The organism is Limosilactobacillus reuteri subsp. simiae (assembly GCF_020784875.1).
GTDB classification, from domain to species: domain Bacteria; phylum Bacillota; class Bacilli; order Lactobacillales; family Lactobacillaceae; genus Limosilactobacillus; species Limosilactobacillus reuteri_H.
In genome coordinates, this window is the sequence record NZ_JAJGUI010000112.1 from 1 (window position 1) to 115,343 (window position 115,343).

The window sequence follows — 115,343 nt, forward strand, 5'->3', positions numbered from 1 at the left end:
TGCCAATCAAAAATTTTTCTTTTTAAGAATCGATTGTATTTTTTCGTAAAAAAAATACCCCCTACATTTTCGTAGGAAGTATTTTTAGTCAACCATACCAGTTGACAGATATCCAAAAAAATCCGGTGACGACATCGATGCCTTCACCGGATTTAGTTTTATTCTTTATTATTACCCACCGCGTTCAAGGCGGCTTCAGTTAACTTGACTGCATTATCATCGTGTTCTTGCTTACCTTTAGCAATCACAGAATCTAAATGGACTTCGGGTTTGTCCAAAAACTTATCATCAGAATAAATATATACTAATTTTTCTTGTGCATTATATATTCTAATTTTCCAGCCATCCCCAAAATCGTTAACGAACTTTTTATCAGAAGCAATCGTATCGCAAACTGGTTCTACCTCATCGCCTGTAACGATTAGGTTTCCTTCACCATCTTCATGACGGGTTGGATCACCAAACATTCGCGTAATCACAGAAATATTATCTTCAATATACGCGTTAATATTTGATTTAAGTTGGTTGCTCAGTTCTTCATTCATTTGCAGATCTAGTACTTTTTCATGAGTATTGACACCGGCAATTTGAAACTTACTAAAAAGTCCCTTCATTGATGGCGTCTTCTTACATGCTTTAGAAATTTCAGCGGCAGCTTGCTCATCACGATGCTGTTCATAAATATGATGACTTACCGTAACTCCTATTACAAGACAAACTATTGCCACTACTACAACCAATAACTTCCTATTATTTTTAACAAAACTTCCCATCTAATCTCATCTTTCTAATAACGGCGCTTACGCATCAGGCCAAAACCAAACATTGAAGTTAGTGTTCCAAGGGCTACTAATACTAATGATTGGGAGTTACCAGTTTGTGGTAATTTGGCTTGCTTTGGCTGAGCTTTAATATTTACATTAGTATTTACGCTATTTACCTTATTCAAGTCAACTGTAGATTTACCTAAAGAAGGCAATTTTTGGTCAATTCCTATTTGTGAAAGATTGTTATCAATTTGATTCCTATTCATAGAATTATCAAAACTATTTTGAATGTTAATATTCATTTGATTCTGAATATTCTTTATATCACCGACATTAGAGGTATTACCTTTGTCTGTTTGAGTACTATTTTCACTTAGTACAGCTTGATATTTAATAATCTTCGCAAGTCGTAACGTAAACAATTCAGGAATATCCTTCAATAACTTATAGTTGTCAGGCAGTCTTAAATTAGTCTTCTTCTTTTCACCCACATATCCCGATAAACTTTGAGAACTTAATACGTTTCCATTATTATCAACGATTTGAAGTGTATTAGTTACTGGTTGACCTACTTTAAGCAATAATGTTCGATTATCAAAAATAATTGTATTAGGTGCTTTAGAAACTAATTTATAGCTAGTTGGTAATTTAGGAGTAAATTTCTTTGTTTCATTTAATTTACCAAAAATAGTATATGACTCAATTATTTTTCCTGAAAAAGCATCAACCAGATTAACTATCTTTTGTCCATTTTGACTATTAGATTTTGTCAATTCAAATGTTATTTCTGTATCTTTATCTCCTAATACAAATGATGTCGGCACTGATTGTCCATTCGCAAATTGATACCCTGATGGCAATTGATAATCACATCGTACTCTATTTCCTTCTAATCCTTCAAACTTTCGAGTTAAATTAATTTTGCCATCATCTGAAATCAAATGAACTAATAATATAGATGATTTTAAGGATACTGGTAAGTCAAAATTACCTTGCTTAATCTGCACCGTTGTAGGGAGAGCAACTGAATTTAATTTATAATGTTCAGGAACTTGTAGATTTACAGGGACCTGTGATCCTAGCTTTCCAGAAACAGATAATGTTTTACCAATGACGTTCCCATCTTTATCAACGAAGCGAATAAACATGGTTACTTGTTGATCAGTTATGGGTTGTTTAGTTGGCTCAACTAAAATCTGATGCTTTTGACCATCAAGAGTAATTAATGTTGGTATCTTCTGATTATTACTTAACTTGTATCCGTCAGGAACCTTCAAAGCAATATTTTGAGTTGAACCTTTTAATCCACTCAAGGTAAATGCTGTACCTATTACTTTGTCATTATTCGTCACATCGTTAAAAGTATAAGTGGTAGTAGTTAATTTAGTAGGATTAAAATCTAAAACAACTTTATGTGTTTTATTATCAATAACCACTTGTTTAGGAAGTTCGGAAGTCATGTAGTTATCCGAAACATTAACTCGATTGGCAAAAGAAACTTCACTATTTACTGGACCACTGAGAGTTACCGTCTTAATTAATTGGTCATTTCGATCAAAAAGTTGATATATTGTCTGTCCTTGTTCTGGAATCTTTTCAACTATCTGAGCTAACGTCTCAGTTTGATTATTAATTTTAACTTTATTATTGAATTCGTATGCGCCTTTTGCTAATCGATAACCACGTGGAATCTTGAAATTAAGTTGGATTGTATCGCCAACTTTATTTCCCTTCAATGTAGATTGAGCAATTACCTTACCGTTAACTGTTACGTACTGAAGAATTATTGTGGCAGGTTTAGAAATAGGTTCTATTGGTAATTGAATAGTTTGATCCTTAATAAAGCTTAATGATGTCGGAACCTTCGTGTTACCACTAAGCTGATATCCTTGTGGCAATTGTAAATTAATTGCTTGAGTTGAACCATTTGGACCCACAAAACTAGATTTCCCAAGGATGTTCCCTTTAGAGTCAACAAATTTGTAATTAACTGTTACAGCTTCCTTAGCAGGATAATATAAAACTGTATCACTTATAGTATGATCTGCAATAGCTGAGTTTACTGGAGTTGCTACATATCCTGCAATTGTAGGAGCGTTATATGCATCAAAAGTTGTCGGCGTCCATAAGTATCCAGATTTAGTAGAAACCGAATTTGCGTTTTGTTCAACAACTTGTTTAGTTCCATCTGGATTGACAATCGTAATGTATCGTTTTAACGTTGTTGTAATATTGCCAATTGCCGGTTGAGTTGCTAAGGATTGTGACCAATTGTCATTTGCAACAGTTGATAGTCCAAAGTATGGCGTTTCATTAGAAGCATCGTCACCATTAATTGTAAAATGAAGCACTGGATTGTTACCATCAAACTTGACAGCAATTACACCATTGTTTGAAGAGTATACTGAATCAGACGTATTGTTATTATTAATAGTAGTATTTCCATTAATTGCAATTAATGAATCATCGTTATTGGCAGAAACATTAGTATCTAAAGCTGTATGATCCGCATTATAACGATTAGTTAAAGCCATATTATCAGGTAATTGATAAGGTTCATTAATAATGTTGTCAGTTGATGGGGTAACTGTTAAATTACTCAAGAAAGCTACTTGATTTTGACTATTATTATTAACAGTAAAAGTTTGATTCTTGACACGATTCCAATAATCAGTCAAGTCTAATGTTTGATAAGCTGGTTCGGTCGAATTATCCGCTTTAGTTGTAATTGGGTCACTAGCAGCCATAACACCAAAATTGAAACCAACTTCAATTGATCCAGAAACCGTTTTTGTTGAGCCATCAGGGAATGTTGCTTTAATCGTAACATTTTGTGTTCCTTGTGTATTAAAGTCCGGTGCTTTGACCCATTCATATTTTGTTCCGCCTGGTAGGCCAGCAGTCACAAAATAGCTAGCAGGTTCTTCTTCTCCAGCAGTAGCTCGTTTCATAGGATCAAGTGATAAATTATAGTTAGCTGAACTTGGCTTATTAATAGTTACCCCAGCAGACGTTACTAAACTTGAGCCATCAGTAAACGTAACTTTAATATGATACATCGAGAATCCTGTCTTGCTGGTATCAATCGGTTCAACCCATGAAACAGTATATTTGTCGCTTTCTGGCAAATAAGATCGAGAAGCATCGAGGGCTGATGATGCATTAGGCAATACTCCATAATTTGATACTATACTTTTACCAACAATTACATATTGACTGGCCATTAAGTTCAAATTAAGGGTTACTGTATTATAGCCGACAGTTCCGTCAGGATAAGCAATTTTAATAACGGCTAATTGATTCTTTGATTTTGATGTTGCATTAGGTGTTCCTAATTTGTCAAAAGTAATTTCAGCACCTGATGGCAAAATATTAGCATTAGTAATAAAGCTATCAGGCGTTGGCAATTCATTATATTGGTAACTTTGTTGCTTCTTTAATTGCAACTGTGGCTGATAGAATTTGTTCATCGGTAAAACAGTAATTGGAACTTTAATCGTTTCACTATCACCATTTAAGAAGTCAACAATTAAGTCTTTACTAGTTTGACCTAATACTGGGATATTGTTATCTGCCCATTTGAATTTAGCATTAGGATAGTCAGTATAATTTTCGATAACTGATTTAGCATCTAGCAATGGCGTATTGGCAGGAAAAATGATTTTACCAGTTAATTTTGGTGTCTTTGCTAATGATACATATTTGGTACTTAAATTTGTGACATATACGACACCGTTAGTAGGATCAATTTGTTGATAATCGCCATTTTGATCCTTTGTGAAGTAAGAAGGTGTCATGTCGATTGATTTAATATTAGTTGTACTAAATCCGTTTGGCGTGTCATATAGGCGAATAGCTACCTTTTGATTACTATTAATTGGAACAATATTACTGAAATGATATTCAATTGCATCAATTGGAACAGATTGACCATTTTCCAATTTAAGTGTTGCATTATTGAGGTTAGTATAACGCATTGTTAATACATTATCTGTATTTAAATTGCTATCAGAATTAAACGTAAATTGGTATGCTTTATTGATGGCATTATTGTTCTTTTCAGTAGACGTTAACGGCATTTGATAATCACTAAGATTTAATAATTGTCCATGTGTTAACGCTGCTGTTTTATTAGAAGCGGTCTTTTTAACAAGTTGTGGTAATTGTTCGTTCTTGATTTGGTCAAATTCAGGATTGTCAATTTCAGTTCCATAAATTTGTGAATAATAGTTAGGCAAATTAAGTTCAAAATTATGTAACTTACCTTCAAGATTATTATTTAAGACATAATACCCAATGCCGATCCAATTAGAGGTAACTGCATAAGCCGGATATTTTTCTTTTGTCGCACCATTAGCGTCATTGACTTTGTTTAATTTTTGAAATGAAATAGCTAATGCATGATTAGAATTATAAAGAGCAGATACTGCATGACCACCTAGTCGTAAAGTTTCAGACCAATACATAGCCTGTGTCATATTATATAAATTAACGGCATAATTAAGTAATGTTCCATTCTGTGCATCCATTGTTTCAAGATCTTCTGAAGGTAATGCTTCGCCAGTAAATGAAACATTGCTGACAATATCAGAAAAATTATTTTTGTAAGTATTATCGCCTTTAAATATATTTTTTACGGTATTAGCTAATTTATCTGTTGTAAATCCATATTGGTTAAAAAGAGCATTAACTTGATCATTTAACGCTACAGCAGTATGCGTATCATTGTCTAAATTGTTTTCTTCACGTAATTTAGCAATAGCATCACCTAGTGCCTGTGAACGATCAGTGTTAATAACGGGAAGTGGAAGGTTACTGTCTCCTTGTCGCAAATCAGTTTTAGTTAATTTGGTATATAACTCTGGATATAAGCGATAAACTTCTTGACGAAAATCGTTAGACCAAGATAACAACATGGAAGTTAATAATTTAATCTGGTCATCAGACAAACCATTAGGACCAATCTTGGCAGATTTGTCTGTATCAGGATTGTATACTAAAAGCCCTGGCTTAAAGGTTAGTGGTATTTGATCAACATCGGTTGGCATTGCAGATTTAGGAACATTTGGTAATGTATCTTGAGTGACATTATATGCACCTAATTGTAAGTAATTCAAGCGATTAGCGTCAGAATTTTGATCATCTTTCCAGTCTTCACCATATGGTAAATAATAATTCTTGCCAATTTCTGCATCTGAATTGGGTAAATAACCGACAGCAACATTTTGTGCTGGCTGTTCAACTGAATCGCTATTATCAGATGATGGATTAATGATTGCGGTAGATGCAGTACCTGAATTATTAATATTTAAAGCATTATTGCGTTGAATATCAGTTAAATCTGATGAATTTTTATCATTTGTTATTACAGTCTGAGCGTAAGGAGTTACTTTTTTAGTTATATTTTCTTGTTGGTTTGCTTGTGCGTACGAGTTAGCAGCATTAGCTTCCTTAGTAGCATTAGCAGATGCTAAATCTAATAATTGTTGTTCATTTTGTGAAGCTTTTTGCTGATATGTGCTCTGACTAGTTTGTTCGCTTTGTTCGGTGTTATTCTGAACTGGTGTGGCATCAGCATGAACATTGGTAGCCCCAAATGTTGTTAATACCGCAACTGTAGATAATGCCATTGTGCACAAAAACTTACCATTCTTAAATAATTTATAATGTACTTTATTTTCCATCTTAAAAAATCCCCCAATTTAATCATCAATAGCCTTGTCAAATTCGTATCTTCTTGATTGACCATCCGGAGTAGTCACGATGTCAGTTCCAAGTTGATGACCATCGACTACTTGTCCAGACATTGTAATGTGGTGTGTATTTCCTTCATCATCTACTGACGTACTCTCCGCATTAACCGACTGACTATCTGAACTCGAACTGTTACTTTGTGCATCATTTGCCAGAGCACTTTGTTCGGTGTTAGTAGATGATGTATCAGTCTCACTACTACTTGACGACACAGTAGAACTAACACTACTTGAACTACTGCTATTTGAATTCTTCTTTTCATGATGTTTAACTACTCTTTTTGAAGAACTCACACTACTTTCATTACTTGTGGATCTTGAGCTATTTCTACAAGCCACTAGTGACAACGCAACAGCTACAGAAGCGGTCACTGCCAAGATTCTTTTCATGACAAAATCCTCCCTAACTATTTCCTCCTATTTTTATATAAAATAATTAACATAATCCGTTTTTTAAAATACCACTATATTAACAGTTTTCAACTGGATAACTTTTATATTTATCGCTTAATATTTACACTTATCCTTCACGGGTGTTCACTATTAACGATAAGCAAAAAATTTTTAAAAGAATGTATTATGCAATTATATTTTAATAGTGATAACTATTTATTTGTACACATATGCATTAATAAATAGTTATTAGCATCTAAAACTATTTTTGAAAGTCGTTATATCAAGTTAATTTTTCAGTTATCTTTAATAAAAAAGAAGGTGACTGTTATCGCAGATATTGGGGACAACATGAGAGCAATTCGAAAGCATCTTGGGGTAACACAAGAACGCTTGGCTGAACTTAGCGGACTCTCCGTTAACTTCATTTCACGACTTGAACGAACCAATGACCAAAATGTAAGTTTAAAATCTCTGAGGCGGATTGCGAACGCTTTGCAAATTCCAATAACACAACTACTTGAAAACACAAATTTTAATAATAATGAGCCTTCTGAAACTCAAAATAATTATTATAAAGTTGATCAACTGTGCTTTGAGTTAAAATCAAAAGATCCGAAAATAGCAATTGAATTGACTGATTCATTTTTAAATATCCTTAAATATACAAAATAATTATTTAAACGTAACAGCCCCAATCTAAAAATAGATTGGGGCTGTTACTATTCGAGGCTAATCGCCTCGTTAAAACCTTTGAATAAATTCAAAGGAGTTATTTTATATGATTTTAACGCAAGAACAAATTATTCCACTTCTCAACAAACTATTACAAGCTGCCTGGCAAGATCACCAGAAACACTTTTTGTTAGCTCAAAACCAGGTAACTCAAGAACAACTTATCCAATTGGAACATAGCTGCCGTGAACTAACAATAATTACTCATGACTTACAGTTACTCATGAGCTTACCAACCGATACTACTTACTATATTAAGTGGCAAATCAATCTTCAAGAAGCGGAATTACCAGAAATAAGTCTCAATATCCGCCCTGTTACGCCAAACTCACATCATCCCCTCAGAGTCTCACCACAGCTGACCGACCTTTTTATTGACTACTTTGTTAAAGTTGGCCGTATCCCTAATCCGTGGTTAATCAGCTAACTAAAAAAGCTCCTCAATCGTGAGGGGCTTTTTTTATAACTATCTATAGCTATCTATAACTATCTATAACTATCTACAGCTATCTATAACTATTTACAGCTATCTATAACTATCTACAACTATCTATAGCTATCTACTTTTCAAAGTATAGTAAGCATTCGGGGAAGTAGGTGTATCTGCATGTCGTTCAATCAAATTTAATGACATCAATTTTTTCAACGCTTTCCTAGCAGTTGAAGGTTGAAGTTTAGCATTAGAATTTATCAAATCCTTAGGCTTCAACTTCTCATGTTCATAGGCATAGATCAAAGCCGCTCTCTCTGCATAAGGAAGCTTAGCTAAATCATAGTCAATCAAGCGACTAATCTCTTCTTTTTTTCTCGAATTTCGCATGACAATATTATTTCTTAAGATCAATTCAGTTGAATTTTCAGTAACAATATATTCAGGATCATCAAGAAAATATTTTTCCATATTTTTGTACATCCGGTCGACACCTTCGCCAAACTCCCTTACCCAGCCAAAGAGAACTAAACCTCTGGCAATATTAGGATTTCTCGAATAGTGAGTAGTTCTGATATTATCAACTGTAACAATTGAGGGGAGATTCCCCGGACTATGAATTATGATTCGATCATCATACATCACAATTCTAATATCATCCCCATTCAAATTATAAGCTCGGTGCGCGACCGCATTCACAATTCCCTCTAGCCAAGTTCCCTTAGGATACTCGGGAACAGTCTCAAATTTCCCAGTTTCGACATTTAATGATGTAAATTCACGTAATTGCGTCTGTACTATCTTATCAGCACGATCAATAATTAACGGCAACGGCCCCTCAATCATCTCTTCCTTAATAACATCTAAGTCCTCGCCGACACCAGCCTGTGTGCCACCATAACGAATAAATCTTATCCGCGCTCCTGGAATAAAAGTGTCAGGCGTATCTGCAAACATCAAAACACCAGATACATTTAATTTATAAGATGGACCATCAGAGTTCATTATTCGATTAGCAAAACCGCGTGAAAACAGCAATTTCCAAAGGTTCTCCCCATCAAAATGATTTAACTCTTTATATTCCTCAAGTAGGTCTGAATTTAAATCTTCTAATATTGCCATCTCAACTGTTTCTTGTTCATATGACCTAATTCCTTTACTATAATGGAGACTTTCGATTTCTTTATATGTCAGTTTCTTACTCTCATCACCAATTCGCAGATAAACCTCATCCTTTGAATTAGCAAAAACATATTCGCTGCTCGAAGGCACACTTAACAGCAAAATGCGATTCTCTTTACCATTAATTTCAATTTCCCGAAATTCAGACTTAATCCGCAAAGCAGGCTTAATGAGATCATAGCCCACTTGAAGAAAATCATTAATTTTATGGTTGTCTAGGTGATTAATCCCTTCAAATTTTCTATCCTTAATACCAATAGCAACTGTTCCGCCATCTGCATTAGCAAACGATACTAGAATATTAGCTAACTTCCATAAATCGTACTCAGCTGCTTTTCGATCAAAATATTGATTTTCTGGAGCTGATAATAATCTCTTCAGATCTTTTTCCATTTTTCTACTCTACCTTACTTCTTCCCAAACAAAGCTGCCATCTTTGCTGCTACTTCGGGATCAAGATTATCGGCAAGCGTACTTTCATTTGATTTTTGTTCATTTTGCTGATTGGTGATCGTTTGCTTAAGGTCATCAATGACTGCTTGTTCACCAACTTCAATCGGATTAACCGTTAACCGGCCACCTGCTGCATCAGCATGACCGCCACCATTAAAGTATTTTTCAGCAAATTTAGCCACATCTAACTTTCCGTTGCTTCGAAGTGACACGCTAACCGGACTGACTACCAAAGCCGCGTCGACTTCTGGATGTTGCACTAATAATTCGTGGGCAATTTCAGACTTATAATCACTTGCATATACGACCCCAAATTTATGATCATCGATATCCGTAATTAAAACATCTTTCAAATGACTCTTAAGGTATTTAGCCCGCCGTTCGTTTAAGGTCCGAATCAACAGCCGATTTTCTTCCTGATATTGCTGCCAGCCGGTATTAAAAACATTTTGAACAAACTCTTCTGAATCTTGGAGGGGATAAAACCAAAAGAGTTGATCAAAATTATCAGCATCAATTCGTTCCTGCTCATCCATCTCTGGATCATTTTGCCAATCCCAAGTGTCATATGCCCGAATCAATTCCACAAGATAAGTAAGATCCTTTTGCCGTTGTTCATCAACCTTTGCAAAAGACGATTGTTGTTTTAACCAATCCCACACTAAGCTTGTCGCACTTGGGTTAATTGCTGGATCAGCAGGTACGATACTATTGGCCGCATACTTTTGTCGTAGTTCCGCTTCGCTTTCATGATGGTCAAATACAAGCCAATGATTAGCGAACCGTTCATTCAATAGCTTAAATGTATAGTCGCTATCCGGTGTCATATCCATGATGTAAACATCTGTAAAGCGCCCTACTTCTGCTGTTTGCATCCATCGACTTAATTCTTCATCAATTCGTCCAGCGCCACAGTTTATCATATCAAATTCTGTGTCTTCAAACATTACTGGTTGTAGTGTTTTTAATAATAATGGAGCCCCGAATCCATCTAAATCATTGTGGGAAAATAGTTTTATTAACCGTTGTGCCATTTTCGATCCTCGCAATTCTAATTTTGTTTCTTATTATACCGTAGAAAATCGGCTAAACCACACTTAATTACTGACATCACGCTAACGAACTGCTATCATTGAAATTAATAACTTATTTTAAGAAAGGAAAGCAATATGGAAGTTTATGATTATCGTCAAGAATTAATTGACCTCTTAAATAATACCGCTGATGATCCACAAAGCTTACTGCAGACACAGCGAAGTCTTACCACCATTCTTAATATTTTAAATCATTATCAGGAAAGCAAACCTGTTAAACAAAATGCACTACGGTTTGTTCAACGTAAAATTCAATCGTCAAACGAGTTGCCTCCGCAAGCACGTAAAACATTAAAGTCACTGCTTACCGGTCCAGCTAATGATGAAGAAAAGCCAACATCAATAACAAGCCCAGTTGCATCTCCTTCAGTTGAAGCACCAAAAGAAATCACCGAAGAAGAACGCCTAGCAGCTGACAATCGCTACTTAGTACACCGGAAATTAAGTGGAGCCGAGATTAACCATCGTTACTACCCGGAAGCAATTCTGCATACATTACCGTTTCCCGTTGAGGATGGGGACATTGCCCAACTAGACTATGAGCAAAAAGTCCGCGGCCTTCCAGTTATTCGGCGGATTACCGGTGACCACCTTAGCGATTACACTCCCGAAAAAGTCAATGTGATTGAATATGGTGAATTAAAGCGCGTGCCCGGTTCTGATGTCCTTCAACTGAGTAAAACAATTAAGGGTAATTCAATCGTTGACGAAGCGCCAGAAAATACCATCGTAATTGATCCTTTTAAGTACCCGGGCCGCGATATTAAGCCTGGAATGGTTATTGATTTTGCCTACTATGATCGAGGAAATGGCCTAACTGATGCCAAAGATGGCGCAATTCGCTGGATTCATGAAAAGCAAGATTATGATACAACCAAGCAACCAGCTAAACCAAAAGTTGTTAAAAAGCCTGCTAATCCTCGTCATGATTATGAAAAGAAACTTGATTATGACCTTCACCAACGAAAGGTACTTGTTATTACCGGAATCCGCAGCAAGGTTAAGGGTCTTAAACCAGTCGTTGATAAACACCACGGTCTGTTCCGCGGATTAGACGCATCTGCAGAAGAAAAAGTTTCCAGCAGTAAATTAAAACGTGAAATTCGGGATGCGGACTTTGTGATTATCTGCATCGATGCAATTCACCATCGGATTAGTCAACTCGCCAACCATCACGCTAAACGTTATGAGAAGCCACTCGCCATTGCAAATGTTACTTCTAATACTGCTGTTGAGCGAGCCATTGCCCGGGCATTAAATGGTGATCCTGCATACGCTGAAAGCAGCGAAGATTTAAAAAACTATAAATAAATTTTAATTTACTGTTGACTTTTATGAGAAATGGGTTAATATTAATGACAACAATTTAATTATTCGATCGCAATGAGAAAGAAGAGTATGTTAGACGATAGCTTCAGCGAGTCTCGTTTGGTGTGAGGAGACAGTTTCAACTCTAATTGAAAATCACTTTCGAGTCTACAGCTTAAATACCAGTAAGCTGTAGTGGTTACACCCATTATCGTGTCAGCGTATCGCCATTATGGCCGTACGTGTGAGGTATTGTTAGCAATAGCAGTACAATGATAGGGTGGTACCACGCTCAGCGTCCCTTAGCCAGTTTGGCTAAGGGACTTTTTTGTTGGGATCAGATTAGGAGGAGAAAACATGCAAGATTTAACATCGCGCAAGTTAACATTCAAAAACTATTTAGTTGTTGCATCATTGCTTTTCGGTTTATTCTTTGGGGCCGGAAACTTGATTTTCCCGTTACACCTTGGTCAATTAGCTGGTAGTCATTGGGGACCAGCTGCAGTTGGCTTTCTGATTACTGGAGTTCTTTTACCACTTCTATCAGTTCTCGCCGTTGCTGTTACGCGTGCAGAAGGGGTCTTTGATATCGGTCGTCCGCTTGGCGTTGGTTTCGCCTTAGTATTCATGGTTCTTATCCACGCTACGATCGGCCCATTATTCGGTACCCCACGGACTGCCACTGTCTCATTCACAGTTGGTCTTGCCCCATTCGTTGATAAACAATATCAATCCCTTGCCTTGTTATTATTCTCAGCATTATTCTTCGGGGCAGCCTTCCTCTTCTCATATCGGGAAAATGATATCTTAGCTAACATCGGAAAAGTATTAAATCCCGTCTTCTTAGCCCTTTTATTCCTTGTCTTTGTTGTCGGTTTCGCTCGTCCGCTTGGTAACCCTGCTACTGCACCTACAACTAGTGCTTATGTTCACGGTGCACTCACTAACGGGTTCCTTGAAGGGTACAACACTATGGATGCTCTTGCCGGTCTTGCTTTTGGGGTAACAGTGGTAACCGCCGTTCGTTCTATGGGACAACGGTCAGCAAAAGATGTATCCAAAGTCGTTGCAAAAGCTGGTGTCCTCTCAATGGGTGCGGTTGCTTTTATCTACTTATTACTAATCCTTCTTGGCGCAATGTCTCTTGGCCGTTTCAAAGTTTCCCCAGATGGTGGAGTTGCCTTTAACCAATTAGTTAATGCTTATGCCGGTGCATTCGGACAAGTTGTACTAGCATTCTTATTAACTGTTACTTGTTTAACGACGGCTGTTGGTTTAGTCGCTGCTTTTGCTCAAGACTTCCATAAGCACTTTCCAAAGGTTAGCTATCATGCATGGCTTGCACTTAGTTGTCTTGCCTCTTTCCTTACTGCTAATTTCGGCTTAGATCAAATCATCGCTTGGTCAACACCAATGTTAATGTTCCTTTACCCATTATCAATGGTACTTATCCTTTTATCTGTTACATCACCACTATTTAAGCGTGATGGCGTTGTCTACTTCTTCGTGGTCCTTTTCACCGTTGTACCAGCTCTCGGTGATATGGTTGTTGCCTTCCCAGCGGTTGTTAGCCAAAGTTCATTTGGGTTATCTGTTGCCGCTTTGCGAAATAACTTACCACTTGCAAGTATGGGACTATCCTGGCTTGTTCCAGCACTTGTCGGCTTAGTCCTTGGTCTCTTAGTTCACTGGTACCGTCATCAACGGGTTGCTTCCACCAGTATGCAAAGCGAAGTACATTAATAAGTGTCTTATAGGTTAAAAAGCGTGAGAAATGGCTCATTACAAGAGTCGTTTCCCACGCTTTTAAATTATTATTTAACATTATCGTATTGGGCAAGATTAAACTTCTTAATCGCATAGATCAGTTTGCTGGCATAATCTGGATCGGTTGCGTAACCATTCCGCTGTAGTTCGTAAGCTGCCTGTTGATAAGTTTTCGCTGTTTGTACCCCATGGAAACGCGCATGATTATCAGCCGTTCCATTTACAATGAGTAATGTGTGCGCATTAATTGAATCAGCCCAGCTATTGTAAACTGTAAAGTATTGTTTTACTTGAACATTTTTACCCCGAATATTTTCAGTAGTATACATTTGCACCTTTTCATCGTCACTATTAGCTTTAATTCCAAATAAGTTATTGTATTTATTTGCTAACCGGCTCCGACCCCAGTTAGATTCAAGTCCTGCTTGCGCAATCGTAATGCTAGCTGGAATATGATATTTCTTCTGTTCACGTTGAGCAGCTGGTGCAATTTGCCGAACAAATTCATTGACGGTTATATCTGTTGGGTGGGTCTCACGTTGAATTTGGGGAGATTCGTGGATAATAATCGCCACAATCCCAAATAAAATAATCAAAAACGCAAGCACACTTCCACAAATGATTTTTGTTTCTCTTTTCATGATGTGTCTTTCCTTTTTATGAATTTGACGCTATTATAACCACTTCACCATGAGAAAGCGAGAATTTACAATGATCTTATTTACTTTTAAGCTCATTTTTATAGTTATTAAAGTATTTACTATCAGTCATCTTCAATTTAGGGAAGCTCTTGATTAGCCGGCGATGATTCCAACTCAATTGCTTGCCAACTCCCTCTTTGTTTAGATGTTGAGCAAAATGCCGTTGCCAATCTTGAAGGTGATCTTTAATTGCCAATTTATCCTTAGGAGCCGCTTTTTCAAGTCGATTCAGCAGTTTCTTTCGATAAGCGGCTGCTCGTTCATCCCATTGCTGAGTTGTAATATGGAATTTTTCCACACTAATAACGCTGAGGATAGTGTCAGTTCCCATCACGAGGACGATAATTAGGGCAAGCATCCCGTGAGTCCATGATTCTTCCCAGTTAACAATCCGCTGAATAAATGGCTGAACAAACTTAACCAGCAAGACAACGCCAATCCCCCAGAAAAATGAAATTTGGGGAGCAACTCTTCCTTGAATGTTTCCTTTTAGATGCGAATAGTCCCATAACTTCATATGAAAAAGTTTTTCGAGCAGCCAGCTTGCTACATACTCAAAGATCGAAGCCACAATAAACCCTACTACGAATAGCAGAAAAATATTATCTTGGAACGGATAGGTAGTAATCAAAATCGTCGTAACGGCAAATCCATATACTGGACAATAAGGACCAAATAAAAATCCCCGGTAGGCAAAATGATGGTCCTTAATCGAGCAGTAGCAAGTTTCCCATAACCAGCCAATAAATGAATAGGTAAAAAATAAGACAATGATTTCAGAAAGTGAATAGGGCACTCGTTTCCCCTCCTTTTTGAATTCATTGTCTCATATATTTCTATTTCAAGCTAAGTTTTTCAACGTTAAGGATCTTATCAAGCCATCCTTCAAAGAATCCTTGTTCGTGACTAACTAAAATTAAATTTCCCGGGAAATCTTGCAGGGCTTTCTTCAATCCTTCCTTAGTCTCGTCATCTAGGTGGTTTGTCGGTTCATCCATGATAAGAAAATTACATGGGGTTAACTCAAGGATTGCCAACTTAACTTTCGTCTGCTCGCCCCCTGATAAAAGGTTCATTTCCTTCATCGTGTTGGCGGCGTTGATTCCGGCACGCGCAAGTTTTGTCCGAATCGTCCGTGGCTGCATCGTTGGGAACATATTTTGAATTGTTTGCAATGGTGTAAGGGTTGGGTCATCCCACTCCAAATCTTGATCAAAGTAATTTATCCGAGCCGATGGGGAGAAGGTTGCGGTTCCGCCCAACGCTGGAATTTTCTTTAAAATTGATTTAATCAAAGTCGACTTACCAACCCCGTTAAATCCAGTGAACAATAATTTTTCACCCATTGTCATCGAGAAAGTTACTGGCGCTAGTAATGGTCGATTATAACCAACTGATAATTTTTCTACCCGTAGCGCATTCGCTGATCCAGTATTTTCATATGGAAAATGGAAAGTTGCTTTTAGATTATCTTCAGGTGGATCAATTTTCTTCATTCGCGCAAGCATCTTTTCCCGCGATTTAGCCATAGTCGATTTTGAACCGGCCTTGTTTTTCCGAATAAACCGTTGCGCCTTTTCAATGACTACTTGTTGTTTTTCGTATTCTCGTTCTTGAGCTTCCTTGCGCTCTTCCTTTTGACGCATCGCTTGTTGGAAGCTTCCGCGGTATTTAGTAATTTTACCAAATGACACATCACAAATGGTATTCGTAACTTGTTCAAGGAAGTCATAGTCATGAGAGATGATCATTGCGGCACCATCAAAATCATTAAGATAGTCGATTAACCATTCAATGTGAGCTGTATCAAGGTAGTTTGTCGGTTCGTCTAGTAAGATGACATCTGGATTTTCCAATAGCATCTTCGCAAGAATAATCTTTGACCGTTGTCCCCCACTCATCTCAGAGACAACATGATCCTTACCGATATCAGTTAATCCCAAACCATTCATTACCCGCTCTACTTCCGTTTCAATTTCATAGAAGTTATTAGCATCAAGTTTTTCTTGGATTCGGCCTGCTTTGGTGAGGAGCTCATCATCCATCTTTTCTGCATAATCCGCATAAAGTTTATTCATCTGGTCATTAAGCTGATAAAGTTCCGTAAAAGCAGTATGGAGGAAGTCAATCAATGTCATCCCCGCTGGAATATCTACATACTGGTCTAAGTATCCAATTTTGACCCCTTTTTGCCATTTAATAGTGCCATCAACTGGGAGAGTTTTCCCAATCAGGATTTTAATCAAGGTACTCTTTCCGGCACCATTTTGTCCGACAATCCCCATATGTTCATGCTTTTCTAGTTGAAAGCTGGCATCTTCATAGAGCTTTTTATCGGCATAGCTCATTGTCAAGCCTTCAACATCTAATACTGCCATTCTATTCTCTCCTCTTTTTCTTACTTATTACGAGCTAAAACTGCTATCCATACTATCATATTTTAGACCCGAGCTTCAATTTATTGGGATAATTCCAGCAAGTAAGTTATTTACCAAAACTATTGATATAACAAGCATGCAACAAACCTTTGCTAGTTTTTGCTTGATAAATTTCATATACTCATCCAAAAACACAGGAGTACCATAATGGAATTCGGAAACTATATTAAAAAACAACGCAATAATTTAGGCTTTACTCAAGCTGAAATTGCCGAAAAATTACATGTCACTCGGCAAACAATTTCCAACTGGGAGCAAGGAAAAAGTTATCCCGATTTAGACACACTCGTTAAGATTAGTGACATATATAAAATCTCAATTGACGCTTTGCTTAAAGGAGACAAAGATTTGAAAAAATATTTAGATCAAGGAAAGGCTTATAATGCTTTTAGTGTTTTTAAGGGATTATTCTTCATAATGGAGGGATTATTTTTCTTACTGACAAATTATCTAGTGGATTATAATTCTCTCATCGTTAATTTTTGTACATTTTCCTTTTTAATTACTTTTGGAATAGCTATTCTTTATGGCGAGCATGTAAAACCGTTCTTTTTAGGAATAAGTAAACAAATGTACAGACAAAAAGGATACAAAAACAGTCAAAAATTTTCTTTAATTGGTAAAATATTTTTTGGAATTTTGATTATCATTATTGCAATTATGGTAATCATTCGAAATGATTCTAATAATTATTTAGGAACTTTAGTATTCATAATGATCGGACTAATGAATATTTTTCAGAAATATATGTTTAGATAGAACCCAATTCAAAATACTAAATAAAGATGAGGTACTCTCAAAATGTTACTATTCCAACTTCACGATATGATTAAGCATAATTATGAACACGGCTTATACTCTCAAGATTACACTTCTAAATCAAACAATTCCAACCCCTCTAAAATTAAGGATTTAAAAAACTTATCTGACTTTCAAATGGGAAAACATCAGGCATACGAAGATTATCAAATTAGCAAAAAATTTAGATTTTATCCGAAATTACCATTTGTACTTTTAAACTTAATTTCTGGAAATAGAATGCAAGAAGTCATAAGTTTTATAAATGGCTATAATCATGAGAAACATAGACTTAAAAATAAATAATCTAAAATACATAAGTAATCATATTTACAAAAAAGCGCCTCATAATCATTAGATTTCTTGTCTAACAATTGTAGGGCACTTCAAATCGCTTCTAAGCTCTTTTATTTCCTTTTGAAGCTTATCATTATCGTCATAATAGTTCCTTTCTCGGAAAGAATAATTGTATCTAGTCATAATACCATATGCCAATGTAGATACCTTAACAATATCTCCTTAATTTATGAGGGAGAAAAAAGCACTTCATGATGCAGCCTTCATGAAGTGCTTTTTCTAACCATAAACTTTTTGAATCACTTGAAGCTTGATTAATGCATAAATTCGTTCAACATCATTTTCTGTTCCACGGGATTCAAAAGCTGTTAAAAATGGTATTTTATAATGACTTGCATAGGCTCGGGCCGTAATGGCATACATTCCGCTTGATGCATCACCAGCGCCAATAAAACCTAAGCATTTTTCATAATTATTATGTGTTTTTAAGTGATGATGCATGGGTGTCGTCAAAATTTCTATCCAATGTTGAGCAAAAGTAACAGTGTACGTAGGCAAGATCACAAAAAAGTTACTTCTTAATTCAATTGGTGAAGTATCTTTGCGAATTTCTGAAAGAGAAATCAGCGGACTATCTTCATTAATACAATGTTGCTGTAATGCGTATTGTTGGAGACGTTCCACAAATCTCCTAACATTGCCTGAAATAGACATATAAATAACATGCACATACATTGTGCTCACCCCCCTTTATTTTCTCTAAATAACCCCTAAATCTAAAATTAAATATTATGAAGTCGATATTTCTTTTTGACTTCTTTTTTTATCCCTGATTGAAGATGTTTTATTGAATATTCATTTTTAAACTCACATTTAACTAGCAATCTTTTCTTATTGTTATCAGTGCATGTTAACAAGATAAGATGATTAGGAGCGTTCTTAAATACTATATCTACTTGCGACGGCATAATTACTTTAGTTGCAGTTATTGTATATTCCTTGACGCTTTTGCCATTAGTAACTAAAACAGTCCTGCCTATTAATCTATGAGAAGTAAGTGGCGTAAATAGGGCAGTACTAGAGTATCCAATATTATGAGCGCCAATAATAAATTCATTACTTTCTTCAAAAGAATGCGGTACTAACATGCCTGCGCCTAAAGTATAGACATCATCAGCTGTATAAGCTGCTAGGGGTACATTCATTTGGAGGGACGGGATTATTACTGCGCCCATATAAGTAGCAGTTGAATGTCGATATTGGCTAATAACATTAAAAAGGTTTAGATATTTAACATTGGGCCAACTATTTCGAGCATCTGCCATCCGTATCTTTGCTGCTTGAAGTTGCGGATGATAATTATTAAGCAGAACTGTTTCGCACATCACTTCCAATCTCGCGTAATTGAATTGAAGAACACCTAGTAAAAATAACGCAATTATAATTAAACATTTCGAAGTTTTGGGAAGATTATGCATTAGCGGTATAGATGATGTCTTTTATCATTGATTAGCTGAACTATCTCTGACACAGAAACAATCAGCAAGCCATATCCCAGATTGCGTAACTTGTGCTCACTTTGAGTACTATTACTACTTGGGAGAATTTTGGTATTGCTTTTCGAATTATTATTAGGGGGTCGAAAAGTAATGCTACCGTAATTAATTGTCCATATAACCATGATAAATAAGACTTCAATTATCCTGATAAGATATCGTTTTTTCATGCTATCCCTCTTTTTCACAAAGTATTACTTCAATCCGCTCGTATTGTAGCAATTAAATTTTGTCGAGTTAATAGATTTCGAGGATTATGTCCCATGAGTAGAAAAGTAACCTCAATAATATAAGTTGTATACAGTTGGTGTATTTTCTATATTAAGTTGTCACATATCTTTTATACTATGGACAGAGCCACTTGCTTAAGATAATTAATTAAGGAGCTGAAGATTGGAATGGATATAAGGAAAATCACTACACAAAGCAGAATAAAAGAGGGGTTCATAATAACTTTATCGACAAAACGATTATCTGAGAGTACAACAACTGATATTGTTAACGCAGCAGAGATTAGTAAGAAGACTTTTTATAATTACTATCAAAATAAGCACGAGCTGCTACGAGAAATTGAAAATGAGTTACTAGCTGGACTAAAACAAGCATTAAGCCAAGACCGGAAGAAATTAAGTGATTTGGGGTATCTTCCAAAAAGTGATGAGATTAGGAACCTAGCTAATACGGCGTTCGACAAAACAATCGCTTATTGCAATGAGCATAAGGTTTATTTATCACGATTGCTTTCTGACAATGGCGATATTCGCTTTTTACAAATGATTGTTAAACTAGCAAACGATGAATTCGACGCACGAGTTCCTTATTTATTTGGAAATATCAAGATTGCTAGCCGTTCAATCATGCCTTTTACATTTATCAAAACGATTTACGTAAACACAATTATTAACTTGCTTATGCTATGGGAGTCTGACCCTGATTCATTGAGTACGAACGATATTAAAGATATTGCTGGCTTGCTTCAAACAAAATCACCAGTTGATTTAATCGACATGTATAAAGAATATTTCGGCTAATAAAGAAGAGTAGAAAATAATCTCCTCGACAAGGCGGTGGGCTAAGCTAGAACGCTAATTAGCACGGCACTCGAGCCTTGTGACGACGCGAAGCTAGTTCCACGTTATATTTCTATTGTTCACAGTCATAGCGCTTTGTCGCGTATGGAGAATCTTTATTCCAATAATTTGAAGAGAAAATTATTACAGCAATTTAACAATTATGTAACAACCGCCACCCTTAAGATATTTTTCATATCTTCTTCACAATATCATCATATAGTAAAAGAGTGCACAAATTAGTTGCATGCATAAAAGAAAAACAAATAATAATTCAGGAGTGAATAATTATCGCTAAGAAAAAAACAATGTCAAAAGTCCTTGCTGCTGCCTTAGGTGCTGCTGGTGCATTAGCTGTTGCTAACACTGCAAGTGCTGACACACAAGTTCAAGTACAATCAGGAGATACAGTATGGGGATTTGCTCAACAATACGCTACTACTGTTGATTCAATTTCTACTGCTAACCAATTAGCTGACCCTAACGTAATTTACGTTGGTCAACAATTAGTTATCCCATCTTCTGCTATCAGTGCTGCTTCTGCTGCCGCAACTGTTGCTGCACCTACTGCAACTGATAACGCTACTGCTAGTCAAGCAGCCGTTGAAACTACTGAAACAACCGCTGCATCAACTACACCAGCTGTTTCTACCACAAACGCAAGCAACGTAGCCGACCAAGCACAACCAACAACAGTCGTATCTGCTGCTTCTGATAACAACACTGCTGCTCAAGTTAGTGCTGTATCCCAAGCTCCAGCCCAAGTAAGTGCTGCTTCTGCTACTATTAGCGTTGCTCAAACTAGTGCTGCAAATACTAACAACAACGTTACTACTTTAACAACAACTACTAACACTGCAGCTCCAACACAAACTACATACGCTGCTACTGAAGCAGTTGCTACTCCACAAAGCAACACTACTGTTCAAAGTACTGCTGCTGTAACTGCTACTCCAGCAACTTCAACTGCTGCTGGCCAAGGTAATGGTTCTACTGCTAATGCGGTTGCTGTTGCTCAAGCACAAATTGGTACTCCATACGTTTGGGGTGGTAACCAACCAGGCGGATTTGACTGCTCAGGCTTAGTTCAATATGCATATGGTCTTGGTTCAAACTACCGGACTACTTACCAACAAACTAACCTTGGTGCCCACCACAGTGATATCCAAAACGCTCAAAGTGGTGACCTTTACTTCTGGGGTCCAGATAGTGCTCCTTACCACGTTGCAATCGCTACTGGTAATGGTGGTTACATCCAAGCTCCTACACCAGGTCAAAACGTTCAAACTGGTAACATCAATTACTACACTCCTAGTTTCTACATCAGCATGAACTAGGATACGAATAGCATAATCATTGAGTAAGATAGAGGATTTTCTTCTACCTTACTCTTTTTTCTTAGCAAATTTTAATAATTATATTGACAGCTTTATTATCATTGGTTATACTTAACAACAATTAATTAAGTAGGGAGTAAGTATAATGAACGTATATCAAACTATCAACGTTAATACTCGTTGGCAAAGCCGGTAATTCAGGTTGTTTCGTCATGGATGCGACCTGAAGAACAGATTGCATCTGTGCCGGCTGAGTTTGATGTTCATTTCAGTCCGCATGGATCCACATGCGGACTTTTATTTTGCCTTTCAAAAAGCGAGGGTCCGTCATGTGGGCTCTCGTTTTTTATTATTTTGTGAGGTGAGATTTTAGATGAAAAGAATGTATAGTTTAATTGCAATTATTATCGCTTTCCTTTGTTTCGCATTCTTTAGAGAAAACAATGGATTCGTAACTAAGCAACGAATTCCAAAGGTTGGTGTGTTAACCTTGATGCACCACCCAGCATTAGATGAAATTTATAAAGGATATGTTGATGAATTAGCAAAGGAAGGTTACCACAACGGTAAAAATATCAAGATTGAGTATCAAAATGCGAATGGTGACCAAAGTAATCTTAAAACAATGGCTTCAAAACTCGTTGATGATAACTCAACTGTTCTTTTTGGAATTACGACCCCGGCTGCTCAAGCATTAGCTAATTCTACTACCAAAACACCAATTGTACTTGGTGCTGTTACTGATCCAAAAGCAGCTGGACTAGTTAAAAATAATCAACACCCTGGTGGCAATATCACCGGAGTATCTGACCAAGCACCAATTCGCGAACAACTCAATTTGATCAAGCAATTCATGCCGCGAATGAAAACACTGGGAGTCATCTACACTTCAAGTGATGCTTCAGCAGTAGCCGGTTACCACCAAATCAAGCGTGAATGTCGTAAGATGAATATTAACTTGAAGGCCTATTCAATTGCCAACAGTAATGACTTAAACCAGGTTTCCGAACAAATGCTTAGCCAGGTTGATGCAGTAATTGTACCAACAGATAATACGATCGCTGGGGCAATGCAAACTTTAGTTAAGAATGCCGATGCTGCTAACAAACCAGTCTTCCCGGCAACTGACACAATGGTTAAGCAAGGTGGCGTTGCAACTTACAGTGTTAACCAACGTGCTTTGGGTGTCCAAGGTGCAAAGATGACGGTTGCAATCCTCAAAGGCAAGTCAAAACCAGCTGATACTCCGATTGAGTACATGAAACATGGGACTCCTGTTCTCAACATTAAGCAGGCTCGAAAACTTAACTTACAAATTCCTGCTCAATTTGAAAAGGATGCAGAAACGAAAGGAGAGGTTTACAAATGAATCTAATCGTATCGTCAATCGGTCAAGGACTATTATGGGCTTTACTTGGTCTTGGCCTTTACCTGACTTTTAGAATTCTTGATTTTGCTGATATGACTGTTGAAGGAACTTTCCCTCTTGGTGCTGCTAGTGCTGTTGCTGCAATCACACATGGCATTAACCCCTTTCTGGCAACTTTAATTGCAATTGGTGCTGGAATGCTCGCCGGTTTGATCACCGGATTGCTCTACACTAAAGGAAAAATCCCAAGCTTATTAGCCGGAATTCTAACTATGACCGCCGCCTACTCCGTTAACCTCCGCATTATGGGTAAATCAAATGTTTCGTTGCTTGGTCAAAAGACTCTCTTTAGCGGTGAATTCATGCGAAGTCTGCCCCAATACTTTGACAGTGTCTTCTTAGGAATAGTTACGATTGCGATTATTACCGTAATCCTGGTCTTCTTCCTTTCAACTGACTATGGGCAGGCTTTTATCGCAACTGGTGATAATCCTGTGATGGCAAAATCATTCGGGATTCATACCGACACAATGGTCATCATCGGCCTAATGGTATCAAATGGGATCGTTGGACTTTGTGGTGCGTTGATTGCTCAAAATAATGGATACGCTGATATTAATATGGGGATTGGAACGATTGTTATCGCCCTTGCCTCAATCATTATTGGTGAAGTAGCCTTTGGTGAATTAACGCTTAACCAGCGACTTGTAGCCGTTACTCTTGGTAGTATTATTTACCGAATCATCTTACTTGCCGTCCTACAACTTGGTTTCTCCGCCAACGACCTCAACCTTATCTCCTCAGTTGTCCTTGCAATCTGCATGATGTTGCCACAACTTGAAGAACGTATTCACCTTAAAAAGCCAATTTTGAAAGGAGTCCGGCCTCATGAATAAACCTATTTTGGAATTACAAGGTGTCAAAACCATTGTTAATAAGGGCACATCGAGTGAAACAACTATTCTTAAAGGCTTAAACCTTAAAATTAATGAGGGAGACTTCATTACGATCGTTGGAACGAATGGTGCTGGTAAATCGACCCTTTTTAATGTCATCGGCGGAAACCTGCACGCTGACGAAGGAAAAATTTTGCATAATGGACAAGATATTACCAATACGACAGAAGAACAGCGAACGGCCTTCCTATCCCGTGTTTTTCAGGATCCAAAACTAGGGACGGCTGCGCGAATGACAGTTGCTGAAAATATGCTATTAGCAACTAAACGTGGTGAACGTCGCCATCTTATTCCCCGGAAGCTCAAAAGTAATATGGACCGTTTCACCAAGCTAGCTGCAACAATGAATAACGGTCTTGAGAATCGTATGAATACTGCTACTGGCGCCCTTTCCGGGGGACAACGGCAAGCATTAAGCTTTTTGATGGCAACAATCAAACGACCTGACATTATTTTGTTGGATGAACACACTGCTGCTCTTGATCCGCACACAAGTCTAAATTTATTACACGCTACTAATGAACGGATCACTAAAGATCATTTAACTGCCCTAATGATTACCCATAACCTTGAAGATGCCTTAGAGTATGGAAATCGTCTAATCGTGCTTAAAGATGGTGAAATCAAAGCAGATTTTAATGCAGAGCAACGAAAATCTCTTACCCCTGAGAAACTTTATACTTATTTTGAAGGATAGTTTGACTATATACCACTTTCGATATATATTAAGTATATCGAATTTGATATATAGGAGACTTAATTATGAATTGGTGGATTATTTTTATCACATTTCTTGCCGTAAACCTCGATTTCTTTTTCATCTTAATCTTTTTACTCGAAAGGTATAACCTTCGTGATGTAATCATTGGCTATCTTGGTGCCCTTCTTGTTCTAGTTACCATCAGCTTTTTGCTAGGAAAAACTCTCGCCATTTTCCTCCCTGAATGGATTTTAGGAATACTAGGGATCCTGCCTATTTACATGGCTCTGCATGACAACGATGAAGACCCAACTCATGCAGAAAAGCACGGCCCAATTATTACCACCTTAATAACCTATCTGGCAGTTTGCGCTGGTTGTAACCTCTCAATCTTCTTACCAATTTTAACGAATCTTACCTTCCAACAATTTACTCAGGCACTTCTTTTTATCGCAGTCCTTTCAATTGCGATCGTGATTCTCATTAAGGGAATTGGTAATATTCCACTAATTAAGCAAGCAATGCAGCGTTATAGCGAAACCTTAATGAAGGTTATTTACATTGGAGTTGGTTGTTATGTTTTTTGGGACAGTGGATTAATTCTCCACCTTATTCACCTTCTTTAGTTTGGTATAATAATTACTAAACCGATTAAAAGGAGGAGCAGCAACCATTGTCTTCCATACAAGCCTTTATTGATGAAGCTGCTAAAATTTATAAAGTTCTAAGCAATAGTACGCGTTTAAACATCTTATATTATCTTCGGCACTATGACGGTGAGGCTGATGTTAAAACAATCGTTAATGATCTTCATCTTGCGCAACCGATCGTCTCAAAACAGCTCGGTATTTTATATCGTTACCAGTTAGTCAGTCGTCATAAAGAAGGGACACGCGTTTACTATGCTTTAGATGATCCTCATGTTATTGAAATGATTGATGATATGTTAAAGCATGTTAAACATGAAATTAAGGGTGAACCTCATCCCCGTAATTTATATAAATAAAGAGTGAACAGGAAACAACCATCAAAAAGGTTATTCTCTATTCACTCTTTTTTCGTTAGGAGCTAAATTTAGTTATTTTTCACTCTTTCGTTTTCCAAAACCAAAGAGACTAGCAAAGGCAGTTACAAGACCTAAACCAATAATTGCAGTTGAATCTTGATTACCGGTTTGTGGAAGCTTATTATTCGCTTCTTTATTAGGGACAACTGGTTTAGCTGAAACTACTTGGTTAATAACAGGCGTTTCACTAGGTTCTTCGACTGGCTTTGTCGGTTGTTGAACTGGTGCTTCAGGGACCGGAACAGTTGGTTGTGGTTGACTCGGTGTTGGCGTTTCCTCAGCAGGTTCATTTGGCTTTTCTGGTTCTGGTGTTGTTGGCTCTTCAGGTGTCGGTTCTTCTGGAGTTGGCTTATTTGGTTCGTCATCTTTAGTATATTTGACAACATAATCAAGATTTTTACTGTCATAAGTAATTGTCTTTCCTGGAATCACCGCATGATCCGGTGTAAAGCCTTCAATTGTTGGACTTTCTACTGGATTAATTGTTTGGGCGGGACTCCATGTATCAGAAATCACTTCATCCGTCCATGGATCTCTAACAATTGTATGCGTAAAGTCAACAGTAATTGTATTATCTGCTGGAAGCGTTGGCCGACCTTCAGTTGCCCCATCAGCATATTCATATTTAATTGTTTGGGTAACAGTCTTGTCTTCCGTTGTCACTTTACCAGGAGCATATCGAACAGTGGATTCAGTATCAGGACTTTCATGAGTTACTGCACTATCACTACCGGCTTGAGCTTGATCAGCATAGTAGCCGGGAATGTTTGGTGTCTTTACAATGCTAAACTTCTGAGCTGGACTCCAAGTGTCAGAAATCACTTCATCTGTCCATGGATTGGTCAAGATTGTTCGAGTGAAGGTTAAGGATTGAAGACTAGTCTTAGGCAATGCTGGACGACCTTCAGTTACCCCATCAGCATATACGTACTTAACAGTTTGGGCAACATTCTTTGTCTCTGTGGTTGTCTTAGCTGGAGCATACTTAACAAAATATTCCGTATCGGCATCGTTATAATTTACGGCTGCATCACTACCAGCTTGGGCTTGGTCGGCATAGTACCCAGGGATGTTTGGTGTATTAACAATCTTAAAGTTTTGTGCTGGACTCCATTCACGGGAAATAATTTCACCAGTGATTGGATTGCGCTTAATCGTTTCGATAAAGGTTAAAGTTTGCACATCGTCTGTTGGTAGAGCAGGTCGATTGGCGGTTTCACCATCCGCATATACATACTTAATCGTTTGCGTAATGGTCTTTGTATTTTCAGTGGTATCTGGTGCTAAGTAGTAAACATCATAAGTCGTGTCTGGACTTTCATTTGTTACTTCGGCGTCACTACCGGCCTGAACTTGGTCAGCGTAGTAACCAGGAATGTTTGGTGTATCAATAATACTAAACTTCTGGGTGGGACTCCATGTGTCAGAAATTACCTCATCAGTAAATGGATTAGTAACAAGCGTCCGGGTAAAGGTTAATGTTTGGACGTTAGGCTGAGGAAGAAGTGCCGGATCACCGGTTACCCCATCAGCGTAATGATAACGAATCGTTTGGGTAACATTCTTCGTCTCTACTTTCTCAGACTTTGCTGGCGCATATTTTACAGTATATTCAGTATCTGGACTATCCTGAGTAATTGTTTCAGTATCGTTACCAGCTTGAGCTTGATCATAATAATATCCATTAATTGTTGGAGTTTGAACCACAGTAAAGTTTTGCGCTGGACTCCAAGTATCAGAAATCACCTCATCTGTCCATGGATTAGTAGTAACCGTTCGATAAAATACCTTTGTTTGAACATCTGTCCGTGGTAAGGTTGGACGATTTGCCGTAATTCCGTCCGCGTATTTATAAGTAATGGTTTGGGTTACTTGTTTTTCTTCTGTAATCTTGCTTACTGGTGCAGCGTAGTAAACAGTGTAGGTTGTGTCTGAATCTTCTGGAATGACATGCGTGTCACCACCGGCTACTTCTTGATCAGCGTAGAAACCTTTTAGTTCAGGTGTCTGCACACTATCAAATTTACTGTAAATTGGATCCCAACTATAGCCGGTCACATCTCCAGTAAATGGATTAGTTTCAATCTTTTGGGTAAAAGTAACTCTCTGGATGTTGTCAGTTGGTAATGCTGGACGACCTTGCGTTACTCCATCCCGGTATGCATAATGAACAGTTTGCGTAATTGACTTAGATTGAGTTGTAATGTTGCCTGGTAAGTAATAAACAATAAACTCAGTATCAGGAGTTGATTGGGTTACATTGGTATTCCCACCAACAACTGCTTGATCATAGTAATAATTAGTATCAGTAGCTTCGTCATGAATATTTGGCGACTTAACAGCAGTAAATTGATTATCAGCTTGGTCAGGCGTCCAAGTATCTTCAATTATATTTCCTTCTGGATCCGTTTTAACGGTGTGGGTAAAGCTCTTTTGTTGAACATTATCTTGTGGAAGAGCTGGACGACCTTCAGTAATCCCATCTTTGTATTGATAATGAACAGTCTGAGTAACTGTTTGGTGTTCAACATTTTCATTTGGTCCAGCGTACTTAACCACAAAGGTAGTATCTGGCGTATTTTGCGTAACATTATCATTTCCACCAACATAGGCAAAATCAGCATAGAAACCGTCAACCTTAGGAGAATATACTGTAGTGAACTTTTGTGCTGGGGTCCAAGTGTCAGAAATAATATCACCAGTTACTGGATTAGTAATAACAGTATGAGTGAATGTTGCTGTTTGAACCTTATTTGATGGTAATGAAGGACGACCTTCAGTGATTCCATCCGCATACTCATATTTAACAGTCTGAGTAACGGTCTTAGTTTCTGTATTAATAATTACACGCCGATATTCGACCTTAGTATCCTCACCGGGATTAGCTGGAGTGATCGTTGCTTGCTTCGGATCACTTAATACCCAACCTTCTGCTGTCAGATCCGGTGAAGCAGTTGCAGCTGCCTTATGAGCATCAGTTTCATCATTATTATAAATTGGTTGGTCCTGAGAAATAACCTGACCATTTTCATCCACTGGGATAATATGACCGAGATCAGCATAAACTAATTGGACGGCATTCGCACCAGGAACAAATGGATTCCGGGCTAAGGTTCCGTTGCTAAAACGATCGACTTGACCAACAGCGACCCGCTTAGTTTCTGTCTTAGCATTTGGCCGAACTAATGAAATATTCATCGTTCCTTGTGGGTCAAGCAGTTCATAGATTAATGTTTGTGATACTGAACGATCCCAATTGTACAGCGTCTTTTGATAATACTTACCAATTTGGAATTGGGAAATTGTCCCTTGATAATCCTTGCCATTTGCAGTATTAGAGAGACTATCCTTTTGATTAGTGAGATAGTAACCCTTAACAACTTGCTTATAGTTATCGACATTAGTAATTAAGAATCGCTGTCCCGTAATTCCGTTAACTGGTACATTAGTTGGCAGCGCAGAGTTAGTCGTATAATTGCCGTCCTTATCCCGATAGATATACTCAATAGCGGGATTATTTAATTCTGGGGTAATATCAACTTTATCAGTGTAATTAATTACTTCTTGGTTGCCGAGGCCATACACTGGGTTAACTGTGCGAATACTCTTAATCGATACTGATGCAGGAACACTAATTGTTTTACCATTAAAGTTAAAGGTAAATGGTTGTGTATTAGAAACACGGAAAATTCGGCTATTTTCACCGTTTGGGCTTGTACTCCCACTTGTTCCTACTGCAATATCTGCGTATCGACCTGGTGCAATAACATAAACATTTCCGTAAATCTTCTTATACTGATCAGTCGTGACATATACAAAGTTATTTCCCTGTGGATTAGCAGGGTCAACAGCTAAAATCAATCGTGCTTGTTGACTATCTAGCGTTGTGTTACGAAGGTTAACAATTTGATAAATATAGTAAGGTTGCCCTTGGCTATTCTTACCAACTAATTTTGCAGCCTGCGTTGGGTAATCTGTTAGGTTTGAAACCGTAATGGTGGAATTAGCTTGCGGTACTGTCCGTTGAGAAACAATATTTTCGTCAGTAGCAAAACTTGAAGTTGCTGGCGTTACTGATTTGACTTCCTTGTTTTCATTATTGGCAACATTTGAAACACTGCTCTTCAACACTGTATCACTTGATTGTTCTTTTACAGGATCAGCTGTTTTTTCAGTATTATTCTGTGCATTGTTTTGGTTATTTTCTACTGAAGCTTTCTTTTCCTGATCATTACTTGAAACAGGTACTGTGCTTTCTTGCTTATTAGAATTTTGAGTAGCATTGCTTTCGGTGGTTTGTGAAGTGGTTAATGCCGCTTTGCCTAAGTCAGTTGTTTTTACAACTACTTCACTTGTATCAGTTGGTGTTGTTGCACTACTCTGACTGGTGACATCCGCATGTACAATCCCAGCAGATCCCAATACGGCAGCAGAAATCATTGCTGTCATCCAAAGCTTCCCCGATTTATAAAGCTTATAGTGTTTCTTTTCTTCCATGATTTTGCCCCTCTTCTTTGAAATTCTCACTCATTATAAAATTTAAAAATTACTTTTACTACAAAAGTTATAAAAATATATATTAAAACAAATCCTTATTTAACAAGCAATAGCACATATTTAAACACTGCAAGTAAGGCCAATGCTAATAAAAAGTTTTTTAAAATTGTTAAAATATTTTATTTTTGTTATCTACAGTTAACCACTTTCAGACTTTTGTATAAAAAATTTAATGAAATAATCAGTCTTTCATTTTGTATTCTGATTAGCGTAAAATGATTAGCAGATTGTTAAAAGGAGATTTAAAATGGACGAGCTATTTGAACATTCTTCAATCAAGCGAGCATACTTTACGCTAGCCTTACCGGTTGTGTTAAGTATGGCTGTAACCTTGATTTATAACATGGTTGATACTTTTTTCGTGGCTAAAACCGGAAACCCCAATTTAGTTGCCGGTGTTTCCCAGGGAGCACCGATTTTTACGTTAATGATTGCTCTTGGGGATATCTTTGGTCTTGGCGGAAGCTCAGTTATTTCCCGCTTATTTGGTGAACACCGTGATAAATTAGCACGCTTTGTCAGCGGTTATTGCTTCTATGCACCGATTATGTGTGGAATCATCGTTACTGCAATAATGATTATCTTTCAAACACCAATTTTACATTTATTGGGTGCTTCCCCTGCTACTTGGCAATATGCACGAGAATATTACTTAGTGATCGCTTGGGGCGCGGTTTTTATTATCTTTGGCCTCTCACCAACTAATATTTTACGAACAGAAGGTCTAGCCATTCAGTCGATGATCGCTAGTATGGTAGGGACCGGAATTAATATCGTTTTAAATCCGATCTTTATTTTCACCTGTGGGCTCGGCGCGGCTGGTTCCGCACTAGCTACTGTAACAAGTACTGTTATTGGCGATATTTTAATGATTTATTATTTGCGAACAAAGAGTAAAAAGCTGACGACTTCAATTCATGAAACAAAAATCGGCTGGAAACTCCAATTTGAAATCTACGCTATCGGAATCCCGGCCTCGGTTACTAACATTATGGCAACGTTTGCGGTTGCGTTAACTAATTGTTACTTGATTGTTCATGGCGCGGATAGTGTAGCTGCCATGGGAATTGCGATGAAAGCAAATATGATCATTAATATGGTAATGGTTGGTTTTGCATTTGGCGCGCAACCCTTGATCGGATACGTATATGGCGCTAAAGATGAGCAACGGTTTAATAAAGTTGTTAAATTTGATATTCAAGTTGTTGCTAGTCTTGCCTTTATGCTCACTATTATTCTTTTCATTTTCGCTCCCCAGGTTATTCGCATTTTCATGAATGATCCCCAAATAGTAAAAGAAGGTGCCTTGATGCTTCGCTGGCTATCAGTTTCGACTACTCTTGCTGGTATCATTCTTGTTTTTACAACCATGTTCCAATCGATGGGAAAAGCAACGCCTGCATTTTGGTTATCATTCTGTCGTCAGGGATTGATTTTCGGGGTAGTGATTAGTATTTCCGCAAAATTATTTGGTTATACTGGAATCATTGCTGCTCAAGCTGTTTCTGATTGTTTAACCTTTATCCTGGCACTTCTTTTCTTCTACTTCTATCGCCCACGTTTTAAATAAAATAGATTTTGACAGACAAAAAAGCCTCTACCGTTCAACTTTTTCAAACGTTAGAAGCTTTTTTAATTTATTCAGTTATTTTTCGTTCAAAATAATGAGCTAGTTTAGCCTCTGGATAATATCCAGTTACCTTTTCTTTCGCCTGTCCGTCTTTAAAAAGGACCAGACTTGGGACACTCATTACTTTATACCGTTGTGCAATTTCTTGATTTCCATCAACATTCATCCGCACAAACTTGATTTTATCGCCGTATTGTTTTTCAAGCTTCTGCATAGCTGGTTCCATCATTTTACATGGACCACACCATGGTGCCCAAAAATCAACAACCGTTATTGAGCCTTGAACATCCTTATCAAAGGTCTCAGCTGTTGCATCAATTGCCATTTTATTCTACCTTCTTTTTCTGTGATCTACGTATAAAGTGAATAATAATCGTTACCGCAAAAACAAGCAAGATAAAACTACCGAAAATCCCTGATGGAATCTCGATATCAATTGCAGGGATCGTTAAGAAGAGCTTAATAGCAATCACAAAGATTAAGATATATGCCATCGGTTCTAACTCAGGAACTTTGCGCATCAGTTTCATAATAACTTCAGCAATTCCTCGCATACATGCAATCCCAATCAGACCACCGATTAAGACAATAACCGGATTATTAGAGACAGCTAATGATGCCAAAACAGAATCAATGGAGAAAATAATATCCATAAATTCAATCTGTAAAACAACTGTCCAAAAAAGCTTTCGTCCAGTTAAACGCGTTTTACCTTCACGGGTCTTTCGCATTGCTCGCTTACCAAAGAACTTATTATGAAAGTAACGATAGACAAGGTAAATTAAGTAAGCAGCTCCAATAACTTTGATTTCCCAAAAGTTAATGAGATATACTCCGATTCCAATAATTAAGAACCGAAAAATGTAAGAACCCCAAATACCATAGAAAAGTGATTCTTCTTGTTCTTTTAACGTTGGTAATACACGTGTCTGAGCCGCTAACACAACAGCATTATCAACTGACAGTAAACATTCAATCATAACCAACGAAAAGATGATTAACCAATCCTGCCCTGATGTAACGACTGTTGCCCAGTTATGTGGATCAAAAAATGGTCCATACAACTTCTCTAAAAGTGACAATTAATGTCCTCCCTTAATTTAAATTTGCTTTTTAGCTAAGTTATATTTTACCAAATAATTTTTAAAATACGATGGTAATGGCGCACTAATATTTAAAGATTTCATTACGAAGGGTAATATGAGTTTTTGCGACACACCATGAAGCAGCATTCCCTCTGTTGATAAAGGATTATAAAGCGGATCGCCAACAATCGGATGACCACTATGCGCTAAATGAACCCTAAGTTGGTGGGTACGGCCAGTTACTAAGCGAAGTTTCACCAAGGAACGTTCACGATTACTTGCCAGTGTATCATAATAGGTCAAGGCCGGCTGCGCGTTTTGTCCGTTTACTTGGTGAAGATGGGGATTCTCTGGATTACGCCCAATTGCCCAATCGAACTTTCCACTTTTGGCCATTTTCCCTTCCACTACCGCCAAATATTGTCGGTGAATTTGTCCCTCGCTAATTAATCGATTGAGGATTGGGACCACAATTGGATTTTTAGCAACAACTACTGCTCCACTTGTTTGTAAATCTATCCGATGAACCATATAAGCATTATTTTCGCTATTCACTAAATAACCCGCCACATCATTCATTAATGTTCCTGTTTCGCCATGATAATTAGGGTGTGTTTTTTGTCCCCGCGGTTTATTTACTACTAACAAATCACGATTCTCATAGAGGACTTCCAAATGTGGCTGCGAAGACGGAATATAATCATTTGCGGCGGGGGTACGAATTTCATCACCACAAAATAATAATTGAATATTATCATTTTTCTCCACAATCTCATTCATGGATCGATAGTTGCCATTAACAAGCACTGTCCGCCTAATTCTTAAATAGTGAATCAACCGACTAGGAAGCAGCCATTGATCATGCAGCAACTTGCGTAATGGTTTTGTCTCCTGGTCATCAGTTAATTTTTCATTAATTTGCCACCGATACTTCATTTTACTCACCTCTCTTTCGCCTAAATTCTGATAAGATTATTTTACTGTATTTCCCAGGAAATATTTAGAATATTTTTAAGTCTGTTTACTTTTATCCGATAATAGCGTTGAATAGAGTATGAGTAAATTTAAGGGGATGGGTACTGATGTTAACAACAGAACAAATTAATGATCATAGTAAATGGATAAGTATATTTGAACCTCTCCCCCATGAGCGACTAGATTTAATTGAAAAATACGAGGTTACTCAAGAATTACTTGATTACGCAATTGATCCCTACGAAAAAGCCCGGGTTGAAATTGATCCAGATGCAGGAGTTACATTATTAATTTTCGATGTCTATGTGCCAACTCATGCTGTAACGGCTCCACAGACCGCACCAATTGGCATCATGCTAACTGCTAATAATATCATTACTTTTACAAATGCAAAAACTAACTTTGTAAACGGAATCATCGCTAATCAGCTGCAATTATTAAAGAAACACGGGGAAAATGACGACAAATTAAACTTAGTCTTTCCGGTTCTTTATCGCCTTTCAACCGATTATTTTGGTCCTCTTCGTCGTGCAGATCAACAGCGACAAGAAATTCAACAAAATCTTCAACGACGAACAGGCCGCCAAGCTATTACCCAATTTATGGAAATCGAAACTGGACTAGTTTATATTCTTACCTCGCTCAAAGGGAATGTTTCCCTACTTGAAGAATTTAAACGCCGCTTTGGTAACCATATTACTACAAAGCAATATAATGACCTTGATGATGTAATTGTCGAAGCACAGCAAGGTCTAGAAATGGCCCAGATGACTTCAGATGTTTCTGCCCGTGTCTCTAATGCTTATAGCAAGGTTCTTGATAGTGACCTAAACCAAACGATGAAATACCTCACCATTTATTCAATTGTTCTCTCAATTCCAACAATTGTATCTGGTTTTTACGGTGAAAACGTCAAATTACCCCTCGCAAATGGGACGTATTCATGGGTTTTTACAATCTTCATTACTATTGTCTTAATGTTGGCATGTGTCATCTTTCTTATTAATCGTCATTGGTGGAAATAAATAGTGAGTGGAAATTAACCTTCTCGACAAGGCGGTGGGCTAAGGATAGAACGGTGATTAGCACGGCACGGGCTGATTATCGTTCGGACTTAGCCTCGAGCCTTGTGGTTAATTTCCACGATATCTTGACTAATCGTAGGAAAGAGGCTGAGAAAAAAACTCCGTTTTTTCTCAGCCTCTATTTTATAAATTATCGCCACGTTCAAATTGGAACTTAGAATTTAACAACGCTTCATGCAAAAGCTGGTTAATCAATTTATGGGTTTCATTCAGAATATGATTAGCGGTTTTCATATTTTGTTCAGTTAGGTAGTTAATTAAATTAGCTGAATTTTGAATCTGAGCTGTTCTTGTAATTGTATCTACTCGTCCTACGCCATAGCTTTGACACCGATCACGGAAATCATTTACTTCATTGATAAATTCATGATATCGTGGTTCTACAATAACTTCTAACAGTTTATTTAGCCAATAAGCACTCTTATCCGGCTGGGCATCATCGGTTGCATACTTGTATTTTGCCGGAGTATCACTAATATTTGTAAAGAACGGAACGTAAGGACTATAGCAATAAAAGCCAAAATTAATCCATTGAATAGCAGCATATTGTGCTGGTACGTCATTCCGAATTTGTAAAATACACGAACTTTGATTACGATCAAGTGCAATTGAACGGAATTTCCGCTGTTCCTCTGGTGTTCCAGAAGCATAAGTTCCCATTGGATCATAAGAGGTACCGTTATAATGCGATGAGAGGAAGTACTCTACATCCTCAACGGCAATTTTCTTTTCTGCATGTTGAATAAATGGAATTTTTTGGCTGGTAGGCTCCTGTTTTAAGGATGGAGTAAAGAGCTTTTGACCGTACCAAGAACGAGGGGTGTTGTAGTAGGCATCTGCCTCATCCTGTGTGCCAAAAATATTCCGGAAATTAAACGTTTGTGGATCAGGATTTAAATGATATTTTTCAACAAAATCTTTAATTTGCGGCGCATGCATGAAGCTATCGTGATCGTTAAAGTCGACCTCTTCGATACACATAATATTTGGTGCAATTGCATAAGCATCATCAGGAATCCGCTGGGCAACCCATTGATGACCTCCACCGGTTTCAAAATACCAAACTTCATCCTTATCGCTAAAGGCAATCCCATTGCTTTCACCAGTACCGTACTTTTCAATTAATGATCCAAGCCGTTGAACACCTTCACGGGCAGACTTAATAAATGGTAGGACAAGATAAACCATTGAATCTTCATTAATTCCGTTTTCTACTAACGGATCATGACCAAGCACCCTGGCATTTGTCATTTCGGTTTCTGTCGCACTCATTGCAACATTATATTCATTAATGCCTTGCTCATCCCAGCGTCCTTCATCAAGCACGCCATTGGGAGTTGCCGTATAACGGCATCCCTGTCCCTTCATCTCAACAGTTAACCCATTATATTTTGAAACATAATGTTCACCGGTGTAATCCTTGGCAGGAAATACTTTGAATGTCTTAGGATTGACTCCATCTTCAGCATCCTCATCACGTGCAATAATTGTTGAACCATCAATCGTAGCATTCTTTCCAACAAGCATTGCCGTACAACTACTCATTAGCTTTTGCATAATATACGCTTCCTTCCACAGTAGTTACTGTACTTTCTAATAATACCACTATCTGGAATTAACCGGATCATAAAAAAGCTGAACGTTAGTCATACAAATCAATCTAAAATATCACTAATACCGAACAAAGCATTGAAAATGTTCGGTATTAGTGATAGGATAACTACATCAAATAAATAGCCTATATAATACCGAAATATGGTCGGTTAGTCTCTACCTAAAGCCGTAAACTTTAGACTATAAGCGCTTCTTAAAAACTGACACTGTCTGTTTTTAACTTAAAGCTTTTAAAAATCGGTAGAGAGGCTGAATTTTTTCAGTCTCTTATTTTTATTTAGGCGTGTTAATTTTTGGGGAGGTATATTTTGAAAGAACCTGTTTCATCTATTCAAGCACCTAGTCGTCATACTAAAATTGATTTCACTCGTCAATGGCAAAATTTTGTCCTTGGTTTCCAGCACTTACTTGCAATGTATTCTGGGGACGTTCTTGTTCCGTTATTAATTGGACATTACTTACACTTCTCCACGCTTCAAATGACTTACCTAGTCTCGATCGATATTTTCATGTGTGGTGTCGCAACCCTCTTACAATTAAAGCGAACACCATTAACTGGGATTGGTTTGCCAGTTGTCCTCGGGTGTGCAGTTCAAGCTGTTACTCCCCTCGAAACAATTGGTGGAAAGTTAGGAATCACTTATATGTATGGGGCCATTATTGCTGCCGGGATTTTTGTTTTCCTAATTGCTGGCTTTTTTGCCCGCTTAAAGAAGTTTTTTCCACCGGTCGTTACTGGATCTTTAATAACTATTATTGGATTTACCCTTGTTCCAGTAGGTTTTCAAGACTTAGGAGGAGGTACGCCAACTGCTGCTTCATTTGGTGATCCCGCTAACCTCCTTATCGGCTTTCTAACAATTGCTATCATTCTATTATTCAATGCCTTTGCTCGTGGCTTTATGAAGTCAATTGCTATTTTATTAGGAATTTTAATTTCTTCTTTCATTGCGGGCGCATTAGGCTTTGTCTCTCTTAAACCGGTTAGTGAAGCTGCTTGGTTCCACGCTCCGCAATTATTCTTCTTTGGCGTGCCACGTTTTGATATGAGTGCCATGATCACAATGATTCTTGTTTCGCTCACGACAATGATTGAGTCAACCGGTGTTTTCTTTGCCCTCAGCGACATTACTGGCCGGCAATTAACAACCACCGACTTAGAACGTGGATACCGTGCTGAAGGGATTGCTGCAATTTTAGGCGGACTTTTTAATACCTTCCCTTATTCTACTTTTTCTGAAAATGTGGGTGTTCTTAAAATGTCCGGAGTGAAAAGCCGCCAACCCGTTTACTATGCCGCCTTTTTACTCTTATTACTTGGTCTTTTACCTAAAGTCGGCGCCCTCGCAACGGTTATTCCAGAACCTGTCCTTGGGGGTGCAATGATTGTGATGTTTGGGATGGTCGGTGTTCAAGGAGTTCAAATTCTCCATAAAGTTGATTTCTCTAACAATGCCAACCTTCTTACTGCATCTGTTTCAATTGGACTAGGATTAGGGATTACCATGTATCCGCAACTGTTCCAGCATATGCCAACTGAATTTCAAATCATCCTGGGTAACGGGATTGTCGTCACCAGTCTTTCAGCCGTTCTTCTTAATCTGTTATTTAATCATCGGTGGGCTAATCATGATTAATTCTCATTCTTTTTTAATTTAGTTGTTGACATTCAAATCTCAGCACGATATTATAATTTCAACAATTATCGTTTCAGTAGAACCTTCGTTGGGCGTAAGAGAGCCGGTGGTTAGGTGCGAACCGGTCAGGCGGAGTGTTTCGAATTATCACGTGATCTGAATTGTCCGGCCATATTCAGTGCCGTTACCACCTGATATGAGTGCGCATAAAATCAAGATGCGTAGGTGGGTGGTACCGCGATTAAAATAATCGTCCCGTTGATACTTTTATCAACGGGACTTTTTTATTTCTTTTCTAAGGAGGAACAACGATGAAGAGTATTCGTTTTAAAGAGGCAGTAACCCTCTTACTTATCATGCTAATAATTTTAGGGACTGCCGTGATTAAGTTTGGCTTATCACCACAGATTCCCGTCCTATTTGTCATTGCTTTACTTATTTTTTGGGTTAAGTTTCGTGGTGCTAGTTGGGATGAGATTCATAAAGGTATCCAAGAAGGAATTGGGACCGCAATCATCCCCATCTTTATCTTTATCCTTATTGGTGCATTAATTGCCGTTTGGATTCAAGCTGGAGTCATCCCTACAATTATGATCGTCGGCTTCAAACTGATTAACAGCCAACTTTTTGTCCCATCAACATTCATTGTCTGTTCTTTAGTCGGTCTCTCCATTGGTAGTGGTTTTACAACTATTTCGACAATCGGAATTGCTTTATTTGGAATGGGAGTTGCACTTAATGCTAATCCTGCGCTAGTAGCGGGTGCGATTATTTCGGGAGCCGTTTTTGGTGATAAAATGTCGCCACTCTCTGATTCAACTAATCTTGCCTCTGCAATCGCAGGTAGTGACCTTTTCGCCCATATCAAGAATATGATGTGGTCAACGATTCCTTCTTTTATCGTTTCGCTAATTCTATTCTGGTTCTTTGGTAATTCTGGTTCCCATATGAGTGCTGGCAAGATCGCCCACACAATGGCTATTCTTAATCAACAATTTACAATTTCATGGTGGGCCCTATTACCAATCGTCTTAATGTTTATCTGTGCATGGCGCCACATTCCTGCTATTCCAACCTTATTTATCAATATCATCGTTACAGTAGTCATGATCTTCTTCCAAAAGCCAGGAACCTCTCTTCAATCCCTCGCCAAATTAGTTAGTGATGGCTTCGTTGCTCACACTAGCGATGCAACTGTTAATACGCTGCTTACCCGTGGTGGGATTAGCAGTATGATGGGAACAGTTTCCTTGATCATTGTTACCCTTTCGCTTGGGGGAATTTTGATGAAGTTTAACATTGTTCAGTCAGCAATGAAGCCGCTTGTTGACCACCTTCATAAGCCTGGCAGCCTTATTACTGTTACAATTCTTTCGGGTATTGGAATCAATCTTTTTGTTGGGGAGCAATACCTATCCGTTATTCTTCCCGGTAAGGCATTTAAGGGTGCGTTTGATAAAATGGGTCTTTCACCATTAGCTCTTAGTCGTGTCCTTGAAGATGGCGGAAGTGTTATTAACTACTTAATCCCATGGGGAGTTGCCGGATCATTTGCCGCCTCAACCCTTGGTGTACCAGTCCTTCACTTCCTACCATTTGCTTTCTTTAGTCTTTTTTCACCAGTTTTCTCAATTTTAAGTGGAGTTACGGGAATTGGTTTGAAGTGGCAAAAAGGAAAGCAACGCAATACTACGAATGAAAATCAAATAAAGGAAGCTTAAAAAAATCTGGGTTTGAGAATTTCTCTTACCCAGACTTTTTTATTATCCTGCAATTAATACTTCTGTTACCAATAATCCACCACCAAAGATTAAAACAAAGACAACTACCGGCCACACGAACCGCAGCCAATGGGAATATCGCATATCAAGCATTTGCAAAGTTGCCATTACTAATCCAGTCGGTGCTAAGAATAACATTGCATATTGACCAAATTGATATGCAGTAACAACTGTATACCGTGGAATGTGAACCGTATCAGCTAGCGGCGCTAAAATTGGCATTGCTAGCACTGCTAAACCAGATGATGATGGAACGATAAAGCCTAAGACAAAGAATACCAACATCATCACAATAATGAAAAATGATCCGTTCATATGCGCAACCATTTTTGAAGAAGCATAGAGAATTGTATCAGAAATATAGCCATCATTAAGCACTTTATTAATTCCTCGTGCCAAACCAATAATTAATGATACACCGACTAAACTAGCTGCTCCATCAGAAAAAGCTGTTGTGGTCTTATATTCTCCCAAACCATCTTGGTGCCCAAAACAAGTTAAAAACATAATAATAATAGCAATTGTTAAGAAAGCAGATGCCATGTTAGGGAAGGCCCATCCTTTGGCCATTACTCCCCAAATCATAATTGGGAAGGCGCAAGCAAATAAAATTAAAATAATTTTCTTTTTTAATGTAAACCGCTGATCTTTTTCTTCGCTAGTAGCCATTCCCCACATTTGATCAAATTTATCCCGATCATCATACGAATAGGAAAACTGTGGGTTCTGTTGTACTTTGCGTGCATACCAATGCAGATAAAATAATAAACAAGTAACTGCAATTACCAAGCCAAAAATTCGTCCTGCCATTCCTTGCGTAAAAGTTGTCCCAGCAGCATTTGACGCAATAACAACTGAAAACGGATTGATGACTGAAAAGGTTGTTCCGAGCGAACTTGCCAAGAAAATGGCCCCAACACAAACAATTGAATCATACCCCATCGCAATAAAAACTGGGGCTAAGATTGGGTAGAAGGCAACCGCTTCTTCTTCAATCCCACATAGCGTTCCACCAAGTGCTAGTAAAACTGTCACGAGGAACACCAAAATAAATTCTTTCCCCTTAGTCTTGGTAGATAATGCTGCTAGTCCAGATTCAAAAGCTCCACTTGCTTTAACAACACCAATCAAGCCACCTAAGACTAAGATAAAAATCATAATATCGACTGATTCAATCGTACCGTCGACCATACTAGAGAAAATATCACTGACCGAAGCCGGATGCTGTTCAAGCCGTTTATAAGTTCCTGGTACTGAAATTGGCTTATTAATTGCTCCTGATTTAAACTGGTCGACATCAATTTGAATGTGCAATTTATCTAATGTTGCCTGTGTCGCAGGATAACTAATTTTTTCTCCAGTTGGTTGCGTTACTTGGAGATGATTATTAACATATGCTAGCTTAGAATAACTTCCCGCTGGAACAATCCAAGTAAGCATTACTGCGATCACTGTCAGAAAGAATAAAATTGTAAATGCACCTGGCATTTTTAATTTAAACCGATGCTTTTTCCCTGCTGTTGCTTCTCCCATCATCCTCACTCCTTAAGTCTTCTTTCTCCCTTCTATTAATTTTAGCAAGCGTTTTCAACAAACTTCGTAATAAGTCAGATTAATTCAAGAAATGCATATTTATTGTTTAAAAGTAAAAAAACTCATAATGTCCTCCGTATTTGAACATTGTGAGTCTGTACTAATCTCTACTATAAAAAAAGTTAAATATTTAACAGTTTAGTTTCATCACCTATTTTTATTGCTTAGGTTGGCCACTCCAAATGCCATATCCCATTGATGCACCTATATTTTGTCCAGTAATTGCTGTTGCTTGATCCGAAACCAAGAAATAGGCAACATTGGCAATTTCTTCTGGTTCCGCGATTTTCTTTAACGGGCTTGCGTCTCGGTAACTCTGCTTTACTGTTTCTGGATTTTCTTTAAACATCGGGGTATTAGTCGCACCTGGATTAATATTATTCACACGAATTCCATAAGGACCATAATCAAGTGCCATCGATCGAACTAAATTTACTACTGCTCCTTTTGCGGCATTATATGCTGGCATACTATAATCACCAAGTAAACCTGCAACTGAAGCAATATTGATTATGCTACCAGCTCGATGCTGAATCATTCCAGGAATAAATGCTTTTGTCATTAGATAAATTGACTTCACATCAACTGCCATCGTCTTATCCCATTCTTCTTCAGTTAAATCTTGAAGCTGACCTCCAATAAAAATTCCTGCATTATTGATGATTGCATCAATATGGCTATTTTCTGCATTTACTTCGTTACTAAATTCTTCGACTGACCTAGAGTCACCTACATTTACTTGTTTTAGCGTAACTTTTTCAGGGGAATATTTTTGAACAAGCTCTTGATACACAGCTTTAGCTTTATCGAGGTTATGAACCCCCATAATCACATGCCAATCATTCGCTAAAAATTTTTTTGTCATGCTTAGACCCATTCCTGTTCCTGCACCAGTAATAATAATATTTTTCATAATCAATCTCCTAGTTATTAAAGATTTGGCCAGTTAATTGGTTACTAGCTATTTGTAGATCATGAACTAATTTACTAATTTTCCGTCGCTGCAATGTTGTTTTTGTTCCCAATACCCCTAACGTTCCAACTAATTGCTTCTTTTCATCGAATACCGGTACCGCTAAACAACGATTCTCCAATTCCACTTCTTCATCATCTAACGCATAGCCTTGATCTTTAATATTTTGTAAACTATAGGCTAAACTATTTTGATCCGTTAACGAGTTTTTTGTTTGTGCCTGTAGGTTAGTTCTCTTTAATACATCAGTTTGAACTGTCTGATCCATAAAGGCGAGCGCACACTTTCCCATTGCACTAGTATTAAATGCTTGGGCTTTTCCTAACTGATGAAAATCACTCAGTCTTTTTTCGAAGGCAAAGACTTGAGTAATTACTAATTGTTGATTAAATGGCATTCCTAAAAAAGCACTCAGCTCATATTTATCTACCAATGGTTGAACTATCCGGCTTGCAAGCCATCCAACTGGTAAATAATTAGCATTAAAATGCTGATGAACATAGTAACAACGATCAACTTTGATTAAGTCTTTCAACGTGACTAAAGTTTGTAATAAACGATAGGTAGTAGTTTTGTTTAATTTAACATTTTTAGCGATTTCAGTTAACGTACAACCATTTTCTTGTTTCTTGATATAATTTTTTATTTGTTGTGCTTTAACTAAAGTGGTTGAAAAATTATCATTCATAATCTGTCTCCTAATCTACTCGCTTTATTCCGATTAGCCAAAAGTTATAAATAAGTTTCACTATTTGAAATTTTTATTATTTATACTAAAAATACTCCATGCTTTCAAGCACAGAGTATTTATTTATCTTTACTTATTGTATTCAATAATTTCCATATCATTATCAGTCAGCGTTGCGCGCGTCAGACTTCCATTTGCTGGACGCTCAGTCACATCATACTTCCCATGACCAAACCGCTCCACTAAGCTTAAAACAGTATTTCCATGACTTACCCATAAAACATTGGCGTCGTCAGGTAAATCAGCGTTACGAATTAATTCAATCCCTTTGTCCATTCGTTGCCAATACTCTTCATTGTTTTCGGCATCATGAAATGGATCAGCATCCTTTAACCAGTCTTTGGCTTGACCGATGGAATATGCGGTTACAATTTCACGGAAGTTCTTAAAGCCATGAGGGGCACCCGCATTGTACCAAGCAAGGTCCATATTCGTTCCTTCATATGATCCATAAAACTCTTCCCGAAAATAAGGCGCGGTGACTGGATGAGCTACAGAATTAGCGTTATTAAGATTTAAAATCACTTGTGCTGTTTCCATGGCTCGGGAAAGGTCACTACAAAAGGCACCATCAAAGTGAATATTTTGCAACTTCTCACCAGCTACCTTTGCATCTTCTTTCCCCTTCATAGTTAGGGGAGAATTACTCCAACCTTGCAATTTATTGTAAATATTAAAGAAAGTCTGTCCATGGCGAACAAGATAAATATTCAATTTAGTCATAACAATCCCTCCATAATTTTATTGTACCGCTTACAAGTCCTTAAAACTATTTAAGTATTAACTTTGAGCTTTAAACACATATTCTTCATATTCTCCACGTAGACTAAAAAATATAGAAGGAAGGAATTATTATGAAGCTTAGAGACACTAGTCAACCAAATATTGTTGCTGCTAAGATTATTAATGTTACTCCGAAAAATGTTACCGTAATTACTGAAGAAGGCCACTTACTCAAGATTCCATTAACTAAACAGTATCGGGAAGACAAAACTTTACGGGCATCATTGGTTGATATCTTGAAAGCAGGGATATGGATTCCAGTAAATAAAAAGCTAAAAAAATTATTTAGTTACGACTGGCTTTCTGCTCCTGCCTTGGTCCCAGCAAAGAATTAAGTTTCTTCAATGATTTCCATAAAAAGAATGTTTTATAGTAATCTATGATAAAATAATTCTTGATTTGTCGAAATTGCACTTCGATAATATAGAACAAACCATATTGATTGCGAGGAACATTCCTAATGAAAAAATTAAGCAAATTTGTGGATACTAGGATTGGTTTTTTCACCCTCCTAGTTATCCTTTTTTGGTTAAAGACCCTGTTTGCTTACTTTACTGACTTTAAGCTTGGCGTTACGGGAATTTTTCAATACCTTATCTTAATTTTTAACCCGTTAGCGACTACCTTTTTTATTTACAGTTTAGCATTCTACTTTAAGCGTTCGCGGTTCTTCTACCCGGTTATTATGGGCTTAGACATTGCGAACACATTATTACTCTATTTAAATGTCATCTATTATCGTGAATTTACCGATTTTATGACAATTGCTACGATGACTGGTTATTCAAAAGTTAATCAAGGTTTAAGTGGTAGTTCACTTGCCCTCACTAACTTCCATGATGTCTTTTACTGGTTAGATATCGTCGTAATTCTTATTTTAATGCTCTGTAAAGTTATCAAATTTGATCCACGAGCAATTGGAACACGGTTAGCATTCGCATTTAGCTCCGTTGGTCTTGTCTTATTTGGAGTTAATCTGTCTTTTGCGGAAATGAGTCGTCCACAACTGCTTGGCCGGACATTTGATCGTTCCTACATTGTAAAATATCTCGGTATTGATACTTTTACTGGTTATGATTTAGTAAAATCGCAACATATCAATAATATGCGACAAAGTGCTACTAAACCTGAACTACTAAAAGTTAAAAAATTCACTGATAAACACTATGCTCCGGCTAATCCACAAATGTATGGAATTGCCAAGGGTCGTAACGTGATTATTATTCACCTTGAAAGTTTCCAACAATTTTTGATTAACAAGAAGATCAACGGGCAAGAAGTTACCCCATTCCTCAACTCGCTTTATAACGGCAAGGATACCTACTCGTTTGATAATTTCTTCCATCAAGTCGGTCAAGGTAAGACCAGTGACGCGGAAAACCTTTTAGAGACTAGTACATTTGGATTGCCACAAGGATCTTTATTTGCCACACTAGGAAGCGATAATACCTTCCAAGGTGCTCCAGCTATTCTTAATCAACGTGCCGGTTACACGAGCGCAGTCTTCCACGGAAATGTTGCTAGTTTCTGGAACCGCAATAATGTATACAAAAATTTAGGCTATCAGTACTTCTTTGATGCTAGTTATTACGATACTTCTGGAGATAAGGCTACCGGATATGGACTTAAAGATAAGTTATTATTCAAAAACTCGATCAAGTATCTCCAAAGTTTACAGCAACCATTCTACGCTAAATATATTACTGTTACTAACCACTTCCCTTACACGCTTGATGATGAGGATAAAGATCCAAACTTCCAAACAACTAATACCGGGGACAGTAACGTCGATAATTACTTTGTAACAGCTCATTATCTTGATCAATCAATCCAAGAATTCTTTAATTATCTCCAAAAGACTGGTCTTGATAAGAAATCAATCATTATGATTTATGGTGATCATTACGGGATTTCAAACAGTGAAAATACTTCCTTAGCAAGTGTTCTTGGGAAGAGTGCAGATGATTGGACTGACTTTGATAATGCTCAGCTTCAACGTGTACCGCTAATGTTTGTCATTCCTGGTACGGGTCACGGAAAAGTTTATCATACTTATGGTGGGGAAGTTGATGTTCTTCCAACCCTCCTTCACCTATTGGGAATTAGCAGTAAACGCTATATTCAATTTGGAACCGATCTCTTCTCCAGCAAGCATAATCAAGTGGTTGCCTTCCGTAATCGAGATTTTGTTACGCCAACTTATACGAGTGTGGGCGGAACAATTTACAATAACAAGACTGGTAAAGAAGCTAAACTTACCAAGAAGCAGCAAGAGAAATTAAAGAAGGATCAAGATTTTGTAAATGAGGAATTAACTCTTTCTGATTCGTTAAACGAAAAGAATCTCTTGCGGTTCTACCATCCAAAAGGGTTTAAAAACGTTAACCCAGCTGATTACAATTATTCAAATGGTCTAAAACGAGCACAGCGAATCGAGAAGAAGAAGGGAATTAAATCAACAAGTATTTACTCAGAAAATGGTGACCGTTCAACTGTAGATGACTACAGCACTGATGCCCCTGAGCAAAACCACTCTTCCACTGATTCCAACCGTATTAAGATCACTAACCCAGATGCTAATAATAAGTAGGAAGGGTACAAAATAGTATAGTAGAGTCTAGCAGAGCACTGTGTTCTGCTAGACTCTATTTTTTAAGTTTAAGCTAATTTCAATCAGCTAAACTTTCCCTCCATTAATAAAAGTGATATTGTTAACTTGTACACAAAGAATAATGGAGGGATTTTTATGGTTGAAGAATTTGGCTCACCATCGTCTTACATCCAAGGCAAAGGTGTCCTTTTTGAAAGTGATAAGTATCTTAAAAACTTTGGCACAAAACCGTTATTATTGGCTGGCGAAACCGTCTATAAAATTGTAGGTAAGCGTTTTGAACAGTATCTTCAAGAAAGTGGTTATGATGTTACCCGTGTTCAATTTAATGGTGAATCATCCACTAACGAAGTAAACCGGGTCACAGAAATTGGTAAAGAAAATAATGTAACCGTCGTTTATGGTCTTGGTGGGGGTAAAACAGTTGATACCGCTAAAGCAATTGCCGACAATCTCCATCTACCCGTTGTAATTATGCCAACATTGGCTTCAAATGATGCACCTTGTTCACGTCTCTCAGTAATTTATACTGATGACGGTGGATTTGACCATTATCGTTTCTACAACCAAAATCCTGACTTGGTCTTAGTTGATACACAAGTTATCGCTAATGGTCCTGTTCGGATGTTAATTTCTGGAATTGCTGATGCTTTAGCTACTAATGTTGAAGCACAAGCAGTTGCCAAAGCTAATAGTGATACAATGCTTGGTGAAAAACAAACCCTTGTTGGAAATGCAATTGCTCAGAAGTGTGAAGAAACATTATTTAATTACTCGCACTTAGCTGTAGCTGATGCAGAAGCGCATGTCGTTACACCAGCATTTTCTAATATCGTTGAAGCAAATACACTAATGAGCGGTCTCGGTTTTGAAAGTGGTGGTCTATCTGGTGCCCACGCTATTCATGATGGCTTAACAATTTTAGAAGAGACTCATGATTTAACACACGGTGAAAAGGTCGCATACGGTACCTTAACACAATTAATGTTGGAAGGCGCTGACCAGGAACGTTATAACAAGTACTTCCAATTTATTCTTTCTTTAGGTCTACCAACTACTCTTGCTGATCTACATTTAGAAAATGTCACTGATGAAGAATTACTCAATGCTGGAAAAGCCGCCTGTTCAGAACAAGATACCATGGATCGTTTGCCATTTAAGGTAACTCCAGATGACGTGGCTCAAGCATTCCGAGCAGTTGATGCATATACTAAACAATATTTAAATAGTCACCATTGTCATCATAGCCAGATGTAATAAAAGGGGGCTCGAAAAACGAAGCTAGCCTCTGGGAGCCCCCGCAAGCAACAATAGGCCTCTAATGTTCGGTTTTGCCGGACGTTAGAGGCCATTGTTGTACTGCGTATTTGCTTTTTATGAAAGTAAATTAACTTATGTCACAGTCCCTTTTTTGTTATTTACCCCACAAGAAATTAATTAATGCCTTATCAACTTGAGCATTATTATGAAGTTTCGAATGTTGAGCATCTTTTCCTGTTATTTTTAGAACACGATATGACTTTGCCCGAGCAGCCACTAAATACTTAAGTGACAACGAAGATGCATTATCAACAGTGCCATCTGAATGATTGCCAATATCACCAATAATATTAAGAACGGCTACTTGACCTTTCGGATAAGTTTGCCGAACTTCTGTCATTTGACGATATGTGGCGTTCATTTCATTTGGTTTTCCGTCTTTATTTAATTTCATTCCAACTGGTTGCTGGATAGCAGCAGGTACTTGTTTAAAATTCAATCCCGCAAAATGACCTGCGATATCAACCTGTTTTTGTAATTGAGGCATATTCTGCTTTTTACCGTTTTGCAACATATAGTAAATAATCGAAATATTTCCCAGGGAATGACCAACCATATTAATCTTAGTTATGCGATATCGTTTCTGTAATGCTTTTACAACATTTGTCGCATATTCTCCATGCTTATTAAAATCCAACTGCCTATTGTTATCATAATTCACCTCAACAATTGGATTGATGGCCCCTTTATGCATTGAACCATGAAGAGTAACTTTTCCGTTATTAGCAACATCAGCTCGCAGGACTGTGCTCGTTACCCCGGCTTTTTTAGCAGCATTTACCATGTGTTCTTCTGCATGATAACTACTGCCTCCACCATGGAAAAATAGCGTTGGCGTTGTTGATTGCACATACTTACTATGTTTTTGCTGACGCCAAACTGCACCACCAATTATTACCAAGATAACAATTACTATCACTACACCAATCCCAATATGGCTTTTTTTCATAATTTTCACCCGCTTTTTTGTTTACTTAGATTATAAGCCTAAGAACAATAATGCAGTCAAAAATTATTTTAATGTAGAAGACGTTGCCAAAAGTTTCCCCGTCGAACATCATTAGCACTATATAGAGAGTAAGTTAAGGGTTCACCATTAAGCGTTTCTAATTGATCACTCGTTATCCTTAAGTTGCCAACACGTTCCCCTTTCCAGATAGGTGCTTCTAGTTTTTTCTTTTTATATTGTGTTCCAATTGTATAGTTCGTTTTTGTATCGTACGGACTCCAGATAGTTACATGTTGTGGCGTGAGTTTCATTGTTTTTTCAACACCATTAGCTACTTTACGTGTTGTTACTGATGATGGAACCTTTATTTTTTGTAAATGGTCCTCTGTTTTAAGGATCTTATATAAATTCTGCGTAGCCTTAAATCGGTTATCTTTATTGCTCCCTTTTGAATGTAAGATAACAGTAATAATGCGATGTCCCTGATACCTACCTGTACTTGCAAAACAAGCTCCTGCGCTGTCCGAAGTTCCCGTCTTTAGGCCATCAATCGTTACCCCTTTTACAGCATACTGCTCTCCTGGTAACATCTTATTAAGATTTTTTTCAGTCTTAACTTGATCTTTTGCTATTTGAAATTTTACTTCTTTTTGTGCTGTAATTTGCAAAAGTTCAGGATAATGTTTTACAAAGTATTGCGATAAAATAGCGACATCACGTGCACTCATTGTATTCGCAGCATTGTTAGGAAGATCAGCTAACTTAAAACTTTTCATATCTCCATTATCTAATCCAACCGAATTAACAATGTTTGTCTTAGTCATTCCAATTTTTTTGGCTTTTTGCATCATTTTAAGATTAAATTCATCGGTTCCATCCCCGGTAGCAGTTGCAAGTGCGACGGTCGCCCCATCAGCTGACTTTACAAGGGCTGCATTGATTAATGTCCGAACTGAATAAGATTGACCAGATTTTAGTCCGATTGAAGAATAAGCAGCATCATTAGAAATAGCCGCAATTTCAGGAGTTATTTTTACTTGAGTATCCCATGAAAGTTGCTTCTGTTGGATTTCATCTTCAATTACCAAAATAGTTAATAATTTTGTAATTGAAGCCACGGGAAGAGCCTTATCTACATTTTGCTTATAGATAATTTGCCCTGTTGAAGCATCAGCCATGATCGCTGCAGAAGCATCAATTCGATTATTTGCTAATACTGATTGACTTCCCACCATTAGCATCATGAATAGAGATAAAATAAAAACTGTCAATTTTTTCATAAAATCTATTCTCCTATTTTCTCTAAGTACGGTAAGATAAACTTAATAATAAATAATAAAGGAATTCATTATGAATAAAGAACTTAAATCGCTGCTTTTCATCTCAACTGGTTTATTCCTTATTTTTGTTCTAATTTTTAATCTTTATACATATAAAGCTGCTAGATTTATTCCCCAAGCTAGCAAAACAAGTCAAATTCTTAACCAAAATCGACTTCGCGCCCCTAATATCCACCGTTCCTCTGAAAATTGGGCATATCCTAAGATCGATAATGCCCCTATTAAATTGGTCGCCATCAAACAAGCAAAAAGAATTCTAGTTATTAACTCAAATAAGCGCCAAGTTATTTACATCATCCACGCACAGATTAATCTACCAGCACAAAAAAATTCTTTTCGCTTACTTCATGCTCGGGGGCAGCAAATTTATCACATTAATGGTTCCCAGCAAGCCATCGCTAAGAACTGGTTAGGCGTTAACGATGGGAACTACATTGAAACCCCCGTTACAGATATGAATAATCATCAGGTCTCACGCAATCTACGAAAAGCACCCAAAATTGAAAATACTATCCAGGTGTCAACCCCCGATGCTAAATGGCTGCAAACTTTACCTGAAAACACACCCTTAATAGTTAAGGAGGACTATTAATATGATTTCACGCCTAAAACATGGACGTTTTTTTAATCACTTACTTGGAAGTAATCTCACTTTGCTAATTATAATTAGCTTTTATAACCTTCTTACATACTTCATCCCATTAATCAAAATTTCAATCATTCAAATAATTTTATTCTTTCTAATAATTGATCTACTCTTGATTATCTTTAAGATTTTAGCGCTACACAATTAGCCGACAATCTCAATTTTAGTACCAACTGGCAAATTCTTTTCCATCCATTGAGCGTCTGGCACTGAAAGCCGAATACACCCGTGAGAACCCTGTGTTTTTCCAAGTTTAGCAGCTTCTTGTTCATTATATTTTCCATCTGCTTTAGTCGGAACACTATGGAACAAGTATTCTCCATGATTTTTCCAAGAAACATAGTAATTAGCTCCCTCTTTCAACGATTGATTGAAGAAGCTATCTCCTCGCTCTTGTTGAGCATAAAATGTTCCTATCGGGGTCACACTTTTCAGCTTACCAGTTTTAGGATCTTTTTTATAAATTCCACCTGTGCTATACATTGTATAAATGACTTTTGAGCCATCATACAAATATGTCCGATTATTTTTTAAGTCAACTTTAATCCAAAAGTCCTTCACTTTATTCAAATCTGGATACGGAACTGTTTCCGAGGACTTATGCCAATCAATTGGGGTTCGCATATGACTTTCACTATTATCGATTTTCTTTTCTTGTGTTGGTTTTTCTTTTACTTGCGATTCAACTACTGCTTTTTGGGGATGGGCATTCGAAGTAGCACGTAATTCTGGACCAATTGCAATTATTGCTACTAATAAGCAAAATATTCCATAAATCCAATGCTTTACTCGTAAGTTCAAATTAATTTCTCCTTTACAGATAATTCAAAACATCACTATTATAATTATAGGGAATTTTTTATTCAATATACTTTAAAAAAGGTGTACAAAATGCGAGATAATCTTAAAGTTTCATACTTAACTGCTATCTTTTTCTTTATTGTTGCTATCATTTATGCAAATCTTGCGTAATAATCGTGAGGATTCTACTATGACATCATTTTTTTCATTCATATCAAATATTTGGTCGTATACCATCAACCATAAATGGTCAAAGGATATTTTACGAGCCAACATCCTTTTTATTCTTTTAGTTATTGTTTACGATCTTTTTCACTTTTCATTAAAAATAATTAATTGGCGGATCTTTTTTAAAGTATTTCTGCTATTAAATATTTGTTTGTTTTTTAAGTTTCTTTTAGATGGTATTGATCGCTATTTAAGAACACGGTAACTTTATAAATTCTTTATTGAGTTATCAATTTTCCGTGCTAAGATAGGAACGTAATTATTTATTTTCGATTTGAGGAAGGTACAATGCATTCATATATTAAATACTGGATAGCAGGAATAGGAGCATTATTAATTATAATGATTGCGGGGATGACTGTTCACCAGAAAAATCATTTCAATAAAAACGTAACCATCAATAACATTGCCGTGGGAGGGCTAACAGCCAAGCAAGCTTTTGATAAGGTAAAGGGGACCTCAGGAGCAACCAAGGTATATGTTGACAATAAGCTAGTTTACCAAACTAAATCCATGAAGGCTAATTTTAGCAATAATGATGAACAAAAATTTAATCAAGCACTGAAAAAGCAGTTTACATTTTTCCCATCACATAAAGCAACGAACTTATCAATAAAGCCAGATAACTTTGATCAAGATTCGTTTAATATTGCTAAAAACAAATTAACTAACAAGGTACATCAACTTAACACAAGTCGTAAAGCTCCCGTTGATGCTTACGCGATCTACCAAAATGAGAAAGTTTCTGTAGTTCCTGCGGTTAAGGGTAATAAATATGATTTACAAAATGCTGTTAATCAACTAAACAATCAAGCAGGAAGTACTAAAATTAATATTACTTTACATAAGGAACAACCGATTGCTGCAAATAGCAAAACCGTTAAGAATGAGGAAAAACAGTTAAATAAGTTAAAAGGAAAGAAAGTTACTTACCTCGTTCAAAATGAAAAGTATAACCTCACTACCAATCAAATTATTACCCGGGCAACTTATCAAAACGGCAAGTATCATTTCGACACTACGGCCTTAAATAAACAAGTAAAGAAAATCAATGAGAAACATGCAACTCTTGATAAGCCATTTAAATTTAGAACTCATTCTGGAGCAGAAATTACCACTACAGCTAATGGTTCCTATGGTTGGAAAATTAGCGAGAAAAAAGCTGGCAATTCATTAACTAAAGCAATTATCGATGGTCGCCAAGAAGTTGATGGCGAGCACGATATTGAAGGAAAAGGCTATAACACTGCTGGACTCGGCTACAATGTTACATCCAATAATGGTATTGGCGACACTTATGCTGAGGTTTCATTAGCTGACCAACGAGCTTATTTCTACAAAGATGGTAAATGTGTCCTTGAAACAGATATCGTTAGTGGGACTAATAACGAAGGCAACAAAACGCCAAAGGGAGTCTGGTATATCATGTACCAACAAAGTCCTTCCGTTCTCCGTGGACAAAACGATGACGGCTCAAGTTATGCAAGTAAAGTTAATTATTGGTCGCCGTTTACTTTAACGGGATGTGGCTTCCACGATGCAAGTTGGCGTCACAATTGGTCCAAGACTGCTTACCTAAGCGATGGTTCGCACGGCTGTATTAATATGCAACCAAGCGTGGCGGGACAAGCCTTTCATGATTTAAAGCAAAATGAACCTGTTATTATTTATTAATACTCTAAGAGGTTGGGAACCCCCAGCCTCTTTATTATTTTAAAAGAACGCCTAACCGGACTGTGGTAAAAAACTTGCAAGCTAGCTTACTTTTTTATTCTCTTAATTAATATATACGTAAAAAATTTCCCTTTGCACCTCATAATTCTAAAATAGTGGTACAGTAAAAATGTATCTTAACCTTAGGAGGCTTAGATTATGACTGATAAAATTGTTACTTCAGAAGAAATGCGACATTACGATTCTTACACCATTAATACAATTGGTATCCCTTCCCTTGTGTTAATGGAACGAGCTGCATTAGCCGTTCGTGATGAAATTTTACATGCTTTTCCGATCGCGCTAAAAGATGTGGTAGTAGTTGCTGGTAGTGGAAATAATGGCGGGGATGGAATAGCCATTGCACGGTTGCTACATCTTGCTGGTGCCCATGTAACAATCCTCAATATAGGTAATCCTAAACATGCGTCTTCTGAACACCAAACACAAGAAAAAATCGCGCAATATTATCAAATTCCCGAAACCTCTGATCTCGCTGTCCTTAATAAGGCAACATTAATTGTCGATGCAATGTTTGGAATCGGAATCGATCGTACAGTAAAAGGAGCTTATGCCGACGCGATTAATGCGATTAATAACACTGATGCAGTTGTCGTTGCAGTAGATATGCCATCAGGAATTAATACTGATACGGGAGAAGTAATGGGGACTGCTGTCAGAGCTACTACAACCGTAACTTTTGCCTATAATAAAGTTGGCTTAACTAAGAATGACGGAAAAGATTACGCAGGAAATGTTGTCGTCGCAAATGATATGGGAACCTATGCAGTAGACTGATTAGAATATTATTTACCGAGCCGTTTTACTATTAATCACTGAATATTAATATTATTATAATAAGTGACGAACGTTTCAGTGAACTAATTTGGAGGTAAATAATATGTCAGAATTAACAACCAAATTATTTATAGATGTTAAAAATTTTGAAAAATACCAATCAATGTTAAAGTGCCAAGTACACATTGAAGAAGAACGTCATGGTGATTATTGCTTACCAGGTTTTCCTGATCGTCACAATTTCCACCGCCTTCTCCGGATTTTACGTAAACATGATGACGGTTTAACTAGCAAACAACTAATTTACGACTTCGATTATCGGCCAAGTGACCTCGAAGATGCTACTAAAGCATTAGTAACAAACAATTTGGCAACTACTACCCCAATTAACGAGGAAGACTACAAAATTCAGCTTAACACTGAAGGTATCGAAGTTGCTGATAATTTGCTAAAGCGTCGTGACAAGATTGCTGAAGCTGCTTACCACACATTAAGTGAAAATGAACAACGAGAATTAGACCGTCTTGTAAACAAGCTAATAGAGGATTATGCAAACCGCGACGTAAATTACAACGCCCTTGGAAATATTTGCCGTTAAAATAATATCCTATTCAAAAAAGGCAGAGGCTAAGAGAATTTTTCTATGATCTCTTAGTTTCTGCCTTTTTAGTAGCGACAAGTCTTATTAAGAAAGTACTTTCCCACTCATTTTTAATTTAGTTATTTCAAATATTCTGTTGGATTTGCTACAAAATCGCTAATTTTAATAGTTGTTGCATCCTTAGTAGCAGCATTCTTTAATTGGAAAGTTCCTTCTTCAACTTCACGAGCGCCAAACACTGCAAAGTACTTCGCATTACGACGGAAAGCTTCTTTGATCTGCTTACCAACTTTTACCCCACTGTAATCTTTGTCAGCCACAATTCCTTGCTGACGAATTTTACTGAGGACTTCAAATGCCATTTCATCTCCTTGCTGATCAGCACTAGCAAAGAAGACATCTAGTTGGTCTTGAGGAGCAAATGCAGGATTTTCTTCTTGGAGTAAGAGCATTAATCGTTCAACACCCATTCCGAAGCCAATTCCACCTTCTTCAGGACCACCGAGCTGGCTAATCAAACCATTGTAACGACCCCCTGCACAAACAGTCGTGTACCCACCACCAAATACTGGTGAGTCTGACATAATTTCAAAAATAGTATGGTTATAGTAATCTAGGCCCCGCACCATATTGGTATCAATTTCAAACTCAATTCCTAATTTATTTAATAAGGCCTGTACTTCGTCAAAGTAAGCTTGTGACTCTTCATCAAGATAATCAAGGATTGATGGAGCTTCTGCAACAATCTTCTTATCGCCTTCATCCTTACTATCAAGTACACGCAATGGATTCTTATATAAACGTTCTTGAGAGTCTTTACTCAATTCATCATAGTGAGGCTTCAAGTAGTTAATTAATGCTTCACGGTAATCTTCACGAACTTTTTTATCCCCAAGAGTATTAATAACCAATTTAACATTTGGCACTCCAAACTTCTTAAAGAGCGCCATTGCCATTGAAATAACTTCCACATCAATCTGTGGTGACTCATTGTTTAATGCTTCAACCCCAATTTGGTGGAATTCACGTTGTCGTCCTGATTGTGGCCGTTCATACCGAAACATTGGCCCCATGTAATAAACTTTAAAAGGTTTAGGATATTCTGGCCCATAGAGCTTGTTTTCCACGTAAGCCCGTACTACTCCCGCTGTTCCCTCTGGACGTAATGCAATATGCCGATCACCTTTATCATGAAAATCGTACATTTCTTTTTCAACAATATCTGAAGTATCGCCCACATTTCGTGAAAAAACATGGTAGTCTTCAAACATCGGTGTTCGAATTCCACGGTATCCAAACTGGTTAAAAACTTCGCGCGCATTTTGTTCTACTTTTTCCCAAATACTTGTAGTTCCTGGTAAGATATCTGCAGTTCCCTTTGGCTTTTGATAATCCATTAACTGTGTTTCCCCTTTCGTTACGTATAAAAACAAAAGCCCTCTAAGACCTTAACAGCCTTAGAGGGCGATATTCATCACTGTTCCACCTCTATTTCACAGTAACCTCACAGTCACTGCCTCATGGAGTTGCGTTAACTCCTGACGATAACGGAATCACCGGAACAGACTACTAAAATTCATCCTTTCAGCTAGTAGAGGTGGATCATGTCTGCTCCCAGCTCTCAGCTCAACTGGATCTCTGTCAATTACACAGGCACTTTGTTTCTACGTCAATGCTTTTATAATACATTAGTGATTTTACCATAGCTTACAGATTTTGGGTATCATTTATCTAAATTAAGCCGCCGCTGAACTCGGTGTAAATACCATAAATAAAGACAGATAATAATCAGAGTACCGGTCATTAGACAAAAGACTGAAATAAATAAAAATTGATAACTTCCTTTTTCAATGACAAATCCACCGTACAACGGACCAATCGCCCGTCCAACCGACATCATAATATTAAGCAAGCCTTGGTAATGCCCTGCTTCGTCGACATTAGTCAGTTGAGCAATCCAAGCAGGTAGGCCAGCAAAACTAGTCATTTCACCAATTGTTAAGATTACAAAATCAATAACAAAAGCTGTCAAAGTCCGAGCAAAAATTAACAGGAGGAAAGATAAGGCAAAAATGAAGATTCCCACAATAATTTGCGTTGATAAACGAACATAGGGACTTAACTTATTAATAAGTGGTTGGCCGATAATAATTAATACCCCATTTAATGTCCATAACATACTATAGGCATAGAATGGAATCCCCATGTTTGTCATATGGACTGCCATTACACTTTCCCATAAGGAATAACTTAAATGAACCGTAATATAGTTTATGAGAATAAACCAAACCAAGACGATCCATCGCGAATGCAATTGGCGGGAAACATGATAGTGTTCTTGGATCTCTGAATTATTTTTAATTGCATCTACAGCCACATTAAATGTTAAAACAACTACTAGCATTAACAAGGCATAAAAGATTGTTGCTACAGCAAAAACTACCACTACACTAATCGGTAAAAGAACACCCACCAGCAACGTTCCAATCACAACTCCGATATTAAAGGCCATATAAATATAATTAAAAACATAACGGGAAGAATGATCACTGACCAACGTCCCATAGGAATTAACAATCGTGGCATTGATTCCATCCCCAAAGCTATTAATCGTAATTAGGACAGCATACCAGGGCCAACCATGAATAAAGATCAATAAGAATATCGCTAGTGTTGAGAGGCTAACTCCTAAAATAGCTGTTTGATATTGTTTCCAATGGTCAAATAACCACCCTCCCAAATAATTTCCCATCATCATGGCAATCGACATTATTAACATCACAAAGCCAGCAGTCGTCAGAGTTTGGCCAAGGTAATTATGAAGATACATAGTTGTAAGTGGCCATAAAAAAGCTGCCCCTGTGTTGTTTAACAGACTTGCAAGGGCAACCCATTTTAATTTTACTGTTTGCTGTTCCATTTTAACGTTCAGATACCATATCAGAGGAAGGTACACGTAAAAGCGTATAGGTTACAGCACTATGATTTGCCTTTAACCCTAGACCATTAATAGCAGTATTTTTATACTTTACATCCATTACCGCTGCAAAAGCATGGCCTGTCTTGGCATCCTCTTTTTCCAATTGCTTTTTATCCCATGGCAAAGCACTCGCATCTAAGGTAACTATCCGTGATCCATCAGCAACTGATCCATACCGGGAATTTGTTGTGTATTTATCATTTCCAGCCCAGTACGTATATGACACAATTGGGTGCTTGCCGCTTTTACTACGGGTCGCTAAAACATAATAGAAATCATCTGACTTATTTCCCATTTGAAGTGGGCGATAGGTAATTGAAGTCTGTGTTTGTTGATGATTATTAATGTCAACTGGACGGAAAAATGTGAGATATGACATCCCCCCGAGCCAACATAACGAGACAACTAATAAGATCACATAGCGAATCACTAAATTTAATTTAAATACTTTTTTTGTCTTCGCAATCAGCATTAATTGTTTAACACGGATATAGTGGATTACATAACAAAAAAAGGCAATTGCACATATCCACGATAGCCATCCTAGCCAATTCCAACTCATAATTTTCAATACTCCATTCTCTAAATTATTTACTATGATTATCACACAAATTGATTCACTTGTCGTTAAATCTTAATAACAAACGAATAAATTTAATAAAATAACTACAAGGATAAGTTCAAACTGTGCTAAACTAATTTTTGGTAACAAACTGTGTCTTGATTTAGAATAAGAGATAAGGTTAGTATTATTTAATAATATACCTACTAAGGAGGAATGTTTTCATGGACAATTTGAGTGAGCTTGCTCAAGAATTGATTAACTTTGAGCGCGAAAATGACTTAAATGATAATGAAGTTGCTTTCGGCAGTCATTTATCTGTTGAACGAATTCACGAAATTAAATCATCCAATACTCCAGTAACTTCAGAAGAAGTCGAATTGCTTCAACGGTTCATGCAAAGTAAGTAACATTACCATTCATACCATTGTAGCAAAATCAAAGCTAAATATTTTCTAAAGCAGAACTAATAATATTTCTCTGCTCTAATCTAAAAAAGGATCTAAAAGAAAACATCACTTTCTTCTAGGTCCTTTTTCTGCTTATTTTGGTTGATAAAATTCAACCGGAACAAGTTTAGTTTCTATCTTTTCATGAGGTGTTTCTATTCGCTTCATTAAGGTTTCAATTAATTCTTGTGCCAACAATGGAATTGGTTGGATTACTGTTGGAAGATAAGGCGCTACTTTTCGAATTAATCGCGAGCCATCATAACCTGTAATAAAAAAGTCTTTATTTATTTGCTTTCCTGCCTGGTAGTAAAGATTGCTAATCGTTAATGCTTGAACATCATTAGAAGCCAGCACTCCATCATAATTACCAGGGAACGTAGCCTCAAGATCCAAATGTTGGATAGCTAAAGGTTCAAAATCTCGTTTCTGTTTATTCAAAAAATCAAGTGCTCCTTGAATCCGATTGATGGTAGGTGAAACAGACGTATCTTCATCCACAATTACCGCCAAGTGTTTTACATCATGTTCTACCAAATACTTCGCTGCTAATTCACCCCCGTGGTAACTATCAGCTGCAACAATTGGGATATTATCGGCAAGATATCTGTCAAAAGAAACAATGGGAGCAGTAAGTTGGTGATATTCCTCTATCCCCAGATTATGAGAACCCGAAATAATCCCATCTACTTGATTTGCCATCAACATATTTAAGTATTCATGCTCTATTTCTGGGTTTTGTGCCGATGATGCAATAATTGTTTTATAACCCTTTTTAAATAACTCATGTTCAAGCTCATTTGCTAATTCTGCAAAAAATGGATTAATTAAATTAGGAAAAATCAAGCCAACAAACTTAGATGGTTTTCCCTGCATTGCCCGTGCCAAGGCATTTGGTTGGTAATTCAACTCTCGCATCGCTGCATGGACCTTATCAATCGTCTTTTGACTTAAAGAACCATAATTATTTATTACTCTTGAAACAGTAGTTACTGAGACCCCCGCTAATTGAGCAACATCTTTTAACTTAGCAACCATTCTAAAACTCCTTGATTAATTTCGTTTAAGTTATTCCATTATTATAGCTCACCATATTTGAACAATCGACGGTTACTTTAAATATAATTTTAATCGCTATTTTCACAAAAATGTGTTCTATTACATATGTTTAATTTATCATTTATCTAAAAATATTTTTCATTTGATAAAACATGTTTTGTGAAGATGATAATTATTGATTTTATGATATTTTCTCCCCAGTTTTAAAGGATTTCACTTGTTTTTTACCTTCAAATTAAATTGACGCTAAAGAGAATTAATGCTAGTTTATAGGTAGTTGAATCTTTAGAACTTCTTAAACTTTTTGACCTTTTTGATATTATTTTAATTTATGAAATGATTAATAAGCCACTTTTAGGAGTAATGTTTAGGAATTTCAAATATAACTTAAGGAGTCACTGCCAATGAATCGTCAATCTAATAATGATCCATCAACCCATTTTAAAATGTACAAAAGCGGAAAAAAATGGGTCTTCGCTGGATTAACTGCTGTTACCTTATTAACTGCTAGCGGCGCTGTTGCTCATGCTGATGATGCTTCAGTTTCTTCTGCAGAACCTGCCGCTACTACTACTGCCAATACACAAAATAATACAAATAGTACCGCTGATTCTTCTGCTGCCACTCAAAGTACATCAAACAGCGCCTCAACAGAAAATAGTGCTGCTTCTAATGCCAGTCAAACTGTTGCCAGCCAAACCGCAGCTGATTCAGCTTCAGCACAATCTGCTGAAGCTAAACAAGCTGCTCCTGCTGCTCCAAAGGCTGCTAGTGCTGTTGCTGCAACGCAAGAGAACTCAACAACAGATTTAAGCGCCCTCCATTTCAGTAATAACGCTTCACAACAAGCATTCATTCAAAGTGTTGCTTCTGGTGCAATCCAAGGATGGAATGAATACAAGGTTCTCCCTTCAATTACAGTTGCCCAGGCTATCGTTGAAAGTGGTTGGGGCCGTTCAGCCTTATCAACCCAAGCCCATAACTTATTTGGAATTAAGGGTTCCTATAATGGAAATTCAGTTGTAATGCGTACACGGGAAGTTTATGGTGGCCGGAGCGTTTACGTTAACGCCAATTTCCGGGCCTACGCTAACAACTCCGAATCAGTTACTGACCACGGTCGCTTTCTCAATGTAAATAGTCGTTACCGTAACTTACTTGGTGACACTAATTATGCATCTGTTGCAAATAAGCTTCGGCAAGACGGCTATGCTACTGATCCAAACTATGCTAGTACCTTAATTCGTTTTGTTCAAACATATAACTTAAACCAGTTAGATGCGGTTGCCCTTTCTGGTAAAGTTGTTACAAATAAGCAGACCGAAAGTGCTCAAACTCCAGAAACCAATGTAACTGTTTCTAACACCGGTTACTATACTGTTAAGGGTGGAGACACCTTATCACGCATTGCCGGACAATTTAATACGACTGTAAATAACCTCGCCGCCTTAAATGATATCCACAATGTTAACCGTATTTATATTGGTCAACGGCTCTTGGTTCGTCAACCTGCTGCTGAACAACAACAGCAACAAACAACCCCTAAGCAAACAGAAACCAATACTACCACTAACAGTAATACATACACCGTTAAAAGTGGCGATACCCTTTCACAAATTGCGGGTAAATTTAACACCACTTATACTCAATTAGCTCAGCTCAATCATATTAGTAACTCTAATATGATTCATGTAGGTCAAGTATTAACGCTTCATCAAACTACAGCTCAAAATACTACTACTAACCATCAAGAAAGCCAGCAAAATAAACAAGTTACAACTAGTGCTAATGGCACATACACCGTTAAAAGTGGTGATACCCTTTCACAAATTGCCGCTCGTTTTAACACTACAACATCTGCATTAGCTTCAACTAACCACATTAGTAACCCTAATTTAATCGAGGTTGGCCAACAATTACGGATTAACAACAATAGTGCTAGTACACAAAAAACCACTTCACACTATTCCACTACTAATCATGGAAATTACGTAGTTCAAAGTGGTGACTCACTATCAAAGATTGCCGCCTACCACGGATTAAACTGGCGGTCAATCGCAGCTAAGAATAACATTCAAAGTCCATACACAATCTTTGTAGGACAACGTTTATCACTATAGTTGCTCAATTTAAAATAATTAAACAATATATAGCAAGAAGTATAATAAATTCTATGCCTCTTGCTTTTTTGTTTTAAAAAAATTCTTTTCTGTTCTAGAATAAAGGTAGGCAGTTTATTATTAATATTCACTAAATTACTATTAGGGAGTTTATAGAAAGTAAGTGATATTTATTGTGGTAGACCGTTGGACAACAGATATTCCAAATGTTAATAAAATCAGTCAATTATTTAAATTACTAGGGAATCCTAAAAGATTACAATTATTATATTTGCTGATTCAACATTCGATGAGCGTTTCAGAAATTAGTATGAAGTTGAACTGGGAACAATCGGGGGTTTCTCACCAGCTGCAACTATTGAGAAAATATAATTTAGTTCAACAACGGCGAGAAGGGAAAACCGTTATCTATCATTTAGAGGATCCGCAGGTAATGACCTTGATCGCTGATGTATTAAGTCATGCAGAAAAAATCATCTAATAATTTAGTGAATATTCTTTGGGATCCCCCCATTGAAATAAAAGAAAGGCGTTTAGAACTCATCCTAAGTCAAACTTAGACGATGACTTCTAAACGTCTTTTCGTTAGTTAACAAATTTAATTTCTAATCGTTCATTTTCTAAAACTCCTTTTACAATCAATGACTTGCCATCATAGAACTGATGCTTATCTAACCAAAACCCAAGATGTGCGTGACTATAAAACTTAAAACTATACCGCATTGCATTATTCAGTTTACTAACCCGCAACACACCTTGTGAGCCATCTGAACAAGTAATATTTTGTGATTGATTATTATCATGAACATAAATTATTGTCATTCTTCTCACCTCCGTTTTTATTATATCCTATTTTCGGACTGCCTAAAATATTTTTAAGCAAAATAAAAAAAAAAAAAAAAAAACAACTTCAGCTATAGGAAAGTTGTTGCTTTTTAACTAATCTGCAGCTAATGCATCAATTGGATTAAGATTTGCCGCCCGGCGTGCAGGAAGCAATGCGGCAATAAACGAAATTACAATCGCAATTACAATTGCAAAGATTACATTTCCAACAGTAATTTGCACAATATTATATTTAATCAAGCCATACAGAGCGTGGTTAATAATAACCGTTACAACTGCAACAATTAACAGTGCAAGAATTGCGGAAAACAGTCCAATAAAGACAGATTCAGACGTAAATAATCGGCGAATATCTTTCTTTCGTTCACCCAAGGCTCGCAAAATACCGATTTCTTTTGTCCGTTCCGAAACCGACATGTACATTGTCACAATAATCATTAATGCCGACACAAGTAATGAAATTCCAGCAATTGAAGCAAGAACCGTGGAAGCAAGACTAACATAAGTATTAACAGTTTTAAGGATCGACCCGACTGTAATCGCTCCTAATATCCGTTTGTTATTACTACCACGAAGATTGTCGATCTTATTCGCTACTCCTTGAACATTGTCAAGATTTGTTACATTAACGGTTGCAAAATTAGCAGCCGTAGAGGCATTCGCTTTTTGAAGCAGCGCACGCATAGTGGAATAAGTAATTGAAGTCCCGGCACTCGCACCTTCTGTAATCCCTGCTACCTTGAAGTTTCCAGAAACGGGAACTGGACTATTATTGCCATCTATCCATGTAAATGAAAGACGGATAGTTTTACCAACCATTTGCTTATAATTTTTGGCACTTGATAATTGGATTGCTTGTTGCTTTGTAAGAACGATTTCACCATTCTTGGGTTTATGCCCCTGCTTGATTGAATTGCTAGTAATTGCCTTACTCCAGGTACTTAGTGAAGTTCCGCTCTGCTTTTTCCCACTATAATCAAGCTGAAAGGCACTCACCATAATTCCCGGCTGGACAGACGACACATTATCAAGCCTTCGTAACCGGTCAATATTATGGTCGCTAATCGTCATTGATTGGGGATTAGCTGCCATCGTTTGTCCTAACGATGATTGAATTTGTTCCTGGGTCATCTTTTTACCAGTTGTGTTTTTAAATACGGTAATTGCCTGCGGGTTAGCAAGCGAGTTAATCTGGTTTTGAATGTAACCATTTATCCCATTACCTAAACCACTAAATAAGAGTACCGCAAAAATACCAATTGCGGTTCCAAGCATAATTAACGAATTACGCCAGAAGTTATAAGTCAAATGCTTAAAAGCCGTTCGGTAGCTCGCCATCGCCGGTAGAACTCGTGGAGTAATCTCTGTAGGGTCTTCTGGAATCGGATAAGCAGGACGTAATCTTTCATCGCCGTCAATTTTTCCATCAGCTAAATGAACAATTCGTGTCCCATTATCCGCTACTTCCTGGGAGTGAGTAACGGCAATCACTAATTTCCCATCACGAGCAATTTCGTCTAATAATGCTAATACTTCTTTTGTATTCTGCGCATCTAAGGCTCCTGTAGGTTCATCAGCAATAATAATTTGTGGATCACTGGCCAATGCCCGAGCGATCGCTACCCGTTGCTTTTGCCCTCCTGACAAATGGTTCGGATGCTTTTTTACTTGCTCACTTAAACCAACCTTATCTAAAAGTTCCAACGCGCGCTTCCGCCGTTCTTCCTTAGTCAAAGTTGTCATATCCAACGCAACCAAAACATTATCCAGCACCGTTAAGTGAGAAATTAAGTTATAGGACTGATAGATATAACCCACTGTCGCACGCCGATATCTATCTAGTTGCTTTTCTTTTTTATGGTCGAGGATTTTACCATTTACGAGGACTTCACCTTCAAAGTTACGATCAAGGCCCCCAATGATATTCATTAAAGTGGACTTTCCACCACCTGATTCACCAAGGATGGATACAAACTCTCCCCGATCAAACTGCAAGTTAATTCCCTTAAGAACTGGAAATTCCTCTTTGTCAAGATAATATGATTTATATATGTTTTTTAATTCTAAAAAAGCCATTGCATCCTCCCCTTTACTATTTATTTAGTCCGTTTATTATAGCAAGGTTCGTTATAAAAAAGGCTTTTTGCTCATAATTCTTTAACATTATTTATATTATTGGTCTGTGGAATTTTTGCTTAATGTAAGTTTCCCATCGGCTAACTCGTAAACATTATCTGCATATTCACGTAAACGTAAATCATGGGTTACAGCAATCACCGCTTTTCCTTTCTTTTTAGCCAGATCTTGAAATAATTGTCCCACTGACTTTACTAAATTACTATCTAGAGCTGCTGTTGGTTCGTCTGCAAGAATTATCTCAGGATCGGTATATAAAGCACGCGCAATCGCTACTCGTTGGTTTTGACCTCCTGACAATTCAGAAGGGTATTGCTTGAGCAGTTTTTTTATCGCGAGTTTTTCCAACAATTCATCAAAAGCTGCTGATGAAATATTACCGCTCTTCTTTATACGATCAACAAGTTTAAATTGATCAGCCACATTTAGATAGGGTAGCAAGTTATACGACTGAAGAATAAAACCAATTTTCTGCAAGCGCAGTTCATCACGTTTTTTAGAAGATAACTTTTCAATATCAATTCCATCAATTAACACTTTTCCGGAAGTAGGTGTTTGTAAACCGCCCGCAATTGTTAAAAAGGTACTCTTTCCTGATCCAGAAGGCCCTAAAATCAAATTTAATTCTCCCGCTTTAGCAGAAAAATTAACATCTTTAAGAACATGAACACGGCTAATTCCTTCGCCATAATATTTGTTAACATCTACTAACTTCAATTTTGACATAACATTTGCCTCCCATCTTAATTCAAGGCCTGTACGGGGTCAATCTTAATAATCATTCGCACTGGTAATAATGAACCAATCATCCCAAGAACTATTAATCCCACTGCCATTAAACTAATTAGGGGCCAATTCATAATAACTGGTACCGACATTGGAATTGCCACACTCGTAAGAAGGGTTAAAATAATTCCTCCTATTACACCACTAATCATTAGGAAAATTGATTGAGTAACTGTTGCAAGAATTAAGTGCCGCGCAGGAATTCCTTGAGCGCGCATAACTGCATAATGACTTATTTTTTGCATGGTAAGAATATATAAGAAGACCGCAATTACAATTAACGAAATTACCATTAAGAACCCAATCATAAAAGTAAAGGTATTATTTTGTGCTGAATATCCCGGTAGCTTATTAATATATTCGTTAACAGTGTAGTGTTGGAGAGCGGGATAGGAACTTTTACTAAGCTTATGGTCAGAAAAGAGTCCGCTAGCAACAGCCGAACTATTTAATCCTCTCAGTTCCCGCCAAACTGGCAAACTACCATATATAACGGGAGCAACGCTAAATTTAGCATCATTAACAAAGCCAACAATCTTATATTTCTCATTTTGAGAATTGATTGTTACTCGATCCCCTAAATGGTACCCCTTTTTACTTAAACTCTTGTCAACAACAATTTCGTTATTTCCCTTAGCTTGACGGCCACTTGTAATCTTAATCTTTTCCCGGGAAATAAATTGGTCAGGGTCTAAACCGATAAATTGAGCACTTTCTTTACTTGCTCCTTTTTCTTTGAGAACTACTGGTGCCTGACCAACAAGTGCAACATTCTTTTGATCTTTACCAGATAGTTGGTCACGAGTAATAATTGATTGTCCAAGATTATCATTACTATTTTTATTTAGAAAAACAGTTTCCGTACCCCACTCTTTAATGGCGGCATCATTTTCATTTTGGAGTCCCAACATCATCCCCATTAGGAAAAACATTAGGTAACTAATCAAAACAATCATGGCAACAATTAATCCATAATGCAGCTTTTCATGTTTCATTTCTTTTAGTGCTAAAAACATATTATAACCTCCTACTGCAACAATGCAGTCAGTGCCTTGGATAGCCGTTCAATTGCTTCATTTTGTTTATCAGGTTGAAGAAGGCAATCCTTAATTGTTTCATGACTCAAAACCATTACACTCCATTCTTGAGCACTATGTATCTTAATTTGCGGCTGCGTATTATCACGTAACAATCCTTCATTTGTTTGAAAGTGCAAACGCATAAAATCACGGTACTTACTTCCGTTGATCTCATCAACAAAAGCTTTAATCTGATTAACATAATCACTCGCAGCTAAAATATGGTTTACACGGGTAATTGGTGTATGAATTTCTAAAATTGCCACTTGATAAAGATACTGATATGCCTCCGTTAAATCTGTAAAGTATTTATAAAATGCTCCTCTGGCGATTCCTGCTTGTTTTACAATCCGTGCAACTTGCGCACTTGCTAAGCTATGTTGACTAAATTCTGTTAGTAATGCATTAGTAATAAGTTCTTTTTTCTGTAGATTTAAATTTTCAAATGTTGTACTTGGCATCTTAATTCCTCCACCGCATCGTGACACCGTGTCACTGTGAATGTATTTTATACGTTATCACCAAAGTGACACCGTGTCAATTATTAGATAAAAAAAGCGAGGCGAAAAATTTTTCGCCTCGTTTTTAATATATTTAAATTTTTATCTTAATCTAGAATTAAGCTTCTTCGCCGCCAACCTTAACAACAGCTTTTGAAACCTTACCTAATTTACCACTAACAAAGTCTTCAACACCATCAAGGTCTAATTCGTGTGAGAAGAGTGGTAATGGGTCAACAACACCAGAAGAAAGAAGTGCAATTGAGTCTTCAAAAGTGTAAGGGTTAATGAAGGCCCCTTGAATTGTAAGTTGCTTTTGGAATACATCGTAAGTGTTTACTGAGAACTTGTCATCAGGGTTACCAACACCAAACATTAATACTTGCGCACCACGAGCTGCAGCTGCAAGTGCTTGTTCTTGAGTAGCTGGCAAACCAACAGCTTCAACAACGATGTCATATGCATCAGCAGGAATTTCTTCCTTAGTAGTGTTGATAGTCTTAACACCGAAGTGCTTCCGGTTGTTTTCCAACTTTTCATCTGAACGACCTGCTAAAGTAACTTCGTGAATACCACGAGCCTTCAAGATTTGTGCAAATAATTGACCTTCAAAACCGTCACCTAATACTAAAGCCTTTTGGTATGGGTGAGTTTCAAGTAAGTCAACACCGTGCATTGCGCATGAAATTGGTTCAACAACGGCAGCTGCCTTTAATGAAACATCATCAGGGATTGGGTAAACAACTTTTGCAGGAGCAGTAAAGTATTCTTCAAAACCACCGTTACGGGTAACACCAACAGCATCAAGGTGTTCACATAATTCTGGGCGTTGAGTCCGGCAGTACTTACATTGACCACAGTAGATGTTAGGATCAACAGTTACACGATCACCTGGCTTAACGTTAGTAACTTCTGAACCAACCTTTGTAACTACCCCTGAGTTTTCATGCCCTAAAACGATAGGAGGAACAGCTGATGCAGATCCTGGAAGACCGGCATATAGTGCTTTATCAGTACCACAAATACCAGCGTAGGCAGTATGAATTAAGACTTCATCAGGCTTAATTTCAGGTTCTTTAATATCTTCAATTTCGAGTTGCTTTTTACCTGTTAAAACAAGTGCCTTCATAATTAAAATACCTCTCTTGTGAATTTAATCATTTGTCAAGTGATAGTATAGTGTGAAAACGCCTTAATTGTCAAACGTCCAACAATTATCTCACATTCTTTTCGCCGTCATAAAACGTTAAACTCAGCAAATCCGAACCTATATAAATCCCGGTATAGAAGCATTTTCTAAAAAAGCGCAATTTTTAAATATTTTTTTCTTCACTAAGTTTATGCTATTTTTTTGTTATCACATAAATGGTTTTACTTTCATTTTTTCAATTACATAATTTCACAAGGCTTTTTATCCTATTTAGCGTTTTACATCAAGAAATAAAATGTTTCTACATATAAAGTAATAAATTCTAAATTTATATAGAAAATTTCTCCAGCTTTCAGAAAGCGCTTAACTACCATTAGGCACGCCAAAACTTATCTCCAACCGCTCCTCAAGATCGCCCAAACGGCCGTTATAACGGCGATTTTCCATTGCAGGATATATTTTTTTATGTTACCCTAACAAAGTATTCGAACTTAGTTAATTATGATTTCCAATCTAATTAACAAAACTCAAACGAAAGGTGGATTTGGCGTGGACGACACAAAGAATCAACATCGGAAGCATAAACTTATTGAATATGCTAACGGTAAATCACTAGAGGAAATCAACGGAACAGTTGAAGTTCCTCGTGGAAAAGGCTTCTGGCGAACATTATTCGCTTACTCTGGTCCCGGTGCATTAGTTGCTGTGGGTTACATGGATCCAGGTAACTGGTCAACTTCAATTACTGGTGGACAGAGTTTCCAATATACCTTAATGACTACTATCTTGATTTCAAGTTTGATTGCGATGTTACTTCAATACATGGCGGCTAAACTCGGAATCGTGAGCCAAATGGACCTTGCTCAGGCAACACGGGCACGTACCGGTAAAGCATTAGGTATTATCTTATGGATTATGACTGAGTTGGCGATTATGGCTACTGATATCGCTGAAGTTATCGGGGCTGCTATTGCATTAAACTTACTGTTCCACATTCCGTTGATCCCATCTGTATTTATTACTGTTCTTGATGTTTTAGTACTGCTATTATTAACCAAGATCGGATTCCGGAAGATTGAAGCAATTGTTGCATGTTTGATCTTGGTAATCTTGTTTGTTTTTGCTTACCAAGTTGCCTTATCTAACCCTAACTGGGGTGGCGTATTTATGGGTCTCCTTCCATCAGCTAAGGCAATTGCCCAACATCCAGAAATTGGTGGTATTACTCCATTAACTGGATCATTAGGTATTATCGGTGCGACTGTTATGCCTCACAACCTATACCTCCACTCAGCAATTTCTCAAACTCGGAAGATTGACCACAATGATCTTGATAGCATTCGTCAAACAGTTCGTTTTACTACTTGGGATTCAAATATCCAATTATCTTTAGCATTTATTGTTAACGCCCTTCTTTTAATCATGGGGGTTGCTGTTTTCAAGACTGGTGCTGTTCAAGATAGTTCTTTCTTCGGTTTATATGATGCCTTGAATAACACTTCTATGCTTAGTAATCCAATCTTAATTGCGGTTGCTAAGTCGGGTGTACTATCTACTTTATTTGCGGTTGCTTTACTTGCCTCTGGTCAAAATTCAACTATTACTGGAACATTAACCGGTCAAGTTATCATGGAAGGTTTCATTCATATGCGGATGCCTCTATGGGCACGACGGTTAGTTACCCGGATTATTTCCGTTATTCCAGTTATTGCTTGTGTTGCTATGACGAGTGGTGAAAATACCATCCAACAACACACTGCCTTGAACCTTTTAATGGAAAATTCACAGGTATTCTTAGCTTTTGCCCTTCCATTCTCAATGTTGCCATTATTAATGATGACTAACAGTGAGGTTGAAATGGGTGAATTTAAGAATAGTGGCTGGGTTAAGGTTTGCGGGTGGATCTCTGTAATTGCCCTTACCTTCTTAAATCTCTACAACCTTCCTGCAACTTATGAAGGTTTTGGCATTTGGGCAAAAGGAACATCTGACGTTCTCGCATATATCACGATTATTGTCATTCTTGCTCTTCTTATCTGGACTTGTGTTGAACTCTACAAAGGGGACAAGCGATTTGCTGCTGAAGGCAAAGGATTCGGACAACGTGAAGCTCAAATGAAAGATTCAGCTTTAGAAGAGTAAAATAAAAAACTGGAAGCAAACTTCCAGTTTTTTATTTTTGTAACGATTCTTTCACAAAATGTTCATACTTGAACGGTATAGTATAGACAATCCCTAATATAAATAAACCCCTATTTTTCTTCTATACTATCCCCCCTCAAAATAGCTATGAAGAAATACGAAAAGTGGTCGGCCCATAATGAGTCGACCATTTTTTAATACATCTAGGCTCACCATGGTATAATAAGGAACTAGATATATTACTCATTAAGTATGAGGTGAAATCATTGAATAATAAAGATAATAATCAAAATAACAATAAGCGGCGACCTACGCGGGTTGAGCTTTATGACACTCCTAAGCCAGGAGAAGAAAAGAAAAAACGTTCTTTCTTTAATCGTAAGCCTAAACAGACTACTCCTAACCATAAACATAAGACAGCATCCCCTAATAAGAAAAAGAATCCATATGGAATTTCTCGCCGGATGTTTAAAGTCATTTTAGGCTGTCTATTAGTTGTCTTAATTGCAACCATTGTTATTTTTTTAGTTAAACAACAGGACCCTGTCAATGTTGATAGTAATGACACTACTGTCTCTACAAGTACTTCATCACGCAAGAAACATAAAAAGAGCAGCAGTAGCAGTCATAAGCATCGTTCAAATTCCAATGACAGTGATGATAATGATACTCAAGATACTTATAGTATTTCAACGCCTAGTCGTTCAAACAGCACGCCTCAGACAAATCATTCAACTAACCAACAACCAACTACTAACTCTTCCTCAACTCCACAACAAAACCAACCATCGCAGGAAGAACATCACGATCAAGGCAACAGCCAACAACAATCTACTTCACAACCAGCAAGCAGCAATTCTGGATCACAGCCTAATCAAAGTTCGCAAAGTACTAGCTCCCAGTCAAACCCGCAACCAGTTCAACCTCATTCTCAAAATAATCAACATTAATTTGGAATAAAGGGGTTGTCAATTAAAGTGGGCGTGCTATAATCAAGACAATCGATTGAAGGATATGCACCTTCAAAGTCCTCTACAGAGAGTAAGTGCCTTGAGTGGAAGCACTTGTGAGTGACAATGATGGTTGTACCACCTTCCCTTATTATTAGCCGAGATAAGGCTAGTCGGATCGTGTCCGTTACCGCACCTTAGAGAGGACATTACTAGTGTGTCCTAAAGATGGGTGGAACCACGCTAATTTTTGTTAATTAACGTCCCTGATACTTTCAACGCCGGAAGTATCAGGGACGTTTTTATTTATATTAAAGGAGAGATTTCTATGGCTCAGGTTGCTGTTATGTCCCCAGATGGATCAGTTAAGAAGATCGATCGGGATTCACAAGAAGGTTTAGAAGCATTACGTAAGCTTTCTGCATTAATGTTAAAGGCTGCATTAAAACAAGAATTTAAGGGTATTCGACTTGGTGAAGCTGTCGCTGACGAAGATGGTTTCCACGTTGATTCTGATAAAGATAATCAACAAGTTTCTGCCGACGAATTACCAGCTCTTGAAGATGTAATCAAGGGAATGGCAAAGAACGATGTTAAGGTAGAATTTGTTGAAGTACCTGTAGAGGAAGCACTTGCCGAAGTAAAAGATGATCGTTTCTCAACTGAATTGATCAATGAAAATGCTAAAGACGGCAAAGTAGCAATGTACCAACTTGGTGATGTCAAAGCTGTTGCAGATGATGACATTCTTTTATATGGTAACGTTGTTAAAAACTTACGCCTTCTTTCTGTTGCTGGTGCTTACTGGAAAGGTATGTCTTCAAATCCAATGCTTCAACGGATTTACGGAACTGTCTTCTACAAGAAGGACGCATTAGAAGAAGACTTAAAGAAACGTCAAGAAGCTAAGGAACGTGACCACCGTGTTATCGGTAACCAACTCGACCTCTTCTTTGTTGATCCTAAGGTTGGTGCCGGTTTACCATACTGGTTACCAAAAGGTGCTACTATTCGCCGGACAATCGAACGTTACATCATTGACCGGGAAGTTGCCGATGGTTACCAACACGTTTATACTCCAGTCCTGATGAATCTTGATGCATACAAGACTTCTGGCCACTGGGAACACTACCGCGACGATATGTTCCCACCAATGGACATGGGCGATGGCGAAATGCTTGAATTACGGCCAATGAACTGCCCAAGCCATATTCAAGTTTACAAGCACCATATTCGTTCATACCGTGATCTCCCATTACGAATTGCTGAGCTTGGTATGATGCACCGTTATGAAAAATCAGGTGCCCTTTCTGGTCTTCAACGTGTTCGTGAAATGACTTTGAACGATGGCCACACTTTCGTTACCCTTGACCAAATTCGTTCTGAATTCGCAAAGATTTTGAAGTTGATCATGAGCGTTTACGAAGACTTTGATATTACTGACTACAGCTTCCGTCTTTCTCTTCGTGATCCTAAGAACGTTAAGAAGTACTATGCTAATGACGAAATGTGGGAAAAATCCCAATCAATGTTGAAATCAGCAATGGACGATCTTAACCTTGATTATTATGAAGCTGAAGGTGAAGCTGCCTTCTATGGTCCAAAACTTGATATTCAAACTAAGACTGCTCTTGGGAATGACGAAACAATGTCAACTATTCAACTTGACTTTATGCTTCCAGAACGATTCGGTCTTTCCTACGTTGGTCAAGACGGTAAAGAACATCAACCAGTTATGATTCACCGTGGTGTTGTTGGAACAATGGAACGGTTCATGGCTTACTTAACAGAAATTTACAAGGGTGCATTCCCAACTTGGTTAGCCCCAGAACAAGTCCACATTATCCCTGTTAACGAAGAAGCCCATGGTGAATACGCAGATAACCTCGCTAAGAAGATGAAGGCTGCTAACATTCGGGTTAATGTTGACCACCGAAATGAAAAGATGGGCTACAAGATTCGTGAAGCTCAAACACAAAAGGTTCCATACACTCTTGTTGTTGGAGACGATGAAAAGAATAACAATGGTGTATCTGTTCGTAAGTACGGTGAAAAGGAACAAAATGAAATGAGTCAAGAAGCATTTATGAATGAAATTCTTGAAGATATTGCTTCTTACTCCCGTGAAAAGTAATTAAGACTAAAAATGGCTCTATCACAACTTTGTGAAAGCCATTTTTTTGTTTTAAATTTTATGAAAGTGAAATTTTTAGCATAACTTTAACCACCAAAAATAAACCGTTTTCGAAGTGTTCGTGAAGTTTTGGACAACCTAAAATTAGTGATTGACACTATTACTCAAAGGCTTTATAGTAATAAACGCTCGCTTCTGAGCCACTAAATATATTAATTAATTATTCTAAAAACAAAAACTATTTATTTTGGAGGTATAAGATATGTCTACTATGAACGATTTATTTAAAGCAATGGGTAAAGCTACTGAAGAACATCATGCTAGCGGTCTTTCATTTGAAGCTAAGACTGATGCACCTGCTGGTATTGGTCAAGGTATCCTTAACGTTCGCAAGTAATTTTAAAAGGTCATGATTAGGAATTTCCCGATCATGACCTTTTTTATTTATCCTTAATAGCCGAAGCAAATATAAACATAACTAACCCCAGGGCAAATAGAACACTTAATGAAGCTGCACCGACCGTCGATTTACCAGTCCATTGAGTAACGATTCCGACAATAAAGGGACCGAGAATTGCGGAAAACTTCCCAAGGATATTATAGAAACCAAAAAATTCACTACTGTTATTTTTGGGAACAAGGCGGCCGAAGTATGATCTACTAAGTGCTTGAAGTCCGCCTTGGCTTGTCCCAACTAAAATAGCTAAAATCCAAAAATCAGTCAAAGTTTCTAACCGTAAAGCATAAAGACAAATAAAGAAATAAACAATAATGCCTAGCATAATAATTCGTCTCGTAGAAAATCTATTAGCAAGCCAACCATATAAAATTGAAAATGGGACAGCAATTAACTGAACTACTAACAGAACGACCATCAGCATCGTTGTTTGAATTCCTAAATCTTTACCAATAACCGTTGCCATTGTAAAAATTGTATCGACACCGTCAATATAGAAGAAGTAAGCAACTAAAAACCATGTCAACTGCTTATATTGATTAATATGATGCATGGTTCTTCTCAGACGGCGCAAACTATCGATAAAAGGATTTGTCACACTGTTGACGCTATAACGTTGATGACCATTTTTTAATAACGGCCACGCAAAAATAACCCACCAAACTGCAGCCAGAATAAAACTAAATCGGGCTACTCCATAACTGTTTAGGAGACCGCCAAAGCCTTTACTTAGTTCTGCGACTAAAAAGATGATAAAGGCGACCACTCCTCCTAGGTAGCCCATTCCATAACCGGTCGACGAAACACGGTCCATTTGCTTATTATCAGCTACATCTATTAGGAAACTATCATAAAATAAATTTCCTCCTGAGTAACCAATGATCGACCCAATATAAACAAGTAAAAGCACCTGCCAATATTTGGTTGGAACAAGAGCAAGCCCAATTGTCAGTATAATCCCCAACCAAGTAAAGAGATTTAGCCAGCGTTTTTTTGCATGCGGATAATCAGCCAATGCTCCTAATAAAGGTGCAAGTAATGAAATAATAAGCGTGCCAAAACTATTTGCGTATCCCCACAGCGCTGTCGAATTTGCTGCACTAACACCGGCATGATCAGCTACTGCTTTGAAATAAACTGGTAAAACAGCGGTCACAACTAAAATTCCATAACCAGAATTTGCCCAATCATAAAAAATCCATTGCCATTGTTGTCTTGTAAACTTCACAATGTCACCTCAGTCTTTAAAGATTGCATCAATTGCTTGTCCGGCAGTTGAAGTCGGATAATGTAATCCTAATAATTTAGCAAATGTCGGTCCTTCGTCAACCAGGTGAGCATTTTCAACAGTCGCACCACTTTTGATTTGGGGACCAGCAAAAATAGCGGTAGTGAAGTAATTTGCTTGTGTTGGCCCGTAACCATGAACGCCACGATAGCGATCGTGAGTTCCAATTGATTCTGGATCAACTTTTTCGACAATCGCTGGCCTGTTTACCTCATCAGTGAAATAGTATCCTGGTTTGGCTTCGACGAGGAATGTGCACTTAGGATCTGCGCCCCGTTTGATCGCCGTTGCGTTATCATAGATTCGCTCAACTCCTTCGACACCAGCAATCATTTGCTTAAGTTTCCCTCGGTCTACGGCGCCACGAGTGTAAATATAAGTTTCTCCATCGCAAGTTTTAGCAGTGACTTGCCAGTTATTTCGATAAGTACTTTTCTTTCCAAGAGGGTGAAGAAGTCCTTGTTGCGCAAATAGCATATTCAAATGAATCATCTTATCAACATTAATTTGATAGTGATCCCCTAAAATTACAAAGTCTGTTTGCGCATAAGTACCGGCATCTTTCGTCGCTTGAATTATCTTAGCTACGCGTTTATCTAGACGCTGTAATGCTTCTTTAGCTTGTGGTGACCGAACCCCATAACGGTGACGCATACTATCCATATCAACTAAGTGAATCAAGGTTAAGTCTGGCTTTTTATTTTTAATCGTATCAACCGCACATGCTGTTACAAAATCGTCAAGCCACGGTTGCTTAATTCCGTGCCGTAATTTACCATATTTCTTATTCATTTCATATAGAAATAACGGACTACTTGCCTTTAACGAAACTAGTACTTGATTTGTCCAAATTCGATTAGGAAAGATTTCCGCAAGGTTATAATCAATCTTACTGCCAGCAGTCACAGGCCACAAAAATGCAGCAGTTGTTAAGCCCTTTTCTTTTGCAACATCATAAAGGGGCATCGATTGAATATCTTTTCGATACCAGAACCAGTCAGGCGATTGCCGTCGTGGCTGCAATTTAGTATTGTTAATAATTCCATGTACGGCCGGATACTGACCGGTAATAATCGAAGTATGGGATGGGTAAGTTAACGTTGGAAAGATTCCTTCAACTTTTTTCACCCAGGTTCCTTTTTCTATTAAATTCGCTAATGTTGGTGTCAATTGACGTAATTCGTTTAGGTCACGAAAACCTAATGAATCTAGCGAAATAACAATTAGCTTATGCTGTTTCATCAGTTCATCTGCTTTCTTTTCAAACTCATTAGCTATTTTAAAATAAATTATTGTTAATAACTAGTTTTGAAAGAAATTATCAAAAGTCATTCTCATCGTAAGCACTAAAATTTGTATGATAGAACGGTTAACCCCTATTGGTAGACCGTGGATTGCCAATAAGTTTTAAAGTGAAATTTGATTCACAGTAATTTTTAATGTAAAATTAAGTTTCAGTTTTCAGTATTTTATGAAAGGAATCATAATCATGCAAAATCAGTTACCCAAGGGAAAAGAGCATGAGAAAACTCTCGGCCTCTTCGACCTTTCTATTCTAGGTATTGGCGCAATCATCGGAACTGGAATTTTAGTTTTAACTGGAATTGTCGCCGCGGAAGATTCAGGCCCCGCAATTGTTTTCTCTTTTCTGATTGCTGCTCTTGCTAGTGGTTTAATTGGTCTCTGTTATTCAGAATTGACCACTAGTTTGCCTAATTCAGGAAGTGCCTTTTACTACGCGTGGGTTTCAATTGGTAAATTTATGGCGTTTCTTGCTGGATGGACGCTGATTGGGGTCTATGTTACTACTACCGCTACAGTAGCCAATGGGTGGACCGGATACGTGCAATCATTCCTTGAAGTTCTTGGAGTTAATTTACCGCATAAATTACTGGTCACTCCTGCAGCTGGTGGTTATGTAAATCTCCCTGCTGTCTTGATGATCCTTTTTATGACGATTATTCTGACACGGGGAACTAGTGAAAGTAAACTTGTTAACAACTTCTTGGTTGGTGTCAAAATCTTTATTATTGTTCTATTTATCGTTGTTAGTGCTCAACATATCAATCCAGCTAACTGGCACCCATTTTTACCATATGGATACAAAGGAATTTTCACAGGAGCATCTGCTGTCTTCTTCTCCTTCCTTGGATTTGATGCATTAGCTACTTCTGCTGAAGATGCTAAAGACGTTGATAAGAATATTCCCCGGGCAATAATTTTATGTTTAGTCATTTCAACGGCCCTCTATATTTTAGTTAGTCTTGTTATGACGGGAGTTCTAAGCTATAAAGATTTGAATGTCTCTGAAGCTATGTCATATGTTCTTTTAGCTAAAGATCATAAATACGTGGCTGAGATTGTTTCGCTTGGTGCTGTTTTAGGAATTATGGCTGTTGTCTTCGCATTCATCTATGCTGGCTCAAATATCATGAAGTCAATGAGTCGAAGTGCTTTTCTTCCTCAAGGCCTCGCTAAAGTTAATGACAAAACTCAAAGTCCTAATCGTGCTATTTGGTTAGTCGGACTTCTTGCAGCTGTCCTAGCTGGAGAATTCGATCTCCATTATCTTGCATTAATCGCCAACATTGGATCATTGGTTGTTTTTGCTTTGATTTCGCTTATCGTAATTATCTTACGGTACCGTTATCCAGAATTAAAACGACCATTTAAGGTACCTTTTGGCAACGTTATTCCTGTTCTATCAGTATTGATCTGTATTGTTTTATTAGTAAGCATCTCACTCAATGCTTGGTTAACATACTTATTATGGCTGGTAGTTGGATTAGGCGTTTACTTCTGCTATTCTCTTCGGCATGCCAACGAATTTAACTTCCAAGATGAAAGTGATATCCCAGGCAATTAAAATTTATTTCTAAATTATGATAGACCTCTACATTGATCCAGAATGTTAGAGGTCTATTTTAATATTATTTAACACTTCGATTTTGACGAGTCGTTTCCGCTAAATGGACTAAATTAGTAACAAAATTATGGGTTTTGGCTTCATAATTATATTGGCGACCCAGCTTAACAAAGTAACCATTGATATAATCAACTTCTACTGGACGATTATGACTCATATCTTGGTACATTGAAGGATAATGATGCGGACAACCAACTTTAGAGACATAATTTACACTTTCTAGCTCTTCTGCTCGCGTATTAACCAATTGTACCCCTGCACGTTCACAGACATCATATGCTTCATCGATTAATTGCCGAGATAGTTCATCAGCCTTATCAAACGCCGCATATTCACCCATTGTAATTTCAAACATAGTACAAAGGGTATTAACAACTGAATTAAAGACTACTTTTGCCATCAACGTTCCCATAAAATCATCTTTAAGGGATGGATTAAAGTTTGCTTTTTTGAGTTCTGCCATTAACGCTTGTGTCTTCTCATCAGGCTTTTCAGTATAATTTGCCCAATTAGTCGTTCCCATCCCTCGTTCGCCAACAAATTCAACTTCACCAGGTTTAGTTAAGATAGTTGCTACTAAGGCAGTTCCAGCAACTACTTTTTCTTCGGGGAAATATTTCAATAATTTTTCAACATGTCCCATTCCATTCATCGCTGTCATCGCATATTGATCCTTCAAGAAATGTTTACAACGTTTTAACATATCATCTAACTGCATTTGTTTTAATTCAAAGAAAACAAAATCAGCATCTGTAGCATTGTATTCTTCAGGTGTATAAACATTAACGGGAACAAGGTGTCTATTTTTATGCTCGCGAGTTACATAAACTCCTCCTTGTTCTTTCATCTTGTTGTAATGTGGTAACCATCCTTCAACAAAATCAACTTCATTACCTGCTTCTTGTAATAGAACACCAAACCGTAATCCCATTGCACCTGCACCAACGACTGTAAATTTCATAATTCTCTCTCCTTTTTATGACTATAAAAAAGCGTCCTTAGATTAAACAACTTAACCTAAGGACGCTTTTTGCGTGGTACCACCTTAATTTGCCAATAATTCGCATTATTAGCCTCAAATGTTCAATGTTTCCATTAAACACGTCAGCTATAATGGGCTGATCCCACCATTAATTACTAATTTCATCATGGCACTCAAAGTGATTTTCATTATAAGCAGGTTATCCTTTTCCATCAACCAAGGACTCTCTGCTAATCCACTCATAATTACTCTTCTTTTCAACGTGTTTTTTATAATCATATTTTAATTTTTATCTAATTTAATACTTTAGGTTGTAAATGTCAAGATTTATTTTTTGTCATGTATACTTAACATTTATTTGATGTATAAATAGAATATTAAATATAAGATGTCTTATATACATGACAAAAGGAGGGGGAAGATTGAATAATGTTAGGAAGTATCGAAAACAGCAAAAATTATCTCAGTTGGAACTTGCCAAAGAAATCGGAGTCGCACGGCAAACAATAAATTTAATCGAAAATGATAAATATAATCCAACTCTTGGTCTTTGCTTAAACTTGGCACATGCGCTTCATACTGACCTTAACTCTTTATTTTGGGAGGAATCATAATGAAAGAATCAATCGGTACAAAAATATTTAAACAATTCTATAATATCTCTGGCCCAATCGACGAATACAAAAGAACTCAGGCAAACACTATCGGTAATACGGTCGCCATTATGCTTTATTGGTTTAACATTGCCATCTCTCTCCTTACAATAATAATTGGTGTTGTAACAAAAAATTATTTATTGGCATTTTTTATACTTAGTGGTACGATTCTCATTTTTACTATATTCATTGCTGGTAGTTATGTTATGTATGCAGGTCACAAATATCACCTTGCAGATCAAGAAGTAGAGAAAGGTGATCTTCATGCTGCCTACCGAAATATTATTTTCAAAAGTTTAAAAATTGGTATCTTAGGGGCAATCTTTGCATATTTTCTTAATGCTTTTGTTTTATATCTCTATTTCGGAAATTTTATTCTTCAACTAAGCGATCCTAGTAATATTGTTGCATGTATTACATGTGGTGTTACGGTCACATCCCTATTACTCATTGTTTACTACCTTCGAATAAAAAAAGTAAAATAGTTTCTTGACATTCATATTTCATCCGCGTATTATAATGACAAATAAATGAGAAACAGCTTAGAAAAGATGAGTAATCTTAGAATCTTATTACAGAGAATCACGGTTGATGAGAGGTGACATAAGAGATTGAGACGAAGATGGTCTTGGAGCTTCACGAATTACGAGTATTTTATATAAGTAGTTCACGATTGACGACCGATAAAACGTCTGGGTATAGCTTCCATCAGTGTACCTATTGAGGATAGTATTGTGAGATGCTATCAAATTAGGGTGGTAACACGTTAATTAACTATTGATTAATCAACGTCCCTAGGAAAAGTAGAAATATTTTTCCTAGGGGCTTTTTTATTGCTTCAATTCTTGAACCCATCACAAATAGAAAGGATCGATTTACTATGACTGAATTCACTACACGTACTACATCACCATTTCGTTATGACATCGTTGGAAGCTTCCTTCGTCCTCAAGAGCTAAAAGAAGCTCGCGCAAAATTTGCAAACGGCGAAATAACACAAGCAGACTTAACAGCTGTTGAAGATAAAGCAATTATTAATTTGATTAAACAAGAAGAAGCTGCTGGCCTAAAAGCAGTTACTGACGGTGAATTCCGGCGTAGTTACTGGCATTTAGATTTCTTCTGGGGATTGCAAGGAGTTAAGCATGTTAACCTAGAGCACGGTTACTTTTTCCATGACGAAGAAACCCGAAATGATTCTGCTCAAATTAGCGGAAAAATCTCCGGCGAAAACCATCCCTTTGTCGAACATTTCAAATTTACCCAAGCTCATACTTCTGATGGCGTTCAAGTTAAACAAACCATTCCTGCGCCAGCACAATTTTTAGAAGAATTTCTTCGTCCCGAAAATCAAGCTAATGCTAAAAAATTTTATCCCAACCAAGAAGATTTAGATCATGACGTTGCCGCTGCTTATCATCAAGTGATTGAAAATCTTTATGCTGCTGGTTGTCGCACTCTTCAACTAGATGACTGTACATGGGGAATTTCTGTTAACGCCTTTGCTAACCTAAAGAAAAAAGATCCCAATGCTGATGTATCTCAACTTGAGGCCCTTCAAAAGCGATTCTTAAAAGTAAATAATGAGGCAATTGCTAATTTACCTGCCGACTTAACAATTAATACCCACGTTTGCCGCGGAAACTATCACTCAACATGGGCTGCTGCCGGTGGTTATGGACCAGTTGCCGACACACTATTTGTTAAGGAAAATGTCAATGCCTTCTATCTCGAATACGATAGTGAACGTGCTGGCGGATTTGAACCACTTAGCAAAGTTCCTGATGATAAATATGTTATTCTTGGTTTAATTACTTCAAAATCAGGTGAACTTGAAGATAAGGCAGCAATTATCAAACGAATCCATGAAGCTGCGCAATTCCATCCATTAGATAAGCTCTGTCTTAGTCCTCAATGTGGCTTTGCATCAACTGAAGAAGGAAACATTTTAACAGAAGAACAACAATGGAAGAAGGTTGCACTTGTTAAAGAAATTGCTACAGAAGTTTGGGGATAATTTCAAATGAATAATGGGAGCGAGACAGAAGTCACTTGTGACTTCGTTTTTCGACGCGAAGCTAGCCTCTGGGAGCCCCCGCAAGCAACAATAGGCCTCTAGCGTTCGGTTTTGCCGGATGTTAGAGGCCATTGTTGTACTGCGTATTTGCTTTTTATGAAAGTAACTTAACTTATGTCACAGTCCCATTTATTCTTCTCCCACTAAAGTTCCCACCTTGGGTAGATTTGCCAATACGCGGTCTTTATGCGGAGAAACCTTATACAGTGCATCCGTTAAATCATAACCAGCTTGATATCCATGATGAATCCCATTTTTCCAAGCAGGACTATGAGTCACATCGTAAACAATTCCATCAATTGCAATATATGCAGCTGTTCCATTCTGTCCATTATATTTGCGCAACTCATCTCTGGTAAATGTTTGATTTGCCATCCAACTACTCCTTAATCAGCTAATTTTCCGACAACTGTTAGTTTTTTTAGAATTTCATCTTTCTCTTTTGAACGACCAAAAACGACTTCCATTAACTCTTTTATGCTGATTCCTTTTTTAGGAGCATCTGTAATGTCATAAACTAACCCATCAATTGCCATGTAATGTGGCTTTTCGCCATCCCCATTATATTTAGCTAATTCATCTCGTGTAAATTTTTTCTCAGCCATGAGTTGTTCCTCCTAAAGTCCATTATTATTTTAAATATAACACTATTATTTAATAAATAAACTAAAAGCACTCCAGTGACTAAAAAAGCAACAAGTTAATTTTATAAAAAAAGACTAAGATAAACCCAGTCTTTCTTACACTAATTGTCCTACTAACGGTAATTTGGCCAACACCCGGTCTTTATGCGGAGAGTAATTAAACAGGACATCTGTCAAATCCAATCCTGCCTTATTTCCATGATGGGTGCCATCTTGCCACGCAGGAATATGAGTTACATCATAGACACGATTATTAATTGCTACATAAGCTGGATTCCCGTTTTTCCCATCATATTTTTTCAATTCTTCTCTTGTAAATGTCTTTGCCATAATATTCCGCCTCCTTATTTGATAGTGTCAATTCAATACCCTCACTATATCATGGAAGCGCACACAAAAAATTAATAATTGCCTCACTTTAACGCAAAATTACTACTCTATTAGTATTTTCTTCACAATTAATCTAATATCATATCTAAGTGCGGAATATTATCTTCAAGGTAAACATCTGAAATCGGCTTAAATCCAAACGATGCGTAAAACTCTTTAAGATATGCTTGAGCTTGAATTTGAATTGTCTTATTTGGGAAAAGACGCTTAGTTTCATCGATCGTTGCCTGAACTAGCTGACGTCCGTATTCATGTCCACGAAATTGTTTTAAAACTAATACGCGGCCAAAAGTCGCATGAGAGCTGTCCTTAGCCATAATTCGCGTATAACCTACTAAGTCTCCCTGGTCATCCTTCATCATTAAATGGTGAGCTTGATAATCCTGTTCATCGATTTCTTGATAAGGACATTCTTGCTCAACAACAAATACTTTTATCCGTTCTTCTGCTAATCTACACCATTCTTGAGCTGTCATTTCGTTTAATGTTTTTACTTCAACATTCATATTAAAACCTCCTAAAAAATAAAAGAGTACTAACCAACTTCTTCATGTCATTTAGACAGGCCCTAGTAGAAGATGGCTAGTACTCTTAATGTCTTTAATCCGGGGACTAAAGACGAGTCGTTATTAAATTATTCGGATTCAGTATACAATGAATTAATCTATCTTGCAATTAGCAATTTAATACCAGGCAGGTTTATCCCCGTCTGTATTTGGTTTATTCACACCAAAGTTTTTTCGTGCATATGGTGCCGGATCATCAATAATTTTTGCTACAAAATTACCAATCGACTTTCGCGAGACCTCGGTACCTTTAAATGGTTCTCCTTTTGCAGTCGTTTCGTAATCTACTTCATCCTTATCTGTTAACCATGCTGGTCGAATGATTGTGTAATCAAGGGTTGAATTTTCAATTACATCAGCAGCACTACGATAAGTTCCTAAATAACTATCTTTCTGGCCGCCACCTAACATTTCATTATTCCACTCACCAAATTTACCTGGAACTTCATCATAGATTCCAATCGAAGAAATCCAGACTAATGGCTTTACAGCATATTTTTCCATCAAGCTAACAATATTTTTAGCTTGTTGCGTAATTTCAGGATTTCGTAGATTAGCATAAACTACATCTGCTCGTTCAATCGCTGGCTCTAAATCACCAATATTTAGGACATCCCCTTTAATAACTGTTTCGCGATTTTCATCGACAACATTCATATTTTGTGGATGCCGAGTAAATAGTAATAATTCATCATTACCATTTGCTAATAATGCATCAATTGCGTGTCCAGCAATTTTTCCCGTTGCACCCAGAATCAAAACTTCCCTTGCCATTATTTCTACCTCCTCATAAATTCTACTTTTAGTATACAATTCTCTGTACCAATTAAAAGTAAGTACATACAAGTAAGGTAGTTACATTCAGGTAAGATATGATTGATGGACAAGTAATCGGCAAAATTTTATTTTTTATTATATTTTTTGCCCCACTGGTTAATTGACCTAATTATTGGTACCAAACTTTTCCCTACTTCCGTCAATGAATACTCAGTTTTAGGCGGCACTGTCGAATAAACACGCTTTTGTATAATATTTGCTTCCTCTAAGTCTTTTAGTTGAAGGGCTAACATTCTCTTGGAACAATCGGGAATTAATTTTTGCAGCTCTGAAAAACGACAGGGCTCATATTCACTAATTTGATATATAATTACGCTTTTCCACTTTCCGTTTATTAACTTAAGCGTATTCTCAATCGGACAATCTTTTTCGACCATTTTTTCTCCTTTCTCTGGTGAAATAAAATTCACTTCTTGTATATTTTTGTTTTTCAGTTACTATTAGTAAGTAAATAAATGTACGGGAGTGATTATTATGAATTCACAATTTAATAGTTTAGCTGCAAATCGTCGTTCAATCTATGCGCTTGGTGATAATCTTTCACAAACACCAGAAGAAATTTTTGACTTAGTGAAGCAAACAATCAAAAACTCACCAACTGCTTTTAATAGTCAAACAGTACGAGCAGTCGTATTATTTGGCAAGTCATCAGATAAAGTATGGGAAATCGTTGAGGATGCTTTACGCAAAATCGCTAAGAGTCCAGATGCTTTTGAACAAACAAAGGCAAAAATTGATAGTTTCAAAGCAGGCTATGGAACGATCCTCTACTTTACCGACACTACAATTGTGCATCAATTAGAGAATGATTATCCATCATATGCAGCTAATTTTGCAAACTGGGCTGAACAAGGCCTCGGTGGTGCTCAACAAGCCGTTTGGACAGCACTCGCAGAACAAGGAATCGGTGCCAGTCTTCAACATTATAACCCATTGATTGATGATGCAATTCATCAAGCATTTAATCTTCCAGCTGATTGGCAATTGCGTGCTGAAATGCCATTTGGTTCAATTGAGGCACCAGCTGGAGAAAAAGCTCATCTTGATGACGAAGAGATGTTCAAATTAATCAAGTAAACTTATTATTCTTCATCCTCTTTAACGGTATATAATTATTGTAAACACGTTAAAGGAGGAATTTTAATGGAACGGCAACCTAAAATGTATAATACTGGAGCAGACTATGCTTTAGCAATCATCGGTGGTAAATGGAAGTCCGTTATCCTTTATCTCTTAGCTGGTCATCCCCGACGAACAAGTGAACTAGTTAAGCAGCTAGGCACCTCATATAAAGTCTTGAGTGACCAGCTTCGTGAAATGATAGATGCCGGCCTCGTTACCCGTAAAAGTTTCAATACAATTCCTCCGCACGTTGAATATCGCTTAACTCCTGAGGGTGAAAATCTTTATGCTGCCCTTCGTTATTTAAATTACTGGGGTGAAAACAGAGCAAAACAAACTGGTGACATTAAAATCATGTGTACTGACGAAATGAAGCAGGTCGGCGATGATGGTCTGTGTGTCATCACTAAAAAACATCTTAATCATTGGCGTCAAGAAATTGTAAAAAGCAAGGACAAAGATATTTCTATCTAAGTTCTTGCTTTTTTGTGTTCTTTAATCTAAACGCCAATGCCATTATAAATATAATCATGTAACCCGCAAGAATAAGATGGGTATTCATGATTATTGAAAAGCTTTGAATACTTGTTTTCCCTACTGAAAAAGCACCAAAAATTTTATTCATTCCCATTGTTCCAGCGAAAATAAATAAGCTTCCCCACATTACTAATTGGGAAATTATCCCCGCGATCGATGCATAGTAATAATTAACGATCGAAGAAATACTATAATTATGGGTTGCTTTCTCGTAGTCATCAATTGCTGTTTTACGTTCTGCACCGGCAAAGCTACGGATAATAAATACGCCAATAAAATATGTCGGTAACCAAAATGTTAAGAGAATTCCAATTGTTAGCATCACTAAGTTAATTTGGTAATCCTTAAATTGGAATAAACGGTCAGTTTGTTTTACCAATAATCCTCCAAAGACGAAAGCAAATAAGTAAGCAACAATTGTCCAAGAATACATTTTTGTGCCATATAAAATGCCAATAAAAACGGTACTATACAAAGTCCAATATTGACCACAAGCACCATAAAGCATTATTCGTTGCCGTAAATGATTTGGATAATGAAGTAATCGCCGATGGTTTACAAGTAAAGCAAGGATCATCGTAATGAGGAAGATTAATAAAAGAACAGTTCCCCATTCAAGTGGTTTCCCAAAGCCTAAACTTCTACCTAATCGCAACAGTAACATCGCACCAAGCAAAATTAATGCTAGTAGGTAATTAGCCCAATGTAGATGAACTGGCAACGAGCAAATTGCGTGGGGCGTTTTCCAAATTGATCCCATTGCACCAAAAGTAATGATTAGCATTAAAGCAAAACTAATCATTGGCTTCTTTATCCACACAATTATTCCAACACCGATCAAAACTATAATAACTTGAAAAAGTGGTTTAAGATGATCCTGTTTAGGCAACAGTCCTTGTTTCATTAATCGCCTTCGCTGACTTATTGCGGTTGGGAATAATTGAGAAGCAATCCCTGCACCTACACCTGACAAATCCCAGAAGATTGGTTGAAATCCACCAAACATCCCTAAAAAGTAACCAATAATTCCACTATAAAGACCAATCCAGGCCAGTCGTTGATAATCGTATTCTAAATCACGACAAAACAATAAAATCGTATGCCGAAAAGCATAAAAAATGGCGAAAGGTAAGGCACCAACAAAGATATCAGACTGTTCTTTAGTAAGAGAAATATACAGCAAAAAAGGCATTAAATTTAATAATAAACTACAGACACCAGTCAACTTTTCTAATTTTTTCATTTTTATTACCTCTAATGCTGGTCAATTGCACTATTCAGTTTCTTTCGATTTACTAGAAAAATAATAATAACTAACGGGATAATAAATAGCATTACGGGATAAAAATATTTCACAGGTAACGTACTATCAATAATTCCCCCGATGATTGGTCCAAGCGTCATTCCAATATCAAGACCGAGAAAGAATGTCGAACTTGCTAACCCTCGTTCATTATCTGGAGCTAGCATCATTGCTGTTGACTGACAAACGGAATAAATAATACCATAGCCAAATGCCATTCCAGCAGCTGCCAGTGCCATTTCAATGTTATTTTTCATAATACTTAACATAATAAGATAAAAGATTGTTGCAACCGTGCTTAAAATCAACCATGGCTCAAAACGGACAGTATCAAATTGGGTCCGTAAGAATAACCGGCTAAGTAAAAGAACGACAGCATATATTAAGAAATAAGCGCCGACAGCAATAGATAAGTGCCGTTGTTCAGCATATTCAACAATATCTGCCTGCGTTGCAAAATATGGGATAGCAAATAGAGCTGTTAAAAGGGCAACCGGGATAGCATCTCGCTGAATGATTTTAATATGGAAACCACTTTGTTTTACAGAGTGTGCTACCGGTTGGGCACGATTACTGACAAACTGAATTGTGACAACAACCAGTAAAGCCGATAATGCTGAAATCACCATTGCAGCTCGATAACCAATAATTCGATATAAGTTAATTGATACAGCGGGGGCACATGCCATTGCCAAAGCGTTCATCAGTCCATAAAAGCTCATTGCTTCGCCAACATGATTAAAGGGGACCAAATATGATAGCCATGTTGTCATACAAACCGTACATAACACAAATCCTAACCCGTTAATCAAACGACATATTAACAGGAAAGTGCTATTAGGCGTTAACACATAACCTGCAACCCCAATAAAGCACAATAATCCACCCCAAAAAGCTAATGAATATTTCGAAAAACGGTCAGTCAGATTACCAGCAATTGGTCGCAAAAACATTGAAACAATACTCATCATTCCGACGATTATTCCCGCAAAAGCACTTGATGCTCCCAAATTCTGAGCATAACCGTTAATCAATGGGTTACAGTACATATTACTAAACATAAAAAAGAATGAGGCTGCCATTACGAGCACAACATCCTTTGTAAAAATCGATTTTTCCTTCGCCATCAATTCCCCTGCTTCCTTTGCATGATTTCAATTAAATTCTAATTACTATCATACAACTATTTGGGAAAGTTAAATGATTTCCCAGGAAATAAATAAAGAGATTGGGTGTTGTTTCCCAACCTCTCTGTGTGTACTTCACTATTTATATTTTACTGCAAAGAATCCCAAGCTGGTAGAATAACGGGTTCACTGTCAGCTACTTTCTTTACTCGATCGCTAAGGTACTTCTTATTAATAACAGCTTCATAAGTATACTCTTCAAACCAATCTTGGGTCATTACAAAGTATCCGTTATCACCATTATCTTTACCCCAACTGTTTTCAATCTTCCATCGTGTAGGTTGATCATTTACCATGTCAAAGCCTGTTAATGTCATTGCATGAGAAACAACGGCTTGCTTAGTTTCCAAACGATGCTTCTTATCCATTACAAAGTCAACATCAAGCAATTCCTCTCGATGATATAATTTTGCATCCATCAAACCTCGCTTACGGTCCATTTGTTGAAGAACATCATTCCCAACCCAAACTGTTTCACCAGCTTGCAATTGTTTGATGGCTCCTTCTTGTAGTTCTGCAAAAGGAACATTAACAAATTTAATTGGCAAACCATCAACCACACTATCTTGAGCTGGCATTAAATAACTCCGATCCATTTTATGATCAGGAGCGTTAGTAACTACAACATAGTCACTTAAGTTTGTATCAAAGTATTTATGATAGAACTTTAATGGCGTTAAGCCAAGAACTTGGTGGAACTTTTTATCATCATCCCGATATTCAAGATCAAATTTTGCAGGCGGTTCACCAAATGAATAAGCTGCAATCTTATAAACGTCACCCATCATTCGTTCTTGTGCTTCCTGTAATTCCGCTGCACTGGCATTCGTTTGCACCATTGCCCGTAATTCAATTGCATCTTTGCGCATTAAACTATCAAATACTTCGGCCACATCTGAAGTATCCTTCGTATTATGTGTGTCAGGCATTACATATTCTGGAACAACACCATATTTTTCGATAATAGAAGCAGCATTCGCCCATTGTCCACCATCATTTAATGCGAAACTAAGATAGAAATCAACGGTTCGATCATGCAAAGGCTTATCAGCAGTTGCAATAATCTTTTGGAAAAACATATTTGCCCGCTCAATTCGGTCCCAGAAAAACAGATAATTTTGTGACAATTCAAAGTCCTTGAACTTATATTTTGTTGCAAACTTATGACGCAATGTATTCAAGGCCGCAAAAGACCAGCAACGCCCACTATGACGCTGGTTGGTTGGCTTCCCTGTCTTAATTTCATAAGAAAATGCTCGATGAAGACGTTCACTTGCCGCTGGATCTTCACTCGCAGCTTTAATTCCATTTTTTTGTATTGCCCGGGCAATAATTTCTGCATCTTTACGTGAATGAAATTCTTTCTTTAATTTTTCAACCATTTTTGAGGTTAAATCGTGTTCTTCAGTCACAATAAATCCCTTCTTTGCCTAAAATTCTAAAATGACTTATACACTATTAATGATACCGCATTTTAGGCAAAATTATTGAATTAAAGCTTTGATTCATCATTATCCTTTACCGCTTACAAAAAATTAGTTAAAATTATATGTAATAGGTCACTTTTAATTATAAATTGGATAAACTGCGTTAAAATTCATCTAGGAGGTCGATTAGTTATGAAGAAAGTATTTGTTGTCGGCGGTTCAGGCCGTGTCGCTACTGACTTAATTAAAGATTTAGTTGCTACTGGTAATGAAGTTACAGCTGGTGCTCGCCATCCAGAAAAAGTTATTAAATTAAACCACGTTACTGCTGTAGAATTGAACCTACATGATAGCGTTGAAAAAATCGCTGAATTAATGAAAGGCATGAATGCAGTTTACTTTGTTGCCGGATCACGTGGCAAAGATTTACTGCAAACTGATGCGATGGGGGCAGTTAAAACAATGCAAGCTGCCGAAAAAGACGGCATTAAACGTTACATTATGTTAAGTTCGCTCTATGCCTTACAACCTGAAATGTGGTCAAAAGTTCCATCATTAGCTTCAATCATGGACTACAATATTGCCAAGTTCTTCGCTGATAATTATCTTATTTCAAATACGAACCTTGACTACACTATCCTTCAACCCGCTAACTTAACTGAAGAACCTGGTACCGGTAAAATTCAAATTGGTGAAGGCTCTGCAACCTCTAATCCGATTCCAGATGTTGCCCAGACTTTAGCCGATATCTTACAACACGATAATACAATCGGTCATGTTATCATGATGCGGAGTGGCGATACGCCGATTGAAGAAGCACTGGATCAAATTTAATTTTTTACAGATTGTAGATCAGTCAAAACAAGATATGGCTGATCTACAACTTTTTTCTATTCCAAAATCAGGTAATAGTTTAGCTAATTCTTCTCATCAGCCGTATAATAAACATTAAAAACAAATTAAGAAGGGAATCTTTTACATGGCAAAACTCGAACGCTTTTATAATACTTTCCAACCTGACCATTATGATGTTTTTATCGATATTAATCGAGCAAAGAAAACCATTAATGGAAAAACAACTATCACTGGTAACGCGACTGATCCTCAAATTGCAATTAATCAAAAGAATTTGCAGATCACTAGCGTTCAAGCAGACGGTCAAGAATTAGACTTTAAGATTGATAATGATGCCGAGGCAGTTCGGATTACCCTTCCGCAAACTGGTAAAGTAACTTTTACTGTAACTTATAATACTAAGTTAACCGATTCAATGATGGGAATTTATCCATCATACTATGAGGTTGATGGGGAGAAAAAGCAAATTATTGGAACTCAATTTGAAACAACTTTTGCGCGGCAAGCTTTCCCCTGTGTCGATGAACCAGAGGCTAAAGCTACCTTCAGTCTAGCAATTAAATTTGATGAGCATCCTGGTGAAACCATTATCGCTAATATGCCAGAAGATCATGTTGAAAATGGTATCCACTACTTTGAACCAACTGTGCAGATGTCCACTTATCTTGTTGCCTTTGCATTTGGGGAACTCCAAAGTAAAATTACTGAGACAAAGGGCGGCGTTAAAGTAGGGGTATTCGCAACGAAAGCGCACCAACCAAAGGAACTTGATTTTGCATTAGACATTGCCAAACGAGCAATCGAATTTTACGAGGATTTCTATCAAACTCCGTACCCCCTTCCCCATTCATGGCAGTTAGCTTTACCTGATTTCTCTGCCGGTGCAATGGAAAACTGGGGATTGGTAACCTACCGTGAAGCTTACTTATTACTTGATCCAGACAATACTTCCCTTGAAATGAAACAATTAGTTGCAACTGTTATCACACACGAACTAGCTCACCAGTGGTTTGGTGACCTTGTGACAATGAAGTGGTGGGATGACTTATGGCTCAATGAAAGCTTTGCTAATATGATGGAATATGTTGCTGTTGATGCTCTCCAGCCTGACTGGCACATTTGGGAACTTTTCCAAACCTCGGAAGCGCCAATGGCATTACAACGGGATGCAACTGATGGTGTTCAATCCGTTCATGTTGATGTTAACAATCCGGCCGAAATTGATGCCTTATTCGATGGTGCGATTGTCTATGCCAAGGGATCGCGAATGTTAGTAATGGTCCGGGCACTTTTAGGTGACAAAGCGTTACGAGAAGGTCTAAAGAATTATTTTGCTGCTCATAAATACAGTAATGCAACTGGAGCTGACTTATGGAAAGCTCTTGGCGATGCATCAGGGCTTAATATTGGAAAGATCATGAATTCATGGCTTGAACAACCCGGTTATCCTGTTGTAACAGCAAAAATTAACGATGATGGCGATTTAGTACTGTCACAAAAGCAATTCTTCATTGGTGACGGTAAAGATGTTGATCGGCAATGGCAAATCCCGCTTAATAGTAACTATGATGAGGCTCCACAAATTATGGCTGAACAAGAACTCAACCTTGGGGATTATCAAGCATTACGTGATAAAAATGATCAACCATTCCGACTAAATCTCGGTAACAATTCACACTTCATCGTAAAATATGACGATACGCTACTAAACGACATTTTAGATCACGCTGATGACTTAGACCCAATCGCCCAGCGCCAACTTCTTCAGGATCTGCGGCTGCTTGCCCAAGGACAACAAGTATCTTATGCGTCATTAATCCCATTATTAAAGCAATTTAAAGATAGTCCTTCAGCAATTGTTAACGCTGAACTATACCAAATAGCTAATAGCCTTAAAATGTTTGCTAAGCCTGATTCTCCTGCTGAACAAGAACTACGACAATTCTTTGATTTATTAAGTAAGGACCAAGTAAAGCGGCTTGGTTGGCTACCTAAAGATGGTGAAAGCAATGACGATCAATTAACGCGTCCTTACATTCTTAGTGCTTCACTATTTGCACGCAATAATGATTCAATTACTCAAGCTCATCAAATCTTCACCGAAAATCAAACTAAATTGGAGTCCCTTTCGGCGGATATTCGTGGGTTGGTTCTTAAAAATGAAGTTCAGAACTTCGGGAATACTGAATTATTCGATAAATTAATCAAAGCTTACCAACAAACGGCGGACGCAAGCTTTAAACAAGACTTGAGAATGGCAATACCAAATACAACCGATCCAGCATTAATCGCAAAAGTTGTTAGTTACTTTGAAGATGCTAACATCATTAAGCCACAAGATTTACGAGCATGGTATCGTGGCCTTCTTGCCAATAAAGCAAGTCAACAAGCTGCCTGGAATTGGCTTCGTGATGAATGGCAATGGTTAAATGACACAGTTGGTGGCGATATGGAATTTGCTACCTTTATCACTGTCACTGCCGGCGTTTTCCATACTCCTGAACGATTGAACGAATTTAAAGACTTCTTTGAGCCTAAACTTAATACACCAGGTTTAACCCGGGAAATTAAAATGGACATTAGTGTAATTGAAAGCAAAGTCAATTTAATTAACAAAGAGCAAACGGCTGTTAATGATGCAATTGCGCAACAATAATTAACTGTAAAGCCCTATAAAAAACGCAACTAAGGATTTTTCCTCAGTTGCGTTTTTATTTTAAATCTGCTTCTTTAATAAATCTAACTTTGTACTTTGGCGTTGTAGAATATCGTCGATTACATCTGCTAATGAAATTTGCTTCATCTCATTAAAAGCTGCTGCTTGAATCTGATCATAATACTTTTCTAATGACGCCTGAATATTTCCACCAACAATACACTTCAAATTAGTTTTGGGATCAACATGAAGTAAATCATGATCCATATTTATTGCCTGGTAGATATCAAACAGGTTAATCTCTCGTGGATTTTTAGCTAATCGCGGTTCAGCAGCCCCCTTTCTAGTTACGATCAAACCAGCAGTCCTCAAATCTGACATTAATTGACGAACAACACTCGGATTCGACTCAATACTATCAGCAATCGCTTTACTAGATAAGTCACCATCCTGATAAATGTGCAAATAGCTTAATAAGTGAACAGCATCACTTAGTTTATATGAATATTTCATACTCCTATTTTATCTTGTTGTTTTATAACATTCAAGTGCTATAGTATTAATTTATAGTTTTCACTTTTAATAACTACGCTTGTTAAATAATTTTAATTCTAGCAAAACAAAGACATGATAAAAATAAAATCACATGTTTGACCTTGATTAATAAATATATTTAGCATATATTACTACTGTTGGGGTAGGAATCTCAGAGTTATTGTCTAACGGAACGGAATGTGAACGTTAGAAGGAGGCTTATAACTAGCTGCTTTGTTATTCCGCATTCACCATGAACGGAAACGTCAATGTGTTCCCTAACAAAATTTTCAAAAGGGAGTGGATTGATATGTCTACGTTATCATTTGCCGGACCGCGTTTTACTACAAAGAATTTAACTTTAGCTGCTATGTTGGTCGCACTGCAGGTAATCTTAAATAAACTTTCAATTGGAGATCCAGCGGTTTTAAAATTTAGTTTCGGTTTTATTGCCACTGCGCTTATTGGCTATTGCCTTGGTCCATGGATTGGTGGATGGTCAATGGTCGTATCTGATATCATAAGTAATACTATTTTAAATTCAGGAAGCTTATTCTTTCCTGGCTTTACCCTCTCAGCATTTATCGCTGGTGTAATTGCAGGAATGTTCCTATACCAACAACGGATAAGCTGGCAACGAATTTTAATATATGAGTTTTTCCAAATTCTTCTTACTAATGTTATCGGCACAACTTTATGGCTTTACCTTATGAGCTTAAGTTCCAGCAGTAGCAGTCATACTTTCATGGCACTCCTTTTCATTCGTTTGCCAAAAGAGTTGATCATGTGGCCGATTGAAACCTTGCTTGTACTAGTTATACTGCGGCAATTATCACGATTAAATTTAGTTGCAAAAAAGAGTGAAAAATAAATTTATTTAAAAAAGTATTGCATTTTAAATGAATTAGGTTAAAATACAATTAACAAAATAAAAAAGCGATGAGAAAGAAGAGTAACTAGTTGTATTCGTTCAGTGAACTGATGATAGTGAGAAATCAGTCGACCCTATGCTAGTGAATAACACTTTCGCGAGTGCTGCCAACCCAAATAAGTTTACTTAAAGTAGGCTTGGCCGGATCCGGACCGTTACCTCACCGGCAGAGCATGATGTGCTCTTGAGGAGGCCTAGTTTTATACTAGACAATTTGGGTGGTACCGCGGAAAAAAGCCTTTCGTCCCTTAACTACAAGGGGAACGAAGGGCTTTTTTAATTCATTCCTAAATCTATTATTTAAGGAGTGTCTATTATGGACTTAACTATTCCAAAGGATTACGATCCACGTCTTTCAATCAGAGAAACTGAAGCTGCTATTCGTTATATTCGTGAAACTTTCCAAGACGAATTTGGTAAAGAACTAAACCTTCAACGGATGTCTGCCCCAATGTTTGTTGAAAAGAGTACTGGATTAAACGATAACTTAAACGGTGTTGAACAACCAGTGTCGTTTGAAATGAAGGATATGCCAAGCGAAACTGTTGAAATTGTCCATTCTCTCGCTAAGTGGAAACGTCTTGCTCTTAAGCGGTACGGTTTTGGTATGCATGAAGGTCTCTACACCAACATGAACGCCATTCGTAAGGAAGAAGACCTCGATAACTTCCACTCAATTTATGTTGACCAGTGGGACTGGGAAAAGATTATTAGCAAGGATGAACGAACAGAAGAAACTTTAAAGGATACAGTTCGTGATATTTTCAAAGTGATTAAGCATATGGAACACGAAGTTTGGTACAAGTTCCCGCAAGCTGTTTACCATTTACCAGATGAGATTCACTTTGTTACAACGCAAGAGCTTGAAGATCAGTGGCCAGACCTCACCCCACTTGAACGGGAAGATAAAATTGCTAAAGAACTTGGTGCTGTCTTTGTAATGAAGATCGGTGATAAGTTGCAACGCAGTGGTAAGCCTCACGATGGTCGAGCACCTGACTACGATGACTGGAGCTTAAACGGTGATATTATTTTCTGGTATGAACCTCTTCAACGCCGGATCGAAATTTCAAGTATGGGAATTCGGGTTAGTCCAGAATCAATGAAATACCAACTTGAACAAGCCGATGCAACTGATCGTGAAAAATTACCATTCCATAAAATGTTGCTCAATGGCGAATTACCATATACAATTGGTGGAGGAATTGGTCAATCTCGTCTCTGTATGCTCCTTCTTGGCAAAGCTCATATTGGAGAAGTACAGGCAAGTATTTGGCCAAAAGATATGATTAAGAAGTGTGAAGAAAACCATATTCAAATTCTATAATTTAAGGGAGAGTATAAAAGTGGAAACTATTACAATTAGTGAAGCACCTAAACATGTTGGGGAAACGGTTAAGATTGGTGTTTGGTTAACTGATAAGCGTTCAAGCGGTAAGATTGCATTCTTGCAACTCCGTGACGGAACTGGATTTTTCCAAGGAATCATCCGTAAAAATGATGTTTCTGAAGAAAAATTTGATTCTGCTAAGCATGATTTACACCAAGAAACCAGTTTTTGGGTAACCGGTGAAATCGCTGAAGACAAGCGTTCAAAGTTTGGTTATGAAATTCACATCAAAGACTTTGACATTGTTGGCGAAAGTGAAGATTACCCGATCGGTAACAAGGAACATGGAATTGATTTCTTGCTTGATAACCGTCATTTATGGTTACGTTCTCGCAAGCCGTGGGCATTAATGCGGATTCGAAGTCGTGTTAAGCTTGCGACAATGGAATTCTTCGAAAAGCATGGATTTACTCAATTTGATGCTCCAGAACTAACTGGAAGTGCTCCTGAAGGGACAACAGAATTATTTGAAACTGACTACTTTGATCGTTCTGCTTTCCTTTCACAATCTGGTCAATTATACGCAGAAGCTGGCGCCATGGCATTAGGCCGCGTCTACACGATGGGTCCTACTTTCCGTGCTGAAAAGTCAAAGACTCGTCGTCACTTAATGGAATTCTGGATGATCGAACCAGAAATGGCTTGGATGCACCAAGATGAAAGTCTTAAGATTCAAGAACAATACATTGCTTACTTGGTTCAAGACTTAATTGACCACTGTGCACGCGAACTTGAAATGGTAGGGCGTAGTGTAGAAAGTTTGAAGCCGTTCACTGAATTACCATATCCACGGATCACTTATAAGGAAGCCATTGAAATGCTTCAAAAGGGTGGCTTTGATGTAGAATACGGTGCGGACTTTGGTTCACCAGAAGAAACCTACTTGGCGGATCAATTCCAAAAGCCAGTCTTTATCTTGAACTACCCTAAAGAAATCAAGGCTTTCTACATGCCTGAAGATCCTGAAGATTCCCGCCAAGTTATCTGTGCGGACTTGCTTGCTCCAGAAGGCTACGGTGAAATCATTGGTGGTTCTGAACGTTCCTACGACTACGAATACATCACAAACAAGCTTGAAGAAAACGGCTTAAGTAAAGAAGATTACGGTTGGTACGACGATTTACGGAAGTACGGTTCAATTCCACACTCTGGATTTGGAATGGGACTTGAACGATTCCTTGCCTGGATTACTCTCCAAGACCACATTCGTGAAAACATTCCATTCCCACGGATGCTTAACCGTTTGAACCCTTAATAACGAAAAAAGGGACTGTGACATAAGTTAAGTTACTTTCATAAAAAGCAAATACGCAGTACAACAATGGCCTCTAACGTCCGATAAAACCGAACGTTAGAGGCCATTGTTGCTTGCGGGGGCTCGAAAACGAAGTCACAAGTGACTTCTGTCTCGCTCCCTTTTTATATGCTTTTTTGGAACTCAATTTACTTTTTCTTCATTATTAAAATATGCTGTTCCTTTTCCCCAGTAAAATCCTTGTTGTAAAATAACTGGATTCCCAGCAAATTTTTTAGCTAATTGCCGATTTGAAATTCCTTCAATAACAAAGGTAAGATGATGTTTTTTGGCAAAAGCTAACCAGGCGTCAACAAAACTTATCATCAGTTCATAATCTTCATCCTTAAAAAGTAATAGCGATAATTTGATTCGACTAACAACCTTTAGCTGTCTCTTAATGAATGCATAGCTATTACTACCCGCACACACATCATCAATCGCCAATTCAAAGCCCATTTCCTTGAGACGTTGGATTTCTCTATCTAAATAATCAAGACTATGAATCGTTTCGCGGCGTTCCGTAATCTCAATGGCCACGTGATCGTGATATGCTTCGCGAATCTCTTCTAAAAATTGCCAAATACTTTCAAATTTCATTTGACATGGTTCTAAATTAATATATATTTTGCGATTTTGTTGCTCGTTTAAAGCATTTTTTAATGATTTACGGCTCGCCTTAATCCATACATCGTTCCCCTCTTGCGTTGTGAGACTATGCAGGAAATCACTCCCTGGAAACTCGCCATTATTATTTCGAATAAGCATTTCATAAGTGTCAATTTCAGCATTCATCGCTTGATCAACACTAAGGATTGGCTGAAATATATTGTACATTTTTATCCCTAACTTTTAATAATTGTTATTTATTTTACGTTCTAAACTAGGCTTTTGGGGACGTTGGTGATGCTGATCAGTAACAATCCATCCCCGGCCATTGTTCTTTACACCATATAACATTTTATCAGCTCGCTTCAGGGTCGTGTCAAGTAATTCATCATTCAAACGATCAGTTAAACTGCATGAAAAGCTAATCGTTAATCTAATTCCTTCTTTAGTAACAATCGATTTATTATTAAAGAATTTTTCAATTGACTGTAGTAATTGATAAACCTCTTCTAGTGAATGGTTAGAAACTACAATAGTGAATTCTTCACCCCCGAAGCGATATACATAACCATGCTTGGGAAATGCGGAATGAATTTGTTCGCGAAAAACTGTTGAGAAATAATTTAATACTTCATTACCAACAAAGTGACCGTATGTATCATTTATCTTCTTAAAGTGATCAATATCTAATGCCCCGATTACGATATTATGGATTTCACTATTATTAGCTAATCGATTAATTTCTTGACTAAGCGCTCGGTAGTTAAGTAACCCTGTCAAATCGTCACGTTCACTTTCTTTTTCAAGAAGTTTTATTTTTTGCTCATTTTTCTTCTCACTATAAAAACGTTGATCTTCAAACATTGCAATAACAAATAATCCTATGGTTGCTGCGGCAACACTTACAGGTGAAAAGCTATGGTTAATCCCCAGCGATACTAACTCAACTATTCCTAGCGATGCAATGGCATAAAAATAACTAATTCTTTTAGAAATGCTACGCCACCGCGTTAAAACCAAACAAATTGTCGTAAAAATAATCGATTCAACGATCCAATACCACCAATCTTTTAGCGGCAAAATCCCCATCAAGTATTCCACGACATTCACAAACAACGGGGTTAGAGCTAATAATGCCCACCATATTTTGTACACTTTATCGCGAAAAAGCATTGTAACAGAAACAACTTGCATGAAAACAACTTGCCCGATATTAAATAAGGACAACTGAAACAAACAAAATTCCTGAATAAAGTAAGTAATTATAATAATGGCTCCTAGCCCCCAACTAGTTAACCGTGAATTCTTATACGAAACCCAATACCGTTCAAAATAAATTTGACTGATAATCATACAAATAACGATGATTGGTAAATAGAGTATCGCGTAAAAAAGTTTAAGCGCCAACTTATTTTCACCTTTTCAAACTTTATTTTTATTAATAGCTTTAAAATTGTACTTCTTATAGTCGAATTAATCTAGTAGACCTTTTATGGTTTGTATTAATCCATCATAAAAAGAGCAAGATTGGATAAAATTTCCAATTTTGCTCTTTTTTAAAATATATTCGTATTAACAATAATTTTGCGCTTTAGCTATTTGCGATAAAATCCAATAACCGATACATAACTCGCTTATTTTCAGCCGGAACGCCATGCTGAATGATTTCTCTTCCAGTTTGGTGGAGATCATTATGGTCTAATGGGTATTGATCATCATTTACAGCAATCTCGCGAACATTATCTGCTGTCGGCTCAAAGTGGAATTGAAGTCCGATTACATTACCGTTCATAACAAAGCCTTGATTTTTAACTAAGTCACTACTAAATAATAAGTCTGCTTGAGTTGGAACTTCAAACATCTCTTCGTGCCAATGTAAAGCAGTTAATTTTGGAGGAATATCAGAAATAAGATCACTTTTTAGATACACCGGCGCCCAACCGACTTCTTTATGTGGTGCCTTTTTTACGGCATAACCGAGTGTCTTAGCAATCTGTTGGGCTCCATAACACGCACCAAAAATTGGCTTATGAGTATCCAATAGTTGCTGAATTAAAACTCGTTCTTGCTTAATCCACGTTAAGTCGTCATTAGGGCTCATGGGACCGCCAAGAATAATCAACATATCAGTCTCGTCAGCAGTCGGTAAGTTACCAAACTGATAAGGATGATAAATATACATCTCGTGTCCGCGATCCTGTGACCATTTTTGAATTGTTCCTGGTCCTTCATTTGGCGTATGTTGCAAAACATTGATTCTCATCGAATATCCTTTCCGTCGACGGCAATGTTGTGCTAGGTATCGCCTGCAAGTACCTAAGATATTATTGTTATAACATCAAATCATAGGCTTAACAATAGTTTTTATTCCCAATATTCTTCATACTTTCGTGATGCCCCAGTTGCAGCATCAACATCTGCTCCACCGTTATCTTCACGCCTAAAAATAAAAACTGGCTCTTCATTCTCTTGCTGATAATCAACAGTAACAACTAGCCCTGAGAAGAACCAGGCATCCGCAAAGTTAACATGGTAATTAATACCATCTTTTTCTATTACGATTGTTGCCTCATCGAGCATCGATTCAGGTTCATATCCCTGCTTAGGACCATGTTTAACATTGTGTGGTTGAATTGTTTTACCATAAAATTTTACTCCATCTCCACTAGCGAGGTTAAATTTTTGTTGGAACCACTTGCTAGCAGCATCAGTAATAATTAATTGCACTTCAATCACCCCTTAGTTTACTATTTCTTTTATTTTACAACCAAGAACCTATATTTGCCTATTTCTGAAATTAAGCTATTCGCAGCCTCCCTCTAATTTTGTCGTATTATTATTTACACGTATAGATTAACATCTTTATTAAATAGTTTCAAAGGAATTTATTTAAACTAAAATACATGTTGACTTTATAAAAACACGTGTTATTATAATACCTGTAAATTAAAAAATAACAAGTCGAAAATTAAAGGAGATTGTTAATTATGAAATATGCTGTAACTGCCGCTACTGGTAACTTAGGACAAGCTGCTGTTAAAGAATTAAACAAGTTAGCTGGTGCAGAAAATGTTATTGTTATTGCCCGGAACACTGACAAGGCTGCTAAGCTCTTTCCTAATAATGAAGTTCGTCAAGGAGATTACGAAGATAAGTCATCAATGATCAATACTTTTAATGGAATTGATCGCGTTCTCTTTATTTCGTCTCAACCGGGTGGTAAGGTTGATCGTGCTACTGCTCATGCTAATGTAGTTGATGCATTAAAGGAAAACAATATTAAATTTGTTGCCTATACTAGTTTTCCCGACGCACAAAATTCTACTGCTGCCCTTGCAACTGACCACCGCCTTACAGAAAATGCAATTAAAGAAGCAGGCATTGATCACTCATTCCTTCGTAACAACTGGTACCTTGAAAACGAAATTGGTTTCCTTCAAAGTGGAGCTGCTAGTCGCGATGCATTGTACTGGGCTAACAACAAAGCTGGTTGGGCACTTGAGCGCGATTACGCTGAAGGAGCTGCAAAAGTCATTACCAGTGAAGCTCCTCGTGAAGTTTACGAATTTACTGGTAAAACCCGTACTTATGATGAATTAGGAAAGGCTCTTCAAGAAGCTACCGGCAATGATTTTGCTATCAAGCAAATTTCTCATGATGATTATGTAAAATCATTAGAAGAAGCTGGCTTAGATACCCCAACTGCTGAACTTTTCGCATCATTCCAAGACCCCATTAACTCTGGAAATCTTAATAAAGAAAGTAACGATTTAGAAGAGGTTTTTGGACACCCAGTTACTCCGCTTGTTGATGCCATCAAAGAAGTCCTTACACGGTAAAATCATTAATAAATATCACAAAAATAGAGAGGTTAAGAAAATTTTCGCCAATGTCATTAAGTTAATAACTTGACAAGTTTGAGTCATATCTATGCTTAATACTTTGGCAAATCTCCAGTCTAATTCAAAAGCAGCTAATTGGTAATTTATAATTGTCAATTAGCTGCTTTTGGTTATTTAAGACATACTAAAAGAGCCCCCTCGCTTATTTTGGTTGCTACTTACGCAACTCGGTAAACAAAACTAATTGCACTTTTTGCTTTTAACTTGCGCTTATCTCTGCGCCTTGGACTAGGTTTGTTATCAGTACCTCCCAGTTGGGCTTACCAGTTTTAGTTGTCCCAATCTGAAACTTACAAACCCGAAAATTGGTTGGACAAAATACGCCAAAATCCCAGCGCTGATCTATGGTATTCTTGGAATGAAAAGCTTTATAGTGATGCCAGTGGTGATAATTCGCTCTTTATTTTTGTGCGTGACGTAGTAATAATTAGAAGTTGTTACAAGACACTTGATTCGACGATCACATTCGCAATTCGGTAATTCCTTCATTTCTTTGATGCTTCTGCCAGCTATCCTAGCACGAATAACATAATAGGCTTTTGGCCGCCGATTGAGATTTTCAATTAGATTAAAGCTAGGATACCCCAGTTCATTGAGACGATTGAATTCTTTGACATTAAGCCAAACATATCTAGGGCCCCCTCACATTCATTCAATTTTGCTTTCTGTTGTTCAAAAGCCGGCACAGAAACTTAGTCATTAAGATCAGGGAAGGTATCAAATAATTCAGCATTAAGGCTGTTGTTCCACATATTCAGGATCGTTTTAATGATTGTTTTAGCAGGCAACTTACGATTACGTGTGAAATCATGTCCTAAATTAGTAAAATTATGAATACGATTAGTGGTTTCGTTGATAATTTGATTCAAAACGTTTAGATTATTGGTATGGTTAATCATATGTGACATGCTCCTTACTATAAGTTGAGGACTGTTAGATGAAAGGGATTGGCTTTCCTCTATTTAATTTAAAAAACAGATCAAGTTTAAAGCAAAGAATGAGGCTTCATCTACACAAATTGTGTAAATGAAACCTCATTCTTTTTGTCAATAGCTTAACTTAATGACATTGCGATATATATTCTCGGCATCTATTTTTCCTGCTTTGAACACATAAGTAATTTTTGCTGGTAGCTTTCCTCTCGATTTAATTGGCTAAGCATTACTGCTGCAACATCTGCACGATTCGTACGCGGTGCTCCTGGCATTTTATAACCGGAAGCTGCATTTCTAACCAGCGGATGTTCAGTCTTAGGACCATCGAAAAGTGGACTCGGATAAATTAACGTCCAGTTTAAGTTTGAGGCGATTAAATGGCGTTCTCCTTTCTCATGATCAGCCTGATTCCCCTTCAAAAATGTTTGAACCCCGATTTTATATGGATAAGTTACATTTCTGATAGTTTCACCAGTTCCCAAACTTGATAAAACAATAATCCGTGATACAGCAGCTAGTCTCATTATCTTAATTAATCGCGGCATAAAACTAGCAAATAAATCAGCGGAACTATCCTTAATTGGATTTCCCAGGGCAACTAATACTGCATCGCAAGACATCATTGCCTGCTGAAGCTTTGTTGTCTCCTCAAGTGTTCCTTGAATTATCGTTAAATTTTCTTGTGAATTTAATTTTTCAGGAGAACGCACATATGCTACCACTTCATGTCCATCTGATAACGCTTGCCGAACTAATTCCTGTCCCGTTCGTCCAGTTGCTCCAAGAATAAATAGTTTCATTAGTTGCTACCTTCTTTCTTATTATCCTTCTTAAATTGAGCAGTAATTATTAGAATTAATCCTGTAATTATCGTATAGATTAGTCCCATCACTACAGAGTTTGCAGGTCCATGGTTAAAGTACATAATGCTTTTTACTCCCCTATACATGTAAGACATCGGGAGCCAATCAGCTAATGTACTATAAAAACCATTTAACGATTCAGGAACTGCAGTCAATAATGGTGCTGCAAAGAATAGCAGTAACATAAAAACTGGAATTGAAATTATCCCAACCCATGATTCTACCCCATTAATAAAGATAATGAAGGCAAAAGCACATAGCGACATAAATAGCCCCAGTTCAGTAAAGTTAGGAATATTGACATCCAAAATCCAAGATTGTAATGCGGGAACTCCATAACCGATCACTAAAGCTGATATACCAGCAGCTATTAGTTGAACAAACAAAGCTGAAAATTTTTCTTTAAGCGATTTAAATCGAATTTTTGAGAATGCAAATCCTAAAAGCATTGACGTTCCTAGGCTTCCAAGCCATACCGATTGAAAGAAGTGTGCGCCACCATTTGCCAAATCGCCAGTTTTATTAACCTTTTCTTTTTTTATGGTTAATGGATTGGATAAATTCAAAGCCATTGTTGATGGGATTGATGTTGACCTATTCGCTACGTTTTGTAGTAAGTTAGTGCTGAGTTTATTATTTAATTGGGTTGTCATCTGCGTCAATGCAGTATTGACTTGGGTTGTAACAGCTGTTCCCATCCCCTCATTAATAATAATCTTTAATTCTGCTTTTTGTGCATTAGGTGCTGTTAAGCTTTGAAGTTTTTCTGAAAAATCTTTAGGGATAACAATTGCCCCATAATATTTTTCCCGATTCATATCTTTCAATAGCTTTTTTTCAGAGTCAAACACTGTCCATTTAATACTCATTGCTGAAGAGTTTGAAGAACTAGTTGTTTTTGTTATTTGTTTTGTCAAATTTTCTCCAGTTGCTCCGCTATCTTCATTTACAATAGCGATTGGCAAATCGTTAACTTTAACATGAGTTGAAGGTATTGCAGTAATTGAAAAGTAGGCTCCGATAAATAAAGCTACTATAATTGGCAACCATAAAAATTTGTTTTTTAATAGTTTTAACATAGCAATCTCCTCTTCTTTCTAATAATATCGTCATTATAAAAAAGAGGGTGTTATACTAGAACTACAAAAAGCTACAAGGTGTTGCATTTTTATGAAAAAATCTAAAACTGAGAAAAAAATTCAAGATGCCTTACTATTACTTTTAAAAACGGAAAGTATTAACCATATCACCATGAGCCAGGTTGCTCAAAAAGCTAATCTCAATCGTGTCACTCTCTATCGACATTACAATGATAAATGGGACATTTTAGAGAGTATAGAACAAGAATTTCTTCATAAGCTAGACACTCCGCATGCAAAAATGATAACTAATCTTCAGCTGACTACTCAGTCTTTACATCCCCATCCTAATTTAAGAGCCCTAACAAGCTTCTTTAAGGTCTTTCAAGATAATTTTCCCCTTTTGCAAGTTCTTATGGGCCCAAATGCCAACTTAGGATTTACTAATAAATTAATGACTTATTTAATCAACTTAGAAGAAAAGTCACATCCTTACATTCCAGTTAGTATCCAGAAATTGAATCCAGATATGTTTTCTTACTACAGTATTTCCGCTTTGATCGGAATAATTCAATTTTGGCGAAAAAATCAAAATTACTCACCATCACAAATGGCAGAATTTTTCTTTAAAATTCGTATCGGTGCTATTAAAGAATTCCAAAACAAATGAAAATAAGGCCAAGCGTTCTGATAAAAATAAAAAACTTGGGACTGTTAAAATCACCAAGTTTTTTCTTATAGCATCCTCTAATAAACCTTCCCAAAACTTTTATTTTTCGTCATTTTGAACCATCTTTAAGCTGGAGCCAAAGATCTGTTCAATCGTAACCGGGTCACGGTGGTCAAAGAATTGGCTTTCGTTCTTGTTAAGACTAGCCATTTTTTTCATATCATCATCGGAAAGTTCAAAATCAAAGACATCGATATTTTCTTCCATCCGGTTCTTGTGGACTGACTTTGGAATAACAGTAATGCCCCGTTGTAAAAGCCAGCGAAGAATTACTTGACCATTGCTCTTGCCATACTTGGCAGCAATTTCCGCAATTGTTTCGTTGGTAAAGATATCATGCTTACCTTCCGCAAATGGTGCCCATGCTTCAACACGAATATCTTCACTTTGCGCAAACTTAACCTCTTGATCTTGCTGGTACCAAGGGTTAACTTCGATTTGGTTGACCGCTGGCTTAACCGGCATTGTTAATTCGAGATCCTTTAGTTGATCAGCGTAGAAGTTCGATACACCGATTGCGCGAATCTTACCTTCTTTCTGTGCTTCTTGTAATGCTCGCCAAGCACCCATTGTATCGCCATATGGTTGGTGGAGAAGGTAAAGATCCATGTAATCAAGGCCAAGTTTTTGCAGTGAAGCGTCAATCCCCGCTTTAGCCCGCTTATAGTTAAAATCAGACACCCATAACTTAGAAGTTACAAAGACATCTTCACGGTTTACACTACTATTCTTAATTGCCTTTCCAACTGCTTCTTCATTTTGGTAAGCAGCAGCAGTATCGATTAAACGATAGCCTACTTCAAGCGCATTGGTAACTGCTTGTTCAGCTTGGCTTAAGTCTGGAACTTGGAATACTCCAAATCCAAGGGTTGGCATTTCTACTCCGTTATTTAATTTTACTGTTGGTACATTTGTCATAATAATTCTTCCTTCCTGTAATTAATCATTGTCTATATATTAATTGCTAATTTACAAATTGAAAATTACTACCTTTACATGGTAGTATACAATCAGCGCATACTATTAAGGAGTGGTCCAATGATCGACAATTACTTGCTTGAAGAATTAGTGACCTTTGCCAGTGAAAAAACACTTGCTAAAACCGCTGAAAAACTTAACGTTACCCAACCGACCGTTACCCGGGGGATGCAAAAATTAGAAGACGAGCTTGGAATTCAATTATTTGACCGCCAACCCAACCGCATTGTCCTCACTGATACTGGAAAATTAGCTGCTGAAAAAGCTACTGAAGTTCTCGCCGTCAACCGTAATTTTGTTCAACAACTTCAAAATTATGCTGCTCGACAATCAATAATTAAAATTGCATCAATTGCTCCGGGCCCATTAATTCTGCTTCGTGTAAAAAGTGCATCTTTCTCTACACAAATTTCGATTGACGAGCAGTTTATTACTCCTGACCAAATCACCGCTTCACTTTTAAATAATGAAAATTCAATAATTATCAGCGACCAAGAGATTCAAACTGATCAAATTGAATCACGTTATTTAGGTGCTGAAAATCTCTATGTTAATCTTGATAAATTTATGTACCTTGCTAATTCCCAACAGGTTTCTTTTAAGGACCTAGCCGGATTAAGCTTTGTCGTTTTGAACGATATCGGACCATGGAAAGAAATTATCCAAAAATATATTCCAAATGCTAAATTTTTATATCAAGAAGAATGGGCCGCACTTACTGAAATCACCAAATATTCCAGTTTCCCATACTTTAGCACTAATATAACAACAGCTAATCCACGACAACGTACTTCAAAGGACGATCGAGTCAGACTCCCAATTACCGATGAAGCTGCGACAATGACGTTTTATGCTAACTACCTTAAGAAACAAAAAAATTCTTTAACGCCCCTACTTAATGAAATTAATCAAAATTGGCCTAATTTAAGTTAAATTATAGGCGTTTAACTTGTTTCGCTGAAAATCCCTATTTAAAATATTAATAAAAAATGAATCATGGTGACTAAAAATGACGAAAAAATTATTACTCCTTTCAACCGGTGGAACTATTGCCTCGGTTGTCTCTGATGAAGGACTAGCTCCAGGCGAATCTGGCGAGGAATTAATCAAAATGCTTGGTCGGCTGGAATATGACATTACCGTTCGTGATATTCTCGAATTAGATTCATCCAATATTCAACCAGAAGAATGGAAAATTATTGCCGAAGCGATCTATGACCATCGTAACGAATATGATGGAATCGTCGTTTCACATGGGACAGATACGATGGCTTATACTGCTTCGATGCTGACTTTCATGCTTCAACATATAAATATTCCGGTTGTGCTAACTGGAAGCCAAGTTCCTATGAATGTGATTCTTAGTGATGCCCCTGATAACTTACGACTTGCCTTTGCAGCCGCTGCTAACTGCGAGCCAGGAGTCTATATTGCTTTTAATCGTAAAGTAATGCGTGGTTGTCGGAGTGTTAAAGTGCGGACAACCGCCTTCGATGCTTTCGAAAGTGTGAATGTCCCACCAGTAGGAGAAGTTACTTCAGACGGCTTTTCAATTAGGGATCACCGGCATCCCCAACCTGGTAAAAGTCAATTAAATACTAAGATCGATACTCATGTTTCACTGGTAAAGCTCTTCCCCGGATTTGATCCTGCCTTGCTCCATGCAATGGCTAAGAATGGCTGTCATGGAATTGTGATTGAAGCGTATGGTCTCGGAGGAATGACCTCGATTCGGCGAAATATGGTCGCTGCGGTTGGTGAATTAATTCGAAACGGCATTCCAATTATTACTTCCAGTCAGTGTCTTTACGAACGAAGCGACTTGACAAAATACGAGGTCGGACGACTTGCACTACTAGAAGGAGCAATCAGCGCCCGCGACATGACTTCCGAAAGTGCTATCACTAAATTAATGTGGGGTCTTGGTCAAGGGATGGATGTTAAAGAAATTGCAGACTTCTTCAATACCGATGTTGCTGGTGAAGTAACTTTAGACTAAACGAATAAGAGGACTGTGACATAAGTTAAGTTACTTTCATAAAAAGCAAATACGCAGTACAACAATGGCCTCTAACGTCCGGCAAAACCGAACGTTAGAGGCCTATTGTTGCTTGCGGGGGCTCGAAAACGAAGTCACAAGTGACTTCTGTCTCGCTCCCTCTTATTTTTTACGTCAATTAAAACCAACTACGGATCCAGTTAACAAATCGGGTCCACCAAGACTGAGCTTGTTGCTTAACTGCCTGACCATCTTGAGAATTTAAGAATTTTTTCGCCTTATTCATCATATCTCCTGATGAGTTCTTTACATTATTAATTGTATCAGTTACGTGCGAGCTATAGTCTTTACTTGAACTAATTGGAGCATTATTAAATTGAACAAGCGCATTAATAATTGGTTGTTCATGATTCTTTGTTTCATTGTAAATGTTTCGCTCTTCAAGTTTCTGATTAAAGATTACTTGAATTTGATTTTGCGTTGGGGTAGTTCCTTGTTTCTTTTGTTGGTTAATTTCTTTAGTGGTATCACCAACCGCAGCCATCAACTTACCAGGATATTTACTATCATCCTTATTAGCTTCAATTGCCCCATTTGTTGCGGTCAACATTTGGTTAGCAGATTGAGTATTTTGCTCATTTAAACTAACTCCATCTGCCGCAATTGCTTTATAGACTCCGGTTAAAGCTGACTCTCCAGAAACAGCCCGGTTAGCGCTAACGGTAATAGTAACATCCGTAACCCCCGCCATTTGCGCAACCATAGCGTACTGTTGGGCAGTGACTTTCGTAATATTATCCTCACCATTAAACTTTTTTACATTAACTTTAATCCCTGAACCTGGATCGGTGGGGACAATTGCTACCGAACTAACCATGGCAGCATTAGTTGTCGAACCATTTGGATTAATATACTTCTGATAATCACTGGCAGTAGCGGTTAACGTTGTAAAGTTATCATCGACTGCTAGCACATTATTTAATTCATTCTTCTCGGCAGCCCCTGCTCCATATACAACATATGATTTATTTAACGTATGGGTCTGGGTAGTTGAACTGCTGCTCGTACTTTCACTAGTTATCTCAGCCGCCAAAACTGTGGCCTGGCTAACTGGCACTGCTAATAAAGATAGTGCGAGAGTAGAAGTAATAATGATTTTTGTTAACTTATTTGAGCGCACTTTTTTACTCCTTTTAAGGCAAATTAAATTTATGTTAATGATAAGAAAAATGAAGGGAAATTACTAGCCATTTCTAATATCTTTAAAACAGTTTAATGATTAGGCAGGCGTATTAATACCGACACTCTCCTGACAATAAAGGTGTTCATTAGCTATCAATTTTAAAACTAAATCAGCGATCGAACTAATTGTTACATACTTTCCGCCAAAAGGTTCTCCCTTGTGTGTAATCTCATAGTCAACCGGACCACGCATAAATTTACCAGGACGAATAATCGTATAATCCAGGTCAGTTGCTTCGATTTCATCTGCCGCATCACGATACGGCCGCAATACCGGATTATATTCTAAATTACCACCAACACCAATGAAATTAGGAATTTCATTATAGATTCCCATTGAAGTAATGAAAATTAAACGGTCTACTTTTTGGCGTTTCATCGCTGCGATAATCTTTTCTGCATATACTCCTAAAGGCCCGCTCAATGCGACAAAAATTGCATCCTGGTTCTTAACCGCGCTATCTAGATCAGCATCGTTCATGACGTTCCCCGCAATAATTTGCTCTTGTGGATTTGGGTCAAGCTGGTCAGCAGAACGGGCAAATAATGTAAGATGGTGATTAGACTCTTTTAGTAATTTCTGCCGAACTGCACTGCCTAACGTTCCTGTTGCACCAATAATTAATACGTTTTTCATTCCTACTCCCCGATCTCTTTCAGCCATGCTATCTGTCCTTTTGTTCGCGAAATAGCTCGTGTCAGAATTAAATAGTGTCCATAATTGGTTTTAATAGCAGTCTTATTAGGAAAAACTTGCTTTAATCGTTGTTGAAGATATTTTAACTCTTTTTCTAATAGCAAAAGTTGCCGATTAATCATTTGAGGAATTCGTTTATCATTCTTATCCTTAATAAAAAATAATTTTAACGAGAATAGATCTTCGTGGATGGGAAGGTCTGCCACTAATTGGTCAAGCCAATTATTCAAAACTTCTTGCCCTTCTGACGTTATTTGATAATATCGTTCCTTTGCATTTTCTTGACTAGTTGAAGCAGCGATCCAACCATCATTCACCATTCTTTTTAATTCTGGATAAATTTGACTATGCGATGCGCGCCAAAAATCGCCAATTTCAGTTTCAAATTCAGCAGTAATCTCGCGCCCGGTAATGTGCGGACGGTTATTAATAATTCCTAAAATAATAAAAGGAAGAATTCGTTTTTTTGGCATTGTAAAGCCCTCCAACTGTTAATTCTTCCTTTATTATACTAATTATTTATTGATCCGGTGGTAATTTCCATCAAAGTAACGTCCTTCACGAATATCATCCGTAATCCCATCATATGGTGCTTCAGAAATTACATCCTCATTGTTTTGACCAGCATCTCCCATATAGGTAATGTGGGCAAACTCTGGAACGACTAACTTAGGATATGTATCATATTTTTCCCGTGCTTCATGCATCCGATCAATATGCTCATTTTGGAAAGTTACCGTAATTTCAGGATGTTGCTTTACCCACGCTGGGAAAAAGATTGTTCCATTAAGTTTCTTTTCATTTGGAACAAAGTCAAGTGCTACATCAGTCCCCGTCGGTTCAGTCCAAGCAACTTTATAAATACCTTCTGTCAACATTACGATATTTGCTTCTTGGTCTTTTACCCAACGGCCTGCTACCATCCCACCGTGAATCCGGTAATCAACAGTATGGTCATTCTTAGCATACCATTCATATTCCCAACCATTATCGTAAGTATAAATAAAGTGGGTCCCAAGAAAATCATCAAGGGTCTTAAACGTTTTTTCGGTCATTTTGATCATCCTTTCAATTCTCTTCTCTATGCATTTTTATTTTATGTCGTTATCGACACAATGTCAAATAAAAAAAGAAATGAAAATTTTTCCATTCCTTTTTACTGAAAATTATAGGCAGAAATCCTGTGACTTTAGTCATGGAATTTCTGCCTTCCATAGCAGCCATGAGGCTGCTTTTTCTTACTAAAAAGTCTATAAAATCTAGTTTTCGCCCCTGCAAATTTAGTAAAATTAAAGCATAAAGTCATGTGAAAATATGACCACAGTTTTGAAAGGGATCAAGCTTCGCTTGTACCCCAACAAGCAACAACAAACTCAACTATGTCAAATGTTTGGCAATGACCGCTTTGTTTGGAACCAGATGCTTGATATGGCAAAACAACGTTATCAAAACAATCCTAGTAGCCAGTTTGTTGATCAATATGGCATGGATGCATTGTTGAAACCTTTGAAGCAGGAATATCCATTTCTAAAACGTAGTGATTCTACCAGTCTCCAAGTTGTTAACCATAACTTATATCAGGCCTTTCAAAGGTTATTTAAGCATCTGGGTGGTTACCCACGCTTTAAATCCAGACGGTCTGCTAAGCAGTCCTATACTGGTAAAAGCAAAATTCAAATAGTGGCGAGCCGCTATTTGAAATTACCCAAAATTGGCTATATTAAAACCAGCAAAACTCGCCAGTTAACTCATTGTAAGATCAAACGCTATACGGTTAGTTACGATCCATCGGGTCGTTATTACCTGTCACTACAGGTTGAGACCACAGTGCAGCCACTACCGAAGACTAGTCAACAGGTCGGCATTGACGTCGGCATAACTAATTTAGCCATTACTAGTGACGGCCATAAGTATGCTAAATTTGACGCTGCCTGGTTAACTCAACAGGCGCAACATTGGCAGTCTAAGTATAGTCGCCGCTGTCATCAAGCCACGGTGAGTGTCCGTCAATGGAACCATAACCATCAGGACGTCAAAGAGGAACTGAATGACTACCAGAACTGGCAACGGGCCCGGATTCAGAAAGCTCGCTATCAACGACGAGTCGCTGATCAGCGGCGTGATTACCTGCATAAGCTGACGATGGCATTGGTCACGCAATACGATGTGATTGTCATTGAAGATTTGAAAGTCAAGAATCTGCAAAAGAATCATCATCTTGCCGCGGCCATTGCCAACGCTAGTTGGCATCAATTCCGTACCATGCTGGGATACAAGTGTGACTGGTATGGTAAACAGCTCATTACTGTCAAGCCCAACTATACTAGTCAAATCTGTAGTCATTGTAACTACCATAGTGGGTCCAAACCGCTCACAATTCGTGAATGGACGTGTCCAAAGTGTGGGGCCCATCACGATCGGGATATTAATGCGGCAGTTAATATTCTGCATAAAGGGTTAAAAGCCGTTGGCTAGGGACTAGCCGTGGTAAAAGAACGAAGTTCTGTAAGTTAGGTATTTGGAATACCAATGTAACAGCCTAAATACTACTTCGCGTTCCCAGAAACCGCCGCCTTTAGTCGGTGTGTAGTTCATTCTATTTTTCCCATAAAAACTTAATTAATTCACGGTTTACTTGGCTGTTATTGTGGAGCTTACTGTGTTGGGCATTCTTTCCATGAATTTCAACTTCGCGGTATGATTTTGCACGATCACTGACTAAATACTTTAATGATTTAGCAGAATTTACCGGTACATCTTCGTCCGAATGACTGCCATCCCCAACATCCCCGTAAATATTTAACACGGCTGTATTTCTGGGAAAGCTCTGCCGTAAGCCAAGTAATTCACGGTAAGAAGAATCCATTTTATCTGGTTCGCCTGTCTTGGAGTTTACTTTCGCATTTTGAACATTACTTTGGCCTACCAGTCCATTATAGTGACCAGCAATCGCTACTAAGTGGGCTACTTGCGGAAGGCTTTTATCATTTACATTGTCATTAATATAATTGATAATTTCCAAGTTTCCCATTGAATGGCCCACAAGGTTAATTTGCTTATAATGGTGTTGTTTTTCTAAAGCTAATACCACATTTTTTACATATTCACCGCCATGATGATAACCTTGCGTGTAATCATCTTGATATGCACTTAATTTATTATCTTCAAGGTTAACTTCCACAATCGGATTAACGGCATTTGCTGGAATTTGATGGTTAAATGTTACTTTCCCTTTTCTGTCAACGTTTGCCCGCACAATTGTCTTCGTAACACCGGCATCACGGGCAGCATTGGCCATCTTTTCTTCAGCATGAGAACTACTACCCCACCCATGAACAAAAATCGTCGGTGTTGATGATTGAACATAATGGGTTAAAGCATGTGCTCGTGAACTTATTCCTAATAGGCCAATTAAAATAACAGCAAAGCCTAATAATAATTGAGAATACTTTTTCATCTAATCTTCCTTTACAAAAGCTTCATCAAAGAATTGTTTAATCTTATTAAATGGTATTTTATCAACTCGATCATAAAGGTCAATATGTTCACAATCATCTACAACATACATCTCTTTAGGTTCTTTTGCTAGCTTATAAGCTCGTTCAGAGAAAGCACGTGAATGAGCATGATCACCAAAAATAAAAAGAATTGGCCGTGGGGAAATCTCGTCAATATAAGCTAACGCCGGAAATTGCATCATGGCTAGGTTGGAAGTAGTA

105 protein-coding genes, 1 pseudogene, 2 riboswitches and 3 other annotated features (1 of these 111 running past the window's edge) are annotated in these 115,343 nt (G+C 37.4%); of the genes and pseudogenes, 47 read left to right on the forward strand and 59 right to left on the reverse strand.

Annotation, left to right across the window (positions count from 1 at the left end; all coding sequences use genetic code 11):
• Nucleotides 1-158 precede the first annotated feature (158 nt).
• Genes LMC10_RS08125 through LMC10_RS08135 form a run of 3 tightly spaced genes read right to left on the reverse strand, consistent with a single transcriptional unit; the run spans nt 159 to nt 6,910 of the window.
• Complete coding sequence (locus LMC10_RS08125) at nt 159-773, reverse strand: hypothetical protein (RefSeq protein ID WP_153705780.1); 615 nt, start codon at nt 771-773, stop codon at nt 159-161.
• A 14-nt stretch (nt 774-787) separates the two neighbouring features.
• Nucleotides 788-6,451 (reverse strand): Rib/alpha-like domain-containing protein, encoded by a 5,664-nt coding sequence (locus tag LMC10_RS08130; RefSeq protein ID WP_229269481.1) that lies wholly within the window; start codon nt 6,449-6,451, stop codon nt 788-790.
• Between the two features lie 18 nt (nt 6,452-6,469).
• The gene (locus LMC10_RS08135) at nt 6,470-6,910 is read right to left on the reverse strand and encodes a hypothetical protein (RefSeq protein ID WP_229269483.1); all 441 of its coding nucleotides are present in this window, start codon (nt 6,908-6,910) and stop codon (nt 6,470-6,472) included.
• A 354-nt stretch (nt 6,911-7,264) separates the two neighbouring features.
• Between LMC10_RS08135 and LMC10_RS08140 the strand changes: the two genes are divergently transcribed.
• Nucleotides 7,265-7,588: a helix-turn-helix domain-containing protein gene (locus LMC10_RS08140; RefSeq protein WP_136000713.1), complete on the forward strand. Its 324-nt coding sequence runs from the start codon at nt 7,265-7,267 to the stop codon at nt 7,586-7,588.
• A 106-nt stretch (nt 7,589-7,694) separates the two neighbouring features.
• Nucleotides 7,695-8,075: a hypothetical protein gene (locus tag LMC10_RS08145; protein ID WP_229269484.1), complete on the forward strand. Its 381-nt coding sequence runs from the start codon at nt 7,695-7,697 to the stop codon at nt 8,073-8,075.
• A 129-nt stretch (nt 8,076-8,204) separates the two neighbouring features.
• Here LMC10_RS08145 and LMC10_RS08150 read toward each other — a convergent pair whose 3' ends face one another.
• Both LMC10_RS08150 and LMC10_RS08155 read right to left on the reverse strand, forming a co-directional pair.
• The gene (locus LMC10_RS08150; protein WP_229269485.1) at nt 8,205-9,653 is read right to left on the reverse strand and encodes an ATP-binding protein; all 1,449 of its coding nucleotides are present in this window, start codon (nt 9,651-9,653) and stop codon (nt 8,205-8,207) included.
• Nucleotides 9,654-9,667: 14 nt separating this feature from the next.
• Nucleotides 9,668-10,747 (reverse strand): DHHA1 domain-containing protein, encoded by a 1,080-nt coding sequence (locus LMC10_RS08155; RefSeq protein WP_229269486.1) that lies wholly within the window; start codon nt 10,745-10,747, stop codon nt 9,668-9,670.
• 135 nt (nt 10,748-10,882) lie between these two features.
• On the opposite strand from LMC10_RS08155, the gene LMC10_RS08160 reads away from it, so the two are divergent.
• Together LMC10_RS08160 and brnQ are read left to right on the forward strand one after the other, a co-directional pair.
• Nucleotides 10,883-12,118 carry a DUF2325 domain-containing protein gene (locus LMC10_RS08160; protein ID WP_229269487.1) on the forward strand — a complete coding sequence of 412 codons (1,236 nt, stop codon included), beginning with the start codon at nt 10,883-10,885 and terminating at the stop codon, nt 12,116-12,118.
• Between the two features lie 63 nt (nt 12,119-12,181).
• Nucleotides 12,182-12,421 (forward strand) — a binding site (T-box leader).
• Nucleotides 12,422-12,472: 51 nt separating this feature from the next.
• The gene (gene brnQ, locus LMC10_RS08165; protein WP_229269488.1) at nt 12,473-13,858 is read left to right on the forward strand and encodes a branched-chain amino acid transport system II carrier protein; all 1,386 of its coding nucleotides are present in this window, start codon (nt 12,473-12,475) and stop codon (nt 13,856-13,858) included.
• A gap of 71 nt (nt 13,859-13,929) precedes the next feature.
• On the opposite strand, the gene LMC10_RS08170 is transcribed toward brnQ, so the two are convergent.
• From LMC10_RS08170 to LMC10_RS08180, 3 genes are all read right to left on the reverse strand, one after another.
• On the reverse strand, nt 13,930-14,523 hold the full coding sequence (locus LMC10_RS08170; RefSeq protein WP_229269489.1) for a glycoside hydrolase family 73 protein: 594 nt from the start codon (nt 14,521-14,523) through the stop codon (nt 13,930-13,932).
• Nucleotides 14,524-14,599: 76 nt separating this feature from the next.
• Nucleotides 14,600-15,379, reverse strand: a complete 780-nt coding sequence (locus LMC10_RS08175; RefSeq protein WP_229269490.1) for a putative ABC transporter permease — start codon at nt 15,377-15,379, stop codon at nt 14,600-14,602.
• Nucleotides 15,380-15,419: 40 nt separating this feature from the next.
• Complete coding sequence (locus LMC10_RS08180) at nt 15,420-16,961, reverse strand: ABC-F family ATP-binding cassette domain-containing protein (RefSeq protein ID WP_020843382.1); 1,542 nt, start codon at nt 16,959-16,961, stop codon at nt 15,420-15,422.
• 207 nt (nt 16,962-17,168) lie between these two features.
• On the opposite strand from LMC10_RS08180, the gene LMC10_RS08185 reads away from it, so the two are divergent.
• Nucleotides 17,169-17,780 (forward strand): helix-turn-helix domain-containing protein, encoded by a 612-nt coding sequence (locus LMC10_RS08185; RefSeq protein ID WP_229269491.1) that lies wholly within the window; start codon nt 17,169-17,171, stop codon nt 17,778-17,780.
• A gap of 42 nt (nt 17,781-17,822) precedes the next feature.
• A complete protein-coding gene (locus LMC10_RS08190) occupies nt 17,823-18,125 on the forward strand; it encodes a hypothetical protein (RefSeq protein WP_019251948.1) in 303 nt (100 codons plus the stop codon).
• A gap of 270 nt (nt 18,126-18,395) precedes the next feature.
• Here LMC10_RS08190 and LMC10_RS08195 read toward each other — a convergent pair whose 3' ends face one another.
• Nucleotides 18,396-18,851: a class Ib ribonucleoside-diphosphate reductase assembly flavoprotein NrdI gene (locus LMC10_RS08195; protein WP_229269492.1), complete on the reverse strand. Its 456-nt coding sequence runs from the start codon at nt 18,849-18,851 to the stop codon at nt 18,396-18,398.
• Nucleotides 18,852-18,898: 47 nt separating this feature from the next.
• Nucleotides 18,899-19,501, reverse strand: coding sequence for a sortase (locus LMC10_RS08200; protein WP_229269493.1), 603 nt, complete (start codon nt 19,499-19,501; stop codon nt 18,899-18,901).
• Between the two features lie 569 nt (nt 19,502-20,070).
• Here LMC10_RS08200 and LMC10_RS08205 point away from each other — a divergent pair.
• From LMC10_RS08205 to LMC10_RS08235, 7 genes are all read left to right on the forward strand, one after another.
• Complete coding sequence (locus LMC10_RS08205) at nt 20,071-20,703, forward strand: TetR/AcrR family transcriptional regulator (protein WP_229269494.1); 633 nt, start codon at nt 20,071-20,073, stop codon at nt 20,701-20,703.
• Between the two features lie 347 nt (nt 20,704-21,050).
• On the forward strand, nt 21,051-22,079 hold the full coding sequence (locus LMC10_RS08210; RefSeq protein ID WP_229269495.1) for a C40 family peptidase: 1,029 nt from the start codon (nt 21,051-21,053) through the stop codon (nt 22,077-22,079).
• A 373-nt stretch (nt 22,080-22,452) separates the two neighbouring features.
• On the forward strand, nt 22,453-23,448 hold the full coding sequence (gene trpX / locus LMC10_RS08215) for a tryptophan ABC transporter substrate-binding protein (RefSeq protein ID WP_003675290.1): 996 nt from the start codon (nt 22,453-22,455) through the stop codon (nt 23,446-23,448).
• Complete coding sequence (locus tag LMC10_RS08220) at nt 23,445-24,344, forward strand: ABC transporter permease (protein WP_003665032.1); 900 nt, start codon at nt 23,445-23,447, stop codon at nt 24,342-24,344. The genes trpX and LMC10_RS08220 overlap by 4 nt, the downstream gene beginning before the upstream one ends.
• Nucleotides 24,337-25,101 (forward strand): ABC transporter ATP-binding protein, encoded by a 765-nt coding sequence (locus tag LMC10_RS08225; RefSeq protein WP_003669785.1) that lies wholly within the window; start codon nt 24,337-24,339, stop codon nt 25,099-25,101. Before LMC10_RS08220 ends, LMC10_RS08225 begins: the two co-directional genes overlap by 8 nt.
• Nucleotides 25,102-25,166: 65 nt before the next feature.
• A complete protein-coding gene (locus LMC10_RS08230; RefSeq protein ID WP_229269496.1) occupies nt 25,167-25,730 on the forward strand; it encodes a cadmium resistance transporter in 564 nt (187 codons plus the stop codon).
• Nucleotides 25,731-25,777: 47 nt separating this feature from the next.
• Complete coding sequence (locus tag LMC10_RS08235; protein WP_019252816.1) at nt 25,778-26,110, forward strand: ArsR/SmtB family transcription factor; 333 nt, start codon at nt 25,778-25,780, stop codon at nt 26,108-26,110.
• A 72-nt stretch (nt 26,111-26,182) separates the two neighbouring features.
• Here the strand turns inward: LMC10_RS08235 and LMC10_RS08240 are convergent, their stop codons facing one another.
• A complete protein-coding gene (locus tag LMC10_RS08240) occupies nt 26,183-30,667 on the reverse strand; it encodes a mucin-binding protein (protein WP_229269497.1) in 4,485 nt (1,494 codons plus the stop codon).
• A gap of 307 nt (nt 30,668-30,974) precedes the next feature.
• Here LMC10_RS08240 and LMC10_RS08245 point away from each other — a divergent pair, with 307 nt between their 5' ends.
• Entirely contained in the window at nt 30,975-32,297 is a 1,323-nt protein-coding gene (locus LMC10_RS08245; protein ID WP_229269498.1) for an MATE family efflux transporter, read from the forward strand.
• A 67-nt stretch (nt 32,298-32,364) separates the two neighbouring features.
• On the opposite strand, the gene trxA is transcribed toward LMC10_RS08245, so the two are convergent.
• Genes trxA through LMC10_RS08260 form a run of 3 tightly spaced genes read right to left on the reverse strand, consistent with a single transcriptional unit; the run spans nt 32,365 to nt 34,378 of the window.
• Nucleotides 32,365-32,682 carry a thioredoxin gene (gene trxA, locus LMC10_RS08250; protein WP_003675303.1) on the reverse strand — a complete coding sequence of 106 codons (318 nt, stop codon included), beginning with the start codon at nt 32,680-32,682 and terminating at the stop codon, nt 32,365-32,367.
• A 1-nt stretch (nt 32,683) separates the two neighbouring features.
• Nucleotides 32,684-33,439 carry a TerC family protein gene (locus LMC10_RS08255; protein ID WP_003665044.1) on the reverse strand — a complete coding sequence of 252 codons (756 nt, stop codon included), beginning with the start codon at nt 33,437-33,439 and terminating at the stop codon, nt 32,684-32,686.
• A gap of 18 nt (nt 33,440-33,457) precedes the next feature.
• Nucleotides 33,458-34,378, reverse strand: a complete 921-nt coding sequence (locus tag LMC10_RS08260) for an RluA family pseudouridine synthase (protein WP_229269499.1) — start codon at nt 34,376-34,378, stop codon at nt 33,458-33,460.
• A 146-nt stretch (nt 34,379-34,524) separates the two neighbouring features.
• On the opposite strand from LMC10_RS08260, the gene LMC10_RS08265 reads away from it, so the two are divergent.
• Nucleotides 34,525-35,442, forward strand: a complete 918-nt coding sequence (locus LMC10_RS08265; RefSeq protein WP_003665048.1) for a magnesium transporter CorA family protein — start codon at nt 34,525-34,527, stop codon at nt 35,440-35,442.
• A 183-nt stretch (nt 35,443-35,625) separates the two neighbouring features.
• Here LMC10_RS08265 and LMC10_RS08270 read toward each other — a convergent pair whose 3' ends face one another.
• Nucleotides 35,626-37,059, reverse strand: coding sequence for a C69 family dipeptidase (locus LMC10_RS08270; protein ID WP_229269500.1), 1,434 nt, complete (start codon nt 37,057-37,059; stop codon nt 35,626-35,628).
• Nucleotides 37,060-37,220: 161 nt separating this feature from the next.
• Nucleotides 37,221-37,319, forward strand: a riboswitch (purine riboswitch).
• 105 nt (nt 37,320-37,424) lie between these two features.
• On the opposite strand from LMC10_RS08270, the gene LMC10_RS08275 reads away from it, so the two are divergent.
• Nucleotides 37,425-38,753 carry a nucleobase:cation symporter-2 family protein gene (locus tag LMC10_RS08275; RefSeq protein WP_003669313.1) on the forward strand — a complete coding sequence of 443 codons (1,329 nt, stop codon included), beginning with the start codon at nt 37,425-37,427 and terminating at the stop codon, nt 38,751-38,753.
• A 311-nt stretch (nt 38,754-39,064) separates the two neighbouring features.
• A complete protein-coding gene (gene nhaC / locus LMC10_RS08280) occupies nt 39,065-40,474 on the forward strand; it encodes a Na+/H+ antiporter NhaC (RefSeq protein ID WP_229269501.1) in 1,410 nt (469 codons plus the stop codon).
• A 42-nt stretch (nt 40,475-40,516) separates the two neighbouring features.
• Here the strand turns inward: nhaC and LMC10_RS08285 are convergent, their stop codons facing one another.
• The 4 genes from LMC10_RS08285 to LMC10_RS08300 all read right to left on the reverse strand — a co-directional run bounded on the left by LMC10_RS08285 (nt 40,517) and on the right by LMC10_RS08300 (nt 44,571).
• Nucleotides 40,517-42,070: a YfcC family protein gene (locus tag LMC10_RS08285; protein ID WP_182587208.1), complete on the reverse strand. Its 1,554-nt coding sequence runs from the start codon at nt 42,068-42,070 to the stop codon at nt 40,517-40,519.
• Nucleotides 42,071-42,284: 214 nt separating this feature from the next.
• Nucleotides 42,285-43,040, reverse strand: coding sequence for an SDR family NAD(P)-dependent oxidoreductase (locus LMC10_RS08290; protein ID WP_229269502.1), 756 nt, complete (start codon nt 43,038-43,040; stop codon nt 42,285-42,287).
• 10 nt (nt 43,041-43,050) lie between these two features.
• Nucleotides 43,051-43,788 (reverse strand): IclR family transcriptional regulator, encoded by a 738-nt coding sequence (locus LMC10_RS08295; protein ID WP_229269503.1) that lies wholly within the window; start codon nt 43,786-43,788, stop codon nt 43,051-43,053.
• Between the two features lie 129 nt (nt 43,789-43,917).
• Nucleotides 43,918-44,571, reverse strand: coding sequence for a histidine phosphatase family protein (locus tag LMC10_RS08300; RefSeq protein WP_182588561.1), 654 nt, complete (start codon nt 44,569-44,571; stop codon nt 43,918-43,920).
• 131 nt (nt 44,572-44,702) lie between these two features.
• Here LMC10_RS08300 and LMC10_RS08305 point away from each other — a divergent pair, with 131 nt between their 5' ends.
• The 3 genes from LMC10_RS08305 to LMC10_RS08315 all read left to right on the forward strand — a co-directional run bounded on the left by LMC10_RS08305 (nt 44,703) and on the right by LMC10_RS08315 (nt 48,499).
• On the forward strand, nt 44,703-44,966 hold the full coding sequence (locus tag LMC10_RS08305; protein ID WP_003665058.1) for a hypothetical protein: 264 nt from the start codon (nt 44,703-44,705) through the stop codon (nt 44,964-44,966).
• A 125-nt stretch (nt 44,967-45,091) separates the two neighbouring features.
• A complete protein-coding gene (locus LMC10_RS08310) occupies nt 45,092-47,221 on the forward strand; it encodes an LTA synthase family protein (protein ID WP_019253715.1) in 2,130 nt (709 codons plus the stop codon).
• 156 nt (nt 47,222-47,377) lie between these two features.
• The gene (locus tag LMC10_RS08315; RefSeq protein ID WP_229269504.1) at nt 47,378-48,499 is read left to right on the forward strand and encodes a glycerol dehydrogenase; all 1,122 of its coding nucleotides are present in this window, start codon (nt 47,378-47,380) and stop codon (nt 48,497-48,499) included.
• Between the two features lie 157 nt (nt 48,500-48,656).
• On the opposite strand, the gene LMC10_RS08320 is transcribed toward LMC10_RS08315, so the two are convergent.
• The gene (locus LMC10_RS08320; RefSeq protein WP_229269505.1) at nt 48,657-49,511 is read right to left on the reverse strand and encodes an alpha/beta hydrolase; all 855 of its coding nucleotides are present in this window, start codon (nt 49,509-49,511) and stop codon (nt 48,657-48,659) included.
• A 68-nt stretch (nt 49,512-49,579) separates the two neighbouring features.
• A complete protein-coding gene (locus LMC10_RS08325; RefSeq protein WP_229269506.1) occupies nt 49,580-50,791 on the reverse strand; it encodes a D-alanyl-D-alanine carboxypeptidase family protein in 1,212 nt (403 codons plus the stop codon).
• Nucleotides 50,792-50,861: 70 nt separating this feature from the next.
• Here LMC10_RS08325 and LMC10_RS08330 point away from each other — a divergent pair, with 70 nt between their 5' ends.
• Nucleotides 50,862-51,443, forward strand: a complete 582-nt coding sequence (locus LMC10_RS08330) for a hypothetical protein (protein WP_229269507.1) — start codon at nt 50,862-50,864, stop codon at nt 51,441-51,443.
• 198 nt (nt 51,444-51,641) lie between these two features.
• Here the strand turns inward: LMC10_RS08330 and LMC10_RS08335 are convergent, their stop codons facing one another.
• Nucleotides 51,642-52,298, reverse strand: a complete 657-nt coding sequence (locus LMC10_RS08335; RefSeq protein ID WP_229269508.1) for a L,D-transpeptidase — start codon at nt 52,296-52,298, stop codon at nt 51,642-51,644.
• 516 nt (nt 52,299-52,814) lie between these two features.
• Between LMC10_RS08335 and LMC10_RS08340 the strand changes: the two genes are divergently transcribed.
• From LMC10_RS08340 to LMC10_RS08350, 3 genes are all read left to right on the forward strand, one after another.
• Nucleotides 52,815-54,200 carry a L,D-transpeptidase gene (locus LMC10_RS08340; protein WP_229269509.1) on the forward strand — a complete coding sequence of 462 codons (1,386 nt, stop codon included), beginning with the start codon at nt 52,815-52,817 and terminating at the stop codon, nt 54,198-54,200.
• A gap of 198 nt (nt 54,201-54,398) precedes the next feature.
• Nucleotides 54,399-55,037 (forward strand): NAD(P)H-hydrate epimerase, encoded by a 639-nt coding sequence (locus LMC10_RS08345; protein WP_229269510.1) that lies wholly within the window; start codon nt 54,399-54,401, stop codon nt 55,035-55,037.
• 103 nt (nt 55,038-55,140) lie between these two features.
• Nucleotides 55,141-55,635: a helix-turn-helix domain-containing protein gene (locus LMC10_RS08350; RefSeq protein ID WP_229269511.1), complete on the forward strand. Its 495-nt coding sequence runs from the start codon at nt 55,141-55,143 to the stop codon at nt 55,633-55,635.
• A 122-nt stretch (nt 55,636-55,757) separates the two neighbouring features.
• Here the strand turns inward: LMC10_RS08350 and hisS are convergent, their stop codons facing one another.
• From hisS to LMC10_RS08365, 3 genes are all read right to left on the reverse strand, one after another.
• Entirely contained in the window at nt 55,758-57,035 is a 1,278-nt protein-coding gene (hisS, locus tag LMC10_RS08355) for a histidine--tRNA ligase (protein ID WP_229269512.1), read from the reverse strand.
• Nucleotides 57,036-57,361: 326 nt separating this feature from the next.
• Nucleotides 57,362-58,558: an MDR family MFS transporter gene (locus LMC10_RS08360; protein WP_229269513.1), complete on the reverse strand. Its 1,197-nt coding sequence runs from the start codon at nt 58,556-58,558 to the stop codon at nt 57,362-57,364.
• Between the two features lies 1 nt (nt 58,559).
• Nucleotides 58,560-59,180 carry an LVIS_2131 family protein gene (locus tag LMC10_RS08365; RefSeq protein WP_003675343.1) on the reverse strand — a complete coding sequence of 207 codons (621 nt, stop codon included), beginning with the start codon at nt 59,178-59,180 and terminating at the stop codon, nt 58,560-58,562.
• 224 nt (nt 59,181-59,404) lie between these two features.
• Between LMC10_RS08365 and LMC10_RS08370 the strand changes: the two genes are divergently transcribed.
• Nucleotides 59,405-59,590 carry an LBP_cg2779 family protein gene (locus LMC10_RS08370; protein ID WP_003665077.1) on the forward strand — a complete coding sequence of 62 codons (186 nt, stop codon included), beginning with the start codon at nt 59,405-59,407 and terminating at the stop codon, nt 59,588-59,590.
• A gap of 132 nt (nt 59,591-59,722) precedes the next feature.
• Here LMC10_RS08370 and LMC10_RS08375 read toward each other — a convergent pair whose 3' ends face one another.
• Nucleotides 59,723-60,667 (reverse strand): LacI family DNA-binding transcriptional regulator, encoded by a 945-nt coding sequence (locus LMC10_RS08375; RefSeq protein WP_078009733.1) that lies wholly within the window; start codon nt 60,665-60,667, stop codon nt 59,723-59,725.
• 425 nt (nt 60,668-61,092) lie between these two features.
• Here LMC10_RS08375 and LMC10_RS08380 point away from each other — a divergent pair, with 425 nt between their 5' ends.
• Both LMC10_RS08380 and LMC10_RS08385 read left to right on the forward strand, forming a co-directional pair.
• Nucleotides 61,093-62,808, forward strand: a complete 1,716-nt coding sequence (locus LMC10_RS08380; protein WP_229269514.1) for a LysM peptidoglycan-binding domain-containing protein — start codon at nt 61,093-61,095, stop codon at nt 62,806-62,808.
• A gap of 163 nt (nt 62,809-62,971) precedes the next feature.
• Complete coding sequence (locus LMC10_RS08385) at nt 62,972-63,289, forward strand: ArsR/SmtB family transcription factor (RefSeq protein WP_003665080.1); 318 nt, start codon at nt 62,972-62,974, stop codon at nt 63,287-63,289.
• A 104-nt stretch (nt 63,290-63,393) separates the two neighbouring features.
• Here the strand turns inward: LMC10_RS08385 and LMC10_RS08390 are convergent, their stop codons facing one another.
• From LMC10_RS08390 to LMC10_RS08415, 6 genes are all read right to left on the reverse strand, one after another.
• The gene (locus LMC10_RS08390; protein ID WP_035157089.1) at nt 63,394-63,630 is read right to left on the reverse strand and encodes a hypothetical protein; all 237 of its coding nucleotides are present in this window, start codon (nt 63,628-63,630) and stop codon (nt 63,394-63,396) included.
• A gap of 117 nt (nt 63,631-63,747) precedes the next feature.
• Entirely contained in the window at nt 63,748-65,730 is a 1,983-nt protein-coding gene (locus tag LMC10_RS08395) for an ABC transporter ATP-binding protein/permease (protein WP_229269515.1), read from the reverse strand.
• A 96-nt stretch (nt 65,731-65,826) separates the two neighbouring features.
• A complete protein-coding gene (locus LMC10_RS08400) occupies nt 65,827-66,516 on the reverse strand; it encodes an ABC transporter ATP-binding protein (RefSeq protein WP_228341145.1) in 690 nt (229 codons plus the stop codon).
• A gap of 17 nt (nt 66,517-66,533) precedes the next feature.
• Nucleotides 66,534-67,592: an ABC transporter permease gene (locus tag LMC10_RS08405; RefSeq protein ID WP_229269516.1), complete on the reverse strand. Its 1,059-nt coding sequence runs from the start codon at nt 67,590-67,592 to the stop codon at nt 66,534-66,536.
• An 11-nt stretch (nt 67,593-67,603) separates the two neighbouring features.
• Nucleotides 67,604-68,116 (reverse strand): TetR/AcrR family transcriptional regulator, encoded by a 513-nt coding sequence (locus tag LMC10_RS08410; protein WP_229269517.1) that lies wholly within the window; start codon nt 68,114-68,116, stop codon nt 67,604-67,606.
• Nucleotides 68,117-68,273: 157 nt separating this feature from the next.
• Nucleotides 68,274-69,284: a zinc-dependent alcohol dehydrogenase family protein gene (locus tag LMC10_RS08415; protein WP_003665087.1), complete on the reverse strand. Its 1,011-nt coding sequence runs from the start codon at nt 69,282-69,284 to the stop codon at nt 68,274-68,276.
• 522 nt (nt 69,285-69,806) lie between these two features.
• Between LMC10_RS08415 and LMC10_RS08420 the strand changes: the two genes are divergently transcribed.
• The 4 genes from LMC10_RS08420 (at nt 69,807) to LMC10_RS10505 (ending at nt 74,928) form a co-directional block, all read left to right on the forward strand.
• On the forward strand, nt 69,807-71,447 hold the full coding sequence (locus LMC10_RS08420; protein WP_229269518.1) for an Nramp family divalent metal transporter: 1,641 nt from the start codon (nt 69,807-69,809) through the stop codon (nt 71,445-71,447).
• Between the two features lie 266 nt (nt 71,448-71,713).
• Nucleotides 71,714-72,397, forward strand: coding sequence for a hypothetical protein (locus LMC10_RS08425; RefSeq protein WP_267495646.1), 684 nt, complete (start codon nt 71,714-71,716; stop codon nt 72,395-72,397).
• A 328-nt stretch (nt 72,398-72,725) separates the two neighbouring features.
• Nucleotides 72,726-74,531, forward strand: a complete 1,806-nt coding sequence (gene thrS / locus LMC10_RS08430; protein WP_003665090.1) for a threonine--tRNA ligase — start codon at nt 72,726-72,728, stop codon at nt 74,529-74,531.
• A 262-nt stretch (nt 74,532-74,793) separates the two neighbouring features.
• Complete coding sequence (locus LMC10_RS10505; protein WP_013923897.1) at nt 74,794-74,928, forward strand: hypothetical protein; 135 nt, start codon at nt 74,794-74,796, stop codon at nt 74,926-74,928.
• A 43-nt stretch (nt 74,929-74,971) separates the two neighbouring features.
• Here the strand turns inward: LMC10_RS10505 and LMC10_RS08435 are convergent, their stop codons facing one another.
• Nucleotides 74,972-76,216 (reverse strand): MFS transporter, encoded by a 1,245-nt coding sequence (locus LMC10_RS08435; RefSeq protein ID WP_229269520.1) that lies wholly within the window; start codon nt 76,214-76,216, stop codon nt 74,972-74,974.
• A gap of 9 nt (nt 76,217-76,225) precedes the next feature.
• Nucleotides 76,226-77,518, reverse strand: a complete 1,293-nt coding sequence (locus LMC10_RS08440; RefSeq protein ID WP_219285807.1) for an alkaline phosphatase family protein — start codon at nt 77,516-77,518, stop codon at nt 76,226-76,228.
• 229 nt (nt 77,519-77,747) lie between these two features.
• Between LMC10_RS08440 and LMC10_RS08445 the strand changes: the two genes are divergently transcribed.
• Nucleotides 77,748-79,142 carry an APC family permease gene (locus LMC10_RS08445; protein ID WP_229269521.1) on the forward strand — a complete coding sequence of 465 codons (1,395 nt, stop codon included), beginning with the start codon at nt 77,748-77,750 and terminating at the stop codon, nt 79,140-79,142.
• A 64-nt stretch (nt 79,143-79,206) separates the two neighbouring features.
• Here LMC10_RS08445 and LMC10_RS08450 read toward each other — a convergent pair whose 3' ends face one another.
• Nucleotides 79,207-80,163: a ketopantoate reductase family protein gene (locus LMC10_RS08450; protein ID WP_229269522.1), complete on the reverse strand. Its 957-nt coding sequence runs from the start codon at nt 80,161-80,163 to the stop codon at nt 79,207-79,209.
• Nucleotides 80,164-80,218: 55 nt separating this feature from the next.
• Nucleotides 80,219-80,454: a binding site (T-box leader), on the reverse strand.
• Between the two features lie 131 nt (nt 80,455-80,585).
• On the opposite strand from LMC10_RS08450, the gene LMC10_RS08455 reads away from it, so the two are divergent.
• The 3 genes from LMC10_RS08455 (at nt 80,586) to LMC10_RS08465 (ending at nt 82,857) form a co-directional block, all read left to right on the forward strand.
• Nucleotides 80,586-80,798, forward strand: a complete 213-nt coding sequence (locus tag LMC10_RS08455; protein WP_372238763.1) for a helix-turn-helix transcriptional regulator — start codon at nt 80,586-80,588, stop codon at nt 80,796-80,798.
• On the forward strand, nt 80,798-81,325 hold the full coding sequence (locus LMC10_RS08460) for a DUF3278 domain-containing protein (RefSeq protein ID WP_153702736.1): 528 nt from the start codon (nt 80,798-80,800) through the stop codon (nt 81,323-81,325). The genes LMC10_RS08455 and LMC10_RS08460 overlap by 1 nt, the downstream gene beginning before the upstream one ends.
• A gap of 395 nt (nt 81,326-81,720) precedes the next feature.
• Entirely contained in the window at nt 81,721-82,857 is a 1,137-nt protein-coding gene (locus LMC10_RS08465) for a 5-methyltetrahydropteroyltriglutamate--homocysteine S-methyltransferase (protein ID WP_229269523.1), read from the forward strand.
• A 189-nt stretch (nt 82,858-83,046) separates the two neighbouring features.
• Here the strand turns inward: LMC10_RS08465 and LMC10_RS08470 are convergent, their stop codons facing one another.
• From LMC10_RS08470 to LMC10_RS08495, 6 genes are all read right to left on the reverse strand, one after another.
• Nucleotides 83,047-83,292 carry a cytochrome b5 domain-containing protein gene (locus LMC10_RS08470; RefSeq protein ID WP_020843418.1) on the reverse strand — a complete coding sequence of 82 codons (246 nt, stop codon included), beginning with the start codon at nt 83,290-83,292 and terminating at the stop codon, nt 83,047-83,049.
• Between the two features lie 11 nt (nt 83,293-83,303).
• Entirely contained in the window at nt 83,304-83,522 is a 219-nt protein-coding gene (locus tag LMC10_RS08475) for a cytochrome b5-like heme/steroid binding domain-containing protein (RefSeq protein WP_003665104.1), read from the reverse strand.
• 135 nt (nt 83,523-83,657) lie between these two features.
• Entirely contained in the window at nt 83,658-83,891 is a 234-nt protein-coding gene (locus tag LMC10_RS08480) for a cytochrome b5 domain-containing protein (protein ID WP_229269524.1), read from the reverse strand.
• Between the two features lie 128 nt (nt 83,892-84,019).
• Nucleotides 84,020-84,457, reverse strand: coding sequence for a GNAT family N-acetyltransferase (locus tag LMC10_RS08485; protein ID WP_229269525.1), 438 nt, complete (start codon nt 84,455-84,457; stop codon nt 84,020-84,022).
• Nucleotides 84,458-84,634: 177 nt separating this feature from the next.
• Nucleotides 84,635-85,291, reverse strand: a complete 657-nt coding sequence (locus tag LMC10_RS08490) for an NAD(P)H-binding protein (RefSeq protein WP_003670119.1) — start codon at nt 85,289-85,291, stop codon at nt 84,635-84,637.
• Between the two features lie 128 nt (nt 85,292-85,419).
• Nucleotides 85,420-85,731 (reverse strand): winged helix-turn-helix transcriptional regulator, encoded by a 312-nt coding sequence (locus LMC10_RS08495; RefSeq protein WP_229269526.1) that lies wholly within the window; start codon nt 85,729-85,731, stop codon nt 85,420-85,422.
• Between the two features lie 97 nt (nt 85,732-85,828).
• Between LMC10_RS08495 and LMC10_RS08500 the strand changes: the two genes are divergently transcribed.
• Both LMC10_RS08500 and LMC10_RS08505 read left to right on the forward strand, forming a co-directional pair.
• Entirely contained in the window at nt 85,829-86,431 is a 603-nt protein-coding gene (locus LMC10_RS08500; RefSeq protein WP_229269527.1) for a nitroreductase family protein, read from the forward strand.
• 66 nt (nt 86,432-86,497) lie between these two features.
• Nucleotides 86,498-86,950 carry a winged helix-turn-helix transcriptional regulator gene (locus tag LMC10_RS08505; RefSeq protein ID WP_229269528.1) on the forward strand — a complete coding sequence of 151 codons (453 nt, stop codon included), beginning with the start codon at nt 86,498-86,500 and terminating at the stop codon, nt 86,948-86,950.
• Here LMC10_RS08505 and LMC10_RS08510 read toward each other — a convergent pair.
• The 3 genes and pseudogenes from LMC10_RS08510 to LMC10_RS08520 form a co-directional block, all read right to left on the reverse strand.
• On the reverse strand, nt 86,943-88,256 hold the full coding sequence (locus LMC10_RS08510) for a hypothetical protein (protein ID WP_229269529.1): 1,314 nt from the start codon (nt 88,254-88,256) through the stop codon (nt 86,943-86,945). The genes LMC10_RS08505 and LMC10_RS08510 overlap by 8 nt on opposite strands.
• Before the next feature lie 11 nt (nt 88,257-88,267).
• Nucleotides 88,268-89,452, reverse strand: a pseudogene (locus LMC10_RS08515) (MFS transporter); the annotation flags it as partial.
• A gap of 140 nt (nt 89,453-89,592) precedes the next feature.
• Nucleotides 89,593-90,915, reverse strand: coding sequence for a C1 family peptidase (locus LMC10_RS08520; protein ID WP_229269531.1), 1,323 nt, complete (start codon nt 90,913-90,915; stop codon nt 89,593-89,595).
• Between the two features lie 207 nt (nt 90,916-91,122).
• Here LMC10_RS08520 and LMC10_RS08525 point away from each other — a divergent pair, with 207 nt between their 5' ends.
• Both LMC10_RS08525 and LMC10_RS08530 read left to right on the forward strand, forming a co-directional pair.
• A complete protein-coding gene (locus tag LMC10_RS08525) occupies nt 91,123-91,764 on the forward strand; it encodes an SDR family oxidoreductase (RefSeq protein ID WP_228341157.1) in 642 nt (213 codons plus the stop codon).
• Nucleotides 91,765-91,909: 145 nt separating this feature from the next.
• Nucleotides 91,910-94,441: a M1 family metallopeptidase gene (locus LMC10_RS08530; protein ID WP_229269532.1), complete on the forward strand. Its 2,532-nt coding sequence runs from the start codon at nt 91,910-91,912 to the stop codon at nt 94,439-94,441.
• A 60-nt stretch (nt 94,442-94,501) separates the two neighbouring features.
• On the opposite strand, the gene LMC10_RS08535 is transcribed toward LMC10_RS08530, so the two are convergent.
• Nucleotides 94,502-94,954: an Rrf2 family transcriptional regulator gene (locus tag LMC10_RS08535; RefSeq protein WP_216578137.1), complete on the reverse strand. Its 453-nt coding sequence runs from the start codon at nt 94,952-94,954 to the stop codon at nt 94,502-94,504.
• A gap of 178 nt (nt 94,955-95,132) precedes the next feature.
• Nucleotides 95,133-95,231, forward strand: a riboswitch (THF riboswitch).
• Between the two features lie 54 nt (nt 95,232-95,285).
• On the opposite strand from LMC10_RS08535, the gene LMC10_RS08540 reads away from it, so the two are divergent.
• The 3 genes from LMC10_RS08540 (at nt 95,286) to asnS (ending at nt 98,551) form a co-directional block, all read left to right on the forward strand.
• Nucleotides 95,286-95,846: a folate family ECF transporter S component gene (locus LMC10_RS08540; RefSeq protein WP_144841413.1), complete on the forward strand. Its 561-nt coding sequence runs from the start codon at nt 95,286-95,288 to the stop codon at nt 95,844-95,846.
• Between the two features lie 59 nt (nt 95,847-95,905).
• Nucleotides 95,906-96,158: a binding site (T-box leader), on the forward strand.
• A gap of 64 nt (nt 96,159-96,222) precedes the next feature.
• Entirely contained in the window at nt 96,223-97,233 is a 1,011-nt protein-coding gene (gene asnA, locus LMC10_RS08545) for an aspartate--ammonia ligase (RefSeq protein WP_229269533.1), read from the forward strand.
• Nucleotides 97,234-97,252: 19 nt separating this feature from the next.
• Entirely contained in the window at nt 97,253-98,551 is a 1,299-nt protein-coding gene (asnS, locus tag LMC10_RS08550; RefSeq protein WP_003665123.1) for an asparagine--tRNA ligase, read from the forward strand.
• Between the two features lie 183 nt (nt 98,552-98,734).
• On the opposite strand, the gene LMC10_RS08555 is transcribed toward asnS, so the two are convergent.
• The 4 genes from LMC10_RS08555 to LMC10_RS08570 all read right to left on the reverse strand — a co-directional run bounded on the left by LMC10_RS08555 (nt 98,735) and on the right by LMC10_RS08570 (nt 101,935).
• Nucleotides 98,735-99,427 (reverse strand): EAL domain-containing protein, encoded by a 693-nt coding sequence (locus LMC10_RS08555; RefSeq protein WP_229269534.1) that lies wholly within the window; start codon nt 99,425-99,427, stop codon nt 98,735-98,737.
• Nucleotides 99,428-99,442: 15 nt separating this feature from the next.
• A complete protein-coding gene (locus LMC10_RS08560) occupies nt 99,443-100,606 on the reverse strand; it encodes a GGDEF domain-containing protein (protein WP_229269535.1) in 1,164 nt (387 codons plus the stop codon).
• Nucleotides 100,607-100,790: 184 nt separating this feature from the next.
• A complete protein-coding gene (locus tag LMC10_RS08565; RefSeq protein ID WP_229269536.1) occupies nt 100,791-101,462 on the reverse strand; it encodes a type 1 glutamine amidotransferase in 672 nt (223 codons plus the stop codon).
• Nucleotides 101,463-101,563: 101 nt separating this feature from the next.
• Nucleotides 101,564-101,935 (reverse strand): HesB/YadR/YfhF family protein, encoded by a 372-nt coding sequence (locus LMC10_RS08570; RefSeq protein WP_324294041.1) that lies wholly within the window; start codon nt 101,933-101,935, stop codon nt 101,564-101,566.
• Between the two features lie 251 nt (nt 101,936-102,186).
• On the opposite strand from LMC10_RS08570, the gene LMC10_RS08575 reads away from it, so the two are divergent.
• Entirely contained in the window at nt 102,187-103,038 is an 852-nt protein-coding gene (locus LMC10_RS08575; protein WP_229269538.1) for an NAD(P)H-binding protein, read from the forward strand.
• Between the two features lie 755 nt (nt 103,039-103,793).
• Here LMC10_RS08575 and LMC10_RS08580 read toward each other — a convergent pair.
• The 3 genes from LMC10_RS08580 to LMC10_RS08590 form a co-directional block, all read right to left on the reverse strand.
• On the reverse strand, nt 103,794-104,000 hold the full coding sequence (locus tag LMC10_RS08580) for a hypothetical protein (protein ID WP_020843440.1): 207 nt from the start codon (nt 103,998-104,000) through the stop codon (nt 103,794-103,796).
• Between the two features lie 191 nt (nt 104,001-104,191).
• A complete protein-coding gene (locus LMC10_RS08585) occupies nt 104,192-104,836 on the reverse strand; it encodes an NAD(P)-dependent oxidoreductase (protein WP_229269539.1) in 645 nt (214 codons plus the stop codon).
• Entirely contained in the window at nt 104,836-105,978 is a 1,143-nt protein-coding gene (locus tag LMC10_RS08590; RefSeq protein WP_229269540.1) for a DUF3533 domain-containing protein, read from the reverse strand. The genes LMC10_RS08585 and LMC10_RS08590 overlap by 1 nt, the downstream gene beginning before the upstream one ends.
• Before the next feature lie 91 nt (nt 105,979-106,069).
• Here LMC10_RS08590 and LMC10_RS08595 point away from each other — a divergent pair, with 91 nt between their 5' ends.
• Nucleotides 106,070-106,648, forward strand: a complete 579-nt coding sequence (locus LMC10_RS08595; RefSeq protein WP_153703580.1) for a TetR/AcrR family transcriptional regulator — start codon at nt 106,070-106,072, stop codon at nt 106,646-106,648.
• 99 nt (nt 106,649-106,747) lie between these two features.
• On the opposite strand, the gene LMC10_RS08600 is transcribed toward LMC10_RS08595, so the two are convergent.
• Nucleotides 106,748-107,626: an aldo/keto reductase gene (locus LMC10_RS08600; RefSeq protein WP_229269541.1), complete on the reverse strand. Its 879-nt coding sequence runs from the start codon at nt 107,624-107,626 to the stop codon at nt 106,748-106,750.
• Between the two features lie 120 nt (nt 107,627-107,746).
• On the opposite strand from LMC10_RS08600, the gene LMC10_RS08605 reads away from it, so the two are divergent.
• Together LMC10_RS08605 and LMC10_RS08610 are read left to right on the forward strand one after the other, a co-directional pair.
• The gene (locus LMC10_RS08605) at nt 107,747-108,619 is read left to right on the forward strand and encodes a LysR family transcriptional regulator (protein ID WP_229269542.1); all 873 of its coding nucleotides are present in this window, start codon (nt 107,747-107,749) and stop codon (nt 108,617-108,619) included.
• Nucleotides 108,620-108,695: 76 nt separating this feature from the next.
• Nucleotides 108,696-109,685, forward strand: coding sequence for an asparaginase (locus LMC10_RS08610; protein ID WP_003675421.1), 990 nt, complete (start codon nt 108,696-108,698; stop codon nt 109,683-109,685).
• Between the two features lie 178 nt (nt 109,686-109,863).
• On the opposite strand, the gene LMC10_RS08615 is transcribed toward LMC10_RS08610, so the two are convergent.
• The 4 genes from LMC10_RS08615 to LMC10_RS08630 all read right to left on the reverse strand — a co-directional run bounded on the left by LMC10_RS08615 (nt 109,864) and on the right by LMC10_RS08630 (nt 112,679).
• Nucleotides 109,864-110,865 carry a DUF1002 domain-containing protein gene (locus LMC10_RS08615; protein WP_229269544.1) on the reverse strand — a complete coding sequence of 334 codons (1,002 nt, stop codon included), beginning with the start codon at nt 110,863-110,865 and terminating at the stop codon, nt 109,864-109,866.
• A gap of 99 nt (nt 110,866-110,964) precedes the next feature.
• A complete protein-coding gene (locus LMC10_RS08620) occupies nt 110,965-111,564 on the reverse strand; it encodes an NAD(P)H-binding protein (RefSeq protein ID WP_229269676.1) in 600 nt (199 codons plus the stop codon).
• Between the two features lie 2 nt (nt 111,565-111,566).
• Complete coding sequence (locus tag LMC10_RS08625; protein WP_229269546.1) at nt 111,567-112,097, reverse strand: PadR family transcriptional regulator; 531 nt, start codon at nt 112,095-112,097, stop codon at nt 111,567-111,569.
• A 42-nt stretch (nt 112,098-112,139) separates the two neighbouring features.
• Complete coding sequence (locus LMC10_RS08630; RefSeq protein WP_228341172.1) at nt 112,140-112,679, reverse strand: phenolic acid decarboxylase; 540 nt, start codon at nt 112,677-112,679, stop codon at nt 112,140-112,142.
• A gap of 259 nt (nt 112,680-112,938) precedes the next feature.
• Here LMC10_RS08630 and LMC10_RS08635 point away from each other — a divergent pair, with 259 nt between their 5' ends.
• On the forward strand, nt 112,939-114,099 hold the full coding sequence (locus tag LMC10_RS08635) for an RNA-guided endonuclease TnpB family protein (RefSeq protein WP_229269547.1): 1,161 nt from the start codon (nt 112,939-112,941) through the stop codon (nt 114,097-114,099).
• A gap of 121 nt (nt 114,100-114,220) precedes the next feature.
• Here LMC10_RS08635 and LMC10_RS08640 read toward each other — a convergent pair whose 3' ends face one another.
• Nucleotides 114,221-115,081: an alpha/beta hydrolase gene (locus LMC10_RS08640; protein ID WP_229269549.1), complete on the reverse strand. Its 861-nt coding sequence runs from the start codon at nt 115,079-115,081 to the stop codon at nt 114,221-114,223.
• Nucleotides 115,082-115,343, reverse strand: partial view of an alpha/beta hydrolase gene (locus tag LMC10_RS08645; protein WP_229269551.1) — the 3' portion only. Its footprint extends 704 nt past the window's final position; 262 of the gene's 966 nt are visible here — the last part of the coding sequence; its start codon lies off the right edge, out of view; its stop codon occupies nt 115,082-115,084.

Excerpts from the sequence above, each read along its gene's own strand:
- LMC10_RS08285 (WP_182587208.1), bottom strand. The coding sequence starts at position 42,070 with ATGATGGGAGAAGCAACAGCAGGGAAAAAGCATCGGTTTAAATTAAAA.
- LMC10_RS08470 (WP_020843418.1), bottom strand. The coding sequence starts at position 83,292 with ATGGCAAATCAAACATTTACCAGAGATGAGTTGCGCAAATATAATGGA.
- LMC10_RS08190 (WP_019251948.1), top strand. The coding sequence starts at position 17,823 with ATGTTACTATTCCAACTTCACGATATGATTAAGCATAATTATGAACAC.
- LMC10_RS08170 (WP_229269489.1), bottom strand. The coding sequence starts at position 14,523 with ATGAAAAGAGAAACAAAAATCATTTGTGGAAGTGTGCTTGCGTTTTTG.
- LMC10_RS08315 (WP_229269504.1), top strand. The coding sequence starts at position 47,378 with ATGGTTGAAGAATTTGGCTCACCATCGTCTTACATCCAAGGCAAAGGT.
- LMC10_RS08125 (WP_153705780.1), bottom strand. The coding sequence starts at position 773 with ATGGGAAGTTTTGTTAAAAATAATAGGAAGTTATTGGTTGTAGTAGTG.
- thrS (WP_003665090.1), top strand. The coding sequence starts at position 72,726 with ATGGCTCAGGTTGCTGTTATGTCCCCAGATGGATCAGTTAAGAAGATC.
- LMC10_RS08530 (WP_229269532.1), top strand. The coding sequence starts at position 91,910 with ATGGCAAAACTCGAACGCTTTTATAATACTTTCCAACCTGACCATTAT.
- LMC10_RS08290 (WP_229269502.1), bottom strand. The coding sequence starts at position 43,040 with ATGAAAAATATTATTATTACTGGTGCAGGAACAGGAATGGGTCTAAGC.
- LMC10_RS08585 (WP_229269539.1), bottom strand. The coding sequence starts at position 104,836 with ATGAAACTATTTATTCTTGGAGCAACTGGACGAACGGGACAGGAATTA.
- LMC10_RS08440 (WP_219285807.1), bottom strand. The coding sequence starts at position 77,518 with ATGAAACAGCATAAGCTAATTGTTATTTCGCTAGATTCATTAGGTTTT.
- LMC10_RS08630 (WP_228341172.1), bottom strand. The coding sequence starts at position 112,679 with ATGACCGAAAAAACGTTTAAGACCCTTGATGATTTTCTTGGGACCCAC.
- LMC10_RS08325 (WP_229269506.1), bottom strand. The coding sequence starts at position 50,791 with ATGAAAAAATTGACAGTTTTTATTTTATCTCTATTCATGATGCTAATG.
- LMC10_RS08635 (WP_229269547.1), top strand. The coding sequence starts at position 112,939 with ATGACCACAGTTTTGAAAGGGATCAAGCTTCGCTTGTACCCCAACAAG.
- LMC10_RS10505 (WP_013923897.1), top strand. The coding sequence starts at position 74,794 with ATGTCTACTATGAACGATTTATTTAAAGCAATGGGTAAAGCTACTGAA.
- LMC10_RS08225 (WP_003669785.1), top strand. The coding sequence starts at position 24,337 with ATGAATAAACCTATTTTGGAATTACAAGGTGTCAAAACCATTGTTAAT.
- LMC10_RS08595 (WP_153703580.1), top strand. The coding sequence starts at position 106,070 with ATGAAAAAATCTAAAACTGAGAAAAAAATTCAAGATGCCTTACTATTA.
- LMC10_RS08600 (WP_229269541.1), bottom strand. The coding sequence starts at position 107,626 with ATGACAAATGTACCAACAGTAAAATTAAATAACGGAGTAGAAATGCCA.
- LMC10_RS08565 (WP_229269536.1), bottom strand. The coding sequence starts at position 101,462 with ATGAGAATCAATGTTTTGCAACATACGCCAAATGAAGGACCAGGAACA.
- LMC10_RS08395 (WP_229269515.1), bottom strand. The coding sequence starts at position 65,730 with ATGGCTTTTTTAGAATTAAAAAACATATATAAATCATATTATCTTGAC.
- LMC10_RS08200 (WP_229269493.1), bottom strand. The coding sequence starts at position 19,501 with ATGTGCGAAACAGTTCTGCTTAATAATTATCATCCGCAACTTCAAGCA.
- LMC10_RS08625 (WP_229269546.1), bottom strand. The coding sequence starts at position 112,097 with ATGCCAAAAAAACGAATTCTTCCTTTTATTATTTTAGGAATTATTAAT.
- LMC10_RS08495 (WP_229269526.1), bottom strand. The coding sequence starts at position 85,731 with ATGGTCGAAAAAGATTGTCCGATTGAGAATACGCTTAAGTTAATAAAC.
- LMC10_RS08475 (WP_003665104.1), bottom strand. The coding sequence starts at position 83,522 with ATGGCTGAGAAAAAATTTACACGAGATGAATTAGCTAAATATAATGGG.
- LMC10_RS08140 (WP_136000713.1), top strand. The coding sequence starts at position 7,265 with ATGAGAGCAATTCGAAAGCATCTTGGGGTAACACAAGAACGCTTGGCT.
- LMC10_RS08500 (WP_229269527.1), top strand. The coding sequence starts at position 85,829 with ATGAATTCACAATTTAATAGTTTAGCTGCAAATCGTCGTTCAATCTAT.
- LMC10_RS08445 (WP_229269521.1), top strand. The coding sequence starts at position 77,748 with ATGAAAGGAATCATAATCATGCAAAATCAGTTACCCAAGGGAAAAGAG.
- LMC10_RS08450 (WP_229269522.1), bottom strand. The coding sequence starts at position 80,163 with ATGAAATTTACAGTCGTTGGTGCAGGTGCAATGGGATTACGGTTTGGT.
- LMC10_RS08555 (WP_229269534.1), bottom strand. The coding sequence starts at position 99,427 with ATGTACAATATATTTCAGCCAATCCTTAGTGTTGATCAAGCGATGAAT.
- LMC10_RS08535 (WP_216578137.1), bottom strand. The coding sequence starts at position 94,954 with ATGAAATATTCATATAAACTAAGTGATGCTGTTCACTTATTAAGCTAT.
- LMC10_RS08145 (WP_229269484.1), top strand. The coding sequence starts at position 7,695 with ATGATTTTAACGCAAGAACAAATTATTCCACTTCTCAACAAACTATTA.
- LMC10_RS08370 (WP_003665077.1), top strand. The coding sequence starts at position 59,405 with ATGGACAATTTGAGTGAGCTTGCTCAAGAATTGATTAACTTTGAGCGC.
- LMC10_RS08180 (WP_020843382.1), bottom strand. The coding sequence starts at position 16,961 with ATGGCAGTATTAGATGTTGAAGGCTTGACAATGAGCTATGCCGATAAA.
- trxA (WP_003675303.1), bottom strand. The coding sequence starts at position 32,682 with ATGGCAATTGATGCAACAGCTGAGACCTTTGATAAGGATGTTCAAGGC.
- LMC10_RS08345 (WP_229269510.1), top strand. The coding sequence starts at position 54,399 with ATGACTGATAAAATTGTTACTTCAGAAGAAATGCGACATTACGATTCT.
- LMC10_RS08185 (WP_229269491.1), top strand. The coding sequence starts at position 17,169 with ATGGAATTCGGAAACTATATTAAAAAACAACGCAATAATTTAGGCTTT.
- LMC10_RS08155 (WP_229269486.1), bottom strand. The coding sequence starts at position 10,747 with ATGGCACAACGGTTAATAAAACTATTTTCCCACAATGATTTAGATGGA.
- LMC10_RS08510 (WP_229269529.1), bottom strand. The coding sequence starts at position 88,256 with ATGAAAAAATTAGAAAAGTTGACTGGTGTCTGTAGTTTATTATTAAAT.
- LMC10_RS08320 (WP_229269505.1), bottom strand. The coding sequence starts at position 49,511 with ATGAAAAAAAGCCATATTGGGATTGGTGTAGTGATAGTAATTGTTATC.
- LMC10_RS08460 (WP_153702736.1), top strand. The coding sequence starts at position 80,798 with ATGAAAGAATCAATCGGTACAAAAATATTTAAACAATTCTATAATATC.
- LMC10_RS08240 (WP_229269497.1), bottom strand. The coding sequence starts at position 30,667 with ATGGAAGAAAAGAAACACTATAAGCTTTATAAATCGGGGAAGCTTTGG.
- LMC10_RS08540 (WP_144841413.1), top strand. The coding sequence starts at position 95,286 with ATGTCTACGTTATCATTTGCCGGACCGCGTTTTACTACAAAGAATTTA.
- LMC10_RS08245 (WP_229269498.1), top strand. The coding sequence starts at position 30,975 with ATGGACGAGCTATTTGAACATTCTTCAATCAAGCGAGCATACTTTACG.
- LMC10_RS08205 (WP_229269494.1), top strand. The coding sequence starts at position 20,071 with ATGGATATAAGGAAAATCACTACACAAAGCAGAATAAAAGAGGGGTTC.
- LMC10_RS08150 (WP_229269485.1), bottom strand. The coding sequence starts at position 9,653 with ATGGAAAAAGATCTGAAGAGATTATTATCAGCTCCAGAAAATCAATAT.
- nhaC (WP_229269501.1), top strand. The coding sequence starts at position 39,065 with ATGAAGAGTATTCGTTTTAAAGAGGCAGTAACCCTCTTACTTATCATG.
- LMC10_RS08135 (WP_229269483.1), bottom strand. The coding sequence starts at position 6,910 with ATGAAAAGAATCTTGGCAGTGACCGCTTCTGTAGCTGTTGCGTTGTCA.
- LMC10_RS08525 (WP_228341157.1), top strand. The coding sequence starts at position 91,123 with ATGAAGAAAGTATTTGTTGTCGGCGGTTCAGGCCGTGTCGCTACTGAC.
- LMC10_RS08195 (WP_229269492.1), bottom strand. The coding sequence starts at position 18,851 with ATGTATGTGCATGTTATTTATATGTCTATTTCAGGCAATGTTAGGAGA.
- LMC10_RS08590 (WP_229269540.1), bottom strand. The coding sequence starts at position 105,978 with ATGTTAAAACTATTAAAAAACAAATTTTTATGGTTGCCAATTATAGTA.
- LMC10_RS08340 (WP_229269509.1), top strand. The coding sequence starts at position 52,815 with ATGCATTCATATATTAAATACTGGATAGCAGGAATAGGAGCATTATTA.
- LMC10_RS08310 (WP_019253715.1), top strand. The coding sequence starts at position 45,092 with ATGAAAAAATTAAGCAAATTTGTGGATACTAGGATTGGTTTTTTCACC.
- LMC10_RS08465 (WP_229269523.1), top strand. The coding sequence starts at position 81,721 with ATGACTGAATTCACTACACGTACTACATCACCATTTCGTTATGACATC.
- LMC10_RS08330 (WP_229269507.1), top strand. The coding sequence starts at position 50,862 with ATGAATAAAGAACTTAAATCGCTGCTTTTCATCTCAACTGGTTTATTC.
- LMC10_RS08390 (WP_035157089.1), bottom strand. The coding sequence starts at position 63,630 with ATGACAATAATTTATGTTCATGATAATAATCAATCACAAAATATTACT.
- LMC10_RS08455 (WP_372238763.1), top strand. The coding sequence starts at position 80,586 with ATGACAAAAGGAGGGGGAAGATTGAATAATGTTAGGAAGTATCGAAAA.
- LMC10_RS08360 (WP_229269513.1), bottom strand. The coding sequence starts at position 58,558 with ATGGAACAGCAAACAGTAAAATTAAAATGGGTTGCCCTTGCAAGTCTG.
- LMC10_RS08270 (WP_229269500.1), bottom strand. The coding sequence starts at position 37,059 with ATGCAAAAGCTAATGAGTAGTTGTACGGCAATGCTTGTTGGAAAGAAT.
- LMC10_RS08480 (WP_229269524.1), bottom strand. The coding sequence starts at position 83,891 with ATGGCAAAGACATTTACAAGAGAAGAATTGAAAAAATATGATGGGAAA.
- LMC10_RS08160 (WP_229269487.1), top strand. The coding sequence starts at position 10,883 with ATGGAAGTTTATGATTATCGTCAAGAATTAATTGACCTCTTAAATAAT.
- LMC10_RS08220 (WP_003665032.1), top strand. The coding sequence starts at position 23,445 with ATGAATCTAATCGTATCGTCAATCGGTCAAGGACTATTATGGGCTTTA.
- LMC10_RS08375 (WP_078009733.1), bottom strand. The coding sequence starts at position 60,667 with ATGGTTGCTAAGTTAAAAGATGTTGCTCAATTAGCGGGGGTCTCAGTA.
- LMC10_RS08640 (WP_229269549.1), bottom strand. The coding sequence starts at position 115,081 with ATGAAAAAGTATTCTCAATTATTATTAGGCTTTGCTGTTATTTTAATT.
- LMC10_RS08620 (WP_229269676.1), bottom strand. The coding sequence starts at position 111,564 with ATGAAAAACGTATTAATTATTGGTGCAACAGGAACGTTAGGCAGTGCA.
- LMC10_RS08130 (WP_229269481.1), bottom strand. The coding sequence starts at position 6,451 with ATGGAAAATAAAGTACATTATAAATTATTTAAGAATGGTAAGTTTTTG.
- asnA (WP_229269533.1), top strand. The coding sequence starts at position 96,223 with ATGGACTTAACTATTCCAAAGGATTACGATCCACGTCTTTCAATCAGA.
- LMC10_RS08210 (WP_229269495.1), top strand. The coding sequence starts at position 21,051 with ATGTCAAAAGTCCTTGCTGCTGCCTTAGGTGCTGCTGGTGCATTAGCT.
- hisS (WP_229269512.1), bottom strand. The coding sequence starts at position 57,035 with ATGGATTATCAAAAGCCAAAGGGAACTGCAGATATCTTACCAGGAACT.
- LMC10_RS08265 (WP_003665048.1), top strand. The coding sequence starts at position 34,525 with ATGTTAACAACAGAACAAATTAATGATCATAGTAAATGGATAAGTATA.
- LMC10_RS08505 (WP_229269528.1), top strand. The coding sequence starts at position 86,498 with ATGGAACGGCAACCTAAAATGTATAATACTGGAGCAGACTATGCTTTA.
- LMC10_RS08575 (WP_229269538.1), top strand. The coding sequence starts at position 102,187 with ATGAAATATGCTGTAACTGCCGCTACTGGTAACTTAGGACAAGCTGCT.
- LMC10_RS08300 (WP_182588561.1), bottom strand. The coding sequence starts at position 44,571 with ATGACTAAATTGAATATTTATCTTGTTCGCCATGGACAGACTTTCTTT.
- LMC10_RS08260 (WP_229269499.1), bottom strand. The coding sequence starts at position 34,378 with ATGAAGTATCGGTGGCAAATTAATGAAAAATTAACTGATGACCAGGAG.
- LMC10_RS08350 (WP_229269511.1), top strand. The coding sequence starts at position 55,141 with ATGTCAGAATTAACAACCAAATTATTTATAGATGTTAAAAATTTTGAA.
- LMC10_RS08490 (WP_003670119.1), bottom strand. The coding sequence starts at position 85,291 with ATGGCAAGGGAAGTTTTGATTCTGGGTGCAACGGGAAAAATTGCTGGA.
- LMC10_RS08410 (WP_229269517.1), bottom strand. The coding sequence starts at position 68,116 with ATGCCAAGTACAACATTTGAAAATTTAAATCTACAGAAAAAAGAACTT.
- trpX (WP_003675290.1), top strand. The coding sequence starts at position 22,453 with ATGAAAAGAATGTATAGTTTAATTGCAATTATTATCGCTTTCCTTTGT.
- LMC10_RS08405 (WP_229269516.1), bottom strand. The coding sequence starts at position 67,592 with ATGTTTTTAGCACTAAAAGAAATGAAACATGAAAAGCTGCATTATGGA.
- LMC10_RS08420 (WP_229269518.1), top strand. The coding sequence starts at position 69,807 with ATGATTTCCAATCTAATTAACAAAACTCAAACGAAAGGTGGATTTGGC.
- LMC10_RS08415 (WP_003665087.1), bottom strand. The coding sequence starts at position 69,284 with ATGAAGGCACTTGTTTTAACAGGTAAAAAGCAACTCGAAATTGAAGAT.
- LMC10_RS08380 (WP_229269514.1), top strand. The coding sequence starts at position 61,093 with ATGAATCGTCAATCTAATAATGATCCATCAACCCATTTTAAAATGTAC.
- LMC10_RS08485 (WP_229269525.1), bottom strand. The coding sequence starts at position 84,457 with ATGAATGTTGAAGTAAAAACATTAAACGAAATGACAGCTCAAGAATGG.
- LMC10_RS08295 (WP_229269503.1), bottom strand. The coding sequence starts at position 43,788 with ATGAATGATAATTTTTCAACCACTTTAGTTAAAGCACAACAAATAAAA.
- LMC10_RS08580 (WP_020843440.1), bottom strand. The coding sequence starts at position 104,000 with ATGATTAACCATACCAATAATCTAAACGTTTTGAATCAAATTATCAAC.
- LMC10_RS08305 (WP_003665058.1), top strand. The coding sequence starts at position 44,703 with ATGAAGCTTAGAGACACTAGTCAACCAAATATTGTTGCTGCTAAGATT.
- LMC10_RS08365 (WP_003675343.1), bottom strand. The coding sequence starts at position 59,180 with ATGAGTTGGAATTGGCTAGGATGGCTATCGTGGATATGTGCAATTGCC.
- LMC10_RS08400 (WP_228341145.1), bottom strand. The coding sequence starts at position 66,516 with ATGTCAAAATTGAAGTTAGTAGATGTTAACAAATATTATGGCGAAGGA.
- LMC10_RS08605 (WP_229269542.1), top strand. The coding sequence starts at position 107,747 with ATGATCGACAATTACTTGCTTGAAGAATTAGTGACCTTTGCCAGTGAA.
- brnQ (WP_229269488.1), top strand. The coding sequence starts at position 12,473 with ATGCAAGATTTAACATCGCGCAAGTTAACATTCAAAAACTATTTAGTT.
- LMC10_RS08230 (WP_229269496.1), top strand. The coding sequence starts at position 25,167 with ATGAATTGGTGGATTATTTTTATCACATTTCTTGCCGTAAACCTCGAT.
- LMC10_RS08610 (WP_003675421.1), top strand. The coding sequence starts at position 108,696 with ATGACGAAAAAATTATTACTCCTTTCAACCGGTGGAACTATTGCCTCG.